Annotated in this window: 101 protein-coding genes and 1 pseudogene (2 of these 102 only partly in view); 49 read left to right on the forward strand and 53 right to left on the reverse strand. The window is 59.8% G+C overall.

The features are described from left to right. From ACXHXG_RS25005 to ACXHXG_RS25040, 8 genes are all read left to right on the forward strand, one after another. Positions 1-178 carry the 3' portion of a TadE/TadG family type IV pilus assembly protein gene (locus ACXHXG_RS25005; RefSeq protein ID WP_457901072.1) on the forward strand. 353 nt of this gene lie to the left of the window's left edge, so the window shows 178 of its 531 coding nt (coding positions 354-531); its start codon lies beyond the left edge, outside the window; it ends in the stop codon at positions 176-178. A gap of 1 nt (position 179) precedes the next feature. After that, the gene (locus ACXHXG_RS25010; RefSeq protein ID WP_457901073.1) at positions 180-764 is read left to right on the forward strand and encodes a TadE/TadG family type IV pilus assembly protein; all 585 of its coding nucleotides are present in this window, start codon (positions 180-182) and stop codon (positions 762-764) included. 229 nt (positions 765-993) lie between these two features. Further along, positions 994-2247: an aromatic ring-hydroxylating oxygenase subunit alpha gene (locus ACXHXG_RS25015; RefSeq protein WP_457901074.1), complete on the forward strand. Its 1254-nt coding sequence runs from the start codon at positions 994-996 to the stop codon at positions 2245-2247. Then, the gene (locus ACXHXG_RS25020; RefSeq protein ID WP_457901075.1) at positions 2237-3322 is read left to right on the forward strand and encodes an FAD-binding oxidoreductase; all 1086 of its coding nucleotides are present in this window, start codon (positions 2237-2239) and stop codon (positions 3320-3322) included. The genes ACXHXG_RS25015 and ACXHXG_RS25020 overlap by 11 nt, the downstream gene beginning before the upstream one ends. 352 nt (positions 3323-3674) lie before the next feature. Further along, positions 3675-4370: a GntR family transcriptional regulator gene (locus tag ACXHXG_RS25025; protein ID WP_457901172.1), complete on the forward strand. Its 696-nt coding sequence runs from the start codon at positions 3675-3677 to the stop codon at positions 4368-4370. A gap of 151 nt (positions 4371-4521) precedes the next feature. Beyond that, on the forward strand, positions 4522-5409 hold the full coding sequence (locus tag ACXHXG_RS25030) for a dihydrodipicolinate synthase family protein (protein ID WP_283053427.1): 888 nt from the start codon (positions 4522-4524) through the stop codon (positions 5407-5409). Between the two features lie 2 nt (positions 5410-5411). Further along, positions 5412-6758: an NAD(P)/FAD-dependent oxidoreductase gene (locus tag ACXHXG_RS25035; RefSeq protein WP_283054335.1), complete on the forward strand. Its 1347-nt coding sequence runs from the start codon at positions 5412-5414 to the stop codon at positions 6756-6758. 214 nt (positions 6759-6972) lie between these two features. Then, a complete protein-coding gene (locus tag ACXHXG_RS25040; protein WP_457901076.1) occupies positions 6973-8424 on the forward strand; it encodes a CYTH and CHAD domain-containing protein in 1452 nt (483 codons plus the stop codon). Positions 8425-8492: 68 nt separating this feature from the next. Here ACXHXG_RS25040 and ACXHXG_RS25045 read toward each other — a convergent pair whose 3' ends face one another. Both ACXHXG_RS25045 and ACXHXG_RS25050 read right to left on the reverse strand, forming a co-directional pair. After that, positions 8493-9545, reverse strand: a complete 1053-nt coding sequence (locus ACXHXG_RS25045) for an S-adenosylmethionine:tRNA ribosyltransferase-isomerase (RefSeq protein WP_457901077.1) — start codon at positions 9543-9545, stop codon at positions 8493-8495. Then, positions 9542-10264: an SDR family NAD(P)-dependent oxidoreductase gene (locus tag ACXHXG_RS25050; RefSeq protein WP_457901078.1), complete on the reverse strand. Its 723-nt coding sequence runs from the start codon at positions 10262-10264 to the stop codon at positions 9542-9544. The genes ACXHXG_RS25045 and ACXHXG_RS25050 overlap by 4 nt, the downstream gene beginning before the upstream one ends. A gap of 86 nt (positions 10265-10350) precedes the next feature. Between ACXHXG_RS25050 and soxR the strand changes: the two genes are divergently transcribed. Next, positions 10351-10785 carry a redox-sensitive transcriptional activator SoxR gene (soxR, locus tag ACXHXG_RS25055; RefSeq protein WP_104826265.1) on the forward strand — a complete coding sequence of 145 codons (435 nt, stop codon included), beginning with the start codon at positions 10351-10353 and terminating at the stop codon, positions 10783-10785. 50 nt (positions 10786-10835) lie between these two features. Here soxR and ACXHXG_RS25060 read toward each other — a convergent pair whose 3' ends face one another. Next, positions 10836-11246, reverse strand: a complete 411-nt coding sequence (locus tag ACXHXG_RS25060; RefSeq protein ID WP_457901079.1) for a response regulator — start codon at positions 11244-11246, stop codon at positions 10836-10838. Between the two features lie 7 nt (positions 11247-11253). Beyond that, positions 11254-12231, reverse strand: coding sequence for a sensor histidine kinase (locus ACXHXG_RS25065; RefSeq protein WP_260304802.1), 978 nt, complete (start codon positions 12229-12231; stop codon positions 11254-11256). A 362-nt stretch (positions 12232-12593) separates the two neighbouring features. Here ACXHXG_RS25065 and ACXHXG_RS25070 point away from each other — a divergent pair, with 362 nt between their 5' ends. From ACXHXG_RS25070 to ACXHXG_RS25095, 6 genes are all read left to right on the forward strand, one after another. Continuing rightward, positions 12594-16286, forward strand: coding sequence for an MASE1 domain-containing protein (locus tag ACXHXG_RS25070; RefSeq protein ID WP_457901080.1), 3693 nt, complete (start codon positions 12594-12596; stop codon positions 16284-16286). After that, positions 16283-16924, forward strand: a complete 642-nt coding sequence (locus ACXHXG_RS25075; RefSeq protein ID WP_104826261.1) for a response regulator transcription factor — start codon at positions 16283-16285, stop codon at positions 16922-16924. Before ACXHXG_RS25070 ends, ACXHXG_RS25075 begins: the two co-directional genes overlap by 4 nt. 2 nt (positions 16925-16926) lie before the next feature. After that, positions 16927-17304: a response regulator gene (locus ACXHXG_RS25080; RefSeq protein ID WP_104826260.1), complete on the forward strand. Its 378-nt coding sequence runs from the start codon at positions 16927-16929 to the stop codon at positions 17302-17304. Position 17305: 1 nt separating this feature from the next. Then, positions 17306-18010 carry a response regulator transcription factor gene (locus tag ACXHXG_RS25085; protein ID WP_104826259.1) on the forward strand — a complete coding sequence of 235 codons (705 nt, stop codon included), beginning with the start codon at positions 17306-17308 and terminating at the stop codon, positions 18008-18010. 125 nt (positions 18011-18135) lie between these two features. Continuing rightward, the gene (locus ACXHXG_RS25090; RefSeq protein ID WP_260304799.1) at positions 18136-18903 is read left to right on the forward strand and encodes an SDR family NAD(P)-dependent oxidoreductase; all 768 of its coding nucleotides are present in this window, start codon (positions 18136-18138) and stop codon (positions 18901-18903) included. Between the two features lie 140 nt (positions 18904-19043). Then, positions 19044-20228: a hypothetical protein gene (locus ACXHXG_RS25095; RefSeq protein WP_457901081.1), complete on the forward strand. Its 1185-nt coding sequence runs from the start codon at positions 19044-19046 to the stop codon at positions 20226-20228. 7 nt (positions 20229-20235) lie between these two features. On the opposite strand, the gene ACXHXG_RS25100 is transcribed toward ACXHXG_RS25095, so the two are convergent. From ACXHXG_RS25100 to ACXHXG_RS25135, 8 genes are read right to left on the reverse strand one after another with little or no spacing between them, the layout of a single operon-like run. Beyond that, complete coding sequence (locus tag ACXHXG_RS25100) at positions 20236-21249, reverse strand: succinylglutamate desuccinylase/aspartoacylase family protein (protein ID WP_457901082.1); 1014 nt, start codon at positions 21247-21249, stop codon at positions 20236-20238. Between the two features lie 31 nt (positions 21250-21280). Continuing rightward, entirely contained in the window at positions 21281-21625 is a 345-nt protein-coding gene (locus ACXHXG_RS25105) for a RidA family protein (protein WP_457901083.1), read from the reverse strand. A 36-nt stretch (positions 21626-21661) separates the two neighbouring features. Next, the gene (locus ACXHXG_RS25110; RefSeq protein WP_457901084.1) at positions 21662-22972 is read right to left on the reverse strand and encodes an alanine racemase; all 1311 of its coding nucleotides are present in this window, start codon (positions 22970-22972) and stop codon (positions 21662-21664) included. Next, positions 22965-23921 carry an amidohydrolase family protein gene (locus tag ACXHXG_RS25115; protein WP_457901085.1) on the reverse strand — a complete coding sequence of 319 codons (957 nt, stop codon included), beginning with the start codon at positions 23919-23921 and terminating at the stop codon, positions 22965-22967. The genes ACXHXG_RS25110 and ACXHXG_RS25115 overlap by 8 nt, the downstream gene beginning before the upstream one ends. Beyond that, positions 23918-24859: an ABC transporter permease gene (locus ACXHXG_RS25120; RefSeq protein WP_457901086.1), complete on the reverse strand. Its 942-nt coding sequence runs from the start codon at positions 24857-24859 to the stop codon at positions 23918-23920. Before ACXHXG_RS25120 ends, ACXHXG_RS25115 begins: the two co-directional genes overlap by 4 nt. Beyond that, positions 24856-25821, reverse strand: coding sequence for an ABC transporter permease (locus ACXHXG_RS25125; RefSeq protein WP_457901087.1), 966 nt, complete (start codon positions 25819-25821; stop codon positions 24856-24858). Before ACXHXG_RS25125 ends, ACXHXG_RS25120 begins: the two co-directional genes overlap by 4 nt. Further along, on the reverse strand, positions 25818-27326 hold the full coding sequence (locus ACXHXG_RS25130) for a sugar ABC transporter ATP-binding protein (protein ID WP_457901088.1): 1509 nt from the start codon (positions 27324-27326) through the stop codon (positions 25818-25820). Before ACXHXG_RS25130 ends, ACXHXG_RS25125 begins: the two co-directional genes overlap by 4 nt. 21 nt (positions 27327-27347) lie before the next feature. Next, the gene (locus tag ACXHXG_RS25135) at positions 27348-28418 is read right to left on the reverse strand and encodes an ABC transporter substrate-binding protein (protein ID WP_457901089.1); all 1071 of its coding nucleotides are present in this window, start codon (positions 28416-28418) and stop codon (positions 27348-27350) included. A 225-nt stretch (positions 28419-28643) separates the two neighbouring features. Here ACXHXG_RS25135 and ACXHXG_RS25140 point away from each other — a divergent pair, with 225 nt between their 5' ends. Both ACXHXG_RS25140 and ACXHXG_RS25145 read left to right on the forward strand, forming a co-directional pair. Further along, a complete protein-coding gene (locus ACXHXG_RS25140; protein WP_260304790.1) occupies positions 28644-29432 on the forward strand; it encodes an IclR family transcriptional regulator in 789 nt (262 codons plus the stop codon). A gap of 409 nt (positions 29433-29841) precedes the next feature. Then, on the forward strand, positions 29842-31707 hold the full coding sequence (locus tag ACXHXG_RS25145; RefSeq protein WP_457901090.1) for a methyl-accepting chemotaxis protein: 1866 nt from the start codon (positions 29842-29844) through the stop codon (positions 31705-31707). A gap of 143 nt (positions 31708-31850) precedes the next feature. Here the strand turns inward: ACXHXG_RS25145 and ACXHXG_RS25150 are convergent, their stop codons facing one another. Next, on the reverse strand, positions 31851-32234 hold the full coding sequence (locus ACXHXG_RS25150) for a hypothetical protein (protein ID WP_283053397.1): 384 nt from the start codon (positions 32232-32234) through the stop codon (positions 31851-31853). A 282-nt stretch (positions 32235-32516) separates the two neighbouring features. Here ACXHXG_RS25150 and ACXHXG_RS25155 point away from each other — a divergent pair, with 282 nt between their 5' ends. From ACXHXG_RS25155 to ACXHXG_RS25165, 3 genes are all read left to right on the forward strand, one after another. After that, complete coding sequence (locus ACXHXG_RS25155) at positions 32517-34073, forward strand: putative bifunctional diguanylate cyclase/phosphodiesterase (RefSeq protein ID WP_457901091.1); 1557 nt, start codon at positions 32517-32519, stop codon at positions 34071-34073. 244 nt (positions 34074-34317) lie between these two features. Next, on the forward strand, positions 34318-35550 hold the full coding sequence (locus tag ACXHXG_RS25160) for an HlyD family secretion protein (RefSeq protein WP_457901092.1): 1233 nt from the start codon (positions 34318-34320) through the stop codon (positions 35548-35550). Beyond that, positions 35532-37526, forward strand: coding sequence for a glycosyltransferase family 2 protein (locus ACXHXG_RS25165; protein ID WP_457901093.1), 1995 nt, complete (start codon positions 35532-35534; stop codon positions 37524-37526). The genes ACXHXG_RS25160 and ACXHXG_RS25165 overlap by 19 nt, the downstream gene beginning before the upstream one ends. 68 nt (positions 37527-37594) lie before the next feature. On the opposite strand, the gene hmpA is transcribed toward ACXHXG_RS25165, so the two are convergent. After that, complete coding sequence (gene hmpA, locus ACXHXG_RS25170; RefSeq protein ID WP_457901094.1) at positions 37595-38806, reverse strand: NO-inducible flavohemoprotein; 1212 nt, start codon at positions 38804-38806, stop codon at positions 37595-37597. Between the two features lie 284 nt (positions 38807-39090). Between hmpA and ACXHXG_RS25175 the strand changes: the two genes are divergently transcribed. Continuing rightward, positions 39091-39504: an RrF2 family transcriptional regulator gene (locus ACXHXG_RS25175; RefSeq protein ID WP_457901095.1), complete on the forward strand. Its 414-nt coding sequence runs from the start codon at positions 39091-39093 to the stop codon at positions 39502-39504. A 50-nt stretch (positions 39505-39554) separates the two neighbouring features. Here the strand turns inward: ACXHXG_RS25175 and ACXHXG_RS25180 are convergent, their stop codons facing one another. Then, the gene (locus ACXHXG_RS25180) at positions 39555-40184 is read right to left on the reverse strand and encodes a TetR/AcrR family transcriptional regulator (RefSeq protein ID WP_104826241.1); all 630 of its coding nucleotides are present in this window, start codon (positions 40182-40184) and stop codon (positions 39555-39557) included. A 132-nt stretch (positions 40185-40316) separates the two neighbouring features. Here ACXHXG_RS25180 and ACXHXG_RS25185 point away from each other — a divergent pair, with 132 nt between their 5' ends. From ACXHXG_RS25185 to ACXHXG_RS25200, 4 genes are all read left to right on the forward strand, one after another. Next, entirely contained in the window at positions 40317-41393 is a 1077-nt protein-coding gene (locus tag ACXHXG_RS25185) for an efflux RND transporter periplasmic adaptor subunit (protein ID WP_457901096.1), read from the forward strand. Then, the gene (locus ACXHXG_RS25190; protein WP_457901097.1) at positions 41390-42475 is read left to right on the forward strand and encodes an efflux RND transporter periplasmic adaptor subunit; all 1086 of its coding nucleotides are present in this window, start codon (positions 41390-41392) and stop codon (positions 42473-42475) included. Before ACXHXG_RS25185 ends, ACXHXG_RS25190 begins: the two co-directional genes overlap by 4 nt. Beyond that, entirely contained in the window at positions 42472-45531 is a 3060-nt protein-coding gene (locus ACXHXG_RS25195) for an efflux RND transporter permease subunit (RefSeq protein ID WP_457901098.1), read from the forward strand. The genes ACXHXG_RS25190 and ACXHXG_RS25195 overlap by 4 nt, the downstream gene beginning before the upstream one ends. A gap of 114 nt (positions 45532-45645) precedes the next feature. Beyond that, positions 45646-46773 (forward strand): adenylate/guanylate cyclase domain-containing protein, encoded by a 1128-nt coding sequence (locus tag ACXHXG_RS25200; protein ID WP_457901099.1) that lies wholly within the window; start codon positions 45646-45648, stop codon positions 46771-46773. 46 nt (positions 46774-46819) lie between these two features. On the opposite strand, the gene ACXHXG_RS25205 is transcribed toward ACXHXG_RS25200, so the two are convergent. Next, positions 46820-47797 carry a L,D-transpeptidase family protein gene (locus tag ACXHXG_RS25205; RefSeq protein WP_283053383.1) on the reverse strand — a complete coding sequence of 326 codons (978 nt, stop codon included), beginning with the start codon at positions 47795-47797 and terminating at the stop codon, positions 46820-46822. Positions 47798-48015: 218 nt separating this feature from the next. Here ACXHXG_RS25205 and ACXHXG_RS25210 point away from each other — a divergent pair, with 218 nt between their 5' ends. The 3 genes from ACXHXG_RS25210 to ACXHXG_RS25220 all read left to right on the forward strand — a co-directional run bounded on the left by ACXHXG_RS25210 (position 48016) and on the right by ACXHXG_RS25220 (position 50962). Continuing rightward, positions 48016-49869 carry an ABC transporter ATP-binding protein gene (locus ACXHXG_RS25210; RefSeq protein ID WP_457901100.1) on the forward strand — a complete coding sequence of 618 codons (1854 nt, stop codon included), beginning with the start codon at positions 48016-48018 and terminating at the stop codon, positions 49867-49869. Positions 49870-50030: 161 nt separating this feature from the next. Beyond that, positions 50031-50510 (forward strand): VOC family protein, encoded by a 480-nt coding sequence (locus ACXHXG_RS25215; RefSeq protein ID WP_457901101.1) that lies wholly within the window; start codon positions 50031-50033, stop codon positions 50508-50510. A gap of 176 nt (positions 50511-50686) precedes the next feature. Continuing rightward, positions 50687-50962: a GCG_CRPN prefix-to-repeats domain-containing protein gene (locus ACXHXG_RS25220; protein WP_457901102.1), complete on the forward strand. Its 276-nt coding sequence runs from the start codon at positions 50687-50689 to the stop codon at positions 50960-50962. 148 nt (positions 50963-51110) lie between these two features. Here ACXHXG_RS25220 and ACXHXG_RS25225 read toward each other — a convergent pair whose 3' ends face one another. Beyond that, the gene (locus ACXHXG_RS25225) at positions 51111-52394 is read right to left on the reverse strand and encodes a cystathionine gamma-synthase family protein (protein WP_457901103.1); all 1284 of its coding nucleotides are present in this window, start codon (positions 52392-52394) and stop codon (positions 51111-51113) included. A 265-nt stretch (positions 52395-52659) separates the two neighbouring features. On the opposite strand from ACXHXG_RS25225, the gene ACXHXG_RS25230 reads away from it, so the two are divergent. After that, entirely contained in the window at positions 52660-53547 is an 888-nt protein-coding gene (locus ACXHXG_RS25230) for an MBL fold metallo-hydrolase (RefSeq protein ID WP_457901104.1), read from the forward strand. A 207-nt stretch (positions 53548-53754) separates the two neighbouring features. Further along, a complete protein-coding gene (locus ACXHXG_RS25235; protein WP_457901105.1) occupies positions 53755-54774 on the forward strand; it encodes a LacI family DNA-binding transcriptional regulator in 1020 nt (339 codons plus the stop codon). A gap of 23 nt (positions 54775-54797) precedes the next feature. On the opposite strand, the gene ACXHXG_RS25240 is transcribed toward ACXHXG_RS25235, so the two are convergent. The 13 genes from ACXHXG_RS25240 to ACXHXG_RS25300 all read right to left on the reverse strand — a co-directional run bounded on the left by ACXHXG_RS25240 (position 54798) and on the right by ACXHXG_RS25300 (position 68500). Next, positions 54798-55808, reverse strand: coding sequence for a zinc-dependent alcohol dehydrogenase family protein (locus tag ACXHXG_RS25240; protein ID WP_457901106.1), 1011 nt, complete (start codon positions 55806-55808; stop codon positions 54798-54800). A gap of 79 nt (positions 55809-55887) precedes the next feature. Then, positions 55888-56676 carry an L-iditol 2-dehydrogenase gene (locus tag ACXHXG_RS25245; RefSeq protein ID WP_457901107.1) on the reverse strand — a complete coding sequence of 263 codons (789 nt, stop codon included), beginning with the start codon at positions 56674-56676 and terminating at the stop codon, positions 55888-55890. A gap of 86 nt (positions 56677-56762) precedes the next feature. After that, a complete protein-coding gene (locus tag ACXHXG_RS25250) occupies positions 56763-57818 on the reverse strand; it encodes a carbohydrate kinase family protein (RefSeq protein WP_457901108.1) in 1056 nt (351 codons plus the stop codon). Next, positions 57818-58489 (reverse strand): D-lyxose/D-mannose family sugar isomerase, encoded by a 672-nt coding sequence (locus tag ACXHXG_RS25255; protein ID WP_457901109.1) that lies wholly within the window; start codon positions 58487-58489, stop codon positions 57818-57820. Before ACXHXG_RS25255 ends, ACXHXG_RS25250 begins: the two co-directional genes overlap by 1 nt. After that, positions 58486-59643 carry a Gfo/Idh/MocA family protein gene (locus ACXHXG_RS25260; RefSeq protein WP_457901110.1) on the reverse strand — a complete coding sequence of 386 codons (1158 nt, stop codon included), beginning with the start codon at positions 59641-59643 and terminating at the stop codon, positions 58486-58488. Before ACXHXG_RS25260 ends, ACXHXG_RS25255 begins: the two co-directional genes overlap by 4 nt. 21 nt (positions 59644-59664) lie before the next feature. Beyond that, a complete protein-coding gene (locus tag ACXHXG_RS25265) occupies positions 59665-60489 on the reverse strand; it encodes a class I fructose-bisphosphate aldolase (RefSeq protein WP_260304768.1) in 825 nt (274 codons plus the stop codon). A gap of 128 nt (positions 60490-60617) precedes the next feature. Further along, entirely contained in the window at positions 60618-62534 is a 1917-nt protein-coding gene (locus ACXHXG_RS25270; RefSeq protein WP_457901111.1) for a beta-N-acetylhexosaminidase, read from the reverse strand. Between the two features lie 48 nt (positions 62535-62582). Further along, a complete protein-coding gene (locus tag ACXHXG_RS25275) occupies positions 62583-63056 on the reverse strand; it encodes a GNAT family N-acetyltransferase (protein ID WP_457901112.1) in 474 nt (157 codons plus the stop codon). Between the two features lies 1 nt (position 63057). Further along, positions 63058-64026: an ABC transporter ATP-binding protein gene (locus ACXHXG_RS25280; RefSeq protein ID WP_457901113.1), complete on the reverse strand. Its 969-nt coding sequence runs from the start codon at positions 64024-64026 to the stop codon at positions 63058-63060. Then, on the reverse strand, positions 64023-64832 hold the full coding sequence (locus ACXHXG_RS25285) for an ABC transporter ATP-binding protein (protein ID WP_283053356.1): 810 nt from the start codon (positions 64830-64832) through the stop codon (positions 64023-64025). The genes ACXHXG_RS25280 and ACXHXG_RS25285 overlap by 4 nt, the downstream gene beginning before the upstream one ends. 1 nt (position 64833) lies before the next feature. Next, positions 64834-65748 carry an ABC transporter permease gene (locus tag ACXHXG_RS25290; protein ID WP_457901114.1) on the reverse strand — a complete coding sequence of 305 codons (915 nt, stop codon included), beginning with the start codon at positions 65746-65748 and terminating at the stop codon, positions 64834-64836. Between the two features lie 3 nt (positions 65749-65751). Continuing rightward, on the reverse strand, positions 65752-66729 hold the full coding sequence (locus tag ACXHXG_RS25295; protein WP_457901115.1) for an ABC transporter permease: 978 nt from the start codon (positions 66727-66729) through the stop codon (positions 65752-65754). 115 nt (positions 66730-66844) lie between these two features. After that, entirely contained in the window at positions 66845-68500 is a 1656-nt protein-coding gene (locus tag ACXHXG_RS25300; RefSeq protein ID WP_457901116.1) for an ABC transporter substrate-binding protein, read from the reverse strand. A 251-nt stretch (positions 68501-68751) separates the two neighbouring features. Here ACXHXG_RS25300 and ACXHXG_RS25305 point away from each other — a divergent pair, with 251 nt between their 5' ends. The 3 genes from ACXHXG_RS25305 (at position 68752) to ACXHXG_RS25315 (ending at position 73216) form a co-directional block, all read left to right on the forward strand. Then, positions 68752-72156, forward strand: a complete 3405-nt coding sequence (locus ACXHXG_RS25305) for a response regulator (RefSeq protein ID WP_457901117.1) — start codon at positions 68752-68754, stop codon at positions 72154-72156. 166 nt (positions 72157-72322) lie between these two features. After that, entirely contained in the window at positions 72323-72745 is a 423-nt protein-coding gene (locus tag ACXHXG_RS25310; RefSeq protein WP_260304760.1) for a GNAT family N-acetyltransferase, read from the forward strand. Between the two features lie 36 nt (positions 72746-72781). After that, the gene (locus tag ACXHXG_RS25315; RefSeq protein WP_311319457.1) at positions 72782-73216 is read left to right on the forward strand and encodes a GNAT family N-acetyltransferase; all 435 of its coding nucleotides are present in this window, start codon (positions 72782-72784) and stop codon (positions 73214-73216) included. Positions 73217-73269: 53 nt separating this feature from the next. Here the strand turns inward: ACXHXG_RS25315 and ACXHXG_RS25320 are convergent, their stop codons facing one another. Next, positions 73270-73494 carry a hypothetical protein gene (locus ACXHXG_RS25320; protein WP_104826213.1) on the reverse strand — a complete coding sequence of 75 codons (225 nt, stop codon included), beginning with the start codon at positions 73492-73494 and terminating at the stop codon, positions 73270-73272. Positions 73495-73711: 217 nt separating this feature from the next. On the opposite strand from ACXHXG_RS25320, the gene ACXHXG_RS25325 reads away from it, so the two are divergent. Next, a complete protein-coding gene (locus ACXHXG_RS25325) occupies positions 73712-74044 on the forward strand; it encodes an oxidoreductase (protein ID WP_104827834.1) in 333 nt (110 codons plus the stop codon). A gap of 105 nt (positions 74045-74149) precedes the next feature. Here ACXHXG_RS25325 and ACXHXG_RS25330 read toward each other — a convergent pair whose 3' ends face one another. The 3 genes from ACXHXG_RS25330 to ACXHXG_RS25340 form a co-directional block, all read right to left on the reverse strand. Then, positions 74150-75511 carry a GGDEF domain-containing protein gene (locus tag ACXHXG_RS25330; protein ID WP_285168791.1) on the reverse strand — a complete coding sequence of 454 codons (1362 nt, stop codon included), beginning with the start codon at positions 75509-75511 and terminating at the stop codon, positions 74150-74152. A gap of 9 nt (positions 75512-75520) precedes the next feature. Then, complete coding sequence (locus ACXHXG_RS25335; protein WP_104826211.1) at positions 75521-76276, reverse strand: transporter substrate-binding domain-containing protein; 756 nt, start codon at positions 76274-76276, stop codon at positions 75521-75523. Positions 76277-76550: 274 nt separating this feature from the next. After that, positions 76551-76805, reverse strand: a complete 255-nt coding sequence (locus tag ACXHXG_RS25340) for a hypothetical protein (RefSeq protein WP_104826210.1) — start codon at positions 76803-76805, stop codon at positions 76551-76553. A gap of 241 nt (positions 76806-77046) precedes the next feature. Here ACXHXG_RS25340 and ACXHXG_RS25345 point away from each other — a divergent pair, with 241 nt between their 5' ends. After that, on the forward strand, positions 77047-78630 hold the full coding sequence (locus ACXHXG_RS25345) for a Na+/H+ antiporter (protein WP_457901118.1): 1584 nt from the start codon (positions 77047-77049) through the stop codon (positions 78628-78630). A 21-nt stretch (positions 78631-78651) separates the two neighbouring features. Here the strand turns inward: ACXHXG_RS25345 and ACXHXG_RS25350 are convergent, their stop codons facing one another. From ACXHXG_RS25350 to ACXHXG_RS25365, 4 genes are all read right to left on the reverse strand, one after another. Continuing rightward, positions 78652-80073: a hypothetical protein gene (locus ACXHXG_RS25350; RefSeq protein WP_457901119.1), complete on the reverse strand. Its 1422-nt coding sequence runs from the start codon at positions 80071-80073 to the stop codon at positions 78652-78654. Further along, the gene (locus tag ACXHXG_RS25355; protein WP_457901120.1) at positions 80070-82916 is read right to left on the reverse strand and encodes a peroxidase family protein; all 2847 of its coding nucleotides are present in this window, start codon (positions 82914-82916) and stop codon (positions 80070-80072) included. The genes ACXHXG_RS25350 and ACXHXG_RS25355 overlap by 4 nt, the downstream gene beginning before the upstream one ends. Before the next feature lie 172 nt (positions 82917-83088). Next, positions 83089-84807, reverse strand: a complete 1719-nt coding sequence (locus ACXHXG_RS25360; protein ID WP_457901121.1) for a thiamine pyrophosphate-binding protein — start codon at positions 84805-84807, stop codon at positions 83089-83091. A gap of 392 nt (positions 84808-85199) precedes the next feature. Next, the gene (locus ACXHXG_RS25365; RefSeq protein ID WP_457901122.1) at positions 85200-87758 is read right to left on the reverse strand and encodes a patatin-like phospholipase family protein; all 2559 of its coding nucleotides are present in this window, start codon (positions 87756-87758) and stop codon (positions 85200-85202) included. A gap of 236 nt (positions 87759-87994) precedes the next feature. On the opposite strand from ACXHXG_RS25365, the gene ACXHXG_RS25370 reads away from it, so the two are divergent. Genes ACXHXG_RS25370 through ACXHXG_RS25380 form a run of 3 tightly spaced genes read left to right on the forward strand, consistent with a single transcriptional unit; the run spans position 87995 to position 90812 of the window. Continuing rightward, a complete protein-coding gene (locus ACXHXG_RS25370; protein WP_457901123.1) occupies positions 87995-89017 on the forward strand; it encodes an ABC transporter substrate-binding protein in 1023 nt (340 codons plus the stop codon). After that, positions 89014-90054, forward strand: a complete 1041-nt coding sequence (locus tag ACXHXG_RS25375) for a FecCD family ABC transporter permease (RefSeq protein WP_457901124.1) — start codon at positions 89014-89016, stop codon at positions 90052-90054. The genes ACXHXG_RS25370 and ACXHXG_RS25375 overlap by 4 nt, the downstream gene beginning before the upstream one ends. Then, positions 90051-90812, forward strand: a complete 762-nt coding sequence (locus ACXHXG_RS25380; protein WP_457901125.1) for an ABC transporter ATP-binding protein — start codon at positions 90051-90053, stop codon at positions 90810-90812. The genes ACXHXG_RS25375 and ACXHXG_RS25380 overlap by 4 nt, the downstream gene beginning before the upstream one ends. Positions 90813-90985: 173 nt before the next feature. Here ACXHXG_RS25380 and ACXHXG_RS25385 read toward each other — a convergent pair whose 3' ends face one another. Next, on the reverse strand, positions 90986-91396 hold the full coding sequence (locus ACXHXG_RS25385) for a hypothetical protein (RefSeq protein ID WP_104826202.1): 411 nt from the start codon (positions 91394-91396) through the stop codon (positions 90986-90988). 123 nt (positions 91397-91519) lie between these two features. Continuing rightward, positions 91520-91705, reverse strand: a pseudogene (locus tag ACXHXG_RS25390) (methyl-accepting chemotaxis protein); the annotation flags it as partial. Between the two features lie 116 nt (positions 91706-91821). Here ACXHXG_RS25390 and ACXHXG_RS25395 point away from each other — a divergent pair. The 3 genes from ACXHXG_RS25395 to ACXHXG_RS25405 all read left to right on the forward strand — a co-directional run bounded on the left by ACXHXG_RS25395 (position 91822) and on the right by ACXHXG_RS25405 (position 94770). Continuing rightward, on the forward strand, positions 91822-93453 hold the full coding sequence (locus ACXHXG_RS25395) for an MFS transporter (RefSeq protein ID WP_260304747.1): 1632 nt from the start codon (positions 91822-91824) through the stop codon (positions 93451-93453). A 120-nt stretch (positions 93454-93573) separates the two neighbouring features. Continuing rightward, positions 93574-93801, forward strand: coding sequence for a hypothetical protein (locus ACXHXG_RS25400; protein WP_283053323.1), 228 nt, complete (start codon positions 93574-93576; stop codon positions 93799-93801). Positions 93802-93996: 195 nt separating this feature from the next. Continuing rightward, entirely contained in the window at positions 93997-94770 is a 774-nt protein-coding gene (locus ACXHXG_RS25405) for an SDR family NAD(P)-dependent oxidoreductase (protein ID WP_457901126.1), read from the forward strand. Positions 94771-94926: 156 nt separating this feature from the next. Here ACXHXG_RS25405 and ACXHXG_RS25410 read toward each other — a convergent pair whose 3' ends face one another. Genes ACXHXG_RS25410 through ACXHXG_RS25425 form a run of 4 tightly spaced genes read right to left on the reverse strand, consistent with a single transcriptional unit; the run spans position 94927 to position 98982 of the window. After that, positions 94927-95697 carry an ABC transporter ATP-binding protein gene (locus ACXHXG_RS25410; protein ID WP_457901127.1) on the reverse strand — a complete coding sequence of 257 codons (771 nt, stop codon included), beginning with the start codon at positions 95695-95697 and terminating at the stop codon, positions 94927-94929. 11 nt (positions 95698-95708) lie between these two features. Further along, positions 95709-96713: an ABC transporter substrate-binding protein gene (locus ACXHXG_RS25415; RefSeq protein WP_457901128.1), complete on the reverse strand. Its 1005-nt coding sequence runs from the start codon at positions 96711-96713 to the stop codon at positions 95709-95711. Positions 96714-96764: 51 nt separating this feature from the next. After that, on the reverse strand, positions 96765-97610 hold the full coding sequence (locus ACXHXG_RS25420; RefSeq protein ID WP_457901129.1) for an ABC transporter permease: 846 nt from the start codon (positions 97608-97610) through the stop codon (positions 96765-96767). Between the two features lie 25 nt (positions 97611-97635). Then, positions 97636-98982 carry an LLM class flavin-dependent oxidoreductase gene (locus tag ACXHXG_RS25425; protein ID WP_457901130.1) on the reverse strand — a complete coding sequence of 449 codons (1347 nt, stop codon included), beginning with the start codon at positions 98980-98982 and terminating at the stop codon, positions 97636-97638. Positions 98983-99298: 316 nt separating this feature from the next. On the opposite strand from ACXHXG_RS25425, the gene greA reads away from it, so the two are divergent. Next, entirely contained in the window at positions 99299-99781 is a 483-nt protein-coding gene (greA, locus tag ACXHXG_RS25430; protein WP_104826193.1) for a transcription elongation factor GreA, read from the forward strand. Positions 99782-99836: 55 nt separating this feature from the next. Here the strand turns inward: greA and ACXHXG_RS25435 are convergent, their stop codons facing one another. The 4 genes from ACXHXG_RS25435 to ACXHXG_RS25450 all read right to left on the reverse strand — a co-directional run bounded on the left by ACXHXG_RS25435 (position 99837) and on the right by ACXHXG_RS25450 (position 103331). Next, the gene (locus ACXHXG_RS25435) at positions 99837-100250 is read right to left on the reverse strand and encodes an SgcJ/EcaC family oxidoreductase (protein WP_457901173.1); all 414 of its coding nucleotides are present in this window, start codon (positions 100248-100250) and stop codon (positions 99837-99839) included. Between the two features lie 321 nt (positions 100251-100571). Further along, positions 100572-101843, reverse strand: coding sequence for a D-tagatose-bisphosphate aldolase, class II, non-catalytic subunit (locus ACXHXG_RS25440; RefSeq protein WP_457901131.1), 1272 nt, complete (start codon positions 101841-101843; stop codon positions 100572-100574). Then, positions 101843-102820: a tagatose kinase gene (locus tag ACXHXG_RS25445; RefSeq protein ID WP_457901132.1), complete on the reverse strand. Its 978-nt coding sequence runs from the start codon at positions 102818-102820 to the stop codon at positions 101843-101845. Before ACXHXG_RS25445 ends, ACXHXG_RS25440 begins: the two co-directional genes overlap by 1 nt. Before the next feature lie 43 nt (positions 102821-102863). Then, positions 102864-103331: a MarR family winged helix-turn-helix transcriptional regulator gene (locus tag ACXHXG_RS25450; RefSeq protein ID WP_104826190.1), complete on the reverse strand. Its 468-nt coding sequence runs from the start codon at positions 103329-103331 to the stop codon at positions 102864-102866. Positions 103332-103508: 177 nt separating this feature from the next. Here ACXHXG_RS25450 and ACXHXG_RS25455 point away from each other — a divergent pair, with 177 nt between their 5' ends. The 3 genes from ACXHXG_RS25455 (at position 103509) to ACXHXG_RS25465 (ending at position 104467) form a co-directional block, all read left to right on the forward strand. Continuing rightward, a complete protein-coding gene (locus ACXHXG_RS25455; protein WP_457901133.1) occupies positions 103509-103790 on the forward strand; it encodes a hypothetical protein in 282 nt (93 codons plus the stop codon). Positions 103791-103856: 66 nt separating this feature from the next. Beyond that, positions 103857-104102 (forward strand): hypothetical protein, encoded by a 246-nt coding sequence (locus ACXHXG_RS25460; protein ID WP_457901134.1) that lies wholly within the window; start codon positions 103857-103859, stop codon positions 104100-104102. Continuing rightward, on the forward strand, positions 104096-104467 hold the full coding sequence (locus tag ACXHXG_RS25465; protein ID WP_457901135.1) for a hypothetical protein: 372 nt from the start codon (positions 104096-104098) through the stop codon (positions 104465-104467). The genes ACXHXG_RS25460 and ACXHXG_RS25465 overlap by 7 nt, the downstream gene beginning before the upstream one ends. A gap of 101 nt (positions 104468-104568) precedes the next feature. On the opposite strand, the gene ACXHXG_RS25470 is transcribed toward ACXHXG_RS25465, so the two are convergent. Both ACXHXG_RS25470 and ACXHXG_RS25475 read right to left on the reverse strand, forming a co-directional pair. Continuing rightward, a complete protein-coding gene (locus ACXHXG_RS25470) occupies positions 104569-104919 on the reverse strand; it encodes a carboxymuconolactone decarboxylase family protein (RefSeq protein WP_457901136.1) in 351 nt (116 codons plus the stop codon). A gap of 9 nt (positions 104920-104928) precedes the next feature. Beyond that, positions 104929-105696 carry an SDR family NAD(P)-dependent oxidoreductase gene (locus tag ACXHXG_RS25475; RefSeq protein ID WP_104826187.1) on the reverse strand — a complete coding sequence of 256 codons (768 nt, stop codon included), beginning with the start codon at positions 105694-105696 and terminating at the stop codon, positions 104929-104931. Between the two features lie 108 nt (positions 105697-105804). On the opposite strand from ACXHXG_RS25475, the gene ACXHXG_RS25480 reads away from it, so the two are divergent. Next, entirely contained in the window at positions 105805-106308 is a 504-nt protein-coding gene (locus tag ACXHXG_RS25480) for a TetR/AcrR family transcriptional regulator (protein ID WP_104826186.1), read from the forward strand. An 18-nt stretch (positions 106309-106326) separates the two neighbouring features. On the opposite strand, the gene ACXHXG_RS25485 is transcribed toward ACXHXG_RS25480, so the two are convergent. From ACXHXG_RS25485 to ACXHXG_RS25495, 3 genes are all read right to left on the reverse strand, one after another. Then, positions 106327-107466, reverse strand: coding sequence for a patatin-like phospholipase family protein (locus ACXHXG_RS25485; protein WP_457901174.1), 1140 nt, complete (start codon positions 107464-107466; stop codon positions 106327-106329). A gap of 216 nt (positions 107467-107682) precedes the next feature. Next, complete coding sequence (locus ACXHXG_RS25490; RefSeq protein WP_457901137.1) at positions 107683-110838, reverse strand: efflux RND transporter permease subunit; 3156 nt, start codon at positions 110836-110838, stop codon at positions 107683-107685. Continuing rightward, positions 110838-111938 carry an efflux RND transporter periplasmic adaptor subunit gene (locus ACXHXG_RS25495; RefSeq protein ID WP_457901138.1) on the reverse strand — a complete coding sequence of 367 codons (1101 nt, stop codon included), beginning with the start codon at positions 111936-111938 and terminating at the stop codon, positions 110838-110840. Before ACXHXG_RS25495 ends, ACXHXG_RS25490 begins: the two co-directional genes overlap by 1 nt. 157 nt (positions 111939-112095) lie before the next feature. Between ACXHXG_RS25495 and ACXHXG_RS25500 the strand changes: the two genes are divergently transcribed. From ACXHXG_RS25500 to ACXHXG_RS25510, 3 genes are all read left to right on the forward strand, one after another. Next, entirely contained in the window at positions 112096-112782 is a 687-nt protein-coding gene (locus tag ACXHXG_RS25500; protein WP_457901139.1) for a response regulator, read from the forward strand. 2 nt (positions 112783-112784) lie between these two features. Beyond that, the gene (locus ACXHXG_RS25505) at positions 112785-114074 is read left to right on the forward strand and encodes a HAMP domain-containing sensor histidine kinase (RefSeq protein ID WP_457901140.1); all 1290 of its coding nucleotides are present in this window, start codon (positions 112785-112787) and stop codon (positions 114072-114074) included. Between the two features lie 184 nt (positions 114075-114258). Further along, positions 114259-115343, forward strand: partial view of an efflux transporter outer membrane subunit gene (locus tag ACXHXG_RS25510; RefSeq protein WP_457901141.1) — the 5' portion only. 346 nt of this gene lie beyond the right edge of the window; the window shows 1085 of its 1431 coding nt (coding positions 1-1085); it begins with the start codon at positions 114259-114261; the stop codon falls past the right edge of the window.

Genomic DNA, 115343 nt, shown 5'->3' on the forward strand with positions numbered 1-115343 from the left:
CGGCAATCTTACCGTCACCGAGACTTATAATATCGGCAAGGGCAGCGATTACATCCTCGTGCAGGCGTTTCTGCCCTGGACCGCCGTCGTCAACTTTCTCACCTTGTCGAGCGCTGAGCTCTCCGATGGCCGCTATCTGCTCGGATCTTCCGTTCTGTTCCGCAACGAGCCTTTCTAACATGATCCCGAAACGGAACCTGTCCTTTTGCCGGCTGACCAAATTCTCTATTCGTTATCTGGCGCGCGATCGGTCGGGTGCTTCGGGCGTGGAATTCGCTCTCCTGTTGCCACTCCTGACAGCCCTCCTGTTTGGCGCCGTCGATCTTGGCCATGCGCTCACGGTCAGCCGGAAAATAGACGAGATCGCCTCCACCACGGGCGATATGATTTCGCAGCAGGGCACCTGGACCCAGTCCGACGTCGCAAAGCTTCTTACCGGCGCGAGCTTCATCCTGCAGCCTTATGACACCACAGGGCTGACGATCACGGTCTCAGTGAACGATATCAGCAGCACTGGCAGTGCGACGGTCAATTGGTCTGCCGCGTTCAATACATCCGCCCTTAGCTCCGGCGTGGCAAGCTCAGTCGACATACCGTCGCAGATACAGGAAGACGGCGTGCAGGTCGTGCTGACGCGGGTGAAATATACATTTACAACCCCCGTCTCGGCCTTTTTTGCAACCTTTACCGGCACGGATGGCTATAGCTTCGACCGCTATTTCTTCAATCGCCCAAGGGCCAGCGACAAAATCACTTACAAGTAGGTCGGAAGGCTGGCTCTCAGCATTTCGAGAGCCACTGCGATCATCTCGTCAGCCTCCGCTTCAATTCACACTCAATGAATTGCAAGAGCCCTGCATCGTGAGCTCTCACGGCGACATTCCGCCGCTCCTTTTGGCATTACTATAAGTTATGCGAAAGCAGCAAATTTATGCCGTTGAAGGGTCGGCCAGTTGGGCGAAGAATTGGACATCCAATTCATGAGGTCAGTTCATGCTACAGACATTCGCTTCGTCGATTTCCTCGCTGCTCGACAGCCGCGCCGACGGTCATTCGCTTCCTGCCGGACTCTACATTAGAGACGACGTTTTCGAGGCTGACCTCGATGTCTTTTTCAGGAAGCATTGGATCTGCATCGGCCTCGACTGCGACGTTCCGGAACCGGGCGACGCTACGGTCGTCGACATCGGCAACAGCAGCCTGATCATTCTGCGTGACGACGACAACCAGATCCGCGTCGTCCACAACGTCTGCCGCCATCGCGGCGCCCGTATCCTGGACGCAGGATCGACGGTCATTTCGAAGCTGGTCTGTCCCTACCATCAATGGACCTATGAGCTCGACGGCACGCTAGCGCACGCGCCCCATATGGGCATCGACTTCGACAAGAGCTGCAAGAGCCTCCGACCGGTGAACTTCAAGTCGATCGGCGGACTGATCTACGCCTGCCTTTCCGACAATCCTCCCGAAGACATCGACCGGCTCGAGCAGGTTATGACCGAGCGCTTGGCTCCATACGATATCCGCAATGCGAAGGTCGCCTACCAGACCGACGTCATTGAGAGCGGCAACTGGAAGCTCACGATGGAAAACAATCGCGAGTGCTATCACTGCTCCGCCAACCATCCGGAACTGTGCGTGTCGTTCGTCGATCTCGACTTCGGCTTCGATCCGGAGGCGCTGAGCCCGGAAGATCTGGAGGAGGCCAGGCAGCACGAAGCGCTCTATGCCGAACGCACCAAAAGCTGGGAAGCAGACGGTTTTCCGTCCGCCGCCGTTGAACAGCTCGTGGACTGCGCCACCAACTTCAGAACCCAGCGCCTCATCATCGCCGGCGCCGGCGAATCCCAGACGCCTGACGCGACGGCTGCGTGCTCGAAGCTGCTCGGCAGCATGACGCGAAAGGATCTCGGCGACACCCATCTCTGGGGTCACAATAGCTGGAACCACTTCATGGGCGACCACGCCGTTGTGTCTATCGTCATTCCGCTTTCCGCCGGAAAGACGCTGGTTCGCACCAAATGGCTGGTTCACAAGGATGCCGTCGAGGGTGTGGACTACGATCTGCAGAAGCTGACCGACGTCTGGGTCGCAACGACCGATCAGGACTCCGAACTCGTAGGCAGGGCGCATGCGGGCGCTCTTGATCCGGCCTATCTTCCCGGCCCCTACTCGCGCTTCTCGGAGACCACCCTCGACAAATTCGCAACCTGGTACATCGATCGGATGCGCGCAAATGGATACTAACGCGATGCAGACTTCGTTGGCTCCGCAGAGAGCGGAGTTCTGGGATAGCGAGCGCGATGACACACTCGTGTGCCTGGACGTTCATCAGGAGACGCATGATGTGAAGAGTTTCACGTTCGCGTCTTCCGAGGGAAAGCATTTCGCCTTCCAGGCGGGTCAGTACTTTCTTTTCGACTTTGCCATGGGTGCGGAGACCGAAAGCCGCTGTTACAGCATCTCGTCCTCGCCGCAGCGGACGAACGCGTTCACCGTGACGGTGAAGCGGGTTGCGAACGGCAAGGTTTCGAACTGGCTTCACGACAACATGGCCGTCGGAACCACCGTCAAGGCGCAGGGGCCGCTGGGGCACTTCGTTCGCCCCAGCACAGCCAGGAAGTTCCTGCTGCTTTCAGGTGGATCGGGCATCACCCCGGTCATGTCCATCCTTCGGGATTGCGGCGACACATGCCGCCCCACCGATATCGTCTTCATGCACGCGGCACGCACCCCGCGGGATCTCATCTTTCGCGGAGAGCTTTCGAACCTTGCCGTAAGGATGAAGACCGTCAGGCTGCATTTCCTTCCAGAGGTCGTGACCGGCGAGCCGTCCTGGTCCGGCCTGACGGGCCGGATCTCCGCCGAATTCATGAAGCTTGCCGTTCCGGACATCGCCGGACGGACCGTAATGTGCTGCGGCCCCGCGCCCTTTATGGCCGCGGCCCGCACGATCGCCGGGGATCTCGGAGTACCTTCGTCGAGCTATATCGAGGAGAGCTTTGACGCCGCGGTGATAGACGAAAACGAGATCGCCGCGCCGGAAGCGCCGGTTGGAAAGGTATATCAGGTCGAGTTCTCGAAGCAGGCACGCAAGATCGAGGTGGCCGACGAGCAGACGATATTGAGCTGCGCGAAGAAAGCCGGCGTAAGGATCCCCTCCTCCTGCGCCAACGGTGTCTGCGGCACCTGCAAGTCGAAGCTGGTGTCGGGCTCCGTGGATATGAAACACAATGGTGGTATCCGCCAGCGCGAGATCGACGCGGGACTGTTTCTTCCCTGCTGCTCCAAGCCTCTGAGCGATCTCGTCATAGAGCGATAAATCAGTCGCTTTAGGTGACGCCGGCATCGCTACCTCTGTTTCGGTTGCCAGAGGATCCGTCTGAAGCGCTGGGGGCGCGCCTTCCGACGCACATCAAGGCATCAATGATGGGGCAGCGATGGACGTCGGCTGCCAAAGCGCCTTCTCGTTCCCGAGGGTGTTTTGGCGGCCGCGGCCGCTTGCCGTCCTGATGTGGGCAACGCTCCAAGTCTACGCTCCCCAATTCTCGAATCTCTCGCGTCAGGCCGCTCAAACGGGCACGAAAGGCATTGCAATCTCCACGAAAGCCTTGACGTCTATCTTATGTCTACTTAATGTCTTCTAAAAGGCTAACGACATGAGCGACGATGATATGACGACCGACATCGCGGGCCCCGACCGGAAGGCCAGCCTTAGTCTTGCCCTGCGCAGACGGATCCTCACCATGGAATTGCCGCCTGGCTCAGTTCTGGACGAAGTGGCGCTGAGCGAGGAGTTCGGCCTATCCCGCCCGCCGGTGCGGGAGCTGATGCGCCAGATGGCTGGCGAAGGTTACATCGAGCTGGAAGCGAACCGAGCCGCGCGGGTCAGTTCGATGAGCTACCAGTCGTTGCGTGACTACTTTCTGATGGCGCCGATGATCTACATCACCGCGAATAGACTGGCGGCCGAGAACCGTACTCGGGCAGAACTCGACGCGCTCAAGCAGATTCAGCGGACCTTTCAGAAGGCGGTCGACAATTGCGACGCCGAGGGTCGCGTCTTCTATAACGACCAGTTCCACCGACAGATAGGCGAGATGGCGCACAACGTCTATCTCGTTCCCAGTCTCCGGCGCCTGCAGATCGACCACGCCCGTATCGGGAAGATCTTCTACAAGCATCCGAACACGCCGCGCATGCAGGAAGAACTGGAGCTTGCATCCCGGCAGCATGACGAAATGATCGAGGCCATCGAACGACACGACGCCGATGCCTCGGCCGAGCTGGCGCGCCTGCACATCGAACTCTCTCGTCGAAACATGGCCATGTATGCGGCCCCCGAGGGTATGGAAACGCCGACCCTCTAGGACGGCATCTCGAAGAACAAACCAAAACCATCGCTGGAGAGGCCGATGAGCGAACTTCCAAGCAAGCAGGAACATAGCCGGGTAAAGACGAGCCCTTTGTTGCCTGCCAAATGCCTCGACCTTTCACCTAACCTCGGGGGACATGACAAGAATGTCTAACTTTCAATTTCCAGGCCTAAACCTTGCCATCGCCACTCCCTTCGACGATGCCGGCCGCATCGACTACGGGCGTCTCGAACACAATGTCGAGCGCTATCTCGCAGCCGGCGTCAGGAGCTTCCTGTTCAGCTCCGGCACCGGCATGCATGTCTATCTTTCCAAGGAAGAATCGGAGGAGCTCGTCAGGCGCGGTGCGCGTATCGTCAACGGTCGGGCGAAGGTGATCGCTCAGACATCGGCCCTCCTGGCGGAGGACGTAGTCGAGCGCACGGTGCGCGCCCGTGATGCCGGTGCCGAAGGCGTCATGGTTCTTCCACCTTTCTTCGAAGGACCGACGGACGATCAGGGAATCCTCGATTTCTACAGCGAGGTTGCGAAGGCGGGTCTGCCGGTCATCGGTTACAACGTACCGCAGGCGGTCGGTGTTGCGATCACGCCCGAACTTCTGGAGAAGCTGAACGAAATTCCCGGATTCTGTGCCGTCAAGGACAGCAGCGGCGATCTTGGAAAGCAGGCGGCGCTCATCCGTTCCGGCCGGTTCGTGATGAACGGCGCCGACCCTCTCGTTCCCTATGCGCTTTATGCGGGATGTGACGGTTTGATCTGGGGTGGTGCGAACTTCGCTCCACGAACCTCGGTCGCGCTCGTCGAGGCAGCATCGAAGCGCAGATGGGACGAGGTCCGTGAGCTCTGGAAGATCCTGGAGCCGTCCATGGGGCTGATCTGGGAGGGAGACTACGTGCAGTCCGTCTATGCGGCCGCCGAACTGACCGGTTACGGGGCGGGAGTGCCGCGTAAGCCGCTGCGTGCGCTCGCTCCGGAAAAGCTTCCCGCTCTCCGCCGCTCCCTCGAAGCTCTCATAGAGCGGGAAGCGATTTGACCGTGACCCAGGCCGCAAAGAACGTCTTCGTCGCATCGAAGCTTCCCAAGCGCGCGGGCGTGTCGGGATGGGTGGCGACACTTCCGCCGCGCACGCCGCGCCCGGCCTTGGGCGAAGCGATCAACGTCGACGTCGCGATCATCGGCGGCGGTTTTGCCGGTCTCTCCGCGGCGCATCGTCTCTCGCAGCTCGACCCGACCGTCCGGGTGGCTGTTCTCGAAGCGGGTATCGTCGGCGAAGGTCCGGCCGGCGCCAATTCCGGCTTCATCATCGATCTTCCGCACGAGGTCTCCTCGAACGATTTCAGCGGCGAGTCGGAGGGCAAGTTCCGCGACTCCGTGCTCCTGCAGCGTTCGGCAATCGCGCTCGCGACCAAACTCGCTGCAGAGAACGGCTGGGGACAGGAGCTGTTCGATCCCTGCGGCCGCTACAGCGTCGCGATGAGCGCCGAAGGCGACAAGCATCTCGAAGCCTATTCGCTGCAGCTTTCGAAAATGGGCGAAGCCCATCGGCTCCTCAAAGCCAGCGAGATCGAAGCGGTGACGGGATCGAAGGCCTTCACCTCCGGCCTGTTCTCGCCCGGCACGATCATCATCCAGCCGGCCGCTTATATCCGCGGAGTGGCCGACTGTCTTAAAGAGCCGGTGAGGCTTTTCGAGCAGACACCTGCTCTTTCCTTCGAGCGCTTCGGCGGCGGCTGGCTAGTGAAAACGCCGAAGGGCTCGGTGCAGGCGGGCAAGATCATCATGGCCAATAACGGCCATGCGGAGAGCTTCGGCTTTTTCCGCGGGCGCCTCCTTCATGTCTTCACCTATGCATCGCTGACGGAGGAATTCGATCCGGCTAGGCTGGGCGGAGAAAGAAAGTGGGCGGCGACGCCTGCGCTGCCTATGGGAACGACGGTGCGGCGCATCAATACCCGCGGCGGCGACCGCATTCTGATACGTTCGCGCTATAGCTATAATCCGAGCATCGAGATCAGCGATGCCGCGATCCGCAGCGCCGGCCGCCTGCATGACGGCAAGTTCTCACATCGTTTCCCCACGCTTGCCGGCGTCGGCATGCAGTACCGCTGGGGAGGCGCGATGGCGCTGACGCGCAACCATGTCCCGGCCTTCGGAGAAATCGAACGAGGTGTCTTCGCAGCCTGCGGCTGCAACGGACTAGGCGCGTCGAATTCGACCGCTGCCGGCATCGCCGCGGCCGAGCGCGTGCTCGGGCACGAGTCCGAACTCGGCCGTGTCTATAATCGCCTGGCAGCACCGGTTGCGCTGCCGCCGCAGCCGCTGACCACGATCGGAGCGAAGCTCCATCTGGCCTACCGGGAATGGAGTGCCGGGGCCGAATGAGACGCGAATTTTATCTGCGCCGCCGGCGAAGATGATAGTGGCGAGGCGAGCCCATACCGCCGAAGCGACCTCTCGCGCAGGCATCCGCAAACCCATGTCGCAGGCTGACATCATTATTGTTTCATAGGGGGTGATTGGACCGAACCATCAGACCCTTGAGGCGTTATAATGTCTTATGGGGTAGTCTAATACGCGTACGCGCCGGAGGTCTTCGATGTCACCCGAAGTCGAACTGAAGCTTGAGCTTTCCACGGAGGCCGCAAAACGGCTGTCGCGGTTCACCCCCCTTACCAACCCTGAAAAGGTCCTGAAACAAACTTCAACCTATTTTGATACCGACGATCACAAGCTTTTTCAGAACGGGTTCACCCTCCGTGTCCGTCAGACCGGCGATGTTCATGTCCAGACCGTGAAAGCGGTGGGCCAGAGCCAATCTCTTTTTGCCCGTTCGGAATGGGAGACGCCCATCGAAGGGGACAAGCCGGTCGTCGACGATTCCAATCCGCTCAAAACCGAGTTCGGTGAGGAACTTGCTGTGTCGCCTGCCTTCAACGTGGAAATCGAGAGGCGCGTTTGGACCGTGAAGGAAAACGGTTCCCTGATTGAGGTGGTCATCGACCAGGGATCGGTCGTCTCTGGTGACCGGAACACCGCCGTGCGGGAAGCCGAGCTTGAGCTGAAGGATGGCAATCAGAAGGACCTATTCGTATTCGCACGCAAGATCGAAGCGGTCGCGCCCATTCGTTTTGGCGTTCGCTCCAAGGCGGAAAGGGGCTTCGCGCTGATCGAGCAGCAGAAGTCCGTTTTCAAGGCGGAGGACATTCGCCTCGATCAGAATATGCACGCATCCGATGCCTTTCAAACAATTGCCGCCTCGTGCTTCCGGCAGTTTCGTTTGAACGAGGACGTTCTGCTGCGGCAGCGAAATGCTGAAACGCTGCACCAGGCCCGCGTAGGGCTGCGTCGCCTGCGCTCCGACTTCTCGCTGTTCAAGCGAATGCTTCCGGGCGATGAGCCGCAACGACTGAAGGACGAGCTGCGCTGGCTGGCCGGAGTCCTCGGAGAGGCGCGCAATCTGGATGTGCTGCTGACAAAGGCGACGGACCCAGACCTGCGGGGCCGGCTGACGGATGCCCGGGAGGCTGCATACGACGACGTGGTTGAGGGATTGAACTCCAGTCGTGCCCGCGCGCTCATGCTGGATTTTAACGAATGGCTTCGGTGCGGCGAATATCTTTCGCTTCCCGAGACTGAGGACGTGCGGGGCCTGTCGGCGTTGGAGTTTGCCGAAATGGCACTCAACCGAATGCGCAAAAAGCTGAAGAAGCATGGGCAGGCGCTTGCCAAGGTCGACGATCGCCAACGCCATGAGGCTCGCAAGGACGCGAAGAAGCTGCGCTATGCGGCCGAGTTCTTCGGGTCACTGTTCGACGACAAGCGCGGCGTGCGCCTTCATCGGCGTTTTATCGGCGCAATGGGGGGGCTTCAGGACCATCTTGGATTGCTGAACGATCTTGCAACCGGGCCCAACGCACTGAGCAAGCATGGTCTGACCAACCATCCGGCTGCCGACAGCGTTATTTCCCATGCGGACAAGGATGCTCTGATAGACGATGCGCAGGTTTCGCTTGACGAGGTGCTGGACGCGAAGAAGTTCTGGCGCTGAACATCGTTTACAGCAGGAATGCCCGAGGATCATGGCGATCTCCCCGGGCTTCGTCGTGAGCGCTTCGGTCAGGTTCGGTCCGAGCCGGCCGCAGCGGCGGTTGATAAATTATACAGCACAGAATCACCGAATTCATGCGTGCGATATCGCCCTGCGGTAAGCGCTGCGGAGGCCTTTGCGAGCAGGGCATCATCCGCAAAGGCGCGCAGAAGCTCGAAATGGCTTTCGCCGGGCTGGTGGACGCCCGTCAAAATCGTATCGACCACGCGGAGCGGTGTGCCCTGGGCGATGCGCCCTGTAGCAACGCCATTTCCGGCGCGAACGGTGCCATCGGGACGGGCGGCCGCCTCGAGGGCGCGCACGACGCTCGTGCCGATCGCGATGGTGCGCCTGCCTTGGAGCTTCGCCCGCGCGATCTGCTCTGCGGTGCGCTCGGGGATGCTGTAAGGCTCGTCGAAGGGAAGACGTGAGTCGAGTGCGGGATTGCCGGTCGAGGAAATGCCCGCAGCATGCGTCAGCGACGCGAACCCGATGTTGCGCCGGCGCCAGGCCTGAAGCGTGCGCCAGTCGAGCGCAAAGCCTGCCGACGGCGCCTCGAACGCGAACGGCCGGGCTGCAATCTTCGTCCAAACATCCCACAGCGCCAACGGTTCGGGAACATGCGCATATTGGATCGGCCGGCCATGCTGTGCCAGGCCGGCAAACACCGCCGCTTGGTTGCCGAGGAAACGCAGTTCAAGAAGGCGAGGATGGTCGAGAAGGCGCTCTATGACGACCTCGAGCGGGCCGAGCCGAAGCTGATCGCCCGATGACAGCGGAGGCGGCGCCGGCCGATCTTCCGTGCGTGCCCGATGATCGCCCGAGCCGAAGGCGATTGCCACGAAGCGGGTAGGATCGGGAGGTGATAGCCAGCCGGCCAGGCGGATCTCGATCGCCTTCCCGCTTGGCGCATGGATTCCGTGCAAGCTGGCAGGCAAGGTCGCGGCATCATTGGCGACAACAAGATCGCCGGGATTGAACAGCGCCGCGAGCTTGCTGCGCGGCATGTCGCGCATCGTGCCATCCGCCTCGATGACAAGCAGCTTGGCGGAGTGGCGGTCGGATTGGTCATCGGCGATCATGCCTGTCCTCCGGCTATAAGCGCGGCACGGACCGGCAACGCGGTGAGCATCTTCTCGATGATCTCGGCAGCGGCGAGCTCGGGAGCCTTCAAGGTCGACGGATCGGCGTCGGGAAGTGCCAGTGCGTGAAGCGGGGTGTCCATATCGCCAGGGTCGAGCGCGAGGAACCTTATCCCGTCGGGCTTCGCTTCCTCGTCCCAAATCGCCGTCAGATGGGCAAGAGCGGCCTTGCTCGCCCCATACGCTCCCCAGCCGGGATAGGCGTTGACCGCCGCATCGCTGGAAATGTTGATCACCAGTGAGCCGCGGCCCTCGCGTGCGGACGCGGCAAGCGCGCCGAACAGCGCCTTCGTCAGCCGGAACGCACCAAGGAGATTGACCGCAAGCGCCGCCTCCAGCTCCTCGCACTCGGTATCGGCCAGAAGCGCCAGTGGGACAGGGCCGAGGCTCGACGCATTGTTGATCAGGACATCGACCCCGCCCAGGCTGGCTGTAACTTGCATCGCGGCCGGATAGATGTCGTCCTTCTTGCCGATATCGGCCACGATGCCGTGCGCGCCCGTCTCGACTGCGATGCGTTCGACATTCGCTGCCGTGCGAGCGACGAAGGCGACACGCGCCCCCTTCGCCGCAAGCTGGCGCACGAGGGCCAGTCCCAACCCCGACGTGCCGCCCGTGATCGCCACGCGAAGTCCCTGAAGATCGATATTCATCTGCATTGCTGGTGCTCCTTCAATGGGTACCAACAACTGCTACAAGTTCAAGTTAACTTGAAGTCAAGCGGGAATCGTGCTCTTGTCTATGCATGGATCCGATGCTCACCATCACGGACGTATCGCGGCGCAGCGGCGTTGCCTCATCTGCCTTGCGTTTCTACGAGGAGCGCGGGCTGATTGCCTCAGAGCGCGCCGGCTCGGGGCACCGGCGCTATCACCGATCCATATTGCGCCGGATCGCCTTCATCATCTTTGCGCAGCGGATCGGGCTGACGCTTGAGGAGATCGGCGCGGAACTCGACAAGCTGCCGGCCGACCGTATGCCATCGCGTCGGGATTGGTCGGAGTTATCGGGCGAATGGGCAAAGCGCATCGATGAGCGCATTGCCGAGCTGCAGCGGCTGCGGTCGGGGCTTACCGAATGCATCGGCTGCGGCTGCCTGTCGATCGACCGATGCAGCCTCGCCAACCCTGCCGATGTGGCGGGACGCAAGGGGCCAGGGCCGAGATATTGGCTGGGGTGAATAGGCGGCCGCATCCCCGGAGCGATGCGTGACGGCATTCGGCTGCAGGCCTACATCGTGAGAGCCTGGATCACACCGAGCAGGCCTTTCATATCGGTCGGCTTTCCCACGTTGACAGCATTGGCAAGGATTGCATTCTGGGCCAGTTCGGACTTTTCGCATGCGCTCGCGAGGACGAAGGGCACGCCCAGCGACTTCAATAGAATTGCGACTGGTGTCACCTTTTCATCGTCAAGATTGACATCCAGGACTGCTGCATCCGGACGTTCGTCTTGCAGGAGATCGAGGGCATCCTCGACCGAGCCGACCGGTCCGAGCACGCGAAAACCTCCCTCGATCAACGCTTCCCTCAGTTCCATCGCTATGAAGAACTCGTCTTCGACTATGAGGACGAGGTTCCCGCGTACATCCTCTCTCTCTCTCTCTCTCTCTCTCTCTCTCTCTCTCGCATGTCCGCTCATCACATCCTCACACAGGGAGTTTGATCGTTGCAGTCAAACCACGGCCGCCATAGGCAAGCTCCACCTCGCCGCCCAAATGGGCAGCAGTACCCTCGATCAATTCCGTTCCATAGCCTTTGCGTGTCGGCGGTGCCAAGCCCGGGCCTTTCTCTTCCCGCCACTCGCATTTCAGGTATTTTCGTTCTTTTGGCCCGGCTTCCAGCGACCACTTCACATGGATTTCGCCTTCAGGAACGGACAAGGCGCCGTATTTTACCGCGTTGGTGGCCAGCTCATGGATCATCATGCTGATCGGAAGGACCTTTGAACTCGATAGTTGCACTGTCGGCCCCTCAAAATGAAGCCGATCCACGCCAATTTCGCTGATTGTAGTTTTCAGCAAAACGGCAAGATCAGCCGTTCCCTTGTTTGAAACGAGCTCCTGGGCACGTAGAGTGACCTCCAACCGTCCAAGGAAGGCGTCGCGATACTCCTCTGCGGTCCGGCCTTCGGTCCCCGTTTGCATCGCGATCGCGCGCACGACCGCAAACAGGTTCTTCATCCGATGCCGGGTTTCGGAGATGATGAAGTTTTGCTCGGCCTCGTGGCGCTGGCGCTCGGTAACATCGTCGAAAAGAACGAGGACGTTGGTGCTGTTGTCGTCGGGATGAACGAGGCGCCGGGCATCGACGAGAAAAGTCCGCCGACCGATCGCAGGAAAGTCGTGCGTCACCTCAAATCCGATCACGGCAGATGCCTTGGGAATTACCGAAGCTATGAGTTGCCGAAGCTCTTCGATGTCCCACTGGCCATTGCCTAGATCAAAGAAACTGCGCCCCAAGATGTCATCCCGCTCGACTTTAAAGGTGCGGATGAAAGCGTTGTTGGCAGTCACCACGCAAAACCCCTGATCCAGGACGACCACCGGCTGGGTCATCGTATCGACGACACCTTGGGCTTGGACGTGGCTGCTTCTCAGTAAGCGATACAGGTCTTCCAACATCATCGAGGAAATCTTTCCCTGGTTAGAAGTATTCGCATGTTGACGTTCTCGTCCTCAGATGAACGTCGGATTGCTTAACCAGATTTCACCAGCCTGAAAGGCGAGCGAGACTGGCGATGGGCACTAAAATAAAGATGGCGGCTTCATATTATTTGACAAGCCGCTCTCGACACACATTCCGCCAGATGCGGCGTGTCGGCGAGCAGCAAAGCCGCTACGTGTCCATCAATACATGGATTTCCATAAGTTGCAGCGCTGTTGTCACGAGACTAGGGTGCTGCATGGGCTCGCCAGTCCCGATATCGAGAAGAAGCCGCTCGAAGCACTGACGATCCCAGGCTTTCTTTGCCCCGCAGGAGCAGCCCATGATGCGCGTCTGGTCGTACCGCCCTCAATTCCTGCACTTAGGGCTTTTTATCGCGGCTTATGTCTTGGGCTGCGGATTCGCTCAATCGCTCGCAATCGTCCCTGGAACCGGTATTTCCATTTGGCCTCCGAGCGGGCTTTTCATCGCCACGCTTGTCCTCGCCCCCAGGCAAAGTTGGCCGTGGTGGATAGTGGCGGGGTGTCTGGCTGAATTGTTCAGCAACCTTTGGTTCCAAAGTCCGCTGCCCGCGGCCTTCCTGATCTATGCCGGCAACGCTCTTGAGGCGGTGGTCGGCGCATGGCTTGTGAATCGGACCTGTGGCCGTCCGGTTCGGCTGGAAACCTTGCAGGAAGTTCTCTCATTCGTCGTCTTTGCCGCTGTCATCGCGCCGATCGTAAGTGCCACGATCGGAAGTGCGACGCTTGCCTGGTTCGACATGCAATCGCAATCCTTCACGACGGCGTGGCCCTTATGGTGGATCGGGGATGCCACCGGGGTCTTGATCGTAGCGCCGCTGGCGTTGGTCGTGTTCCAGAACTGGCGCGGTGAGGCCCAGCTCTCGCCCGCGCGATGGCTGGAAGCCTGCCTCCTGGGGCTGATCTTTCTCGGTGTCGCCGCCCTTTCCTTGAGCGGCGCCTTGCCCTTCAGCTACATTGTCATGCCCCCTCTTCTTTGGGCCGCGGTGCGTTTCGAATTCAAAGGCGCCGCCGTGACCCTGACACTTCTTGCCCTGATCACGGCGCTATTCACGATATCCGGCGCCGGCCAATTTGTCGGTGATCCCGGGTCTCAGAAGCACAACCAGATCATGCTGCAGCTTTTTCTGGCCATCTCGGCATGTTCAGCGCTCATCGTGGCCGCCATATCGCGACAGCACCAGCTTGCGGTGGCCACATTACGCCAAAGCGTTGAGGCATTGCGTGAGCGCGAAAACGAGCTTTCGCAGCTCGTGAACATGGTGCCCGTCCAGATCAGACGTCTGACACCAGAAGGCGAGCCGACCTTCTTCAACAAGCGCCTGCTCGATTTCTTCGGTTTGGACGACATAGCGCAATTGGACAAGCCTAACATGAGCCGGCTGGCGGCAGCCATCACGACTCTCGTCCATTCCGAAGATTCGGCCCGCCTATTGGAGACTGTCCGCCACTCCCTCGCCACCGGTGAGCCCTATTCGATGAAATATCGCATGCGCCGCGCGGACGGCGCTTACCGATGGGTGGATGGCCGCTGGGAGCCGCTGCGGGATCAAAGCGGAGCGATTGTGCAGTGGTTCGCAATCTCCATCGACATCGACGATGAAGTGCGTGCGCAGAACGCATTGCGCGAAAGTGAACGGCAGTTGCGGCAGCTCATCGACGCCGTACCCGCTCTGATCTGGAGCGCGACGCCTGAAGGAGTGCCGTCCTACATCAACAAGCGGCTCATGGATACGGTTGGGGTCACTCTGGAAGACTTGGTCGCGCCGGACGGATCGCTGTCGCTGGCCGATGTCTACCCGGAAGACAGACAGGCAGTGAAGCAGGCACTCGCACACTCGTTCGAGATGGGTACCCCTTTTGCAATGAAGTATCGTCAGCATCGCTCCGACGGAGCCTATCGCTGGACCGAGGGGCGCGCAGAGCCGCTACGCGATCCGGAGGGGCGGATCGTGGAATGGTATGGCGTCTGCCTCGATATCGATGACCTCGTGACCGCGCAGGAGGCATTGCGCCAAAGCGAGCGCCGCTACCGGGACCTGTTCCACTATATGCCGATCGGGCTGGCCCAGGTGGATGCCGGCAAGTTGATACCCCTGTTCAAGGAGTTGCGGGCAGAGGGCGTGACGGAACTCAGAACCTATATAGACGAGCACCCCGAATTCCTGCCGCGCGCCTTGGAAGCGCTGGAGGTTGAAGAAGTCAACCGGCATATCATCGAGATGTTCGGCGCAAAGGATACCGGGGAGATGCGGGGGCCGATTACCCGGTACTGGCAGCCGGGCATTGCCACCATACGCCGCTCCATCGAGGCGCGTTATCGCGGTGAGGAGATCTTTCAGGAAGAGACCAAGGTGGCCCGAATGGACGGCAGCGTCATCGACGTTCTTTTCACAACCGCCCGCCCCGGCGCCGTGGCCGACAAGAGCCTGGTTGGCTTTATCGATATCACTGAGCGCAAGAAGGCCGAGGAGGCGTTGCGCAACCGGGAGCGGGAGTTCTCGCAGCTCGCCGACATGGTTCCGAGCCTGCTCTGGCGGTTAAGTCCAACCGGCGAGCCGGTTTACTTCAGCAAACGCACCATCGAGTTTTTCGGTTTGGACAGCGAGGCTTATGAGGGGCTGACAATGAGTGGCCTCGCCGCCGCGATAGCGTCTCTCGTCCATCCCGACGATGTAGGACGATTGACGGCAACCCTCGATCGATCGATCGCCACCGGCGAGACCTTTTCCCTGAACTATCGCCTGCGTCGTGCCGACGGCATCTATCGCTGGATGTCCGGCCGCGCGGAGCCGCTGCGAGACGAAAGCGGTAAAATCATCCAATGGTACGGTCTCTCGCATGATATTGATGATCAACTGCGCATCGAGGAGGAATTGCGCACGCGGGAGCGCTCGCTCTGGCAGCTCGTCGAAACGCTGCCCGCGATGATCGATTGTGCGGCACCCGATGGGGAGCCGGTCTATCGCAATCCCCAGCTCCGTGATTTCCTTGGTTATAAGCTTGAAGACCTGGACGGAACTGGAAAATCCCGGCTGGCCGGCACACTCGATGCCGGCGTTCATCCCGATGACCTCCAGGGCGTCAAGGAGAATTATGCCCATTCCTTATCCACCGGCGAGCCGTATGCGCGCAGGCATCGCCTGCGGCGGTTCGATGGCGAATATCGCTGGATCGAGACACGCGCCGCACCGATGCGCAATCCCGAAGGCGCCATCGTGCAGTGGAATGTCATCTGCATCGATATCGACGGCGAGGTTCGCGCACAGGAAGAGCTGCAGCGGGCACGAGAGGGCCTCGCGCGAGCGAGCCAGGCAGCAAGCCTTGCCGAGCTTTCGGCTTCCATTGCGCACGAGGTAAACCAGCCCTTGGCGGCCGTCGTGGCAAACTCGCACGCCTGCCAGCGCTGGCTCATGGCCGAACCCCCCAATATCGAGCGGGCGGAAAAAACGGTAGAGCGCATCATCCGCGACGCCAACTCGGCTGCTGACGTCGTCAGCCGTATACGCGCCTTGTTCAAGCAATCCATAGATACGAGGATTTATACGGCATTCGCGAGCGTCATCAACGAAGCGCGCAACCTCATGGCCGACGAAGCGTTGCGGCATCGCGTTCGGATGGACGTGAAGATTGACGGCAGCCTTCCGCTCATCGCAATCGATCGCGTTCAGATCCAGCAGGTTCTGATCAATCTCATTCGCAACGGCATGGACGCGATGGACTCCATTGCAGGCGAGCGAGTGGTCGGGATGCGCGTGCGCCACATGGGCGATGTCGTCCGGACCGAAATCAGCGATCACGGCCAGGGCATCGAATTTCCCGAGAGAATATTCGAACCGTTCTTCACGACAAAAGCAAACGGCATGGGCATGGGGCTGGCGATCTGCCGCTCGATCGTCGAGTTACACGGCGGACGATTGTGGACCGAAAAGAATGAACCGAGTGGGGCGACATTCATCTTCACCCTGCCGGTTGAAATGAAGGCAGCGCAATGACGACGGACGATCATATTGTCTTCATCGTGGACGATGATGAACGCATTCGGGAGGCGCTCGGCGATCTGCTGGACTCGCACGGCATGCGCGCCATCGCGTTCGGATCGGCCGGCGATTATGTGAGCGCGGACAAACCCGATTTCCCGGCCTGCCTCATCCTCGATATCGAGCTGCCTGATATCAACGGCCTCGATCTGCAGGGGCAGATCGCGGAGGGAGATCATCCGCCGATCGTCTTCATTACGGGGCACGGCGACATTCCATCGTCGGTACGTGCGATCAAGCACGGCGCCGTGGATTTCCTGACCAAGCCTTTCAGCGACGCCGATCTGATGGCAGCGATCCACGCCGCGATCGCCCAAGATCGGGAAAAAAGATCGGAACGTGCCGAACTCGGCATGCTGAGACAACGCTACCTCGACCTGACACCACGAGAGCGCGAAGTGTTGCCGCTCGTCGTGAGCGGCCTTCTCAACAAACAGGCGGCGGCTGAACTGGGGATCAGCGAAGTCACGCTGCAAATCCATAGACGGAACGTCATGCAGAAAATGGCGGCGGCATCGCTCGCCGATCTCGTGCGTATTGCGGAGAGATTGGAAATCCCGATTACCCACTCGCGCCGCGTGGGAGGAAATTGAATATGAATAAGACAAGACATGTAGTGGCAATCGTTGATGACGATCCAAGACTATTGGAATCGGTGGGCGATCTTCTGGAATCCGCTGGCTATGCGGCCCGCAGCTTCTCGTCGGCGGGATCATTGCTCGTCGACGGGCTATCGGATTTGGACGTGCTCATCACCGACATCGGGATGCCCGGCATGGATGGCTTTGAGCTTCGTGACCTGGTGAGGAAGCTGCGTCCGGAGCTGCCGGTCTTCCTGATCACGGGCCGCCACGAGATAGCGGATCAGGGCCGCGCTCAAGGCATCAGCGGATTTTTCCGGAAGCCATTCGATGCCCAGGCCCTGCTCGCGGCCATCGCCAATGCTTTGCATCAGTCAAGAGATGGAGGGTAAGATGAAAGTTGAACAATCTTTCCCGCGGAGATCGGCACCGCCATCACCGCGGCGGAGAAGCGAAGAAGATCAGCCGCTCGTCATCATTGTCGATGATGACGCTTCCGTTCGGGAGGCACTCTCGGAGTTGATCCTATCGGCGGGCTTCCGGCCCATCAGTTTTGCCTCGACCCGCGAAGTGCTTGATGCCGATATCCTGGACAATCCCGGCTGCTTGATCCTCGATGTGCGCATGCCGGGGACGAGTGGTCTCCATCTGCAGCGTCATCTGGCCGACAACGGCAATCCCAAACCAATCATCTTCCTGACCGGGCATGGCGACATTCCGATGACCGTCGAGGCGATGAAGGCCGGCGCCGTGGATTTTCTCACCAAACCGGTGCGGGACCAAACATTGCTCGACGCCGTGACGGCGGGCATTGCCATGGATGCCGAACGACGGGCGCAAGCCGCGATCGCCAATCGGAACATCGAACGCCTCGAGACGCTGACACAGCGCGAGCGCGAGGTTCTCTATGAAGTGGCGCACGGACGCCTCAACAAGCAGATCGCCTTCGATCTCGGCATTAGCGAAGTGACGGTCAAGCTGCATCGCAGCAATGTCATGCACAAGATGGAGGCAGCCTCTATCGGCGAACTGATCCGGGCATGGGAAACACTGCCGGCACCGATGCGCGAGGCTGGCGCACATCGGGCTGTAACATGATTGAGCCGAGTTGATACAAAGGGCTTGTCTCGAAAGGAATCCAAGCGCAGTTTCCGGAAATGGCGTCGACAAGTTCGCGGACTTGCGAGATTCTTCAAAACTGACAATGACATGCGGGGGAATAAATGACGGATAGGCTCAAGAACAAGATTGCCATCATTTCCGGCGGAGCCACCGGAATGGGCGGGGCGGCTTCACGCTTGTTTGCGGCGGAAGGCGCAACGGTTGCGATTATCGACCGAAATGGCGACGCGGCTGAGGAGACAGTGCGGGCGATCCGGGATGCCGGCGGCGTTGCTGACTATTGGGTTGCCGACGTATCGGACGAAGCAGCCGTCAATGCGGCAGTGAAGGGCATCGAGGACCGTTTCGGCGCCGTGACCGTCCTTTTCAATCACGCCGGCACCATCGTCATCAAACCGTTTCTCGAAACGACACTGCAGGAATGGGAATGGCTGCACGGCGTCAACGTGCGCTCGATGTTCCTGATGACCAAAGCCGTGCTTCCGGGCATGATCGCAGCCGGCGGCGGCTCCATCGTCTGCACGTCGTCGATCTCGGCGGTCGCGGCGACGCCGATGGAAGTGCTCTACGATACGACGAAGGGCGCTGTGCACATGTTCGCCCGCGCCATTGCCGTCGAGTTCCGCGATCGCAATATTCGCTGCAACGCCGTCTGTCCCGGCTTCATCCGCACGCCGCACGGTCTGCGCGAGGTGGCTGAGTTGCAGGCCCTCGGCGTTGATGTTTCGGATGAAGCAATCGCGGCGCAGCAGGGCCGGATCGGAGAACCGGAAGATGTGGCGCGCGCCGCCCTCTACCTCGCCTCAGACGAATCCAACTTCGTCAACGGTATCCATCTCTTCGTCGACAATGGCTTTACCGCGATCTGATCGTCGATAGCTGCTAAACAGCATTCCTCTCACGACAAGGCCGCAAGCAAGCGTGCAACGGCAACGCATACCCAAAGATCGGCCTAGACACTATTATGGACACATGTTCTAAAAAGTGGACAGATTAGCGGGAGCACGCCATGCATCTTTCCATGTGGACTTACCCTTGGGACATTCAGGATCAGGGGCTTGAAGCGCTTGCCGCCGACCTTCGCGGCCGCGCAGGCCTCACCACGATCAGCATGGCCACCTCCTATCATGCCGGCCGGTTCTTTCAGCCGAGAAGTCCGCAACAGAAGGCCTATTTTCCCGAAGACGGGACGGTCTACTTCCGGCCGGACGAAAGACTATGGCAAGACAAGGAGATCCGGCCGCTGATGGCCAGGAATGTAGCCGAGCGCGGCGACATGCTGGAAGCGCTCGTCAAAGGGCGCGACGCGACAGGCCTCAAGGTCTCGTGCTGGACGGTCTGCCTCCATAATACCCGCCTCGGCATGCTGCATCCCGATCACGTCACTCGGAACGCCTTTGGCAATCCCAACTATTACAATCTTTGCCCCTCAAGCCCCGCGGCGCGGGCCTATGTCGTCACCCTCATCCGCGACATCGCGACAAACTATCGGCCGGATATGCTGGAACTCGAGAGCCCGAATTTCATGGGGTTCGCGCACGAATATCACCACGAGAAAGACGGCGTCGGCCTTAACGCCGAAGACGATTTCCTGCTGTCGCTCTGCTTCTGCGATCATTGCACGGCGCGCGCCATGAAGGCCGGCGTGCCGGTCGAAGGCGCGCGCCAATCGGTCACGCGCTTCATCGCGGAACTCTGCGAACGGGCCGTCCCGGAGCGGCAATTCCCGGACTTTCCCGCGGCCGGGATCGATGCATTTCGCGACCATCCGGATCTGTACGCCTATCTCGTCTGGCGCACCGAACCGGTGACCAGCCTGATTGGCGAGATCAAAGCTTCGGCTGATCCGGAGACACGTATCGTGCTTATCGACCTGAAGGACGGCTGGCTCGGCGGCGTTGATCTCGTTGCAGCCGGCAAGCTTTGCGATGGGGCGATCCTCTGCTGCTACGACATGGAGCCGGAGGCTGTCGGCGAGGTCATCCGGAGCGGGCGGGCGGCGATCGGACCGGGAAAGTTCCTCGGCGTGGGCCTGCGCGTCTTCTATCCTGAAGTCGACGGACCGGCGATCCTCGCAGAGCGCGCCAAGGCCGCTGTTGATGCCGGCGCTGACGGCGTGAACTTCTACAATTACGGCCTCATACCGGCCAAGCGCCTTGACTGGGTCAAGGCGGCGGTCGACGCAATCACCTGACCCCTCGTCAGCAGGCGATGGGTTCGGCGACCTGGATCAGGCAGTCGCCGGCCTGGCTGTCGCAATGCAGCCTATGGGAAATGACGATGCCGCCCTCCGCAAAGCGCAGCTCTTCCTCCGGCCGCTCCAGACGTTCCAGGTCATGGTACCATCCGGCAAGATCGCCGGCAGAAACGGTTGCGCCGAGTGCGACGGCTGGCTCGAACCAGCCTCTATGGTTCGCATAGATGCCCTGGCTGTGCCGAGACAACGAAAGAAGCTGCAGCGGTCCCGGCTCGGAGAGCGGTGCGCGGGAGAGAACCGGACGCTCGACAATGCCGAGCGCGATAAGCAGCCGGTCGATCGCCGCCGCCGTGAAGGCTATTGTCTCCGGCGTCACGGTTCCGCCGCCGCCGAATTCGCCGGAAAGACCCACGGTCCCCGCCCGTCCAGCAGCACCCATCGATGTCGGCGCGGTCGGCCCATTGTCGGCGATGAAGGCATGTGACGCGCCCATGGCGCGCATCAGCGAGACCGACCGCTGGAAGCGGGCCGTATCGGCCTGCCGCTCGATCAACGTGCAGGGCAGGTGCGCCATGGACGTGCCGCCCGAATGCAGATCGAGCACGACGTCATGGCGCGGAAAGAGTTCATGTTCGAGGAAATGGGCGAGACGCGCCGTCGGCGATCCCGTCGGATCCCCGGGAAACGCCCGGTTGAGATTGCCGCCATCGAACGGCGAGCAGCGCCTCGCCGCCATCACCGCCGGCAGGTTCGCCATTGGCAGGATGGTGACGGCGCCGCGGATTTCCGCAACATCCAACCGGCGCATCAGCCGCCCGAGTTGGAGTTCGCCCTCATATTCGTCGCCATGGTTGCCCGCCATCAGAAGCAGGGACGGCCCCTCGCCATTCTTCAGGCGAAGAACTGGAATGCGGATCTGATAATAAGGCGAACGGTCGATCGAATAGGGAATGGCGAGGTGACCGGCCTGCCGGCCCTCGCGCGAAAAGTCGATCGGATTGACGAGGCCGCTATGCATGATGTCTCCAGTCCGGGCTGTTGCCTTGCCGTCAGAGGGCGGCGACCGCGGTCATTTCAACGCGCAGGTCCGGATCGGCGAGGCGTGCCTCGACGCAGGCTCGGGCCGGCGGGTTTTCGATGTCGATCCAGCCATCATAGACGCCGTTCATCGCCTCGAAATCGGTGATCGCCGGCAGGAAGACGTTGATAGCGAGCAGGCGCGAGCGGTCCGTACCGGCTTCTTTCAAAAGGGTGTCGATCTTGCCGAGCACATCGAGGGTCTGCTCCTCGATGCCCGCCTTGCGATTTTCCGCGACCTGGCCGGCAATATAGACGAGCCCGCCATAGCTGACAGCTTGGCTCATGCGCGAACCCTTCTGGTAACGTTGGATCATGGAAGGTTTTTCCTTTTCTTGCTTTGGGAGGGAAGTTCAGCCGAAGCTGGTGAGATAGGCCGCCGTCACCGAATGATCCGGGTCGAGGCCATAGAGGATTGCGTGGCGGTCAAGGCAGGTGCAGGGATGCGAAATACCGCATTCGACCACGTCGCCAACGGAAACGTCGCTGCCGTCTGCAAGTGCCACGAAAGCGTGCTGATCATTGAGGCGGAGAACTTCGGCGCCCCTGAGATCGGCAAGACGCGCACCGTTACGATAGAGCGCCAGCGGCCGCGGCATGCCCTGATCCATGGCCACGTCACGCATGCCCAAGCCGCAGATCGCCAGCCTTGGCTCCGGCCGGGACAGGACCTCGGCCCAGACCCGCAGCGCCGGACGAAAGCCGGACGCGGCGGAAGCTAATTCGGCACCAATGCGGAAGCCACCGCGCGCATCGAGACCAGCAAGACCGCGCTCGTAAATGCCATGATCGTGGAAGAAGATGGCACCGCTGCGCAGCACGAGACGGCAAGCGGGATCGGCAGCAACGGCGGACGAAAGCCCCACAACAACCATGTCGAAAAAGACCGAACCGCCGGCCGTGACGAGGAGCGGCCGCTCGGTGCCTATGCGGGAACGCACCTTCGGCAGGAACTCGGCCGTCATCGCCATCAGCGCCGTGATGCGAAGCACCGTCTCTTCCGCATCGCTGGTCGCGGCGGCGCCTTCATAAGCGGCAATGCCGGTCAGCCGGAAGGTCGGCGTTTCGGCAGCAACGATCGCATCGAGAACTGCAGCCGCAGCGTCGGAGCTGCGCACACCGGCCCGACCGGCGCCGAACTCCACCATCAGCCCCAGCGGCGGCAGATCTCCACGTTCGCGCCACGCCGACCGCAGAGCATCGACGAGCGCCGTCGAATCCACGAAAACATGGACTTCCGCATCAGGATAACCGGCAAGCAGCGCGGCAAGCCGACGTGCGGCGGCGGCTCCGCCGATCTCATTGGCAAGGATCAGACGGCGCTGTCCTGCCTTGAGCAGAACCGCAGTCTGGCGGATATCGGCAACCGTCGTGCCCCAGGCGCCCGCTGCAATAAGTGCATCTGCCAATGCCGTCGACATCGGCGTCTTGGCGTGCGGCGCGATTTCAGCGCCATGGCTCTTCACATAGGCCATCATCAGCTCGACATTGCTGGAGAAAGCCTGCCGGTCGAGCGAGATCAGCGGCAGGGCCATCCTGCCGTCATAGGGCTTCCATCCCTGCTTGCCGATTGCCGCAAGCGGGAGCGGTGGATTGCCTGGCGGAAAGCCGCGCACCCGGTCATCGATCAGCACGGTTTCGGATGCGGCATGAAGGTCAGACATCGCAGCCTCCCTGGGGCTCGACCGGATCGGCTGTGCCGAGGCGATAGGTGTCGTTGGCCGTGGCGAAGAACAGGGCGCGTTGCTCGTCGAGAGAGAATTGCGAGGCGACGGTGCGAAAGGCCCGATAGACCTCGTCGAAGGAGGCGTATAACCCCGCCACCGGGAAATCGCTCGCGAACATCGAGCGCGTCGGGCCGAAACAATCGAGGCAATGCTCGATCACCGGCCGCAGGCTTTCGAGTGTCCACCCGCTGTCGTAGGCCACGAGGTCGGAAATCTTCAGGCGCACATTCGGCTCGTTGCCAAACGCCCGCAGGCCTTCGCGCCAGAGCGCCATGCCATCATCCGTGCGGTCGACAGGGCTTCCGCCGTGGTTGAGCACGAAAAGCGTTTCCGGGAAAGCGCGCACCAGCGCAAGCGCGTCCTTCATCTGCCATGGATAAAGCATCAGGTCGAAGATAAGCCCGAGCCGCGTAGCGTGGGCAAGCCCCGCCCGCCAGGCAGGATCACCCATGAGATCCGCGCACCGGGCAAAACGCTTCGCCGGTTCCGGATGCCAGCTAACGATATCGCGGATGCCGACGACGTTCGGGTTTGCCGCTTCCATCTCGAGCAGGCGCATGGCGTCCGGCGCGTCGAGAGGAACCCGCGCGACATAACGGCGTGCCACGCCGGAGCTACGGTCGAGGCTATCCAGCCAGCGACTCTCTTCCAGCGGATGCGCATCGAACCAGCCGGCCTCCACATGGACGGTTGCAACCACGTTCTGGCGTGCGGCATCGGCACGATAATCTTCGATGCCGTAGTTGCGCAGGATCGGTGCGAGGCTCCCGAAAGCCGTCTCCCCGCCGGTCGCCTGCGCTTTTTTAAGCCAAGGGTGTCGCTCCAGCTTGAGATCCCAGAGGTGATGATGCGGGTCGATCAACGGCCCGTCATAGCGCTCGGTCATCTGCGCCCCTCACGACCGGATACGAGCAAGAGGGCAAGGATCAGCGTGCCGAACATGATGGAGCGCCAGCCGGGCGAGGCATTAACGACGGTGATCAGCGCCGTCGTCGTCACCAGCAGGATCGCTCCCGGGATGGTGCCGGCATAGGTGCCGCGGCCGCCGAGGATGGACGTACCGCCGAGCACGACGGCTGCAATCGAGGTCAGCAGATAAGGATCGCCGATGCCGACATAGCCTTGCCGGTTCATGCCCAGCACGAGAATACCCGCAAGCCCCGCGAAAAAGCCCGAGAGCGTATGAACAATCAGCGTGTTGCGACCGACGCGGACACCGGAAAGCCGGGCAGCCAGCGGGTTTGCCCCAAGCGCAAGGAAACGTGCGCCGATCGGCATGCGGTGGATGAGCAGTAGGACGACAACCGAGACCACAATCCAAAGGACGATACCAGCCGGGATGCCGAGCGGCCGCGCCTGGCCGAGCAGAATGACCGCCGGATTGCTGACGGTAACCGCACTGCCGCCGGCAACGATGACGAGCAAGCCTTGCAAGAAGGTCGCCATGGCAAGCGTCATTATGATTGGCGGTACGCGAAGATAGGCCGCACCCGCACCATTCATGAGGCCAATGCCGGCGGCGATGGCAAGTGCTGCAGCGATGCCGATGACGCCGCTCGCATCCCAAGCAGGCGAGAGGAGCGGCAGCAGGATCGCGGTCACGGTGATAACCGCGCCGACGGAAAGATCGATGCCGCCCATCAGGATGACGAGCGTCTGGCCGGCGGCCACAATGCCGATCACCGCTGAGAGCTCCAGCAGATAGCGCAGGTGACCATAGGCACCGAACCCGCGCAACATGAAGCTTGCGACAACCCAGACGAGCGAGACCAGAAGGAAGGTCAGGAGCGGCGGGTTGCGGAATGCTGTCCTGATGACGTTCATCGCCTTACCTTCCATTGCGCGAGAAGTTCCGGAACCGCGACCGCGCCCACGATGATCAAGCCCTGCGCGACATATTGCGCGACCGGCGGAAAGCCGAGGAAGAACATGACGTTGATCATGACCGAAAGCAGCAGGCTGCCGCAGATCGCGCCGCGCATGGTGCCCTTGCCGCCAAGAAAGCCGACGCCGCCAAGCACGGAGGCAGCAATCGAGTTCAGCGTAAAGGGCGTGCCTATCACCGGATCACCCGAGCCGGTCTGCGCAGCGACGAAGAGACCGGTCAACGCCGCCAGAAGACCGGAGAGCGCAAAGGCGACAACCTTCACCCGCTCGACCGGGACACCGGAACGGAATGCGCCGACTGGGTTGTCGCCGGCCGCATAGATGCCGAGGCCGAGCGGCGTTGCGAGAAAGGCTTTCCAGAGCACGAGGGTCACGACAAGCAGCAGAAAGGCGACGGGCGTATCGCCGGCCAGCGTTACCGACAGCCAGTCGGGAATGAACCCGCCCGGCCGCGGCAGCAGGATGAGCGCGACCCCGGTTATGATGAAGGAACCGGCAAGCGTGACGATGATCGCCGGAAGCCGCAGATGCGTCACGATAGCCCCAATGACAGCGCCGATCGACAGGCCGGCGAGCGCGACCGCAACAATGCCGCCCGGCACGCCGAGTGTCCCTTCCATGGTCGTTGCCGCTATGACTGCGCCGAGACTCACGAGCGGACCGATCGCCAGCGTGATGCCGCCGTTCAACATGAGCACCGCCTGCGCCATGGTGACGAGCGCGAGCGGGAACCAGTTCTGCGTGAACTTCGAAAAGCCACTGATGGAAAGGATACCCGGAAAGAGCACGACATAGAGGATAAGAAAAGCGCCAACGACCAGATAAAGGCCGCCGAGACCGCGATTGCGGCGGAGCTGGATCGCGCCATAAAGCCAGGCGGAAGAGGAAACGGTGCTCATGCTGCTGCCTCCTGTGTCGTGACGCCCATGGCCGCGCCGACGATCGCCCCTTCGCTGATCGCAGCGCCCGACAGCGTCGCCGCAATGCGCCCCTCGCGCAGCACCACGACGCGGTCGCAAAGATGCACCAGTTCCGGCGTGTCGGAACTGGCCAGGATGACGAGCCGCCCCTCGGCGGCGAAGGCACGGAGCATGAGGTAGATTTCCCGCTTGGTTTCGATATCGACACCTCGCGTCGGATCGTTGAGGAGCAGAACGGACGGATCGAGCGGCAGCCATTTGGCGAGCGCCACCTTCTGCTGGTTGCCGCCGGAAAGTGCCTGCACCGGGCGGGCAGTGTCGCCCTTGATCGTCAGGCGGCGCGCAAGATCGGCGACAAGACCGTTTTCCGCCTGTAGGTCGCGCAGCCCTTTGCTGGCCAGCCGTCCGAGCGAAGGCAGGATGAGGTTTGATGCAATGGAATGAGGCAGTACCAGCCCCTCATGTTTGCGGTCGGCCGGGACATAGACGATACCAGCCGCATTCGCCTCGCCGACATGGGCAGGCAGGCCGGGTTTCCCGGAAACCTCGGCCCGGGCAGCCGCGGCAGGAATCGCGCCATAAAGGCCGAGCAACAAGTCTTCCTGCCCCTGCCCCACGAGCCCGCCAATACCGACGATTTCGCCGGCGCGGGCAGAGAAGCCGATGTTGCGCACCATGCCGGCGGAAAAGTCTTCAACGCTGATGCGTGTCGCACCGGGCGTCGCGGCTCGGCGCGGCGGGAAGAGGTCGCCGGTCTCGCGGCCGACCATGAGACGCACCAGCCCCTCGCCGTCGATGCCGGATAGCGACTGGTCCGCCGTGACCCCGCCATCCTTCAGCACCGTGACGTGCGAACAAAGCGCCTGCACCTCATGGAGGCGGTGAGAAATATAGAGAAGTGCTATGCCGCGATCCCTCAGCGTCTCGATCAGGCTGGCAAGAATGCCGGCTTCATGGGCCGAGAGCGAGGAGGTAGGCTCATCCAGAATGAGCACGCGCGGCTTGCGGAACAGCGCCTTGGCGATCTCCACCATCTGACGGCGACCAAGCGCAAGATCGGCGACCGGCATGTCGATCGGCTCGGTAAGCCCCACCATGTCGCAAACTTCCCGCACACCGCGATGAAGAGCTTCATAGTCGATGAGACCGAACCGGCGCGGAAACGCGCCGAGCCCGATATTTTCGGCAATCGAGAGATTCGCCGTGAGGCTCAGCTCCTGCTGGACCACGGCGATGCCCGCCGCACGCGCGGCCGCCGGGCTAAAGCGCCCAACGGGCTTGCCGTCGACGGCGATGGAACCGCCGTCGGGCTGGAGGGCACCGGACAGCAGATTGATCAGCGTGGACTTGCCGGCACCGTTCTCACCGAGCAGGGCGTGAACCCTGCCCGGAAGAAGGGCGATATCGACGCCCTTCAAAACGGGATTGCCGAAAAATCCTTTGAACACCTGCCGGGCTTCCAGCAGGGGCCTTTCTTCCTTCATGACGGCTTCCTTCAAGACGGATTACTTGGCAAGCAGCTTGTCGAAGAGCGCCTTGTCGTAGTCCGAGTAGATATAGCCGTCAGCCGGGAACTTGTCGGCCCTTGCGAGATAACCACCGATCGTGCTGTCGTCGATAACGGGCAGCGGCACCTTGACGAAGGCCGGGACGTCCTTGCCTTGCAGCGCCTGCACGGCTGCATAGACGGAGAGCGCGCCGAGCCAGTTTGGCTGCATGGTCGCCCAGCCCTTCAGGCCCTTCTCTTTCCAGAGTTCCAGGAATTGCCGGGCGTTTTCGCCTGTCGTCGGCACTTGTTCGCGGCCCTGGCGGTCGAAAGCCATGACGGACCCGGCCGACAGTGCGCCACCTAGCGACAGAACGCCATCAATTTGCTGGTTGGCGAACAACAGGCTCGTCATCGCTTCCTGGGCGGGCGCGACGTTATATTCCGTATTGGTTTCGGTGATGACTTGGATGCCCTTGTTGGCATCGAGCTCCGGCTGCGCACCCTTGCGGCGGTCGTCGCTGACGGAAACGCCGGCGGGACCGTTCATGATGATGATCTTCCCCTTACCGTGAAGCTGATCGACCATCCACTGCGCAGCCCTCTGGCCCCATTCGTTGGAGTCCGTGTTGATCTTCGCCGTGAGATTGTTGGTGTCCACGAGGCTGTCGAAGTTGACGACGGCAATGCCCTTGGAGCAGGCATCGGAGATGACGCGGTCGAGCGCGGTGGACGAACCGGCTTCGACGATGATGGCATCGAGGTTCGCGTCGATCATCGATTGGATCTGCTGAATCTGCGTCTGGGCATTGCCCTGCGCATCGGTGATCTTCAGGTCCTTGACGAGCCCGTCCTTCTTCAGAGCCGCCACCTCATCGGTGATCGTGCCTTCGGTCTGCTTCATCCAGGTCGGGACAGAATAGATGTTCGCCCAGCCGATCGTATAGGGCGCCTTGCGATCACCCTTGATGCAGTTGGCTGCCGCCGACGCCGTGCCGGCCGAAAAGGCGAGGAGGACCGCAGCGGAGGCAGCGCCCGCGAGAAGGCGGCTGCGCAGCGAGGCTGAGGCTGTGTCTTCAAGTTTCGTCATGTCGTTCCCCTTTTTGTGCGTGGCAGCCTTAAGGCTTGCCATCTGCTTGACGTCCGCTATAATGTACACATGATCTTTATACCGGACGTCGGCGATCTTATGCCGATTTTTTCCCCTCGCAAGGGGGGGTGCAAAAATTTCGTTCACGGCGAATGGCAGGAGCGATTGACAGATGCAGGAGACGACTTGAAAAATTTGACACGACTAGAATCGGGATTCGGCAACATGGATGCAGTTCAGGACGAAGCAATCGGCAAACGCGCCCGAGGGCTCGACCGCGCCTTCGAGATCCTCGAATTCCTGCGCCACAAGCGGCAGGCCTTGAAGCCGAACGAAATCGCCGCGCAGATCGGCGCGCCGCGCTCATCGGTCTACGAGCTCGTCAACCTGCTGCTGCACAACGGCATTCTTGAATTTACGGGTGGCGAGGGCCGCGTCTACCTCGGCCGCAAGCTCTATTTCCTGGGTGCGGCCTATGAGAACCATTTCGATTTCACCCGCGAATGTGAGACGGCGCTGGAGCAGCTTGCCGACGAGACGCGGGAGACGGCGCAGTTCTGCATGTTGGATGGTAACAAATATACGGTCGTTCGCATGCGCGAAGGCGCCCGGCCATTCCGCATCTCGACGGATATCGGCCAGTCGGTGCCGATCCCGTGGACGGCCTCCGGCCGCCTGCTTATTGCGCATCTTTCGGATCAGGAAATCCTGAACTTCATTCCGCCGGAGGATTTTCGTCTGCCCAGCGGTGAATGGCTCGACCCCAAGACCTTTATCGCCGAGGTGCGTCAGGCCGAGCGCGAAGGCTTCTTCACCTTCAACAGCATCGTCGACAGCTTCACGCACTGTTTTGCCGTACCGGTACACGGCGAGGACGGTCATACAGCCGGAACGCTCTGCCTCGTTACGCCGCGCGACGATGGCCTTGCGAACCGTGACCGCTATCTCGCCTGCTTGAAAAAGGCCGCCCTCGGCCTGTACCAGACCCCAGCACGGCCGAAGCGAGCTTCATAGTTCTTGCAAGGCTGAGCGACAAAGCCGAAACGCGCTTTGCTTTCCGCGAACGCCCTGCGGACTTTAGGCCTGGGACGGCGACAATCCGAACCTGAGATCGGCCAGCAGCTCTCAAGGAGATGCTGGCTGGCCTGCGCATGGGCGCAAATGCGCAGTGCGTGTCGTGCGACGGGGAAATGAATATAGATTCGTGCGCCGTTCGGATCGGAGAAGCCGCCGATGAATCCAGCGAGAGGCACAAAACAAGCCGCTGGACCGGTCAGCCGACAGTTCAAGTCTTTGTCAAAGACACAACAAAAGACGCTGAACCTATCCATTTGACGAATATTTCCGGAAAATTAAACCATTATTAAACAGAATTTAAGCAAGTTACTCGAATACAAATTTTATTTTTATTAGGGCGAACATTATGAACATTAGTATTGCAAAAAGCCTTATTGCTTTCGGTGTCGTGATGACCATAGGGCTTGCCGGCTCGACAGGGCTGCAGCAGGTCGCCTTGAACCGGCTCAAAGTGAACGGACCGATCTATGAGCAGGTCGTCAACGGAAAAGATCTCGTTGCCGATATTCTGCCCCCGCCGCTTTTCGTGGTGGAATCCTACATGCTGGCTTTGGAAGCCAGTGATTTTCCGGAGGTCGCCGAGGCGAATGCGGCCAAAATCGCCAAACTCCACCTCGACTACAATGAGCGCCGCGCTTACTGGCAAACCTCCAGCTTGCCACAGAATCTGAAGGATCAGCTGGCCAATACGGTGCTGACCAAATCCGATGTCTTCTGGCAGGAAATGGACCGGGAGATTCTCCCTGCTTTGGCGGCTAAGGATACGGCAAAGGTCAAGGATCTGCTCGTTCATCTCAAAGGCACGTTTCACCTGCATCAGGATGCCGTCGAGGAACTGGTGACCAGCTCGAACGAGTTTCTGTCGGGCCAGGAGAAGGGCGCCCGAGAAGAGATAAATCGTTGGACAATCTTCTCGCTCTCCGCTGCTGGCGGATCCATATTGTTGCTGCTTGCCGGAACATTGCTATTGCGGCGCCGGGCCATCGTGCCACTGGAAAGCATGAGGGCCTATATGGGTGTGCTTGCCGGTGGCGACTACACCAAGGAAGTGCCCCATTCCGAACGCTCCGATGAAATCGGCGCGATGGCGAAGTCCGTTGCCGTGTTCAAGGCGAAGGCTCAAGAACATCAGCGGCTCGAGGCTGAGGCAGAGGTCAATCGCACGCTTTCCGAACAGGGACGCGCGCAGCAGGAACATGTCCGTGCGCGGGAGGCGGCAGATATCAAGCTCGCGGTCGATGCGATCGCCAGCGGGTTGGGCCAGCTCGCCAGCGGCAATCTCACACACCGGATAGACGTTGCCTTCGCGCCGCCGCTCGACCTTGTGCGCCGAGACTTCAACGCTGCGGTGGAGCAGCTTGAGGATGCCTTGCGCAAGGTCGGCCAGAACGCACAGGCGATCGCAACCGGTTCCAATCGTGTCCGGTCGGCAACCGGCGATCTATCCAAACGAACGGAACAGCAAGCTGCCTCGGTCGAGGAGACCGCGGCAGCCCTCGAGCAGATCACCACGACCGTCACGGATTCCAGCCGCCGCGCCGACGAGGCCGGCCGGCTGGTCGTCACGGCTCGGGAAAATGCGGAAAAATCGGGTGATATCGTTCGCCGGGCAATCACTGCGATGGGTGAGATCGAGGCATCCTCGAACGAGATTTCGAACATTATCGGTGTCATCGACGATATTGCTTTCCAGACGAACCTTCTGGCACTGAATGCGGGTGTCGAAGCTGCGCGCGCCGGAGAAGCCGGCAAGGGTTTTGCCGTCGTTGCTCAGGAAGTCCGCGAGCTTGCGCAACGCTCGGCCGGCGCCGCCAAGGAGATCAAGACCTTGATCAACACCTCCGGCGAGCAGGTGAAAAACGGCGTGACACTTGTGGGGGAAACCGGCCAGGCGCTCGATCTGATCGGCCAACAGGTGGAGGCCATAAATGTCAACGTGGCGGCAATCGTCGACGCGTCGCGAGAACAGGCAACCGGCCTCAAGGAAATCAACCAGGCGGTCAACACCATAGATCAAGGCACGCAGCAGAATACGTCCATGGTCGTGGAATCGAACGCTGCCAGCCATAGCCTTGCGAACGAAGCTGAAGCTCTCTTCAATCTTCTCGGCCGCTTCCGGATCGGCGCAGCCAGCCAAACGGCCGCGACCCCTGCCCCGAAAGCACAGCAGCGTCACGAGCCTCTGGCGCCGGCGCGTAGAATGACTGCATAGCTGGCAGATGCTCTCGAAAGGCGGAGAGCCATGGCAAACACCAGTGTATCCTGGGAGGAGTTCCATCAGCCCCGCGGCGCTCGCCGGAACGGCGGTCGCCGCTTACCGGCCTGCCACCCGCAGCGGTTGGAACGCCGAGAAAACTATTCTAGGAAAGCGAAGAGCAAATCGCTGTCGGTCGGCTTTGCGGACCGAAACAGCACCTCACCCTCCTTGCTGACCAGCGCGACGCAAAAATCGACCACCGAATTGGCGTCGAGTTGCGCACGAACTATCTTGGGCCGCAATCCACTCCCAGCACCGAATAGAGGCGTCACCTTGCCGTCATGCACGCGCACCACCGCCAGATTGGCCTCTTCAAGACGTCGGCGATCCCTTAGAATGAGCTGCTCTTGTTCGCGACCTGCCTCTCGTGCCAGATCACTGACAATGACGACGACCGGCTTCTTTCCGCGAAATGTTTCCAGCCCCTCTGCAGAATTGCGCGGCTGCCGCTTCAACGCCCGATATTCCTCCACGATTGTCATTGGTTCATCCTCCATCGCAGTTCTTGACTTACTCAGATTTGAATCCCCTCCGACTGGTATTGTTCCCATTCGCGACAGCGTCGATCGTCAATAATTTAGGCAAGCGGTAGCAAATAGTGATGAAACTCCCTCGGACCCGAGTTTCGAAGAAATCTAGACAAGATTTGGAAAAATTTAATCCGCTGGGCACAGAGTAGCACAATCACAGCGACACCGGCGCTCATGATTGCACGCTAATGTAACATCATCTTTCATAATGCCGGATAGCTTGCGGGGAAGAGGATGCGTGAATTTTTCGAAAGCAAAGCGGGAAAGCAACTTGCTGTCCTCGCCTCTGGTTCATCCCTGTTGTGGATCATTGGCTTGCTTTGGCATGGAACATTTTTTGGTTGGTTGAGACCCCTTGGCGACGGCACGATCGCTGTCCTGTTCCTGACATTCATCATCCCCGGCGCCGCGAGCTTTATCTATTCGCTTCTGCGAATCCTCGATCTGCGCAAAGAGATGCTGCGTCAGGAAGAACAGGGAAAGCGGGCACACTGGATTGCCACCCACGATCACCTCACGCGCCTTCCGAACAGATATGCTTTCGAGAAATTCGAGATCGTGAAACCCGCGACCGAAGATGACGACAATTTGGTGCCGACGGCGACGATTTTTTCCGTTGACCTGGACAGCTTCAAGAAGGTCAATGATCTGGTCGGCCATCAGGGAGGCGACAGGCTTCTGCAGGAAGTCGCAAAAAGACTATCGGCATTTGCCGAGGAATCATGCGTTTTTCGTCTCGGAGGCGATGAATTCATCGTCATAGCCAGGGGACTGGTCCCAGAGAAAGACGAAAAGTTCGCAAATCTGCTGATCCATGCGCTCAGCCGGCCCATCCACATCGGGCCGATATCCTGCCAGGTCGGAGCGAGCGTTGGTTACGCTCGCTGGCCGGAGCATGGCCATGAACTGCAGGATGTTTGCCATCGTTCTGATATCGCACTCTACGAAGCCAAGAGCGCAGGCGCCAACATCGCGCTGCGATTCTCCGAGGAAATGCAGCTTAAAGTCACCGCACGTGCAAAGCTTGAGGGCGAACTTCGAACGGCGATCACAGAAGGTCGCATCGAGCCATTTTATCAGCCCCTCATTGATCTGCGGTCTGGAAAGGTGTGCGGTTTCGAGGCGCTTGCCCGGTGGACGCTGGACGACGGCACAGGCGTTTCGCCACAATTGTTCATTCCCATAGCGGAAGAAACCGGCTTGATGACGCCGCTTTTTCTGCAGCTCCTCAAGACAGCGTGCGAGAACGCCAGATCATGGCCGGAGGACGTATCGCTTTCGTTCAACGTCTCGGCTGTTCAAATGGATGACCGGCTTCTTGTGTCTCGAATTCTGGAAATTCTTGATGACGCAGGCTTGCCGCCGTCCCGGCTGGAAGTCGAGATCACCGAGAATGCGTTGATCCGCGATCCGGATCTCGCTGCCGCAATTATTGGGGATCTTCACAACGCGGGCATACAAATCGCACTGGACGATTTCGGCACCGGCTATTCCAGCTTGGCGCAGCTCGCACGATACCAGTTCGACAAGATCAAAATCGACAAAAGCTTCGTCAGATCCGCCCGCGAGCACGACGACCGCCATGAGAAAATTGTCCAAGCGCTGCTCATGATGAGCCAAGGCTTGGATGTGAAGACGACCGTCGAGGGCATCGAGGACAATACCCAACTGGCATATTTCTTACGTGCGGGATGCGATATCGGACAGGGCTACCTCTTCGGCAAAGCCATGCCGTTTTCCGACACGATGTCATATCTGAGGGATCGCGCGGAGATCCTCAAAACGGCTTAGGCTGCTTCTATACTACATCTTCCACCAAAATGTCCGATCGTAGCCGGCTTCCTTGCAATAAAGGACGCGTCAACGTGCAACTGATGCACGCGCGCCGCGCCCGCTTTTCGTTATCCATATTTTGCGACCGTCACTTGCCTGCTAATTTTCGTTACGCTAAATTACGCAAGATTTAGTTGTAATTGTTGCTGAAAATGATTCGGCGACGCGCAGGGCTCTCAACGCGGTTTCTTCGTTTGGCAACATGATCTTAAATCATCGCATTACACGTATCAGTGTCGGACTGCTGCTGCTGGCGATCGCTGTTATCGTTTCGCTACCGGCAATCACCGGCTTTACGAGCCGTGACGGCACGGTCAATGCCCGCTTCGCTGTCGTCAATTCCCCTATTGACGGTGTGATTGAAGGAGAGCCTGCTAAGGTTGGTACCCCTGTCAAAGAGGGTCAGACACTTGCAGATATCAAAAACCCACGCGTCAATCGTGCAATCCTTGCTTCGCTGGAAGCAGACCGCAACACTGCGCGCGATCGTGTAGTGGCGCTGAAGAAGGAGCGGGACGAGCTTTCCGGGCTTCGCGAGCAGCTATCCAAACGGTTGGAAATTTTCAAGCAGGCCACAATTTCCAATCTGGAACGGGAAGTGGAGATTCTGAGAAAGAAAGTCGAGGTCTCCCAGGCTCAGGACCTTGCCGCGCAGGTCGACCTAAACCGCCGGATGGACCTGGAATCAAAAGGTATTCTCACGCAGAGGATGGTCGATGCCGCGCGTGCCGCCGGAGCTGCGACCGGCGGCGAGGTCGAAATCAGCAATTTGACCGTCGATCAGTTGGAGCAGAGGCTCGATGCCATTCGCCAAGGCATCTTCGTGTTCGGCGACGGGCAGAATGATGTGCCCTATTCGCGACAACGCCAGGACGACGTCATCGTTCGCATCGGTGACTTGGACTCACGCATAGCTGAAAACGAGACACGCGCCGCCGAGGTCGAAAAGCAGTTGATCGAAGAACGCAACCGCGTGGGCAACCTTGAATCCGCAACCGCAACAGCACCATTCGATGGTGTGATTTGGAGCAGGACCATCGTCAACGGCTCCAATGTCGTGCTCAACAACGAATTGATGCGCCTGCTCGACTGCCGAGAGCTATTTGTCGATATCCTTGTTCCCGAGGTCGACTATGACGAGATTTATCCTGGACTTACCGCGCAGGTGCGACTGTTCGGCCGCACCGATGTCTTCGATGGCACGGTCGTTTCCGTAAAGGGCAGTTCGGCGGCTGTCGAGAGCGATTCCTTTGCGGCCAGTCTGCCAGCATCGTCACAGCGTAATGCCCGCATTCGGGTTCGCCTCGAGCCGTCCTTTATGAACGACGACTTCGCGAATTTCTGTCAGGTCGGGCGAACGGTGCAGGTACGGTTTCCCAAACACGGGATTGGCTTGACGAATTGGGTTAAAAACCTGTGGTTCAGTATCTTCTAGCGCTGGCTCCGACCTTTCTGGTTCTGGCCCTCTTTCTCTTAGGGCCATTCAATTGGTCGCGTCACCATACCTGGACGCGGGCAGTTACCTGCGCGCTCGTTGCAGCCATCGCATTGCGCTACATCCTTTGGCGGCTGACGGAAACCGTTCTTCCCTACCCCTATGACGGCCTCAATTTCTATTGGGTATGGTTTGTCTTCCTCGTGGAGATGTTGGCCTTTACCGAGGTTGTACTTTTTCTCGTGCTGATGAGCCGTTATGTCGATCGGAGTGCCGAAGCAGACAAGCTGGCGCGTGCCTTCTTTGCCCGTGACCAGCGAGAGCTGCCGACCGTAGATGTCTTCATTCCCACCTATAACGAACCGCTCGACGTGCTGGAAAGAACCATCGTCGGAGCGTTGTCGCTCGATTACCCCGCCGACAAGCTGAAGGTGTATGTGCTCGACGACCAGCGCCGAGACTGGCTCAAGAGGTTTTGCGAGGAAAAGAACGCAATTCACGTCACGCGGGGCGACAATTCGCACGCCAAAGCGGGCAATATGAACAACGGGCTGAAGGTCAGTTCGGGCGATTTCGTCGCGGTTTTCGACGCGGATTTCGTGCCCTACCGGCATTTTCTACGTCGGACGCTGCCTTTCTTTTCCGATGAAAGCATCGGCATCGTTCAAACGCCGCAACATTTTTTCAATGCCGATCCGGTGCAGTCGAACCTCGGGCTGGAGAATATCTGGCCGGATGAGCAGCGCCTGTTTTTCGACGAGATCGCTCCCAGCAGAGACGTGTGGGATGTCAGTTTTTGCTGCGGCTCGTGTTCAATCGCCCGCCGCAAAGCGATTGATGCAATTGGTGGCTTTCCAACGGAGTCCATTACGGAGGATTTGCTGACCACGCTGTCCATGCTCAACGTTGGCTACAAGACACGCTACTTGAACGAGCGTCTGTCGATGGGTCTGGCGGCCGAGAATCTAACCGGCTATTTCGTACAGCGCGAGCGGTGGTGTCAGGGCGGCATTCAGACGCTGTATCTGCATAACGGTCCGCTGCGCGGCCCGGGATTGTCGCTCTTTCAACGGATCATGTTCCTGCCGGCGTCGTGGCTGGTGCAATATCTGGTCCGCTTCATGATATTGATCGTCCCGATCGTCTATCTCTGGTTCGGGCTGCTGCCGCTTTATTTCACCGATATTGCCGACTACGTTTCCTATCAGATACCGCTGCTGACGGCCTATTTCCTGCTCATGCTATGGATAACGCCGACGCGCTACCTGCCTATAATTTCAAGTGCGGTCGGTACATTTGCAACGTTCCGAATGCTGCCGACTGTTGTTTCCAGCGTGATCCGCCCGTTCGGCAAGCCGTTCAGGGTAACGCCGAAAGGAAGCGGCAATGAGGAAAACCAGTTCGATAGATACACTTTTATCTGTATCGCCAGCCTGGTCGCGATCACCGCCGCCGGTCTGCTGATCAACATCGTGCCGGAGACGACCAATGTTCAAGGACAGTTTTCGCCGATCGCAGCCTTGTGGGCGGGTATCAATATTATCGTTATGATCATCGCCTCTCTCATCTGCTTTGAAAAACCCCGGCGATTGTTTCACGCGTTCAAACTTGAAGAGGCTGCTACGGTTGACGGTATTCCTGGCCAGGTCGTCAGCCTCGCGCTGGACAAGGCTGTCGTCGCAGTGCCGGTTGAAACCCAGTTTCAGTCTCGATCCGTCATGCTGAAGTTTGATGGCTTTGCGCCATTCAGATCGGAACTCAAACAGGTCACTCAGCGGCGAAGAAGCATAGCCCGCGGCGGCGATCGGCAAGCTTACTATCTTCATCTGCATTTCGAACTCAGCGAATCCGATCGCGACAAAATGATCGTGAAGCTCTACACCGGTCAATATTCACAGGACATCCGCGACATCGACAAGGTCGCCGTCTCCGTCAATCTTCTGCTTCGTTCCTTCGGGCGAACGCGCACGTTGTAGCCAAAAATTCGAACGCGAAGGGAGCCACCGGCTCCCTTCGCAGAACGGCTTCTACCTGAACAATTCCCTCAAGCCGCGAGCAGCTCGTCGGCCGGACCGAAGAACTCATAGTGAATGCGGCTCGACGGCACACCTGCAAGCGATAGCGCCGTAACCGCTGCGCGCAAGAAAAGGCGAGGCCCGCAGATATAATAGTCCGCCTCGGCGACGGGCGTATTCGAGATCAGCCAGTCGTCGGTAATAATGCCTGCCACATCATAATCCCGGCCGTCGGCTTCATCGGCAAGCGGCGTCTGGTGGAAATCGGTGACGCGTACCGCTTTGGCCGTTGCTGCAAGCGCGCGGACATGGTCGCGCATCGCATGCGTCTCGCGATCATGCGTGCCGTGGATATAGTGGACCGGCACCTGGTTGCCGCGGGCGACCAACGCCTCCAGCATTGCCACCATCGGCGTAAGACCCACGCCGCCCGAAAGCAGCACCACCGGGCGTTCGGGATGATCGGCGAGGAAGAATTCGCCCGCGGGCGCGGCAACCCTAAGGATCGTTCCCGCCACGACCTCGTCATGGAGCCATCCCGACGCGAGACCAAGAGGCTCACGCTTCACCGAGATGCGATAGGTTTCGCCATTCGGTGCCGCCGAAATCGAATAATTACGTTTGACCGGAGGATGGCCGGGGATTTCAAACCAAAACGTCAGGTATTGCCCGGGCTTGTGGTTCATGACGCTGCCGCCGTTGACCGGCCGCAGGATGAACGACTTGATGACGCTGCTTTCGCGGAGCACCTTCTCGACACGGAACTCCCGCCAGCCGTTCCAGCCGCCGGCAATTTCCTTCTGTTCCGTGTAGATGCGCTCCTCACGCGCAATCAGAATATGAGCAAGGAACCAGTAGGCTTCTCCCCATGCGGCGAGGATATCATCGGTCGCGGCATCGCCCAGGACGGCCTTGATGGCGCCGAGCAGGGCGTCCGCGACATAGGGGTAATGTTGGGGAAGAATTTGAAGCCCGACATGCTTCTGCGCGATCCTCTCGACGGCAGGCGCAAGCGCGCCCAGATTGTCGATATTGCTGGCATAGGCGAGGATTGCTCCGGTCAGGGCGCGCGGCTGCGACCCGGCATCACCGTGATGCGACTGGTTGAACAGATCCCGAATTTCCGGGTTCTGGAACATGCGTGCGTACATCTCCCGCACGATCTCGAGACCGTGGGCTTCGAGCGCAGGAACGGTGGCCTTGACCAGCGCAATGGTCTGCGTGCTGAGGGGTTGTTTCATCGATATCTCCTAATGAATCGAATAATTTCGGGGGAAGCTGAAGACGTGCGATCGGCCGCCATCGGCGGCTGAGCATCGATCGGCGACATTTCCTTGAAGATCGGGCCAAACCTCGTGTCGACCGGGGACACGGGCGTAAAACGCGTCAATGAGGTGACTTTGCCCCCAGCCATCAAGCGTTAACCCCGCCATTGCCCAACTCCAATCATGCATCCAGAATGCATCTATACCTTGGCAGGAAAACATGCAACAAGAATACATCATTTGGAGATATGCAGATGCGAATGACGCGCTACACTGACTACGCCATGCGCGTGATGCTTTATCTTGGCAGGGAACCGGAGAGGTTATCCTCGATCGCCGATATCGCCCGGGCCTACGCCATCTCGCAGAACCACCTGATGAAAGTCGTCAACGATCTGGTGAATGCCGGCTATCTTGAGAGCGTGCGCGGGCGTCATGGCGGCATACGTCTTGCGAAGGCGCCCGCCGAAATCAATGTCGGCGCACTGATCCGCCACACGGAAGACGACTTTGATCTGGTCGGCTGCGGCTCGTGCATCATCGCGCCCGCCTGCGGTCTGACCAGCGTGTTGGACGAGGCATTGCAATCTTTTCTGACAACCCTCGATCGCTATTCCCTGGCTGATGTCCTTGCACGCAAGGGCGATTTCACCCATCTGCTGAAAGCGTCTTGAAAACAAGCTTCCGCAAGCATCGGCGGCGATGCCATGGATGGCCCGCCAACTCAGTTCTTCGTTATCAATCCACGAAGAATGAGATCGACATGCGCTTCGAAAAACGCCTCGACGTCCTGCGGTTTGCGATCTGCGAAGATCATCTGCGAGACGCATAACATCACGGCGGCTCCTATCACCGTATCCGGAATCTTGATCGCCGGCGCATCTCGCAGTTCACCGGCAGCAACCCCCTCTTCAAAGAGCTTCTGCGTCGCGTCCATAAGCGGGACGATGAATTCCTCATGATGGCGATCCACGACCTGGGGAAACCGTGACCCCTCCGCGATGACAAAGCGCATGAGTTCCCTCGTATTCCGATCCGTCACGAGACGATCATAAACCAGGCGGAGGAAGGTCCTGATCCTTTGCGAGTAAGGCCCGCTCAGCGTCTTTGCTTTGGCACTGACATCGACGAATGAAACGGAGATGCGACGGATCACCTCCTCGAACAGCCGTTCCTTCGTCTCGAAATAGAAATAAATCGTCCCCTTCGTCACGCCAACGCGACTGGCGATGTCCTCGACGCGTGTCGCCACATAGCCGCGCTCGACGAATTCCTCGAAGGCCGCATCGAGGATTTCCCCGGGCCGTTGCGCTTTGCGCTGCGCCCGCAGCCCCGCTTGTTTTGCTACCGACATCTCACGTCCTCCTTGTCTCGGGATATTCCGACACAATCAGCTTCACAGTCATCATTTATTTCATTGACTAATCAGTCAGTCAATATTATTTGGCGGAAACATCATCATGAATTCCGCCATCGAGGGGATGAAATGGATAAGTCAGCAATCATTATGGGGCTCGCGCTGACGCTTGCGCTGTCCTCGTGCGATCAGAACGAAAAGCACGCGACACAAGCGCCGCAGAGTGTCAGAACCGTTGAGGCAATGCTCAGCAAACCGACGGCAAGGACGACCGTTACCGGCGAAGTAAAGGCCCGGATTGAATCGGAGCTTTCGTTCCGCGTCAGCGGAAGGATCATCGAGCGAAACGTCGATGTCGGAGCGAAGGTCAAAGCGGGCGATCTGCTAGCAAAGATAGATCCCGAAGAGCAGCGGGCAGACGTCGACGTGGCGACGGCAAGCCTTCAGGCAGCCGAAGCACAGCTCACGCAAGCACAATTGGCGGCCGCGCGCCAGGAAAGCCTCTTCAAAAACCAAGTCACGACCCGTGCCGCCTACGACTCCGCCCGTGAGACGCTTCTGACGGCTCAGGGGACCGAGGAGGTCGCCAAGGCCCAGCTTGAAACCGCTAAGGATGCCCTTTCCTACACGGAACTTCGCGCCGACGCGGACGGGGTCATCACAGAGCGCAATGCCGAGGTCGGCCAAGTGGCCCAGGCTGTGCAGTCGGTATTCACGCTCGCCCATGATGGTCCGCGCGATGCCGTCTTCAATGTCTTTGAGTCCCTGTTTCTCAAGGACCAGCCCGACAAGCAGGTTGAGGTCGCTCTGATCTCCAATGCTTCCAAGCGGGTATCCGCCGCAGTGCGGGAAATATCGCCGACGATCGATGCCGCAACCGGCACGATAAAGGTCAAGGTCGGGCTGGAAGATGGCGCCAGCATGCCGCTCGGAGCGGCTGTCACCGGGACATTCAGCATGCCCTCGGCAGAGGCAATCGTCCTTCCGTGGGGCGCCATGGCGTCGGCGGGTGGACAGCCGGCGGTATGGGTCGTCGACCCCGCCACGAGCGAAGTCTCCTTACGCAAAGTTCAAGTCGCAGAATATGACACCGGACAGTTCGCGGTCAGCGCCGGCCTCAAGCCACATGAAATCGTGGTTGCCGAAGGCGGCAAATTCCTGCGCCCCGGTCAGCATGTCGACCATTCCCAAGAGGCCGCGAAATGAGAAACTCTTTAATTGCAGCATCGCTGCTGCTGGCCACATCGATGCTGACGTCCTGCGAGGTGAAGTCCGCAGACACCGAAGAGAAGGTGCGGCCGGTTTTGTCGACCGTTATCAAACCAGAGCCGGTGGTCAGCCTGCACCTGCCCGGCACGATCGAACCCAGAATCGAAACCCAACTGGGCTTTCGTGTCCTGGGCCGGGTCGTAGCGCGCGACGTCAATGTCGGCGACCTCGTTACAAAGGGACAGGTGGTCGCCGCCATCGATCCCCTTTCTCTCGAACTTGCAGTCCGAAGCAGCCGCGCCGATCTTTCAAACAGCCAGGCGCAATTGACCAACGCGTCGGCGTCGGAAGAGCGCCAGCGCGCGCTTGCCGAATCCCGATCTGGCAGTGAAGCCGCCCTCGAAAGCGCCGAGCAGGCGCAAAAATCGGCCATTGCCTCCGTCGCCAAGGCGCAAGCCAATCTGGCGAAGGCAGAAGAACAGCTAGGCTACGCTCAATTGAAAGCGGAGTTCGATGGCGTCGTCACCGCGACGTCGGCGGAAGTCGGCCAGGTCGTCTCGGCGGGGCAGACCGTAGCGACCATCGCGCGCCCGGATGTTCGCGAAGCTGTCATCGACATTCCGGAAGCAAGCCTTGACGGTCTGAAGCCGGGTTCGCCGTTCGAGATCGCCCTGCAGCTTGATCCAACCATAAGGGTCACGGGCATCGTGCGTGAAATCGCGCCGGAAGCGGAGGCGACCACACGGACCAGACGAACAAAGATAACGCTTACCAATCCGCCGGACGCTTTTCGCCTGGGCTCGATCATCACGGCAAGTGCTGTCGTCGACAGTGCACCGACCACGTCTCTCCCATCAACCGCCATTTTGGACAAAGACGGCCAGCCGGGCGTCTGGGTGATCGATCCCGAGAAAGCGACGGTATTCCGCAAGCCGGTAACTCTGGATAACGCCTTCAGCGATCCGGACAGGGTGCGGATCGTCGGCGGCCTCAATATAGGCGATCGCGTCGCGATAGCCGGCGTCCATCACCTGACCGAAGGCCAGAGGGTCAAACTCACGCAGGAGAATCAACTTTGAAGACCTTCAATCTCTCCGACTGGGCGCTCGAACACCGTTCGATGGTCTGGTATTTCATGATCGTCTTCATTCTCGCCGGCGTGTTTTCCTATATGGGACTCGGCCGCGAAGAAGACCCGTCCTTCACCATCAAGACCATGGTCATCCAGGCGCAATGGCCGGGTGCCTCCGCTGAGGAAGTCACCAAGCAGGTGACCGACCGTATCGAGAAGAAGCTCGAAGAACTCGAGTCCCTTGACTATACCCGCAGCCAAACCGTTGCCGGGCAGACGACCATTTTTGTCAATCTGCTTCCGACGACAAAAGCCAAGAATGTGGAAAGCACCTGGGTTCGCGTCCGTAACATGATCGCAGACATCAAGGGCGATTTCCCGTCGGGCGTGGTGGGTCCGTTCTTCAACGACCGCTTCGGCGACGTCTACGGAAACATCTTTGCCTTTACCAGCGACGGTCTCACCCAGAGACAGCTTCGCGATCTCGTGGAGGATGCGCGCGCCAGAATTCTCACGGTTCCGAACGTCGGCAAGGTCGATATCATCGGCGCGCAGGACGAAGCGGTTTATCTCGAATTCTCCACCCGCAAGATCGCAGCACTCGGCATCGATCGCCAGTCCATCATCTCCACGCTGCAGGCACAAAACGCCGTCACGCAATCCGGCTTCGTGGAAGCCGGGCCCGAGCGCATCGCGCTTCGAGTAGGCGGCCAGTTCAGATCGGAGGATAGCCTGCGGTCGATCAATCTGAGGGTCAACGACCGCTTCTTTCCGCTGACCGACGTCGCGACGATCAAGCGCGGCTATGTCGATCCTCCATCAGCGCTTTTCCGCTTCAATGGCCAGCCGGCCATTGGCGTCGCGATCGGCATGAAGCAGGGCGCCAATCTGCTGGAGTTCGGAAAGGCTCTGGAAAAGAAGGTCGACGAGATCGTCGGCGTTCTGCCGGTGGGTGTCGATGTTCATCAGGTTTCCGATCAGCCGGCCGTGGTCGACGAGGCTGTTTCCGGCTTCACGCGCGCTCTTTTCGAAGCGATCGCTATCGTGCTTGCGATCAGCTTCATCAGCCTCGGCCTGAGAGCAGGCCTGGTCGTTGCAATCTCCATTCCGCTCGTCCTTGCCATTACATTCGTGGTGATGAGCTATTCGGGCATCTCGCTGCAGCGCATCTCGCTCGGCGCCCTGATTATCGCACTCGGCCTATTGGTCGACGACGCCATGATTGCCGTCGAAATGATGGTGGCGCGCCTGGAGGTCGGCGACGATCTGCGCAAGGCGGCGACCTATGTTTACACCTCGACCGCCTTCCCCATGCTGACCGGCACGCTCGTCACCGTCGCGGGCTTCATTCCGATCGGCCTCAACGACAGTGCCGCCGGCGAATTCACCTTCACCCTCTTCGTGGTTATTGCCGTATCGCTGCTCGTCTCCTGGATCGTCGCGGTTCTTTTCACCCCGTTGCTCGGGGTGACGATCCTGCCGAAAAGCATGAAGAAACATCACGAGAAGAAGGGCTGGTTCGGTTCGCTGTTCTCGCGCGTTCTCGGGGTCGCGATGCGGTTCCGCTGGGCGACCATCGCTCTCACCATCGTTGCCTTTGGGTCTTCCCTCTTCGGCATGGGCTATGTTCAGCAGCAGTTCTTCCCGTCTTCGGACCGTCCGGAACTGATCGTCGACTGGAACCTGCCGCACAACAGCTCGATCACCGAAACGAACCGGCAGATGGCTCAGTTCGAACGGGAGATGCTCGCAAACAATCCGAGCGTTGATCACTGGTCCAGCTATATCGGCCAGGGTGCGCCCCGCTTCATCCTCTCCTTCGACGTGCAGACGCCCGACGTGACCTTCGGTCAGACAGTTATCGTCACGAAGGGAATGGATGTGCGCGACAAGGTGCGGGACGAGCTTCAAGACTATCTCAAGAAGACCTTCCCCGGAACGGACGCTTTCGTAAAGCTGCTGGATATCGGTCCGCCGGTCGGCAAGCCTGTTCAATACAGGATCAGCGGCCCAGACATCCAAAAGGTCCGCAGCATAGCGCAGGACTTTGCGGGCATCATGGGTGACAACCCGTCGCTCAACGGCATCAACTTCGATTGGAACGAGCCGGCTCGCGTCGTCAAGGTTGACGTCCTGCAAGACAAGGCACGCCAACTCGGCGTCTCCTCCGAAGACATCGCCACTGCACTCAACGGCATCGTCGAAGGATCGAGCAGCACCCAAATCCGCGATGACATCTACCTGATCGATGTGATCGGACGAGCCCAGACGGCAGAACGCGGCTCCATCGAAACGCTCCAGAACCTGCAATTGCCGGCCTCGAACGGCAAGGCAGTTCCTCTGTCGGCCGTTGCGACCTTCCGCTACGAGTTGGAGCAGCCGACCATCTGGCGCCGCGCGCGTATCCCGACGATCACGATCAAGGCTGGCGTGACCGGCGACATCCAGCCGGCGACCGTCGTCCAGCAACTCGACGAGAAGGTCGAGCAATTCAAGAAGACGCTGCCAGTCGGTTACTCGGTCGTCGTCGGCGGTGCCGTCGAGGAAAGCGCCAAGGCACAGGGCCCGATCGCCGCTGTCGCACCGATGATGATTTTCGTCATGGCGACAATCCTGATGATCCAGTTGCAGAGCTTCAGCCGCCTGTTCCTGGTCTTTGCGGTCGCCCCCACCGCCCTCATCGGCGTGGTCGCCGCTCTACTGATGAGCAATGCGCCGCTCGGCTTCGTGGCGATATTGGGCGTGCTGGCGCTAATTGGCATCCTGATCCGAAACTCCGTCATTCTCGTCGTACAGATCGAGGATCTCAGAAAATCGGGAGTGAGTGCCTGGCATGCGGTGATGGAGGCAACCGAACACCGTATGCGGCCGATCATGCTGACAGCGGCCGCCGCCACCCTGGCCTTGATCCCCATCTCGCGGGAAGTGTTCTGGGGACCGATGGCCTACGCCATGATGGGCGGCATCGTGGTCGGTACTGTCTTGACGCTGCTGTTCCTGCCCGCCCTTTACGTGACGTGGTTCCGGATACCGAGAGAAGCCGCCGAAAAAGCATCTGCATAATACGAAGCATTGGACCTGCGCCGGACCATTCGGCCGGCGCAGGTCTGTGTCGAGACCGGTTTATCTGGGAGACATAACATTCAAGACCACGTCGAATGGCTGATCGAACAGGGCATGGCCGGCAACGACATCGGTCAGCTCGTCGCCGGACTATGCCGGCGGCTGATCGCAGACGGCTTGCCGATATGGCAGGCGAGCATCGCAATGCCTTCCATCCATCCGGTTTACCGCGGAGTTTCGGCAAGATTTGCCAGAGGTGCGGAGGCCGTCACTGAGAATGCCGAATATGAGAGCGTCAGCGAGGAGAGCTTCACGCATACGCCGATCTTTTATTTGCTGGAAAACGGCCTGCTCTTCGGCAGATGGCAAATCGCGCGGGGAGACGGTGTTGATTTCTACCCTGATTTGGCCGATCTCCAGCAAAAAGGCGGGACCGACCATGTCGTCAACCTTGTGTCCTTTCCGACAGAAGTTGCTCTGCGCGGCATGGCCCTCTCCGTGACCACCGATTGTCCCACCGGCTTCTCCGATGCACATCTTGAAACTTTGAAGGCGCTGCTGCCAAGCCTCGGACTGGCATGCTACCGCATGGCCGCGACCAAGACGGCGACCGACATGCTGGCCGTCTATACCGGCGCAAAAACGAGCGTGCATATCCTGGGCGGCGAGACGCAAAGGGGCGCTGGCGGCGCGCTTTACGCCGCAATCCTCTTGGCTGACCTCAGCAACTTCACCGCCCTGACGGAATCGCATTCGCGCGACGAGATCGTCGCCATGCTCAACCAACGCTTCGAACTGGTCGGGCGGAATGTTGAGGAACACAATGGCGAGATCCTGAAGTTCATGGGAGACAGCGTCCTTGCAATCTTCCCGGCCGATATCGATTGCCCGAAGGAAGCCTGCCGGAACGCTGTCGCGTCCGCCCGTCACATGCTTATGGCGAATGCCGCTCTGAACAATGACGATCTCCGCCGATCCGGCCCGCCTGTCGACATCGATATCGTCTTGCATCTCGGCGAGGTTTTTTACGGCAATATCGGAGCGCGTGGACGGCTGGATTTCACGGTGATTGGGCCAGCGGTCAATGAGACATCCAGGCTCGAAAAACTATGCGACCAATTGCAGGAACATCTCCTGCTGTCCGAAAGCTTTGCAACTGCCTGCGGCCTTGCATGCGATCGATTGGGAGACTTCAAGTTGCGCGGGGTTTCAAAACCTGCGGGCGTGTTCAAACTTGCCTGACGAAGCGTCACGCATCGCTACCTCGACCGGCGCATGGGAATCGACGTCAATTGGCGAAGTGGACGACGACGCCGGGCTTGACCATGCCGGCCAGTTCCTCGGCGTCCCAGTTGGTAAGGCGCACGCATCCGTGCGACTGCCCCTTGTCGATGAACTCCGGATCGGGCGTTCCATGAATTCCGTATGTGGGCTTGTCGAGATCAATCCATACGCTGCCGACCGGCCCATTCGGGCCCTTGGGTATGGTCAGAATCTTCGTGTTCCTGCCCTGCTTGAAGTTGAGTTTCGGATTGTACCGATAGACCGGCATCCTTGCGACGCCCTTTACCTTGTGGGTCCCTGACGGCGAAGGATTATCCTGGCTGCCGATGGTTGCTGGATAGACCGAAAGCAGCGCGCCGCTTTGATCATAGGCCAGAACTTGGCTGGTCTTTTTGTTAATCTCGATGCGCTTGACACGGCCTTGCTTCGGCGAACCGGGCGCCACAACCAGAATCGTCTTGCCAGGAGCGAAGTCCGAGCCGGGGTTGAGCTTGCTCAGCAGGTCGGCATCCATATGGAACCGTTCCGACAGCCGCTCCGCCACGCTGGTATATGCCATGCTTTCCATCTTCGCTTTTTCACCGTAGTCGTCGGGAATGTGGTCGACGAGTCCAGTGGCATCCTCTGGCGTGACGAGGTAACTCTGGGTGATCGATGCGTCGGTCTCAAGACGTGCGATCACGTCAGGATCAAGCTTTCCGTCGATGGGAAGATGGTTCATCGCCTCGAAGCCCGCTATGGCGTGGCTGACATTCTCTCCGTAGAAGCCGTCGATCACGCCGGGAGACGACCCCGCTCGGTCGAGCAGCACCTGGAGGCGGATGATCGCGGGATCCGGCTCCTTGGACGCCTTGGCGGTATGCTTAGGCGCGACGGAAGTAAGGCGCGCCGTGTTGATCGCCTCAGGACCGAGCGCTTGCGCGGCTGCACCGCCGAATGAAGGCGTGAGCGTGAGAACGGCGATCACAGCATAGACTTTCATGGAACATCAAATGGTCAGAAGCGGATCTTGTTCCAACCGCACGCCGCAGCGTGCCCCGAAGACTTCGGTTGCGCCGATCTTCGGCGTCACGGCAGCAAACCTCCCGTTACTTACACCCATCAGAATTTCTAATTGAGATTGCATCCGGAAGGTGGTCCTATGCGGTCCGCGTAGCTGACTCCCCTCGCCCTCCTTCCGATTTTTGACCCGAGTGGCCCATGTCGATTTCAGATGCGATTTACCGTCCCTTCGAAGAACTGATCCGGCCGCTCGACATTCCTTACCAGCCGCTACCTTCGCGCGGGCCTGTCGCCGTGCTTCTGCACTTCATCTCGATGTTCCGTGGCGTCCTGATCGCGCTCGCGCTGTCTTCCATGGCAATCGAGGCCATCAACCTGACAATCGTCTGGGGTCTTTCAGTCATCGTCGATGGCGTGACACAGCAGGGTGCCGTCGCGTTCCTGCACGGCGAATGGCGACTGCTTACGGTCCTCGGCCTGCTCATCTTTCCGGGCATGCCCATCGCCTCGTTCCTTTTGAACACACTTACCTCGCATACGCTCAACATCGCCATGCCTGCCGCCATTCAATGGCAGGGTCACAAGGCGGTGGAGCAGCAGGATCTCGCCTTTTTTCATGATCTTTTTGCCGGACAGGTCGCCTCGCGTCTGTCGCAGGTGGCGTCCGCGGTCCAGCAGCAGATCATTGCCGCCTTCCAAACGGTGCCGCGCTTCCTTTTTCAGATGGTCGGCTCGATGATCCTGCTGAGCGCTCTGTCCTGGCAGCTCGCACTGCCTGTCCTCGTGTGGATCGTACTTAATGTTGCGCTTGCCGTCAGATTGGTGCCAACCTTCGTGGAACGCTCGCGTCGCTCCGCCAAGCAGCGCAGCCTCGTCTCCGGCGCCATCACCGATCTCTACAGCAACATGCAGATGATCAAACAGTTCGCGGCCGAAGACAGTGAGGCTGGCGCCATCCGCCGCATCCTTCAAAAGGCCGTCTGGACGCAACACAAGGAACAACGCATCTACCGAACAGCGGAACTCACCGTTGTGGCACTCAACATGGCCCTCTGGTTGGCCATGATTTCGATCGGTTTTTCCGGCCTCGTCAACGGCTTTCTAACAGTCGGGCAATTCGTCGCGGCGGTCTACATCCTCCAACGGCTGTCCGGGCATACCTTCACGTTTTTGCAGATGGGCCAGCAGATCTTCCAGGCGATAGGCACCATCAAGGACGCCATGCCGGTGATGACGACGCCGCCGACCATAATCGATCGACCAGACGCTACCGAGCTGAACGTCCGCCGCGGGGAAATCCGTTTCGAAGACGTTCGCTTCGCGTATAAGTCCGGCAAGCAAGTGATCAATGAGCTGTCGCTGACGGTCCGGGCCGGCGAGAGGGTTGGCCTGGTCGGCCTTTCCGGAGCCGGCAAGACGACGCTCGTAAGTCTACTATTGCGCTTCTACGACATCGCGGACGGCACGATCCTGATCGACGGACAGGACACCCGCATGGTGACGCAGGCAAGCCTTCGCCGCAACATCGGGGTCATCGCGCAGGACGTCGCGCTGCTGCATCGTTCGGTCGGCGACAATATCCGTTACGGCCGGCCGGAGGCGACGCAGGACGAGATTGAACACGTCGCAACGATGGCAAGTGCCGATGCCTTCATTGCCGATCTCGCCGACGGCGAAGGCCGCAAGGGTTACGATGCCTTCGTCGGCGACCGCGGCATCAAGCTTTCCGGCGGCCAGCGCCAACGTGTCGCCATCGCGCGCGTTCTGCTGAAGGACGCGCCGATCCTGGTGCTGGACGAGGCGACCTCCGCCCTCGACAGCGAATCCGAAGCCGCCATCCAGGAAAAGCTCAACCTTGTGATGGAGGGAAAGACGGTGATCGCCATCGCACACCGCCTCTCAACCATTGCCAGGATGGATCGCATCGTCGTGCTCGATCAAGGAAGCATCATAGAGGAAGGCAAGCCGGACGAACTGGTCGCACAGGACGGGTTGTTTGCCCGTTTGTGGAAACGCCAGACCGGCGGCTTTATTCCTGACGACATCAATTGATCCTTGTCGGGATCGCTCACGTCGGAAACGCCGGACCGTTTGGATTCCAAAGCGGACATCTTAGGCGCGTAAAATGCCTCATGTGGGCTGGAGAAAGACTGTTCGCCTCTTATTTCAACTCTCAGCGGGAATGAAAAACGAACAGCGAAAGGAGTTACGCAATGGCAACGGCAAAGAACACGATCTGCCTTTGGTACGACAAAGACGCGGAGGCTGCCGCCCGCCTCTATGCTGAGACTTTTCCCGACAGTTCAGTGGGTGCCATCATTCGTGCCCCTGGAAACTATCCGGAGGGTAAGCAGGGAGACGTCCTGGTGGTTGAATTCACCGTTGCGGGTGTCCCTTGCATCGGCCTGAACGGCGGCTCCACGTTCAAACACAACGAAGCCTTCTCATTTCAGATCGCAACGGACGATCAGGAAGAAACCGACCGCTATTGGAACGCCATCGTCGGCAATGGCGGCCAGGAAAGTGAGTGTGGCTGGTGCAAAGACAAGTGGGGAGTGTCCTGGCAGATCACGCCCCGCGTCTTGATGGAAGCGCTCGTAAAGGGCGGTGATGAAGCAAAGCGTGCTTTCGATGCGATGATGACCATGAAGAAGATCGACGTCGCAGTGATCGAGGCGGCGCGGCGCGGCTGACGCACCAGCGCGTCGGGCGAGATTTTGCTGGAGCTTCCACCCCTGATCAAACAGCGGACCTGCCTGCGGCAGCATTCCGAAAAAATTTTCAGCTCGGACAAAAAAATGCAGGAATCGGCGTTACGGTGACATTCCGGGCGCAAGGAGCGTTTCGGAGGAGATTAGAGGAAGACATTATGAAAAAGTTACTTGTCATTGCCCTGACTTCCACAGCAGCGTTAACACTAACCGCACTCGTTTCTACAGCCGACGCAGCTCAAGGATGCGGCGCGGGGTATCATCGAGGCCCCTACGGCCATTGCCGTCCGAACGTCGCGACCGGCGGCACGGTTGTTGTCGTGCCCCCCGGAGGCCCGAGGGTCGGTGTTTATTATCATGGACGCGGCTACTGGGATGGCCGCCGTTATTGGGTGCATCGTGAGCGCTGGCACGGTGGCTGGCGCTACTATTGATCGAAACTTTGCTGGGTCGGTCAATCGACCGGCCCAGCCGCTCACACGGAGCGGCTTGAGCGGGATTGCCCCAGAAGCGGGCGACCGCATGTCTTAGCAAAACGCCAAATCGATAGCGTTCAGCCAGAGCCCGCACCGGGGCTTGACATTAGGCTTCATCGAGTGCTTGGCCCAGATCGGCGATGAGATCGTCGGGATGCTCGATGCCGATCGAAAGGCGGATGGTCGATTCCAATACGCCGATGCGTTGGCGCACGTCGGCCGGCACGCCCGAATGCGTCATCGTCGCAGGATGGGAAGCCAGCGATTCCGTTCCGCCGAGGCTAACCGCGAGTTTGAAGACCTGCAACGCGTTCAGAAACCGGAACGAGGCAGGCTGACCGCCCTTGATATCGAAGGAGAACGTCGAGCCGGCGCCGCTGCACTGGGCTGCGAACGTGCGGCCTGTGGCTGAGCCCGCATCGGCATAGGCCAAGTAGTGAATCTGCTCGACCTTTGCATGGTTCCGCAGGAAGTCCGCCACGGCCATTGCATTGCTATTTGCACGTTCCATGCGGATCTGCAGCGTCTCCAAAGAACGCCCCAGCATCCAGCACGAATGGGGATCGAGCTGGGTGCCGATCGAACCCCTGAGCGCCTTTACTTGGGCGATGATCGCTTTCCTGCCGAGTACGGCGCCCGCGATAAGGTCGGAATGGCCTCCGACATACTTCGTCAGCGAGTAAAGCGAGAGGTCCGCACCATGTTCGATCGGACGCTGGAAGACCGGCCCGAGAAGCGTGTTGTCGCACACGACGATCGGTTTGTGCCCCTGCTTCTCACCGATCGCGTCCGCGATACGTCGGATCATTGCGACATCGACGAGACTATTGGTCGGATTGGCCGGCGTCTCGATCAGAATGATGGAAACGCGTCCCTTGGTCATCGCTTGCTCCGCCGCAGCCCTGACGGAAGCTTCCTCGACACCGTCAGCGAATCCGACGGCTGAGACGCCAAGGTTGAAAAAAGTCTTGGCGAGCAAGGTTTCCGTACCGCCGTAGAGAGGCTGCGAATGGAGAATGGCGTCACCCGGACGGACGAATGTAAGCAGAGTGGTGGAGATAGCAGACATGCCGGAAGAGAACACCGCGCCGCTTTCGGTGCCTTCATAAACCGCGAGACGATCCTCGACGATCTCGCTATTGGGATGATTGAAGCGCGAGTAGACGAGGCCCGCGCCCTTTCCTTCCGGTGGCACCTTCCGACCTGAGACATAGTCGAAGAAGTCGCGGCCGTCCTCGGCGGACTGGAAAACGAAGGTCGATGTCAGGAAGACAGGCGGCTTCACGGCCCCCTCGGAGAGTTCGGGATCATAGCCGTAGTTGAGCATCAGGGTTTCCGGATGCAGAATCTGGTTTCCAACACGGGTTTTCGACGGGTGCGGCGCAGTCATGGGGTGCCTCCTTGATCAAGGTCACAGGCTCGGATCGTCGTCCGAGCGAACAACCAGTGATATTTGGAGCGGCGACGCGCAGTGAAAAGAGCCGCACCTCTACGCCAAGAGGATGACGTGGCACGGGGAATATCAGTCGGATGTCGAATGGCGAAGTTTCAGCTCGCCCGCAGATCGTTTTCAGATCTTGTGGAACACCGATTTGTGACATGCCCAAAAGAGTCGGGTAGGATGCACTGACATTCTCGCTCAAGGGGGAACTGGCATGACGGATCGCAAAATTTCAGCAAAATTGCTGGCAGTAGCTGCTCTGGTGTTCGCGAGCCAAGGACTTGCCTTCGCGCAGATGCCGCAACAACAACCCGATGCGAAGGCCTTCAAATTGGGCAAGCTCAACATTGTCGCCCTGCACGACGCCCAGTTTGTCCAACCGAATGACGGCAAGATATTTGGTCTCGACCATAACCCAACGGAGGTCGCGGATTTGCTGAAAGCGGCGGGTGCACCGACCGATACGGTCACGCTTAGCGTCGACGCCCTGCTGGTCAAATCGGACAAGCACCTTATCCTGATCGATACCGGTGTTGGAGGCGCACTTCAGGGCAGCCTGGCAAAAGCCGGTTATCACGCCGATGCAGTCGACGAAATCCTGATTACCCATTCTCATCCGGATCACGTTGGCGGACTGGTTCAGGATGGAAAGCTTGCTTTTTCAAAGGCCACCATCCGCATGTCGGAAGCGGAGTGGTCCTATGCCAAGGCAAATGAAAAGCTGGCCGACGTGGTTAAGGTCATCGCGGACCATGTGAAGACGTTCAAACCTGGCGGTGAGGTTCTCCCCGGTATCGCATCCGTGGCCATGAGCGGTCACACTCCGGGCCATGTCGGCTACCAGATCACCTCGAAAAAGGAGAGGCTGTTCGATATTGGCGACACCGTTCACAGCTCCATCATTTCGCTCGCCAAGCCAACTTGGGCGATATCGTTCGACGGTGACAAGCCGGAAGCGGAGCAGAACCGTGTGAAAACGCTGAATACGCTCGCCAAGAGTCATGAGAGGATTTTCGCGCCGCACTTTCCGTTCCCTGGCGTGGGATATATCACGGCGGAAGGCGACCATTTCAAATGGACTGCGGATGACAAGTCCGAATAGGACTATGTTCGGAGGCTGCGGAAGCATCGATTGGCGATTCTGTTGGTTCGCCAGACCGTCTCTGCTGATCGGCGGCAGAAAGCCCTTGATTGACTCGTCTTATGCTTGATGCCGTGCCCTGCTGATGATTAAGTCAATGACGACGTGGGGTGAATTTCCGCAGCTCGTCTCATGACTGTCCGAAGCCCCGGGAAAGAATACGAGCACGTGACGACCAGCATCAGACATATCGCCAAACTCGCCGGAACATCGGTCTCGTCAGTATCGCGCGTGCTCAACAATAGCGGTTATGCCTCGCCCGAGCTCAGGGAGCGTGTGGAGGCGGCCATTCGCGCGCTGAACTATACGCCGAGCAAGGGCGCGCGCATGCTGCGGGGAGCGCCGAGCCGGATGATCGGGCTGATGCTGCCGTCGATCGACGTGCCGTTCTTCGGCATCCTGGCCCATACGATCGAACAGGAATTGTTCCAACGCGGCTACCAGACGCTGATCTGCAGCACAGCGGAGAACATGGATCACGAGGCGCGCTACATGTCCATGCTGCTTGCCCAGCGCGTCGATGGCGTCATCGTGGCAAGTGCATTTGGCAGCATCGAGCACTTCGAGATCCTGCGGGATGCCCAAATTCCGATCGTCGCGATCGATCGCGAGCTGAGCGGCATCGCCGAAGACGCGATCATGGCCGATCATGAGGAAGGCGGCCGCCTGATGGCGCGTCACCTGATCGACCTCGGCCACCGGGCGATCGGCATCGTCGGCGCGCCGGCTCATAGCCAGCCAGTTCAGCTTCGCCTCCGGGGTATTTCGGGGGAAATGGCGAAACACGGGATCGCACCCGCCGCCGTGACGATGGCCGAGGAGCACAGTTTCGCGGCAACCTACCCACTGGCGCGGGATCTGCTGACGGCGCACCCGGAGATCACGGCGATCATCGGCACGACCGATATTTCGGCGATTGCGGCAATCCACGCCGTTCTGGATCGTGGTTGTTCCGTGCCAGGCGATTATTCGGTAATCGGTTTCGACGACCTGCCTGAGGCAGCCTACATCTTTCCCCGCCTGACGACGGTCGCACAGCCGATCCGCGATGTCGGGCAGCGGGCGGCACAGCGCCTGGAAACGCTGATCGCGGAACACCACGCGGGGCACGAACCGCGCGCGGGTGATGTCGTGAAAGTGCCGGTCACCCTGATCCATAGGGACTCCACCGGTCCCGCCCGCGGCTAAGGCGGTATGAGCAGGACCCGAAGCTAGGGTCGGACGATAACCTTGATCTCGCCCGGCAATGGCGCGCTGCCCACCACCTCCGCGACCTCTTCGAGATCTATGGTCTTGGTCACCAGTATATCCAGCTCCAACGCCCCGCTCGCTACCAATGCGGCCGCCCGCGAATGGGTGAACGGATTGAGATAGGCCGGCCTTATATCGACTTCATTGACGAGCAGATCGAACGGCAGGACGGGCACCTCGACCCCTCTAGGCGTTACTCCGAAAAGCACGAAGTTACCGCCGCGCCGTGTCATTTGCAGGCCTGTCTGCAAGGTCTCGGGAACGCCTGCGCACTCGATGACGACATCCGCGCCACCATGGGTGACCTCTCGAACAGCGGCGACCGCGTCCGAAGCCGTCGGGTCGAACGCATGCGTCGCGCCCAATTGCAGCGCAGTCTGCCGTCTCGAGAGCTGCCGCGTGATCAAAATCACCTGGCTTGCTCCAGCCAAGCGGGCCAATTGCACCATGAGCAGGCCGATGACGCCTCCGCCCAAGATAGCGACGCTCTCGCCCGCACGGATCTCGGCCTTGTCGATAGCATGAAGGCAGCAGGCAAGCGGCTCGCAGAAAGCACCATGCACGGGATTGAGATCGGCAGGCAGCGTGAATGCCTGACGGCACGGCACCGCCACATATTCGGCAAAACCACCATCTCGCGTCACGCCGATCGCGGTCAAACCCTCGCACAGGTTCACCCGCCCGCGCGCGCAGGCATGACAACGGCCGCAGGCGATATTCGGGTCTGCGGTCACCAGCTCACCGCCGGTAAAACCGATGACCTCCTCGCCGACCACTTCGACGATGCCGCAGAATTCATGGCCCATCGTGACCGGAATCGCTGTCGGATACTCGCCCTTGTACATGTGGCGATCAGAGCCACAGATGCCGGCGGCAAGGACACGAACGAGCAATTCATCCGGCCGGGCAGACGGTTTCTCCACGCTGCGCATCGTCATGGACGCGATCGACTCCAAGCGGACAGCCTTCATTCCTCTCCTCCTCACTGATGATCTCACATTTCAGAACGGCGACCCTATCCGGCACCGGCCTGGAAAGGGCTTTGCCCGATCAGCTCATGACGTTGCCGCCATCGACATTGTAACACTGCGCGACGATGTATGCCGCATCCGGCCCGGCCAGAAAGGCAGCCATGGCCGCCTGTTCTTCCGCCGCACCAAATCGTCCGGCTGGAACGGCGGCGGCCACGCGGCGCTTCACCTCGCCGGGCTGCAAACCTTCGCGGCTCCCAAGTTTTGCATCGACGACGTCCCACATCGGCGTATCGACCACGCCGGGGGCGATGGCGTTCACATTGATCCCGTATCGGATCAGTTCCAGAGCGCAGCTTTGGGTGATGCTGATGACAGCCGCTTTGGAGGCGCAGTAAGCGACGGCCGGTCCCTCACCGCGGCGGCCGGCCTGAGACGAGAAATTGATGATGCGCCCGCCTTCGCCTCTCTCCACCATATGCCGGGCAACCGCCTGCGTCATGAAAATCACACCGTCGATATTGACCTGGAAAACCCTGGCGGTGCGCTCGCGCGATATCTCCAGAATGGATTGGACATCGTAGATGCCTGCGGCGTTCACCAGTATGTCTATCTTGCCGGCAGTCTTTATCGAAAAGTCCACCGCGGCGTCGATGCTCTCCTGGCTGGTCACGTCGAGCGCCACGCCCCAGCTATTAGGACCGATCGCCTTCGCGACGTCTGCGCATCGCTCACCGTCCAGATCGGCCACGACGACCTTCGCGCCTTCCGCTACAAAGCGTTCGCAAACGGCCTTGCCGATACCGCTCGCGCCTCCCGTGACCAATGCCACCTTTCCGGACAGTCGAGATGTCTGCACCAAGGTCATCGTGTCAACTCCTCGTTCGCCGCTGCTGTTGCGCTTGGCTTCATGCCTGCTTCCTCCTTGCTTGGTCCCGATGCGAGTTCAACAGGTTAATCGGATACCGGATTCATCTCCTCCATATCCTCCAGAAGAACCCTCATGCTGGGGATGCCATCGGTGGCCGTTGCGCCCGCAAGGCAACGCGCAGCCGCAGCGTGGGCGACGGCGCAGATATGCTCGACAGGCCAGTTTTCATGAAGGCCGTAGAGCACGGCAGCGCAGAAAGCGTCTCCCGCGCCGACGGTGCTGACGATATCGTGTGGATCGACGGGCCGCGAGCGCGTTACGACCGGTAAAGTGTCCGGCGCAAACCAGAAACAGATTTCCGGCGCATGGATGATGACACCTTGGGTGACGCCCGCCGCCAGCAGGCGCTCGCCCGCCTCTAGCAGCCCAGCCTCAATCAGATCTCCTTTCGCATCGCGAACGGTAACGCCAGTTGCCCGGCCCGCCTCCATCTCGTTGATGATCAGGAAATCGCAGAAAGGCAGAGCGACGCCCACCTTGGCGGCAAATTCCGGATCTTCGCTCGACACGAAATCCACACAGGTCGTGAGCCCCGCCCGGCGAGCGGCTTCCAGCAGGCGGGATGCCCCCGAACGGCCGTCTGGGCCGATCTGGTCGAGCCCGGGCAACAGCATCAGATAGCCGAGATAGAAGAGCCGATAGCCGGCGTCAGCAAAGGTCGCAGGCGAGATGAGCGCATCCGTGAGCGCATCGTTGGCGCCGCCATGATAGAAGAAGGTGCGGTTCTGACCCGGCACGTTCATGACATGCGTGTGAGCCGTCACCCGATCGGCGAGCGCCAGAAGGCCCTCGACATTGATGCCGGCATTCGCAAGGCGGGCCTTGACGATCTCTCCGTCCGGATCAGCGCCGATGCATCCCGCCGCCGCCAGCCTTCCGGGAAACCCGAGAGAGGCGAGGTCGGTGACGACATTGGCCGCGCCGCCGCCGACACCCAAATCCTGATGCACGATGTAGGCAAGATTACCCTGTTCAGGCCAATAGGACAGGGTGTGAACGCGATCGACAATGAAGTTTCCCGCGCAGACGATGCCGCCCTGCTGACCGTCGCCACCGTGAGCCTCCTCCCCCAATCGCATCAGCCTCCTCCCTCATTCCACAGGGGCCTGAGCGGCGGCTCATCTTCTTCGATCGCTGCAAAGCGCCCGATCGGTTCCAGAAAGAAGTTATCGCTGTGGTCGTCGTTGACTTGGCTGACCTCGCCGACAAGCACAGGCCCGCCCCCTTTCCTGCCGTAAAAGCGATGATAAAGCCCGGTGCGGATCGTCACGCTCTGGCCAGACGCAAGAACCAACGGTTCCCATGCGGCGAGTCGGCGCGGCAGCCCATCCACCGGAACCGTCACATCATCCTGCAGCGCATTGCCATCAGCGTCGGCAGCGGCGAATTCGATGACGAGATCACCGCCGGCGCGATTGATGATGTCTTCCATCTTCGCCGCGTGCCGATGCGTTGGCGTAACCTGACCCTCCTCGACGAAGAGTAGCTTTTCGGCATAGGTGCGCTCGCCCTCGGCACCAACAATGCCGTTGCGCAGGCAGAACAACACGAGACCGCATTCGGCGAAGCGGTTGGAGCCGAAATCGGTGACATCCCAACCAAGCTGATGGGCGCGCAGATAGGCCGATGCCTCCGGATGGGAGGCAAATTCCGACGCCGACCAAAAGCCCCACTCCGGCAGAGACCAATGCCAGCGTTCAAGGGTCTCGCTTGCGCGCCGCAGCGCGGCGTTGATTTCGGAGCGCTTCATCTGACTGCCGCTCCGTCATAGTTGACCGAAACGACGGCATCCTCGCGGCCGGATTTGAGAGCGGCCGTCAGCACCGCATGATGTGCCTGCGCCTCCGCCGGCGTGGCGCAGCCAAAACCGTTGGCATTTCCTCCGGCAAGCTCATCGACGAAGGCCGCCCACATCTGCTGTATGGCATCGGCAAAGCCGAATTCGAAGATTTTGCCGGTGATCGCCGGAAACAGCGAACCATATCCGAGATCCTCGGTGCTCCAGGCCTGCGCGCCGCCATTATAGTCCATCCACTGCCACTGGCGCGGCGACTTTGTGCTGAAGAATGCGCTCTTCTTCATGCCGAGAATGCGAATGTACCAGGTGTTGGATTCACCCGGCGCAATGCGCCAGGTTTTCAGCACCATGGGGAAATCCTGATCCCCGCTGCGCACGCGGGAGCTAATCGTGGCATTGTCCCAGGTGGTGCAGGGCAGCATGCCGCCCTTGCCGTCGGGACGTTCGGTGACCTTCTTGACCAATCGCGCATGCAGCGTTTGCGGGTGCCAGCCAAGGCGCAGCGGCACATGCAGCACATGCATGCCGAGATCGCCCATGCAGCCGTATTCACCGTTGATATCCGCCATGCGCTTCCAGTTGATCGGCTTCTGCCGGTCGATATCCGAGGAATGCAGGAAGCCCGCCTCGACTTCGAGGATATCCCCCATCTCACCGCTTTTAGCGAGCGCGATGACCTTCTGTGCGCCGGGGAAGAAAGGCATTTCCGACGAGCAGCGGACCAGGAGTTCGGGATGCTCGGCGAGAACCGCCATGATCGCTCGGTTCTGGGCGGCATCCATGCCGAACGGCTTTTCGCCGAGAAGATGCTTTCCGGCCTTCAGGACATCGATATAGAAGTCCTGGTGCAGCACATGCGGGACGGCGCAATAGACCGCATCGACTTCGGGATTGGCCAGAAGCTCCTTATAGTCGGCGGTGAATTGCCGAACCGTCGGCACATTGTCCCTGAACCAGTCGAGCAGCGTCGTATTGGTGTCGCAGACGGCGATGATTTCTGGCCGCGCCTTCATATCGGCCAAATGCAGCCAGCGCGCCGCAGCGCTCGCGAACTCGCGCCCCATCAGACCACAGCCGATGACGCCGAAGCGGAATATTTTTGTCATGCCTCCTCCTCCCAAGATGCGTCAGGCGAGATGCCGGGAGGCATCTTCGACCGAAGCCCCGTCATGGACGATCGCCATCAGCGCCCGTGTCATGCCTGCGGGGTTGTTGTGCTGAATGACGTTGCGGCCATAGACGATGCCCCGGGCGCCCTGTTCCATCAACTGCTTTGTCCGGGTCAGGATTTCCTGATCCGAAACGCGGCCGCCGCCGCGCACCAGCACCGGAAGACCCTGAGCGATTTCGACGACGCGATGATATTCCGCGACATTGTCGCATGGGTCGGCCTTGATGATGTCAGCGCCGAGTTCGGCTGCCTGACGCACCAGCGGCAGGATCTTGTCGATCGCGCCGTCGACCATGTAGGCACCCTTTGAATTGTCCTGCATGACCAGCGGTTCGACCATCAGCGGCATGCCGTAGATCTCGCATTCACGCTTCAGACTATTCACGTTGCGCACGCAGGCACGATAGACTTCGGGCTGGTCCGGCAGCATCAGAAGATTGACGACGACGCAGGCGGCATCCAGCGCCACGGCCTGTTCGACGCCCCGGTCGATCATTTCGGAAAACAGCGCCGAAGGCAGCGGATTGCCGTAGATATTGGCAATATCAGTGCGCAGGACCAATGCGGGACGCTGCTTGCCGGGGATTGCCTGCAGCAGAGGCGCCGTGCCGGGCGGAAGCTGAATGGCATCGGGCGCGGCATCGGCGATCACCTTGATGGCCGTCTTCATGTCCTCGATCCCGGCGAGAAAAGTCCGCTCGTTGAACATGCCGTGATCGATGGCGACGTCGAAGCAATTTCCAGACACGCCAAAAAGGCGGTTGAGCCGCGCGGATTTCATTCGCTTCCTCCCATATGGTAACGTTTCCATACGGGAGGATATGCGGGTCAGGACTGCGAGTCAATAAATGTGGTATCGTTTCCATATATCGCGGTACATTGAACGGCCGGCCATCCCTACTAATCCAATCAAAGCAAGGGACTGAGCCGCGTGATCGCGGCAAAGCGCTCCCAGTCTTTCTGGGCCTTGGGAGTCCAGGCCGCTTCCGCAATCGCATTCAGACGAGGGAAGACGAGATGGTTGAAATAGGCCTTGGAGATGAAGTTCTCACTCCAGATACAGGCCTGAATGCCTTTGAGCTTATGTTTAAGCTCATGCGGGAAATCGCCTTCCGCCTCATAGGTGTAGGTATAGTGAGGAGGCACGGTGCCCGCCCAGCTCGCGCCGGGCTCCTGCCAATCCTCTGCCTGGACCATGTCCAAATAATAAGCCTGGCCGGGCGTGATCACGACATCGTAGCCTTCATGGGCAAGTTCGATGCCGACCTTCTGGTTCTCCCACGCCATGAGCAACGTGTTTTCCGCGTTGACGCCGCCGCCATGGGCGACCTCGTTCCAGCCGGCGAGCTTTCGGCCGCGCGTATCGAGCATCGCCTTGACCTTGCCCAGAAAATAGGACTGGAGGCCGAACGTTCCTTCTACGCCTTCCTGATCCATCAATTTGCGGCAGAGCGGCGAAGCGAGCCATGAGCCATTAGCGACCTCGTCGCCGCCAACATGGACGTAGTCGGAGGGAAAAAGCTCGATCAGTTCGTCGAAGACTTTGCCGAGAAACTCATATGTGGCGGGAATTGCCGGGTTAAGCGCGTTGTTGGGATAGCCCTGAACTGAGCGATAGCTGTCGGGCGCCTCCTGGCCATCGGCCAGTTCGGGAATGGACGTGAGGGCTGCCGTGCAATGGCCCGGAATATCGATTTCCGGGATGATCTCAATATGGAGCGCGGCGGCATGCGCAACGATCGCCCGAACGATCTCCTGCGAATAATGCCCCTCGCGAACCTCGGCACCGTCGCCGAGTTGCGGCACCAGGACTTCATTCGGGCCGCGCCGCGCGCCGATCGTGGTAAGCGCCGGATAGGCCTTGATCTCGATGCGCCAGGCCTCGTCGTCGGTCAGGTGCCAATGGAAGATATTGAGCTTGTTCCAGGCCAGGATATCGAGAAGGCGGGAGATATCGGCCGCGGGATAGAATTGCCTGGAGACATCGAGATGGCAGCCGCGCCAGGCATAGCGCGGCTGGTCGGAAATTCGCCCGGCGACCGGAAATTTGAATCTTGCAGGCTCGGTCCGGGCGCCATGCAGCATCTGCGCAAGCGTGGTCAGCCCATATTGCAGGCCGGCTGCATCCCCGCTTGTCAGGCGGATGCCGCCCGGCGAGAAATCAAGCGCGTAGCCTTCCTTGGAAAGCGATGACGACGCGAATATCACCGGCACGCCGCCTTCGACGGCGGTGAGGCTGAAGGGCACGTTCGCGGCGGAAAAGAGCCGCTGGAAAAGCCGGAGCACGGCCACCATCGTCTTGCGATGCACAGGTCCGCTCCCCGGTGCGGGATAGAGCGCCACCGGCACCTCACCGCCTGCCGTCAGACGGCATTCGGCTGGCCAGGGCAAGAGCGAGAAAGGTTGGTCGAGCCGTCCTTCCGGAAGAAGCGCCGGTGCGGCCGTGCTCTTTCGGCCTTTGAGCATCAGATCGCCGAATGTGACCGGCAGGGCGCGTCCATCGCTCAAGGTCATATAGGCGGATTTCACACCGTCGGTGCAATGTTTCGCCGGACGGGTCAGGCCGGACACACGAAAGGTCCATTGCTCGCCCGGTGCGAGCGCAAGCTCGACCGGCGCCGCATATTCGTGAAAATTGGCATTGCGGCGCAGCAGCGTCGCGCCCTGACACACATGAGTGTCGGCCGTGCGGGTGAGCGACGTATAGGCAAGGCGGAAACCGGTGAGGGTCTCATCGGTAAAATTGAAGAGCGTGAATTCGAAACGGCCGGTCGTGCCTTCGATAGGTTCCCAGCAGGCTTCGAGATGACATGGTGCTGACGTCATGGTGGTGCTTTCAGATTTCGGTGAGGGCGAAACAATGCTTGCGGAATGTCAGGAGGAAGTGCGGAGCATGCCGCGATAGATACCGGGCCATGATCCGGGGATTTCGAGGGTGTCGAGGCGCTTGCGGTAGAATTCGACAGGGCCTGGATCGCCGATAATGGCATAGGCATAGCCGGCCTCGCGCAGGCCATAGAGCACGGCAAACAACAGCGCCTCGCCGACGCCCTTGCCGCGCTGCTCCTCCGCGACCCCAGTCGGTCCGAAGAACCCCTTGGCAATCGCGTCGCCGCAGGCAAAGCCCAACATCTCGCCATCCTCGACCGCAATCCAGGTCGTGATCGGATGGCTGCCGAAGCCCGTTTCGCTTTCGGCGGCCCATTTCAAGCCAAAATGCTTTTCGATCCAGCCGAGCACCAGGCTGCGCTCCGGCGTCAGCGCCCGGCGTATCTCGATGCCATGCGCGCGCACTTTCGCGTCGTCATAGGCCGGCAGGTCGTAAAGACGGACCAGAAGATCAGACATGCTACGCGGCCTCCCCTGTCGATGGGTTCATGCCGATATGATGAAAGACGAAATGGCCGGGCGTAACCTCCACCGATTGCCCGACCGGCCTGCGAGATGCGTCGCGCACCGTCTCGGCATGCGTGGAGAATGATTGCCCCTGTTCGCCGCTACGGCCCGCGATCCTGACGGCCGGATCGGGCACGGCCGAGAGCAGCAGCCGCGTATAGGGATGCTGCGGATTGCGGATCACGCTGGCCGACGGGCCATATTCGACGATCTGACCGGCAAACATCACGGCCGTATCCTCGGCAATATAATGCGCCGTCGCGATATCGTGGGTGATGTAAAGGAAGCCGATGCCACGTTCGAGCTTCAGCCGGCGCATGAGGTCCAGCACGGAGCGGCGGATCGAGACGTCGAGCATGGATGTCGGCTCGTCCGCAACGATCAACCGTGCATCGACTGCAAGCGCGCGGGCGAGATTGACACGCTGGCGCTGTCCTCCCGAAAGCTCATGCGGATATTTATCGAGCGTCACGTTGGGATCGAGTTCGACATCGGCGAGCGTCTGACGCGCAGCCGCCTCCAACGCATCGCCCTTTAAGCCTTGATGCAAGATGAGAGGGCGGAAGAGGTGATGGCGGATCCTGTGTGCCGGATTGAGCGCCGCGAAGGGGTCCTGGAACACTATCTGCACCATGCGAAGGTAACTCATCTGGTCGGCTGCCGTGGTGAGGCCGCCGATATCCCGACCCGCAAACAGGATGTTGCCCGATGTCGGCTGGAAGAGCCGGGTGACTGCTCGTCCCACGGTCGATTTTCCGGACCCGGATTCGCCGACGATCGCCAGCGCCCTTCCCGCCTCCAGTTTCAAAGACACGTTCCGAAGCGCATCGACCCGCTTTTCCTGCCCGAACAACGGCTTCAGCAAGAAGGTTTTGCTGACGTTCTTGAGTTCGAGCAGCGGTGAGAAATTATCGTCCGTCATACGGCCTCCATCGCGTGCCCGAGCCGCGGCATCGCCTCCCAAAGGCGACGCGTATACTCATGCCGGGGTGCGGCAACGATATCCGCGACGGGCGCGGTTTCGACGATTTCCCCCTTCAGCATGATGGCAATCCGATCGGCAAACTGTGCCATCAACGCCAGATCATGGGTGATGAAGAGGATGGAAAAACCGAGCGTTTCCTTGAGCGTGACGATCTCCTGCAGGATCTCCCGCTGAACGACCACGTCAAGTGCAGTCGTCGGCTCATCCATGATCACGAGCTGCGGTTCGAGCGCGAGCGCGATGGCGAGCACGACACGCTGGCGCATGCCGCCGGACAATTGATGCGGATAGTCGTCAAGTCGGTCAGAGGAGATGGAGACGAGCCGCATCAGCGTCTCGGCGCGCGCCCGTGCCTCGTCCTTCCCCATTCCGTCGTGCCTGGACAGCACGTCCCTGAACTGCTCGAAGATCGTCAGCACCGGATTGAGAGAGCTCATGGCGCTCTGGAACACCATGGACGCCTTGCGCCAGCGCCACTGCTCCAGGGCGCGGGTGGAAAGCGCGAGCACATCGGTCCCGTCGATACGGATATCGCCCTTCGAGATGATCGCCGGCGGGCGATGCAGCCGCATCAGGGCGAAGGCTATGGTCGATTTTCCACAGCCGCTTTCGCCGGCAAGCCCCATCACTTCGCCGCGCTTTATGTCGAAATCCACACCCTTGACGGCAGTGAAGAGACCGTTTTGGGTCAGGAAATCCACCTGCAGCCCACGCACTTCCACGAGATTGGAGGAGAGGTTCATTTCAAGCCTCCTGTCCGTGTGCTACGGTCCGGGCGCGATCGAGCTTGCGCTGTTTTCTGACAGCCGCGTTGACTGTCCCGAGCGTGCGCAGCCGGGGATTGGAAATCTCGTCGACGGCAAAATTGATCAGCGAGAGACCGATGCCGATAACGGCGATCGCGGTTGCCGGCGCGAACACCTCCCACCAGGCGCCGACGCTCATCGCCGATGCGGTCTGGGCGTTATAGAGCATGGTGCCCCAGGAAACGGCGAGCGGATCGCCGAGCCCCAGAAACTCCAGCGTTGCCTCGGTGATAATCGTATAGATGACCGAGCCGATGAAGTTGAAGCCGATGATCGAAAGCAGGTTGGGCATGAGTTCGACGACGATCATCCGCCATTTGGGTTCGCCGATCAGTTCCGAGGCGAGGATAAAATCGCGTTGCCGGAGCGTCATGGTCTGCGCCCGCGTGACTCTTGCCCCCCAAGCCCAGGAGGTCAGCCCGATGATAAGGACGATCACCAAGGGGCTCGCCTCGCCGACGAAAGCTGCGATGACGAGCAGCAAGGGCAATTGCGGAATGACGAGAGCGATATTGGTGATGAAGTTGATCGCTTCGTCGATCCAGCCGCCGAAATAGCCTGCGGTCACGCCCAGGATCACGCCGATCACGGTAACGATCGAACCGGCCAGAAGCCCGATGAACAGCGACGTACGCGTGCCCCAGATCAACTGGGTGAAGACGTCGCGGCCCATCCGGGTAGTGCCGAGGATATGGTCAAACGAAGGCGCCTCATGTGGCCGGCCAACCCGTTTGATCGGCTCATGACCGGTCAGCACGGGAGCCAGCAAGGCGACAGCGACATAGAGGAGGACGATGGCAAGGCCGATGAGCGCCTTGCGGTTGCTAAGAATGGGAAGAAGGGTCCTCTGCATGGATCAGGCCTTCCTCAATCTTGGGTCAAGCAGCACATAGATGAGATCGACGATGAGATTGGCCGAGAGCATGGCAAGCGTCATGATGAGCAACTGACCTTGGATCAGCGGATAGTCACGCGCGACGATGCCGAGATAGAGGAGATGGCCGAGACCCGGATAGTTGAACACCACTTCGGTCACCAGCGAGCCGCCCATCACAGCGCCGAGGGTGATGGCAAAAGCCGTCACGCTCGGAAGCAAGGCATTGCGCGCTGCGTAGTTGAACATCACGCGTCGATCGGAAAGGCCCTTGGCCATGCCCATGACGACATAATCCTCGCCGAGCTGACCGATCATGTTGTTGCGCATGGTGACGAGATAGCCGCCGATGTGAACGAAGGCGAGGGACACCACCGGCATGACGGCGTGGTAAAGCGCGCTGGAGAGAAAGCTCGGCGTCAGCCCGGGATCGAGTTGCGGGTCGAAGGCAAAACTCGTCGGAAACCAGGCGAGGATCAAACCAAAAACATAGAGCCCGGTCAGCGCCACCACGACCGCGGGGATGGATTGTAGCGCAAGCGCGCCTGGAGAAGCGATCGTATCGAGGATGCCACCGCGCCGCCAGGCCGCGGAAACCCCGAGCCATGAACCCGTTGCGAAGGCGAGGACGGAGGCCGTGCCGGCGAGCGTCAGCGTCCAGGGAAGCGCATGGCCGAGCACCTGCCCCACGGTCAGCGGATAGAATTTGATCGATGGTCCGAGATCCCAGGTGAAGACGCTTTTCATATAAGCGAGAAACTGCAAATAAAGCGGTCCCGAGGCGAAGCCGAAGGTTTCGATCAAGGCGGCCTTGGCCTCCGGCGGCAGCGAGGAATTCATCTTGGCGAACATCACGTCCACCGGATTGCCCGGCATCAGCCGCGGTATGAAGAAATTTATCGTGGCCGCGGTGAAGAAGGCGGCAATATAGAAGATCACTCTTCGCAAGATGAAGGTCATCGGTTTGTCTCCGGCAGCGACCGAGCAGGGCGGATGGCCGCGATCAATTCGGTTCAGGCTGAGCGCCTGAACCGAATGCGTGCGTCCAAACAGAGAGGGAGAGTCGGACGCGCGATTACTGCGTGACTGGCCGCAATGCCAAAAGCTGCAGGAGCCGTTCCGGCACGCCGCCATAGACGACCGGGCGGGCGACCGGGTTGTCGGCGCTGAACCAACCGGTGAAGCGCTTGGTGTTGTATTCGTACCAGAGCGGGTTGTTGTAAACCGCAACGAAAGGCAGGTTCGCGCCGATAATGTCCTGGATCTTGTTCATGATCTCGACCTGCTTGCCGTGATCATTGGTGGTGTAGAATTCGTTCAGCAATGCATCGAGTTCTGGGTTGCTGTAGTGGGCCGACGCAAAGCGTGTCTTGCCCTTGTTGCTGGAGTTGAGCGCCTCGTCATACATGAACTGCGGCGTGATGCCGGTTCGGAAAGAGTTGATCGCCACGTCGTATTTGCCGGTGATCAGCGCATCGGTCCAGCCGGGGACATCCGGGGTTGCGAGCTTTGCCTGGATGCCGACCTCCGTCAGTCCTTCGATCGCAAGCTGGCAGGTGTTCACCCAGTCCGTCCAGCCATTCGGCACGATGATGTCGAAGCTGATCTTGCTGCCATCCGGATTTTCGACGAAGCCGTCGCCATCGACATCCTTGAAGCCGGCCTTCGCCAGCTCAGCCTTGGCGGCCTCGACATTATATTTCGAGAAGGCCCCGTATTTCTCATCCACCTTCGGATCATTCCAGGAATGGAAAGCCCGTCCGAGGCCGGAGGGATATTCGTTGAGCGTCGGATAGCCATAGCCGGCAATGTCGACCATCGCCTGGCGATCCAGCGCCATTGAGAAGGCGCGGCGGAAGGCGAGGTTGTTGAATGCCTCGTGATTGCCAGGATTCGTCGTTTCGAAATTCATGGTGAAGGCGACCATGGAACCGGCCGGGAACCAGTAGCCATGATGTTTGGGGTCCGTACCGACATAAGTCTTCTCAATGTCCGGAAGGAAGGAGCCGAACCAGTCGAGTTCGCCCTTGGCGGCAAGCGCGATCGTTTGATCATTGCCCGCGACCTGCGGGAAACGCATGCAATCGACCTTCAGCGTGGCGTTGTCCCAATAATTGGGGTTGCGGCATTGGACATATTCCTGCGGCGTGAAGCGGCGGATTTCTGTGAGCGGGCCGCTGCCGACCGGATTGGGATTGGTGAACGTGACCGGATCCTTTACGGACGCCCAGATATGTTCCGGAACGATGTAAATCTGCACGATCTTGAAGATCAGGCCGCTGTTCGGGCTTTTGTAGTTGATCTTCACCGTATGATCGTCAGGTGCCTCGATTCCATCGATCTGATCCCAGATCGCCTGCAGATCGAGCGCCTTGTGCTCCTTGATCAGGTTGAATGTGAAGACCACGTCCTTCGCGGTAAACGGCTTGCCATCAGACCACTTCGCGTCCCTGAGCTTGAACGTGACGCTTTTCAGATCGTCCGAATAGGCAAAGGATTCCGCCAGCCGATAATTCGGTTCGCCATCCTTGAGAGCATTGAAGACAATCAGCGGCTCATACATGAAGTCTTCCACCGACGGCACGCGGGTCGTGGTGTTGAAAGGATTGAAATTCTCCACCCACGCCGTCGATTCGTCCGGCAGCGCAGTCAACGTCACCTCTGCACGCGCTGACACCGGCACCATGACGCTGGCAACCAGCGCGGCCTTCAAAATAGTCTTGATGTTCATTTCCGTTCCCCATTTATCAAGGCGCAGGTTCTAGCCCGGCCCGGTTGGCAACGTCATATCAGCGCGAGGCGAACGGCAAAGTCACCCGACAATTCCGGCAGGAGTTGCGGCAAAATCGTCAAAACCGGAAATTCCGATCATATCGAAAAAACCCACTCCCCTTTTTCCGCAATTGTATAGATTGGCCGGAATTATCCGCCATGGGGAGAGCGGGAGGAGCGGGTGCCAGAGATGATGCGGAAATGCTGCCGATGCTGAGAGCGTTATCGCCATCCGGATTTCGCGGCCGCCTTCTGCTCATCCTTCTGGCGATCAGCCTCCTGCCGCTGCTGGCCACCGCCTCCGCCTTCTTCTACATCCTCAATCGCAGCGTCACGGCAGAAACCTTCGCGAAGCTCGCTTTCGTTCGCGACGCTAAGCGCAGCGAGATCGAACAATATCTGACCTTTGCCACAAGGCAGGCGGAAAGCCTCAGCCAGTCGAATGCCGTGCGCTATTCGATCGGCGATTTCTATGGCTTTGCCTATGCGTTCCGGAAGATCGACCCGTCCCCGGAGCGGGCGACCGCTATCCTGCATCAAATGTTCGGAATCGATCGCGATGGCGGCGGTGAAGCGCTGCTGCCGAAGGACAATGACGCCATGCTGCGCTCGGCGCTGGAATATGCCAACGCCCATCAGCAGTTTCACGATGATTTCGTCAGCTTCGTCACCACGTCCGAATTCGAGAACCTCTACCTCATCACGCCGGATCAGCGTGTCGTCTATTCGGTCGAGAAGGACCGCTATCTCGGTACGGACCTGAAGACGCTGGTTGCGGCGACGCCCCTCTCCCGCCTGTCGCGCGCCATGACGGAAGCGTCGCCGGACCAGACCATGTTGGTGGGCGATTTCACCACCGATCCGGTCACCGGCAAGTTCGCCGCCTACGTCGCCGTCCGCGTCGCCTTCTACAACAAGGTGCGCGGCATGGTCATCTTCCGCCTCGGTCCCAAAGGGCTCAACCGGATCGTTCAATCGCAGCAGGGCGGGACCAGCAGCCTCTATCTCCTCAATTCCGATAGTCTCTACATTTCGGCGCCGGAAGGCGGCAAACCGGGCATGCCCAGCAATTCCGCGGCTACCGGCGCCGACGGCGCGCCTTCTAGCGCAGCGCTCGTAGAGGATGGGCTTGGCGGCGTTCCTGCGCTCGCGGCAGGCACACAATTGCATTTTGGCGCCGTTCCCTGGAGCCTCGTTGCCGAAGTGCCGGACTCGGTCGCCTTCGCAAACAGCAATTCGCTTCGGCAAATCGTCATCACGCTGGCTCTGGTTCTGCTGCCAGTGCTCACCGCCCTGGTCTTCTATCTCTCCGGCACGATGACCCGGCCCGTGCAGCGCCTGACCGACGCGGCAGGCGCGATTGCCGATGGCAATCTCGATCATGCCATGCCGACAATCAAGAACCCGTCCGAACTCGGCAGGCTGACGGCGAGTTTCACGCGCATGCGCGATGCTGTCAGCGAGCAGCTCAACCTCATCAATCAGAAGAATGCCGAGCTGGAAAAGCATGTCGGCCTGATTGAGGAGAAGAACAAGGCGCTCGAAGAGGCGGACCGGATGAAGGATGCCTTCGTCGCCAACACGTCGCATGAACTGCGCACCCCGCTCAACGGCATCATCGGCATTTCCGAAACATTGGTGGCGGGCGTTGCCGGGGAATTGACGACAGCCCAGCGCAACCAGCTTCAGCTCATCAGCTTCAGCGCCCGGCGGCTTTCGCGCCTCGTGGACGATCTCCTCGATCTCTACCGCATCCGCCAGGGCCGCATGCGGCTCGACATCCATCCTGTGCACATTGCAACCAGCGTGAGCAGCGTGCTGAAAATGTGCGAACCGCTCTTGCGCGGCGAGCCGGTGGCCCTCGAGGTCGACATTCCCGAGGACATCCCCTTCGTGATGGCCGACCCCGTGCGCTTCGAGCAGATCCTCTATAATCTCCTCGGAAACGCCATCAAATATGCCGGCCAGAGCACGATCCGCGTCGTGGCCACGCCAGCCGGGATGAATGTTGCGATCAGCGTCGAGGACACGGGCGTCGGCATTGCCAGCGATAGCCTCGAACGCATCTTCCAACCTTTGGAGCAGGCGGGTTTCGGGGATGGCACGCGGCCGCCTGCCGGCACCGGTCTGGGGCTGACGATCGCCCGTCAGCTCGCAACCTTCCTCAATGGCAAACTCACTGCTCATTCCGTGCTGGGCGAAGGATCGCGCTTCACGCTCGTCCTGCCCGCTGCGGCAGTCGAGCCGTCCTATGTCGATTATTTCGGCGAGGAACTCGATCAGAAACGGCTGCACGAGACGGTAGACATGATCGCTCGCAGCCAGATCGCCACCGATGCGCCGATGGCGCCCGGCGTACCGCTGATCCTTGTGGTCGACGACGAGCCGATCAACATCCAGGTGCTGCGCAATGTCCTGCAGCCGGTCGGCTATGTCGTGCGCGCGGTCGAAAACGGGGCGGATGCACTGGCTTTCATCGATCGACTGAAACCCGATCTGGTCGTGCTCGACGTGATGATGCCGGGCATGAGCGGGCTAGAAGTCGCCAAAGCCATCCGCGAGCGCTACGACTTGCTCGATGTGCCGATCATCATGGTGACGGCGCGCAGCCGGACGCGCGATGTGATCGCTGGCTTCGAACATGGCGCAAATGATTATGTCGTCAAACCCTTCGTCAAGGACGAGCTTTTGGCCCGCGTGGCGACGCTGCTGGAGGCTGCGCGTGCACGCGGCCAGCTCCGTGAGAATAGTTCGCTCAGGGCGGAAATCGAGCGGCGGGTCGAAGTCGAGGATGCGCTTCGGCTGTCGCAGCAGCGTATGGCGAGACTTCTCGATATTTTCGAGGTGGCAATTCTCTGTACCGATCGCCAGCACCGCATCATCTACACAAACCAGGCTGCCCTCGGCATGTTAAGCATGCCAATCATCGCGCATGAAACAGCGCTTTCATCGTTGACGGGCACCGAGCTCGCGGAGCGCATGTATCAGGCCGTGAAGCGGGAGGGAGAGTTTTATCTGTCGAGCGTTCGCCTCGGCGGCCACGCGTTTGCTCTCAACGTCTTCGAGTTCGACATCGGAACCGGCGGAGGGCTTGCTCTTGTTATTCAACCAGTCTCGGCAGTTTCGGCCGGCGACATGCCCCGCAGGGACCGAATGGTCCACCACGTATTGGGAGCAATCGACAGCGCAGGCGCCAACCTGGCCCTTTTGGCACCTGAGCCGAAACGCGCTGATACCTCACCCCTCGAACCACAAGGGGAACCCGAACAGCAACGCGCCTTTCGTTTGATCATCATCGACGTCATGAAACAGAGCTTGGATGTCTGGAAACGGATGACGGGCAAAGGCAAAATCGACTTCGCAGAGAGCAGCGGTATCTGGCGCGTGAACTTCGACCGCTCTTCGTTGCAGGCGCGAACGCTGGAAAAATATCTGCTGCTCGAAACCTTGCCGCTCCAACCCCGCTGGCGTGACGTTATACGCTCCGGCGAATTCGCACTGGCCTGCGCCATGAAAACCGGCTTCGATGCCGACCTCGGCGATCTCGTCGAGACGTTGCGCCGGGATCTCGATCAGTTGCGCGCCATGGTCCGCGATGGCCGCAATAATAGCTGACGGGACCAAGTACCTCGTCGAGGCGTCGATGAGAGTCTCATCGCCGTCTGCATCTTGAAAGGCCGGGCGCTTAACAACCGTCCAGATCTACCGTTAAGATTGCACCAGCAGTCTGCACTGCGACCGTCCGTTCGTTACAACATCACGATTATGCAAGGGAACCAACATGTCACCTGTTACCGTCTCCATTCTCGACAATCCATCGGACGACGATCGCCAGGCGATACTTAACCCTCTGCTGGCTTTCAACGACGCGAAAACGGGCGACGACAGATATGAGCCGATAGGCATTATGCTGCGCGATGAGGCGGGCGACGCCGTCGGCGGGCTATGGGCGAAGCTCTATTACGATTGGCTGTTTGTCGAATTGCTCTTCGTACCGGAAAGTCTTCGGGGTGAAAATTTGGGATCTACACTCCTTACGCAAGCCGAGCAAATCGCCAGGGAAAAGGGTTGCGTCGGCGTCTGGCTGGATACGTTCAGTTTCCAGGCTCCGGGGTTCTACGAGAAGCAGGGGTATGAGCGCTTCGGCAGTCTGCAAGATTATCCAAGGGGCAAGGAACGCGTCTTTTTCCGAAAGGTCTTTTGAAGCATGGAAATACGAGACGCTACACCGGAGGATGCCGTGGCTGGCTGCATTGTTTTGAGGCGGTCAATTTCAGAGCTGTGCGAGGCGGACCACAAGAACGATCCAGCAATTCTGGCAGGTTGGCTCGGCAACAAGACGGTCGACAATTTTGTGGCTTGGATCAACCGACCCGACAATTCGCTGCTCGTTGCTGTCGAGAACGGCGAGATTCTCGCGGTGGGCGCTGTGACAGATGCTGGAACCATCAGCTTGAACTACGTTTCACCGGACGCCCGGTTTCGAGGGGTTAGTCGCACCTTGCTCAGCGCCCTTGAAAAGAGAGCGGGCGAGCGCGGAAATACCCGGTGCAATTTGACCAGCACCGAAACCGCTCGTCAATTCTATCGGTCGAATGGGTATCTTGAAGTGGGTGCATCAAGCGGCGCTTTTGGGACGAGTTCGGGTTATCCGATGACCAAGACACTAAAGTGAGAGCCTTGGCGCATCCACCAAAGCTAATTGCTGCCGTTGACCTTCCCGTCTTCTCAACGCCGTCGGCTGATAAAAATCATCAAAGCCAAAAGCAGAATAGCCGGAATGCCGATGAAGCTGAAGACGAACGGCCCCATCCAGATATCACCGTCTGGACCACTGCATTTTGGAATTGGGCAACCTGCCTGCGCCACCACAATCAAGATAAAGAACACAAAAACAATGAGGCTTGTGATAAGCGCCACAGCAGCCTTCATAAAATCCATGACTGTTTGCATGCTCAGGCTCTCTTTCGCCGACGGGTTTTCGAGGCGAACCTACTGTAGCAAAACGGAGCTTCGAAGCAGTTAATCTACTACCCCAATAGCAATGTTCGCTCGCTGTCCAAGATCATCGAAGCATGATCTGTTAGCGTTGCTGAGCGGGAATCTTTGGAACATGCCAGGCCGATATTTGTTCGACGTCGGCAAACAGAGAACATCCAAGGAGAAAATCATGTTCTTGAAAATCCTGGCAGTCTCAGCTCTTTCCCTCGGCCTTGCAACGTCGGTACTGGCCCAACAGTCCGGCACCAGCGGTAGCGGATCCGGAGCGGGTTCTGGGACCTCGACACCTTCAGGCTCCGGTTCTGACAACGGCATGAACAGCAACAAGGGCTCCGGTGCCAATACAACCAGCGGCACCAACAGCGGCGACGCGGCTGGCAACGGCGCCAGCAACGACAAAGGAAAGGCCAGCGACTGCAACGGAATGTCGACATCGAAGAACACGACAACGATGAAGCAGGACCAGGCAGCAAACCCCGCAACGTCGTCAAACTGCCCATAGCCGATGTAGGCAGTAGCTGATGTCTGCTGCCTCACTCGTCTCCCGAAATCGAGATTGGGGCGTCCGGCGGCCGGATCGAAGACGACGTAATGAGCGCCGCAGGACTTAACTGGCCTTTGACATCTCGCCGGGCCGCGATGCGACCTGAACATTGTTGCGACCGTTTCTCTTTGCGCTGTAGAGGGCGCCGTCAGCCGCCGCAACAATTTCCGCCGGCGCATCGCTGGCATGGCTTGCCACTGCGAGGCCAAAACTAGCGGTCAGTCGTAAAGACGTCCCCCCATGCGTCTCGATCGAAAGTTCCTGAATGGAACGCCTCAGGCTTTCTGCGCGCTCGACCGCCTGCTGCTGCGAACAGTCTTCCAGGACGATAACGAACTCCTCCCCGCCATATCGTGCAACGAGGCTGTTGGCGTGCCAGGGCAGGCTGCTCAGCACATCGGCGACGGCCGCGAGAGCTCTGTCGCCAACCAGATGGCCGAATGTGTCATTGACGGATTTGAAGTGATCGACGTCGACCATAATAATCGAAAGATCAGGAGAGACGGTGGATCGCCGGCTCAAGGCCGATGTGAGATGGTTCTCGAAGGTCCGGCGGTTTGCCAGTCCGGTCAACGGATCCTGTTCCGCCAAGCCATGCAGAATGGCATTGGTGCGGTGCAGATCGTCCGAGACCTGTCCATAAGCCACGATCGCAGCATCGATCATTGCCAGTTCCGCGATGCGCGGAGCGCGCTTTAGACTGACGACCCGCTCGTTCTTTCCAATGCGCTCCAGATTATCGATCGCGGCCACAATAGGCGCCGTGAGGTGACGTCTTGCGGCGATCAGCAAGACGGTGGCGAAAAGGCTTGGAACGAGCAGGATCAAAATCCACCCGACCTGCATATGACCTGCGCTTCGCTGGATTTCGCTTGCGAGATCGTCGGCCACGACCGCAGCATCGCCGCTTAACTGTGCGGCCATCGCATCGATCGTGTGCATGGCGCGGTCATAGGATTGCGTCGTCAGCTTATCGACATCGTCGGCATCCGATGCGGCTGTGGCAGACGACGTCTCGCCCTCGCGCAGGTCGCGGGCCTGCTGACGAAGTTTTGCGATGATCTTGGTTTCATCGGCGATTTGCCGCGACCCTTCGATGAGACGGGCATTTTGATCGAACGAGAACCCCTGTGTGAGGGCCTGAATCTGCAATTGGATTTGCCGCTCCAATCTGCGATCTTTCGCCAGATAGATGGAGCGCAGGAGAGAGGAGAGACGTTCGATTTTTACCGCATTCCGCGTCTGTGTCAGGATGAGCGGGATTTGGGTATCACGGGTAAAGTTTGCTTGGGTCTCGATTCTATTCAGCAGAACGAGCGAAATCCCGGCGGCGATCAGCGAATAGCTGACAACGCCCAGGAGAACAAGCCGACCGACAAAGCTGAGCGAGAGCTGGCGCCTACTCGACCCTTTGATATCATCCATGCCAGTCGCTCAATAAATGCTGAAGGGGAAGTAGGCATCGTTGATGCGATCATAGACGCCATTGAGCTTAATTTGCTTCAAAGCGTCGTTCACCTTCTGAATGAGAGCTGCATTTCCCTTTTTTGCAGTGATATGCGCCGAGCTTTGGAGAAACTCGGTGGAAATCGGATCGCCGACATAACCAAAGCGTGCGCCTTCCGGCGTCTGCAGGAAGCTGAGAAGCTCAATGGCATCGCCGATCAAAAGGTCAGCCTTATTATCCAGAAGCAGGTGTTGGGCCGCCGGCTGATCTTTCGCCAGCACGGCCTTGCTCGCACCATAGGCCTTCTGCAAATATTCAGCCTGAATGGTTCCCGTTGCCGCCGCGATGCGAACGCCAGTGAGGGCCGCCGGCGCGCTGTCCTGGAACTTGTCCGAGTCGCCAATCAGCACCGAATGCGAACGGTAGTATGGCGCGGAGAACTCCATCTTCTGGGCTCGCTCGTCGGTAAAAGCCATGCTGGCGACGATAAGATCGTATTTGTCGTCCGCCAAACCCTGAATGATCTCCGTCCACGGCACGGCGACGAGCGAACATTCGGTTTGCATCTGCCGGCAGAGCGCTTTGGCGATATCGACATCGAATCCGGCGAGCTGCCCGGATGTGTCCTTGAAGTTGAAGGGCGGATACGCACCTTCGGTGGCAATGCGAAGCTGATCGCCCGCCATTGCCAGGCCAAGGGAGCCTGCAAAGAATAAGGCAACGAGTAGAAGCCGAGCAATCATCTGTTTCCCCACCATAGTATTGTGAAGATATTAGGAGGAAACCGATAACAAAGAGTGATAGCGCCTGCTCAATTTCGATGCTTTCGCCGGCGAGTGCAACAAGGATGCTAATCCTCTCCCCATTGCTTTGGTAATATTGGTGATTGAGCGATATTCCGCATGATTGTCAGCTTATGACAGAACGCATGCAGGGGCGGAAAAGCTTCAGCTCGAACGACGGGATTGCCAGTTCCACAGGAATACGGCTTGGAGTTGCCTTCTTCAAAACGCCGTTTCACAAGGCCTTCGGTAGATAGCCGTCCAGCAAAAGTCTCTCGAATCGGCCACTCTCGCTTGCGGAGCGCATATCTTTGAACAGCCGCGAGATGAGGCGCGGACGCGATCCTGGCCTTTCGTCGATCAGCACGACCGACAACCGCTTTATCTCGATGGTGATCGTGCGCGCCTCGTCATGCCAACGAAAATTCGACGAATCCAGTGAATGAAATCCATTCTGCGCCGCCCATGCGGCTATCATGTCCGCGTTCATGAGTATCCTGTTTAGGGAGATTCGGGCGGACGCCCTCAGCCGCTGTCCTGCCGATGCGAATCGCCTCTTATTCTGACGAATACCGCGACTGAATCGCTGGAATCCAGCGCAAACCGTTCAAGCCGCGAATTGCCCGCCGGGTGTTGCGAGAAAGACTCATACGATTGATAGACGATTGCGTTTCGACGAAAGGCGCTTTGTAATAAAACCCATCGCGATAGTTGTATCAGGGCGCAGGCACATGGACCCCACACATTTGTTTGAACTTGTTATCGGAATGTTCGTGGCGATCATCGCGCTGCATTACGCCGCCCACAGGTTCGGGCTGCCGCCATCTGTGGCGCTGCTTGCCGGAGGCGCGTTGCTTGCCTTCCTGCCGGGTCTGCCCACAATTACGGTCGATCCTGGCCTGGTGCTCGTCATCTTTCTTCCGCCACTACTCATGGACGGAGCCTGGTTTATTGCGCTTCGTCCATTGCGCCGCCACCTGGTCGGCATTGCCTCGCTCGCCATTGGCGCGGTGTTTTTCACATGCGCCGTCTTGGCCGTGGTGACCCATCTGCTGTTTCCATCGCTGCCCTGGGCCGCGTGCGCGGCACTAGGCGCGATCGTTTCGCCACCGGACGCAATCTCCGCTCGCGCTATCCTGCAACGGGTAAAGTTGCCTCGGCGCCTGCAAATCCTGCTCGAAGGCGAAAGCCTGCTCAATGATGCCAGCGGCTTGGTGCTCTTCCGTTTCGCCGTCGCTGCTGGTGTCACCGGTGCTTTCAGCACAGTCGATGCGGCAGGAAGTTTTTTGCTTTTGGCGGCAGGCGGCGCCTTCGTCGGCATCGTCGTCGGAACGGTCTGGGTCCTGTTCGTGAGGCAATTGCGCGATGAATATCTGATGATCGCCGCCACAACGCTGTTGGCTTGGACCTCTTATCTGCTTGGCGAACAAATCCATGTGTCCGGCGTCATCGCAACGGTGACCACCGGCCTGATCGCAAGCTGGCACCAGCATACGGTGCTTTCGGCCTCAACACGCATGCGCGGCACGTCATTCTGGACGGTGATCATCTTTCTGATGGAAGCCGCGGTTTTCATCTTGATCGGATTATCACTGCGGGGCGTTGTCGAACGTGGCGGCGGCTTTAGCGTGGTGACCGCAACGATGGGATTGCCGATACTCGTCATCCTGATTGCACTCACCCTCGCGCGCTTCGGTTGGGCCTTCGGATCCGACCTTGTGATCAAACTTTGCAATGTTTTGGGGCTTGATCGACATACGCCGCTCGGCGTCCGTGGCGTAACCGTCATAAGCTGGGCCGGCGTTCGTGGTGTCGTCACGCTGGCCCTGGCACTGAGCGTGCCCGAAGGCTTCCCCGGCAGGGACTTCATCCTGGTCACGTCGTTCGCCGTCATCGTCGGAACCGTGCTTATCCAAGGGACAACGCTTGGGCGCGTGATCACCTGGGCAAGGCTGAGCGAGCCGGCGTCAGAGAAGGCGCGCCTCACTATGAGCCAAGCCGAAGCTGCCATGGCGCAGGCGCAATTTGCGACCGTCAAGGACCTGGCCTATGACGGCGAGGGAAAGCTCATTCATCCGCAACTGCTGGAGCGATATCAGCGCAGGGCCGTGGCAATTGTCGATTATGCGGCGCGCACGGAACAATACTCTCCTATGCTCCAGGCCCATTTCGATGTCGTTCTCGAAGCGGTTGCCACAGGGCGTCGCGAACTCATACGGCTTCACCGCGCCGGCGATATCGATGACGAGACGTTGCGCGAACTGGAGCGAGACCTGGATCTCGAGGAGCTAAGCGCGATCTCCGCCAAGTCATGACCGCGGGCGCTCCTGCTCTCCTCAGTGCCAATCCTGACTATGGGAACGGTGGGCGTCCGTGAGCCCGTTTCTGAAGAACCGGTCGTAATAGTCGATCTCGACGTGATGCGCCTGCAGCCAGACGCCCGGCACATGGATCGCATCACAGTGCGCGGGGAAGCGGCCATGCGTCTCGTAGATATAGGTGCAGATGTCGCGCGCGCAGCCGATCACGTCGTCGTTGTAGACCGCAGCCTCCGCGAGATAGCGTTTGCCGTAATCGTCCTTGTAGATCTCAGCAAAGAGTGCCTGATCATTGAAGAGGCCGTTCTTGCCGAATTTCTCCTCCACGACGGCGGCAACGGCGTCGGCCATGCTGTCGTAATAGGGCGGCGACATGCCCTTGATCAGGTGTTCCCCCTTGAAACGCAGTCCGATCGGATTGCTGCGCAAGTTGGCGTAACGTGGCAAGGGCACCTGCCAGCGCAGAATGTCCATCAGTCGCCAGCGTGGCGTGACAACGTCGAACCCCAGCAGGGGACCGTAAGTCTTCACAAATTTCGGATCGCCGACGAGGACGGGCGGGCTGATGGAGCCGTGGATCCAGGCACCGAGCCCCATGGCATCGGCGGTCAGGAATATGTTCTGCAACAGCAGGTCGGCCTCGATCTGCGTCCGTAGCGAACCAATGACGCCGAGCGGGATCTTGATATCCTTGTTCAGAAAACCCTTGTCCACCCAGCGCTTCACGCCTGCGAGCCGATAGAAGTTGCGGTCGTCGACGATCGCCGGTCGCGCGCCGTCCGGCTGGGTCAGAAGATACATCATGCCGTTGATATATTGCCGGGAGAGATCGACGACCGGCAGGAAGATCGTGGTGCCCGGCAGGTTCGACAGGAAGCGATTGGAATCGAGATAGGCGGGAAAGGCGCGCTTGCCGTCAGGAACATCGAGGCGGTGATCGAGAATGCGCACCTTTGCCTCTGCTGCCCGGGCGATCAGCCGTTCCGCCGTCAGCGCTTTTTCGCCGTCCGGCGGCGGTGGCAATTTGCGGATGAAATAGGTGCCGCTGTCGTTGATCATGAAGAAATGCGTGCCCTGGGCGTTGTCGGGGCTGCCGGCGGTGCGCCCCTCCATGACAAGGTTCGGCTTGGCCATGATCGGCTGATGCGTGGCCGGATCCTCGAAAGGCCGGTCGGGCATGGTGAGCCCCGTCGAACCGGTGATGGCGATCAGCATCGCCTCTTCAAGCTCTGAAAGGGGTTCACGCGGCTGCTGGGACTCATAGCTCATCGTGCCGGCCAGCACCGAGCTTCCCTGGCTCACGCGATGGGTCCGCCGGCGCCATATCGTCTCGATGAGCGGCCTGCGGAACAGCGCGTCGAGACCGCGGTTGCCGGTCGAGGTTCTGGCCGCGACCGCATCTGTTGGCGAAAGATCATCTGCTCCGGGTCGGTCGGTCATGATGCCCTCTTTTCCAGATCCTGCTTTTCGCCGCCGAAAAGGACCGGCCGCCAGGGCACGAAGGCGCTGGCATTGCACGGCAGCATCGACGCGAGATCCGGGCAATGCCGCAGGATCAAGCTCGTCATGCCGTTGTTGGCGATCCAGTCGATCCCGAAGGGCGAATAGACCTCCGGACGGAAATCCACCGTCAGGAAGCGATCGCTCTGCAGCCGGCGCGACGCCATGAGAATGAAGATGCGGAACGCGGTGTCGCTGAAGCCGAAGCCGGCCGGCGGCGGTTCGGCAAAGAGGCCAACCACGGTGTCGACGCGGTCGATGTTGCCATAAATCTCCTTGAGCAGCCGCACGTCTTCGGGGTTGGTCGACAGTTCCTCCCAATGCTTGATCCGTGGCCGGTGCAGCCCGGCCCTGAAATCATTGTAGCGCGGAACGCCACGCCGCCGCGTCCGTACGAGGTCGACGACGGAAAGGTCGATGATCTCCTTGTCGCGCGTGAACGCCTGAAGTGCGCGCGGGAAATTATGCAGCGTGATGGCGCCGGGATGCGCCGTTCCGAAGGAATAGAGCGTATTGCGAAGGCCATATTGCCGCATGATCTCGTCAGCGCCCGGGCCTTGTATGTCCATGAAGCTCTTTTCGGCGATCTTGGCGCCCGTCTTGTGATTGTAGAAGCAGTAGTCGTCGGGCAGTAGCGGATGCATGCGGTAGACGGTGACGAAATCCTCGGTCAGCGAATAGGGCGTGCCATGATGGTCCGGCATCGTCTTCGGAATGCCGGTGGAGGCATGCGCGTCGATCAGCCAGAGGCCGGCCTTCGTCAGCCAGTCATTGGCGGGCGGGCCGTTCCAGTTGCTGGAAAGGCCGACTTCAATCGCCTTGGTAGCAAGGATCGCCGGCGTCCATTCGACCGTGTGGATCTTGGCGATCAGCGCCGAGACGATCAGCCTGGCGGTCTGGTAGACGCGCTCGTCGTCCCAATTGCCATATTGGCGCCGAAGCTCGTCGCAGAGCAGATTGTGTTCACGCGCAAACAGCGTGTGCATGGCGCTCAAGCCGAGCCACCAGCTCTCATTGAAGCCTGTCACTTCGAAGCCGTGGACATCGACCGGCAAGTGCCCGTTGACCAGGCGTATCTTCGGGCCCTCGCGCAGGTCCTTGGCCTTCTTGCTATCGGGACCGTAAACCTCCGATCCGTCCCACCAGTGCGAGGCGGCATTGCCGAAATAGATGGGCGGCTTGCCGTCATAGCCGCTGATCTCCATGTTGCCGGCAATTCGCATGACGTCTTCCGGCTTGCCGCCGACCTCGCTGGTCCATTTCATGCCGGCGGGAAGGCCGACGACGATGTCCTTTTCCCCCAGGGGATGGCGGGCATGGTTGACCCAATCATGGACCTGAAACTGGATCCACGCGGCGGCGAGGATGTTGAGCGAGCGCGCCGGAATGAACGAGTCGCGATGCAGCAGTTGCTGCGCAACCACCACCGGATTGGGCGTGTCGAACAGTTCGGGCGCAAAAGCCGGTGTCAGGTTGCGTCCGAAGGTCGAGCCGATGGCACCCATCTTCGGCGCCGATAGATCGTTGAACGTGCCGTCATAGGTCCGCATCTGCCGCTCGCCTTCGGCAATCGCCGGTAGCGGCGTCGGGCGGGCGACCGGCGGCGCCTCGAGGGGATCGGTTCCGATCAGGTTCTTTTCACGCAAGACATAACGGAAGGCATCGAGATTGAGCAGGCTCAACCGCAGCGGCAGTCGGTGCCAGGCAATGTACCGGTTGATGACCAGAAAAGCGCTACGCGTAATGCTCCCCGCCAGCCGGTTGCGGAACGGCACCGGGCTTGTCCAACGGAAACTGTGGCGATAGGCGGCGCTGGCGTCGTAGACCACTTTGCGCGCCCGGTTTAGATTGCCGAGCGGCCTGAAGGCATCGGTCGTGTTCCAGGGGTTGAAAGCCAGTTCGTCGACAAGGCGCGCATTGGCGATGGTTTCGGCGTCACCGGTCTTCGGTTTGCTGACCTTGAGCTCTGCCACCTTGATCGGAGGCGAGGCCGTCTCCATCCATTCGATGGACGTGTCCTCGATGGGCGTCGACTTCCGATCGACGAAAAGCTGGAGACAGAGTTCATAGCGGATATCGCCCACCTCCAGCCGCCGTGCGAGTTCGGTGGAGAGATAGCTAGGATCCGTCTCGGAAGGGTCGGGGGCATGCGATGCGTTCGGTGCGGGACGGAAGAGATAGCGCACCGCCCGCCTTTCGCCCCAACAGATGGCACCGCGGCTCCAGAAGGTCTCGAGCGCCAGGCTGCGGATTTTCCGGTTGCGGCCTGTAGTGACGTTGCGGATCATCCGTATGGTTTCGGAGGGTCCGAAGGTCAGGGCGAGGCCGATCACGCCGAAGAGCCGGCTCAAGCCTCCGCCCGCCGTCGCCTTGGCGAAGGCGACGAACTGCCTGGCATCGCGTGCGTGGGAAACCGGAAAATTGGTCGCTAAGAGATCGTGGCTCTCCTGATCCGAGATATTGATCCGCACGGCCAAGCCTCGCAGGTCGGGCTTGTAGTCCGGCTGACCATAACCACTGGCATTGGACAGGCGCAGGATCGCCGGATAGCTCTTGCCAGGCTCGGCAAACCCAACCCTCAGATCTTCGGGCAAGTCGTCGACGAATGTCAGCTCGGCGTCGATAGCCGCAAAGACCGCCTTGCTGTGAAACGCGCGCTGAATATCGGCGGCCTTGGCATAGCTGCGCGTCTTGTATTGGACACGCATCATATCCTGAGCGAGGCGCTCGAACATCAAGCGCTCGGCTTCCACGCCCCCTTGATAGGATTCACTCCACTCCATTCTCGTTCGCCCTCCGTGAACGCATCGAACAATGGGCTTCCGGCACATCGCATCGATGGGAATGCATGGGATTGAAAAGCGACGGACGATGATCCCCCGTTTCCCGGCGCCGTCCGCGATGCGACAGGAAACGCCTTCCGATTTCGGCGCATTGCGCCGACCAACAAAGTGGCTATTGCGTACCCCGACCGGGGAAAATCCGGTCCTCGACCATTTTTGCGATACCGGACAGAAGCCCTTTCGGCGAAGGGCTGTAATGCGGCAGCGCAAGTCGTGTGATGTGGGCGTCTATGATCGCCGGCTTGCCGAGTGCGAGCGCCTCGTCGAAGGCTCTTTCGAACTCGTCGATCGTCTCCACCCTGTATCCCTCAGCACCGCAGGCCCTGGCATAGGCGACATAGTCCGGATTGCCGAATTCGACCAAACCCGATTCCGCATAGGCTTCGAGCTGATAAAGCTTGATGAGCTTGAATTCGCCGTCGTTGAAAATGATCCAGATCACAGGGATGTCGTATTGAACGGCGGTCAGCAGCTCGAAGCCCGACAGCAGATAACATCCGTCGCCGCAGCCGACGATGACGGGACGATCGGGATTGGCGCATTTGGCGCCGAGCGCGCCATTGACATGTCCCGCCATCGGCCCGAATCCGCCAGGCTTGCGGAAGAACTGTCCCGGCGAAAGTTCCAGATAGTAGCCGAGCCAGGCAAGGTGTGCGCCCGCGTCTGCAAGCACGATGGCATTCTTCGGCAGGCGCTTGGAGACGGCTTGGGCAAGCTGTCCGGGATGGATGTCATCCAGGAGATGCACGATGCGCTCCGCGTCATAGTCGCGCCCTTCGGCGGATCTCGATGGCACAGCCGCAGCCTTCGGCCATATTTCCCCGTTGAGTGCCGCAACCGCGCGTTTTGCATCGCCGATGATGGCGGCATCGGCCTTATAGACCTTGTCTATCTCGCCGCTATCGATGTTGATGTGGATGAGCGTCTTGCCGATCAGCAGATCATCGCGAAAATTGAAGGTGGCATGCTGCGCGAAGGAATTGCCCACCGCGAGGATCACATCGGCCTCAAGGAAAGCCTTCCAGGCTGCGCTGTGGCCGCTATCGCAGAACACGCCGACAGAGAGCGGATGACGCTCGGAAATGATGCCTTTTCCATCGAGCGTCGTCGCGAAGGGGATCTGGTAGCGCACAAGAAGTTCCGTCAACTCCGGCCCGGCGCCACTGCGAACGGCACCGAAGCCGATCAATGTCAATATCTTCCTATCCTTGGCAATAGCGTCCGCCAGAAGCTCGGCCACCTCGCTTACCCGCTTGGAATCCGGTACCATCGGACGCCGCTGGAGATTGATATCGCGGTAGTTGTCAACGGAGACGCCATGATGCGTCAGGTTTTCCGGGACATGGATGTGAACCGGGCCGGGTCGGCCCTCGAAGGCTAGGTTGACGGCCTCTTCGACGACATCGCAGGTCTTGGCGGCATCTGTCAGCAGAAACGACTTTTTCGTGGTGGCTGCAAACATCGCCTGGGAATCCGGAGTGCGACTGACACCCGAGGTTTCATTCAATGCGCCCTTTCCCTTCCAGTCGAGGGAGGCATAGCCGGAAACGGCCAGGACCGGATAGGAATCCGACATGGCAACGGCCAGTCCGGAAAACAGATTGAAGGCGCCTGGCCCCGCGGTCGCAAAGCAAAAGCCCAAATGATCCGAATGCATGGCATATCCACAGGCCATGAACGAAGCTGCCTGTTCGTGCCGGGTGATGATGGGCTTGATTGAGGAATGTTTGAGGGCAAGCATCAGACCGGCGGCATTTTCGCCCGCTCCGCCGAAAGCGGCGCCGACCCCTACTCCCTCAAGTGCCTTCACGATCGCTTCGTAGACTCTCATCGAGAATGCCCTCCAAACGCACAGATAAACCGGCGCGTCCAATTCCCAACTACATTGTCAATGCGGAAAGACACTGCTCCTGCATTTCAAGTCCAGAATATTCGGAAGTACCTATTAAGAGCCAAACCCGCTTGGTGAGACCCGTCGCGTTCCGCGCGTGAAATCCAAGCAACCGAAGCTGAAATATGCTGTCGAACGAAACTGCCATCAGGCGGAATGTTGGCGCATTCCCTTATCGTTGCGGCCATCTTTGCGCATTTTGAAATAAACTTCAACCACAGATTACCGCAAGGAAATAGTCCTGAATGGTTGCCCCCGTTTTCCCGGTCATAACAAAGCGTAACGTAAACTCCTAAAGCAATTTATGATTGCGCATCTATTCGCCATGCCTTCTAAAGTCGCGCATTGAAGGCCGCGCGCATCTGCGGCGGGACATTGAGCAATGCGAGAGCCGCGGCAAGCTCGTCGCTCCAGCCGGCCGGCAAGGTCGATGGCTGCGCGAAATCATCGGTCCCGCTGAGAAAGTGCTGAACGGCGTGAAAGCCGAGTGCGCGATAGACCTCGAACTGCTCCTCGCTGAAAAATTGATCCAGCGTCGTCTCGTGCGGAAACGTCGGGTTCCGCCTCTTATAGTCCATGACGTAGTCGTTCTCGTCGCCGGTCAGCGACGACTTGATGTAGAGCAATATGCCCTTTTCATCCTCACCATATTCTATGATTCCGACGGCCGCATGGGGTCCTCTGAATTTTGCCGGCTCACCCCTGTTCGAGGCCATCTCCCTCGTCACTTCCAGGCTTCTCCTCTGGATATCCTGCCAAGGAAGCTCGATGCGAATGCCGAGGTCGATACGCGCCATGACCTGGAGCTTCACGAAGGCTTCAAACGTCATGCTCGGATCGGCTTCCGCGTCGACGGCCAGAATGACCTTACAGCGGCGGCGCAGCAATTCGTATATGCCGAGATTTTCCACATGGCCGCCATCGGTCAGATAGACATTCAGCTTCTTCTCGTCCAAGCGTCCGGCGGTCTCATTGGCAAAATACCATGTGCCGAAATTCGACCACCACCGGTTCCACCAGCGGCGCAACGCGTCGAGCTTTGCCGGATTGGCCAGCCAATAGCCGAGGCGGACGTTCAGCAAGGAAAGGCTGAAGGTCAATATTCTGACGGTGTGGTTTCCCATATTCGCCGACGCCGCCGCACCGGACGTCGCCATCGCCGTCGCAAGGCTGAGCGATGGAACGGCATCCTCCATCTCCTTGGTCGCCACATAGCGCGTTGCCTGGCTACCGATATGCAACGGGCTAAAGATGAAATTGTCGGCGTTGCGACCGCGCTTGTTGAGGGCCTTCGACCCGATCAAATTGATCGTCGTATTGACGAGAAGATAGGGCGAATAGGCGGCGCCCTGGTTCCAATGATCTCTCTTGGCATCGAACGGCTTCAACGACGAGAATTTCCACCGGTCGACATCAACCGACGGCTTGTTGCTTCCAAGACGCACACGCTCAAACAGGAAGGCCCGGCTGAGACGGTCCCGGTAGAGCTGATTGAGCGAGTTGGAATTGGGACCGATGAACAGACAGACGAAGGCGAGTACCAAGGCGACCCACAGATAAAGCGAGCCGATCTCTCCGAGCCTTCCGATGGGAGGAATATGGTTGGCAACCAAGACGGATGCCGCGGAAAGCCACGACGGAGCGACGGGGGCGAGCGCAGGGGCGGAAAACTCAGCCACAGGCGTGATCGCCCAGAAACTGAGATAGAGATAGGAGACCCAGAGCAGCAGCGGCACGACAACGGCCGCAAGATACAGAGCAATGCGGCTTGCGTATTTCTTCAGCGTTGCCGTCCAGGTCGCCTCTCCGAGTGCTGCTCTTGCGATGTTCGCGAGCTTCTGAGCCGCACCTATCAACACAAGGGCCGTCGGAAGCAGAACGCTGGCAAGCGCGGGTACGATATGCGCGATCGCCAGAAGGACGCCCTTCACGCCGCCGCTTTCAACGCCAGCGATCTCAGCCGTAGCCGTCGTTGCCCCTTCGAACATGCCGCTGAGGATAAGCGGCTGCAGTTCGATGAGAAAGGCGCCGGCAATCGCCACCACGAGCCAGCCGAGGATCCACGCAAGTCGCTCTCGCGTCATCAGCCGGCTGGTCTGAAATGTCACGGAGGTTGCAATCGCGCTGACGAACATCAGGAAGAGGACGACGACGGTAACATTGGTCGTCAATGTGAAGGCTTCCAGGCCCTTGACGGTGATGAAAGGAAGCCAGCCGCCGCTTAGTGGAAAGCCGAAAATATCCGGCTGTCCCAAATCAGTGGAACGGGGATTGCAGGCGACGGTGAACACGGCAAGGAGAAGCAGGGCAGGCAGGACGATCAGCGCGTTTACCAGCAATCCACGCATCAGGAGCGCTACGCTCGTCAAATAATCGATGGTTCCGTTCGGAACGAGGAAATTCGAATAGTTCCGCAGATGTTGGATTTCCGGCGTCTCCTGGGAATCGAGCTTGCTGGCGAAGGGAAACGTGTAGGGCTCCTGCATCATACCCGAGACGATGGATGTACCGATGTAGCAGCCGCCGGAAACCGTGGAGAAATAATCAAAGGCGTCGAAGACCCGTGGCTCGCCATCATGTGTGATTGCATCCAGCGCCTGCGAGACCCCTAAGCAAAAGGCGGCCGAACGGATGCCGCCGCCGGAAAACGAAAGCCCGGTCAGGTTGCTGCCGGTCTCCATTCGGACCGTGCCGCGTTTGCCAGTCTCCGTATGATCCTGCGACAGTTTCGCCGGATGACGAGGGATGTGGAACCTCGCCCTCTCCGCGCCTTCCGTTGGGGGATGGCGCTCAGCCTGTTTTTCTTCCGCGCCGCCATTTTGAAGTGACTGGCGCCGGAAATTAATAACATCCAGCTCGCGTTTGAAGATCGCTTCGAAATCCAGGGTCATGCGTCCCACCAATCGCCAAGAATGGTTGTCGTTCAAATGCGCGCTGCAACTGTAGCAGAAATGTTCCGCGGCATAGGAAGCATTTTCCTCTGTCTGGAACGGGTGCAATGCCCGGGCCACTCCCGGGCGCAAACAAAATATGACTTAAAAGGTCTTGTTTTTGATGCGGCGAAGAGGCTATACCGCCGGCATTTGCGCCCGGCCTGTAAGGCTACAGAACAATCAGGACCTTTCTTGTGACCCTATTGAAATCACTTCTCACCGTTTCCGGTCTCTGCGCCGTGCTTGGCCTTACCGCAGCTCCGGCATTCGCCGCATCGAAATATCCGCTGACCATCGAAAACTGCGGCAGGCAGGTTACCTTCCAAAAGGCGCCGGAGCGGGCGATCGGCCTTGGCCAGAACAGCGCGGAAATCATGCTGCTATTGGGCCTTCAGGATAAGATGGTCGGCACCGCTTTCTGGCCGAGCAAGGTATTGCCGCAGCTTGCCGAAGCCAATTCAAAGGTAAAACTGCTGACGGTCGAGTTCCCGACCTTCGAATCGATCCTGGCGGAGAATCCCGATTTCGTGGCGGCGGCCTTGCCGAGCCTGATCGGGCCGAGCAGCAAGGTCGCCAAGCGCGAAGACTTCGACAAGGTCGGCATCCCGACCTATCTCTCACCCAGCACCTGCCTCAGCACCAAGGATGCCAAAGACCCATACGGCAGCCGCGCCCAGCTCTGGAACACGGACCTTCTCTTCAAGGAAATCGACGAGCTTTCGCAAATCTTCGATGTTGCCGATCGTGGCCAGGCCCTGATTGCCGATTTCAAGGCGCGTGAGGCCGCACTCCGCTCCAGCGTTTCGAAAGACGGCAAGAATCTCTCCTATGTCTTCTGGTTCTCGAGCCCCAGCCCCTCGGCCGACGCCTATCTCGGCGGCAAAAATGGCGCTTCCGGCTTTATCGCCGACCTGCTCGGAGGGCACAATGCGATCAACGCGGAAGCGGAATGGCCGACACTCGGATGGGAAAGCATCATCGCGGCCAATCCGGATATCATCGTCGTCGCCAATCTCGACCGCAACCGTTGGGAACTCGACAAGTCCGAAGCTAAGATCAAGTTCCTGACCACTGATCCAGCCGTAAGCCAAATCGCGGCGATCAAGAACAAGGCGATAGTGATCATGGACGGCCAGGCCATGAATCCGACCGTCCGGACGGTTTATGGCGCCGAACAGGTGGCGGAGCAGTTAAAGGCGCTTGGTCTTCTGAAGTGACCGAAACGCGTCGCTCTCTTCAGCAGTTTTTTGCCTTCGGCATTCTGCTGCTGATTTCATTTGCCGTCATCGGTCTCGTCGTCGGCATCAGCGTCGGGATTGGCGATCTGCCGATCCCGCTCGCCACGACCTTCTCCGCCGTTACCAATCGCATGGGATGGACGGCGGTGGAGCTCAATAAGATCCACGAGGCTGTGATCTGGGACTATCGCCTCAGCCGGGCGCTGGTGGCCGTCTTCTGCGGCGCCGGCCTCGCACTCTCAGGAGCGATCATGCAATCGCTGCTGCGCAATCCGCTTGCCGAACCCTACGTTCTCGGCATCTCGGCCGGCGCATCGACAGGCGCCGTTGCAATTGTCATCCTCGGCGTCGGCGCCGGCGCGGTTTCCCTGTCCGCCGGGGCTTTTGCCGGCGCCTTCGCGGCCTTCCTCTTGGTCGCATTGCTATCGAACGGCACGCGCGGCGGAGCCGACCGCACCATCCTCGCCGGCGTCGCCGCATCGCAGCTTTTCAATGCCGCGACCTCCTATATCGTCACGACGTCGGGCAATGCCCAGCAAGCCCGCGATGTGATGTTCTGGCTGCTCGGCAGTTTCGGCGGCGTGCGGTGGCCGGAATTTACGCTGGTCTCGATCGTCGTCGGCATCGGACTCATTGCCTGTCTGTTTTATGCCCGCGTGCTGGACGCCTTCGCCTTCGGCGACGAGGCGGCCTCCTCGCTCGGCGTCAATGTCGCGAGGGCGCGTATTGCGCTTTTCGTTCTGACGGCAATGATGACGGCGACGATCGTTAGCATAGTAGGCTCGATCGGCTTCTTTGGCCTCGTTGTGCCGCACGCGGCGCGCTTTCTCGTCGGGCCGCTGCATATCCGTCTTCTCCCGACCTGCGCCGTGGCGGGCGCGATCTTCATGGTGCTCGCCGACATTGCGTCGCGTGTCCTCGTTCCGCATCAGGTCCTGCCGATCGGCGTTGTCACGGCGCTGGTTGGCGTGCCCATCTTCTCGATCATTCTCTACCGGTTCCAGCGTGCGTCATGACTATTAAGGCAGATAACCTCGTCTGGAGAATCGGTAAGAAGACCGTTCTCGACGGCGTTTCATTTGAGGCGCAGCCAGGCAAGATGCTCGGGCTGCTCGGACCCAATGGCTCCGGCAAGACCTCGCTTCTGCGTCTTCTCGCCGGTCTGAAGCGGCCACACTCCGGTCGCATCACGCTCGACCAGAAGGACATCGCGACGATCGGCCGACGCTCGATCGCTCGGCGCGTCGCCTTCGTCGAACAGCACGCCACGACCAATGCCAATCTGCGGGTTATCGACGTCGTAAAGCTCGGCCGTTTTCCGCACCTGCCCATGTTTTCTGGCTGGACTGCGGCCGACGAAAAAGCCGTCGAAGGCGCGCTCGAACGCGCCGGCATGACGGCGAAACGCAATGATCGCTGGCAAAGCCTGTCGGGGGGCGAAAAACAGCGCACGCATCTGGCGAGAGCCTTAGCGCAGTCCCCGAAGGAACTCATCCTCGACGAACCCACCAATCATCTCGATATCCAATATCAAATCAGCCTGATGCGGCTCGTCTGCGCTCTTCCGGTTACCAGCATCATCGCTTTGCATGATCTGAACCACGCAGCCATGTTCTGCGACCAACTGATCATCATGCAGCAAGGTAGGGTCGTCGCTTCCGGTGCGCCGGAGGTCGTGTTGACCGAAGAACTTCTGAGAGACGTCTTTTCGGTCGAAGCCCGCGTAGAGACGTCGCCTCATCACTTACGACCGCATATCCACTATCTTCGGTGAGGACTGCTTCCGCGCGCCATCCGGATCGGCTGGTCTCCGTCGTGCAGATGTAGGCGGTGGGTCTCTCAAGAATTCTCCGGCCTCGCTTCGTTATCGCCACAAAATCTCCCTTGGTGGCGTGACCTCAAGGCATAGCGGCGTACACGATAATCGCGGCGGAGATTGTCGGACCATCAATCGGAAACTGTAACATCCAGCCTATCGCCGATGTTGCCATCACCATAAATACTGACGTTGATCCAAATATCGCCCTGAACGATCATGCTCGCAGCGGACGGCGAGATGGAACCGCTGGCAAGCATTGCTTCAAGCGTTTCACGGTTACGCTTGTCGGCGAAAAACTTGTCCGCTTCGTCTCCACGATCGCGGCGACCATAGACATAGAAGTTTGCTCGGTCTTGGCGGATGATCTGCCACGGTTCCCTCAGGCGAGCGCCACTGGAATTGTAAAGGTCGTCGCGGCCGATATAAGCGCGGTATGTTTCGATCAGATGATCCGATTTCGCGCGCGTAATCGTCGATTGAGCCGACGCCGGCGGAACAAAAACACCGGCAGCGATGAGTGCGATGAAAAGCGCCTTCATAAAGATCCTTTCAAACTAGAAGTGGCAGCTCAGAACCTCCATACGACCGGCGCGTTAATAATGGATGACAATTTGAGGGCTGTAGTCCTCCTCGGTGGGAGCGAAGATCGTCTCGCCCAGTTAACGGAGTGAAGCATTAAACTCTTCGCGCAGCGCCTCGTATTCGACCGCAAATTGCTCCGAAAGCGGGAATGATATGTCGTCTGCCGTCAGCCGCTGGAAATCTCCGCCCAATCTGGTGATCGCCAAGCACAACTGCTCGACCTTCCTTTCGGCGCGCTGCTGGGTTGCCGCGCGTGCCGCCTCGGTTCTTACTACTGGATGCAGCCGCTTCAGAAGACGCACTCGCCAGCTAATTCTGCCTAGCCACCGCAAAGCTTCGTCATATATTGGAGCGGTGGGGAATCAGACGGGCTGGAGGAACCTTGTCATCGAATTCGTCAACGCTTGCGCCGCTTAAGCACGAGACCTTTCGCAGGATCTGGGTCGCGAGTCTTGCGTCGAATTTCGGCGGGCTGGTCCAAGCCGTCGGCGCCGCTTGGATGATGACGACCATCACTTCATCGGAAGACATGGTGGCGCTGGTCCAAACCTCGACCGCATTGCCGATCATGCTGTTTTCGCTGGTTTCCGGCGCCCTTGCCGACAATTTCGACCGCCGCCGCGTGATGCTGACAGCGCAGTGTCTGATGCTCACCGTTTCCGTAATCCTGACATTATGTGCCCTGCTTGGCTGGATCACCCCCTGGCTGCTTCTGCTCTTTACCTTCCTGATCGGTTGCGGAACGGCGCTCAACAATCCGTCCTGGCAGGCGTCGGTCGGAGACATGGTGCCCCGAGAGGATCTGCCGAATGCCGTGACGCTGAACAGCATGGGCTTCAACATGACCCGAAGCGTCGGCCCAGCGATTGGTGGCATCATCGTTGCGGCTGCCGGCGCTGCCGCCGCCTTTGCCGTCAATGCCGTCAGTTATTTTCCGCTCATTTACGCGCTGATGCGCTGGAAGCCCGCTCTCCCCACATCGACGCTGCCGCGCGAAAATCTGGGCAGCGCGATCTTTGCCGGGCTCCGTTACATCTCGATGTCGCCGAATCTCGAAAAAGTGCTTGTCCGCGGCTTCATCTTCGGTGTCGGAGCAAGCTCCGTGCTCGCCCTTCTCCCGATCGTCGCGATCGATCTGGTTTCCGGGGGACCGCTCACCTACGGCTTCATGCTTGGCTCCTTCGGCATCGGAGCGATCGGCGGTGGCGCGCTCAATGCCCGGCTTCGCGAGGCGCTGAGCAGCGAGACGATCATCCGTTATGCCTTCGCCGGATTTGCGGGCAGTATGGCGCTGACGGCGTCGAGTCCCTTCGTCGTCCTTACCTGCGCGGGCCTGCTCGTTTCCGGCGCCTGCTGGGTGCTGGCACTTTCGCTGTTCAATACGATCGTCCAACTATCAACACCGCGCTGGGTCGTCGGCCGCGCCCTGTCGCTTTATCAGACAGTGACGTTTGGCGGCATTGCCGGCGGCAGTTGGCTCTGGGGTATTGCAGCCGATCGATATGGTGTCTCGAATGCGCTTTACGGCTCAGCCGCGGTCATGCTGGTCGGCATTGCCATCGGTCTGCGTTTCTCCATGCCGGCCTTTGCCTCGCTAAATCTTGATCCGTTGAATCGCTTCATCGAACCTTCCCTGGGCCTGGACATCAAACCGCGCAGCGGCCCGATCGTCATCCTTGTCGATTATCAGATCAGCGACGACGACCTGCCGGAATTTCTGACATTGATGGCCGAGCGGCGGCGGATTCGTATCCGCGACGGCGCCAGAAACTGGGCACTGATGCGCGATCTGGAAAAACCCGGCATCTGGACGGAAACCTACCACACACCGACCTGGGTGGAATATATCCGCCACAACCAGCGGCGCACGCAGGCGGATGCGGAAAATACCGATCGGCTGCGGGCTCTCCACGGCGGCAATGACCCGCCGCATGTGCATCGCATGATCGAGCGCCAGGCCATTCCACCCTCGGACGACGTCTTCCACAAGACGCCGATCGACCTACATCATTGAAGGCGACATCCCTGCTCTATCGCTATGACGCTGAGGCAAAACTCGCTGGTCTTGCTGTGAGCATCGATGGCATAATCGCCGCCGCCCAAAAACGGCGGGAAATGGAGCGGGAGGGAAGACATGGTGGACTGGCGAACCGATGAAATGCCGGAGGACGGAACCGTCATCTACCGGCGCATAATCCAACCATATCGCTTTTTACCTTATAAGCCGAACAGCGAGGAGGCCAAGCGCGGCAAGAGGGGCCGATGGCAGGTCATGGACGAGGCCGGTGGTTGGGACAATTGCGGCGAACCGCTGGGTACCGAATGGACCGCCGAGAACCCCTTCAAGACTGCCGAAGGTTAGGCATTTGCGCCGCAACCACAAAAAATCCCTCCACCGGGCGCCGGCAGAGGGAAGTCAGGTCATAGTGCTCGTCCGGGCATTACCCGGAACTGCACTTTGCGGTGCCGAACCGACGCATGTCATTTAAGTATTTTAATCGCTTACTGGATCGCCGTTCGGGCGAGCAAGGGCAATCAGCGATGAAAGGTGATTACCATGAGCCGTGTTTTCGTTACAGGAGCCACCGATGGTCTCGGCTTGGCGGCCGCGCGCGCCCTCATGGACGACGGCTATGAAGTCGTATTGCATGCGCGCTCAAGCGAAAGAGCTTCGGCCGTCGCCCACTTGAAATCCAGGGCCTTGGCGGTCGTCACCGGCGATCTCAGCAGCGATGCGGAGACGCGGTCCATTGCGGATCAGGTCAACGAGATCGGGCGTATGAACGCTGTCATCCACAATGCCGGCATCTACCTCGAGAGAAGCCGCGGAGAGACGGCCGAAGGCCATGCGAAAATCTTGGCGGTCAATACGCTCGCGCCTTACCTACTCACGGCCCTGATCGAACGACCCGATCGCTTGGTCTACCTCAGCAGCGGTATGCACCAGAGCGGCGGCGGGTCCATCGATGATATCGACTGGAAACAACGCTCATGGAATGCAAGCCAGGCCTATTCGGAAAGCAAGCTACATGTCGCCACGCTCGCAGCCGCCGTTGCACGCCACTGGCCGGAGGTCCTCAGCAATGCGGTAGACCCCGGCTGGGTACCGACGAAGATGGGCGGGGTCGGAGCGCCCGATGATCTTCAGATGGGCCATCAGACACAGACCTGGCTCGCGACAAGCGACGATGAAGCAGCCAAGATCAGCGGCGCCTATTGGTACCATCGCCAACGACGCCAGCCCGCCGCAGGGGTCACGGACCCGGCGTATCAGGACAGGCTCATGGACAAGCTGGCGGATATGACCGGGGTAAGGCTGTTCAAGGCGTAGCGCATGAATCCCGGAAAAAGGCGCCTCGATGACCGAGGCGAACTTTCTCAGGATGAGAGAGAGACTGGCCGGTGTATAAAAGGAACGCGCCGCGGCTCAACTGACCGTCACGCTTGGCCATATCAGTCTCCTTCTCAAAGGCTACGTAGCCAAACTTCAGTGCAGCCCAAAGGCGTTCAACAGTTGTTCGCGAAACCTGACGAAGCGCGCCTCGCTGCGGTTCCGCGGCCGCGGAAGGTCGATCTCGATCTCGCGGGTGCGGCCACCCTTTTCCTTGGAGAGGATGAGGACCCGGTCGGCGAGGTACACCGCCTCCTCAAGATCGTGCGTGACGAGGATCATCGTCACCTTCTCCTCCCGCCAGATGCGAGCGAGCTCTTCCTGCATGGTGATCTTGGTCATGGCGTCGAGCGCGCCGAAAGGCTCGTCGAGCAGCAGGATTTCAGGCTTCACGGCGAGCGCCCTGGCAATACCGACGCGTTGAGCCATGCCACCCGAAAGCTGCGACGGCAGGGCGTCGGCGAATTCGCCGAGGCCGACGAGCTGGACATAGTGGCGCGCACGCGCACGCGCCTCGGCCTTCTTAAGACCTTGATTTTCGAGCGGGAAAGCGACGTTGTCGAGCACTGTGAGCCAGGGCAGAAGCCTTGGCTCCTGAAAGATCACGGCGCGATCTGTGCCGACGCCGTGAACGGGCTGGCCATCGATCAGCACATCGCCTCTATCCGCATTCTCGAGCCCGGCGAGAACCCTGAGCAGAGTCGTCTTGCCCGAACCCGAAGCGCCCACGATCGCCAGGCTTTCGCCGGCGCGAATGTGGTTGCTGACCCCCTGCAGCACATTAAGATGGCGGCCGTTGATCGAGTAGGATTTGGAGAGGTTCTTGATCGTCACCTCTCCGCGCAAGGTTGGTTCAGCGACACCCATCGGCCCGCTCCTCAGTTGCCGGCGACGGCGAAGTTCGCCGGATCGTAGAGAATGTCTTCCGCCTTGAGCTGGCCAGGCTTCAGAACGCCGCCGCGAGCGAGAATGTCGATCCAGAATTGCAGATCGCGCGGCACGGCCTTGCCGCCTTCGCGCACACCATAACCTGTGAAATATTGCGCAATATCCGCATTCTCGCCGCGCGAGGCCAAGACCTTGGCGATTACTGCCTTGGTCTCTTCAGGGTGAAGACGCGCGTATTCGAGCGCGGCCTGCGACTTCTCAACGAAGATCTTGGCCGCTTGCGGGTGTTGCTTGATCCAATCGCGGCGCAGCACCGTAAAGCCGCCGGCGATTTCACCGAGCACGTCCGTGTCGCCAAAGATCTTCTGAAGACCACCGTTTTTCAGCGCCACGCCTTCATAGGTCTTCTGCCAGTAGCCGAAGGCAGTCACATCGACCTGCTTGGAACGCAGGACCTGTTCGAGCTGCGGACCCGGAACGACGACGAGCTTAGCCGCATTTTCCGGCAGGCCGACAGAATGCAGCGCTTCGCGCACGGTATAATCGAGATGGGCGCCAAGCGTATTGACGGCGATCGTCTTGCCGGCCAGATCCTTGATCGATTTGATCGGGCTGCCGTCAAGCGAATAGAAGATGCTCTCGGTTACCTTGTCGATGCCATTCGAGGGATAGGCTGCGACGAAATCATTGCCGCCGGCGATCGAGTTCAGCACCGCGGCGGTCGCAGCACCGCCGACCTCAACGTTGCCCGACGCCAGCGCGAAGAGGGAGGCCGGACCGCCCTGGGCATAACCGACATCCTTTACCGTCACGCCGGTGTCCTTGAAATAACCGAGCGCATCGGCAAGTTCATGAGCGGCAAGACCGCCCTGGCTTGCGAGGTAGCGGATGGTGACCTGATCTGTCTCGGCAGCGAGGGTAGCACTTGCCGGGACGGCCAGAAGCATGCCGGCTGCGACTGCGGCGATACCGAAAGAACGACGCGAAATCTGCATGTGAACTCCATAGATCGGATGAGATGGAAAATGGTGGCGCGTTTTCAGGCTTCAGTCTCGGGGATTGGACCAACGGCAGAGCCGGGCCTGCAATGCCTCGAGGAGGAAATTCGCCGACAGCCCGAGAAGTGCGAGCAATAGAATCGCCGCGAACATCAGCGGGATCTGGAAATTGTACTGGGCATTCATCACCTGAAATCCGACACCGGAATTGGCGCCGATCATTTCTGCGGCAATGAGCAGCAGAAGCGAGGTCGTGGCACTCAGCCGCAATCCAACAAAGATCTGCGGCAGGGAAGCCAGCAGGACGACGCGGCGAAACACGGTGAGCGGCTTGGCGCCGTAGACACGTGCCATTTCCACCAGCTTTGGGTCCACCTGCTTGACGCCCCCAATCGTGGCGAGAAGTGTCGGGAACAGCGTCGCCCAAAAGATCACAAAGATTTTTGACGCTTCGCCAAGGCCGAGCAACAGGATGAACACGGGATAGAGCGCCAGTGCGGAGGTCTGTCGAAACAGTTGCAGGATCGGATCAAGGCTGCGCTCGATAGTCCGGACCTGCCCCATGAACAGCCCGAGCGGGATGCCGACGCCGACTGCTGCGCCAAATGCAATACCGGCACGCTGGAGGCTGATGGCGATGTCGCCCAGCAGCGGGCCGCCGCTGACCCCGTTCCAGAGCGCTCGCAGGATCGCATCCGGCGGCGGCAAGACCGCTGGATTGCTCCAGCCAAGCGACGGAGAAATCTGCCAGAGAGCAACAAAAGCGATAATCATGCCATAGCGCGAGATGAAACCGCGCAACAGCGCCCCTGTTTCCCGTACCAGCCTGCTCTGCGAGAAATATGGTGCGCGATAGCTCTCAAAAATAGCCTGTTGTTCAGTTTCAAGCGCCATGAGCTTTTCCCCTATCCTGTCTCGGTTATTCGGCAGCTTCCGTATAGGCGGTGGTCCAACGGCTCTGCGGGAAAGGCAGGCCCAGATTTTCGCGGAGGGTCTTGCCTTCATACGCAGTGCGGAACAGACCGCGGCGCTGCAGCTCGGGAATGACGAGTTCCACGAAATCATTGAGACCGGTGGGCAGCCACGGCGGCAGGATGTTGAAGCCATCCGCGCCTTCGTTTTCGAACCATTCCTGCAGAGTATCCGCGACCTGGACCGCAGAGCCGACGATGGTGAAGTGGCCACGCGCGGAAGCGATCCACTGGTAAAGCTGCCGGATGGAGAAATTGTTCTCGTCCGCAATGCGGCGGATCAGTTCCTGGCGGCTTTTCATGCCCTCTGTCGGCGGCGCCGGAGGCAGCGGGCCGTCAAGATCGACGCCCCGAAGATCCAGCTCGCCGCCGCTCAGAGCATTAATCAACGCCAGCCCATCCTCTTCGATGATCAGGCTCGTGAGCTGCTCGTATTTTTCGCGCGCCTCTGACTCCGTGCGGCCGATGAACGGCGAGACGCCTGGCATGATCAGCACATGCGAGGGATCGCGACCAAAGCTGCGCGCACGCGTCTTGATATCGCGATAGAATTCCTGAGCGGTCTCGAGCTTCTGATGCGCCGTGAAGATAACTTCCGCGCTGGCCGCTGCCAGTCCGCGCCCGTCTTCCGACTGGCCAGCCTGCACGATGACGGGATGCCCCTGGGGCGAACGCGGGACATTCAATGGCCCCTCGACCTTGAAATGCTCGCCGTGGTGATCGGTGCGGTGCACCTTGTTGATATCAAAATAAACGCCGCTTGCGCTATCGCGAATGAAGGCATCGTCGTCAAAGCTTTCCCAAAGCTTCTTGACGACCTCGACATGTTCGGCCGCCCGCTTGTAGCGGGCCGCATGGGGCGGCTGCCGGTCGAGACTGAAATTTTTTGCGGCGGCTTCCGTGGCGGTGGTGACAACGTTCCAGCCGGCACGGCCAGCGGAGATCAAATCGAGCGAGGCGAACTTGCGCGCAACGGAGTAAGGCTCCTCATAGGTCGTGGATGAGGTGGCGATAAAGCCGATGTTCTTCGTAAACGGCGCCAGCGCCGAAAACAGCGTGACCGGCTCGAAACCGACTACCCTCGCATTTCCGCCCTCAATGCCGGCGCCGAAGGCAATCGCAAGCCCGTCTGCCAGGAAGTAGGCATCAAAAAGGCCGCGTTCGGCTGCCTGCGCGAGTTCGATGTGGAACTTGAGATTGACCGCCCCGTCGACCGGCTGGTCCGGATGGCGCCAGGACGCGATATGCTGGCCGCCGCCGGGAAGAAATGCACCAAGCTTGATCTGTCTCGTCATGAGTTCCTCTCCGCATTTTGAGTTTTAGCCGGGCCAAAAGCCGTATGTTAAGTATTGCGGTATAATCGATGGATTTAATAGGCTATCTGTTTTGCGACCGTCGGTCTGATGGAGAAAGTTTTTCCAGAAGCTGGAGCAATAGGGAATTTGTCGCCCACCGATGAGGCAGCCGACTATGCCAGTCGGTCATGGCAACATCCACGCCTTAGGTCGCGCTAAATAACTTCTCGCCACGCCTGCGCGCTCGCGTCTTGGCTTTCATAATCGGCCGACTATATCATCCTGTTACAGGATCGTTTGCCTTGCGGAGTTTGTTTTGGCTGTTGCGTTTACAAAAGAGGAAAGCGCGGAAACGGCTGCGGAGACGCAGCTTCCCGACCGCGCTATCTCGCCCTATCAAAACCTCGTCACGGAAGCCGGATTGAGGGCACTCAACGCCGCGCTGCAGGAGGCCCGCGAACAGTACGAAGCCGCAAGCGCTGTCGAGGATGTAAACGAGCGGCGGCGCCAAACGGCAGTACCCCTTCGCGATCTGCGGTATTTCAACGAGCGGGTTCGCACTGCTGAGGTGATAGCGGCCCCAACATCCAATGAGACCGTCGCCTTCGGCAGCACGGTCACCTTCAGCCGCGATGACGGGCGCGTGCAGACCTATCGCATCGTCGGGGAAGACGAAGCCGAGCCCAAACAAGGGACGATCTCTTATGTTTCACCGGTCGCCCGGTCCCTGATGGGAAAATCTGTCGGCGACGCAGTCATGGTCGGCGACCATGAACTGGAGATCGTATCGATCACTTGAGGGTATCGCTTGCGGGAGCACCCGCAATAGCCCGGTGCTCCCGTCTCTGGCCGTTTTAACCCGCGTGCTTCTCTGGCATAGCCGAGGAGTGATGCGACGAGATCAGCCACTTCCCGTTCTTGAATTCGTAGGTGAACGTATAGCGCGCCGGGACCTTGGTCCCGCCCTTCAAGGTGAAGGTGTAGATGCCGGTATCGAGCGCGTCGTTGCAGCCGATTTTGATCGTGCGGCTGTTGATTTTCCCTTGCGGATGCTTCTTCAGGAAGTCCACGAAGTATTCCTTGCGCTCCTGCTGCGTCAGCCGCGGCTTATTCGACAGGGTCGGCAGGAGGACGGCGTCGGGCGCGTAGTTTTCGACCACCTTTTCTGGGTCCAACGTGGCCAGCGAGGCGTTCCAGCGATCAAACAACTGCTCCACCTGAGGTTTGGTGATCGGCGCGCACTCTTCGGCAAGGGCCGGCGGCGCCATAAGAGCAATCACGGAAGCGGCAAGCAGATATTTTTTCATGTCAATCTCCCTCAAATGATTTGTCTTTTCCGGCGATATTCACGTCGACTATCCAGAGATGCTTTGCCGCCCGCCGCGTCGCGTCTGCCGCATGGCCAATGCATTTTGGCGGGTGGCTTGCGATCCAAGGCACGTCGAAGTTTAAACAACAAGAATTCGTGGAAGGCGCAGGTAACGATAGCATAACATCGCCCATTCGCGAATTGGGCGTATCGATCGCGATGCTAGCTTTGCCGGGTCGAACGGTCCCGTGTCCTCCGCACGTTGCCTGCCGCGCTATTCTCAGCCGGCGCCGCAGGCCGCGTGATAGTCCGCGAGGCTTCTCGTCACCCGCCAAATCAAAACCTCTTCCGGATCGAGTGGCGCTTCGGCAAATTGCTGAGCGGCCGGCATGTGCTGCCAGAACAGCGGCACAGGTACGAGCCGCCCCCGCAGCGCGTCGTAAAGCCGTTCGACTGCAGACTGGGCGTCCGGCGACGTCCAGTAATATCGGATCCGGTCGGAAAGCGAGTAGTGCCTCAGCCATCGCTTCTCCCCTTCCGTTCCGTGGTAATGACGGTTCCAATTGTCCGGGTGCGCTGACATCAAGGCTTCCATCGCCGCATGGAGCGGGCGCTCACCGTAGCCCGGCACGAGATCGGAGGCGATCAAATCCAGTCCGTAAAGGGCCTCGCGCAATACAAATGTCAGTTCAGGACCAACCTTCAGAATAGGAAAGCCATCCTCTACCAGCGCACCGAGCGACCGCGTACCCTGGTAGTCGGTCGAATGCGCTTCGAACACGAATTGCGGCTCGTCGGTCAGAACCTGTTGGAGGGTTTCGATCTTGCTGCGATCATAAAGTATTACATTGTGGTTCCCGAACTCGACACCCGGCTGGACGACCAAGCCGATGGCGCGTGCAAATGCTTCCTGCAGACCCGCCTTTTCAAAGACTTGACGATGCACATCGATCGTCTGCCTGGCGGCAGACGCCGCGGTCGGCTCGATGGCGGTAAGGGCATGATCCGCACCGCCGGGCGGCGGAACTTCGGTGCCGAGGACATAGACGGGCATCGCGCCGCCGCTCCGCTTCGCCGAGGCTTCGGCGACCGCCGCAAGACGCGCCGCGCGATGCGCCGTGGTTTCGTCGTCGAGCGCCTGGGGTTCGCCCAAGCAGCCCATCGACGCATCAAGGTGAATCTTGCGAAATCCGGCCTCAACATATGCGGCGACCATTTTCTCCGCTTCGGCCATAGCCTCTTCGGCTGGACGGTCTCGCCACGGGTTCGGACCGAGATGGTCACCACCGAGCACCACGAGATGACCGGGGCAACCCTCTTCTTTTGCGAGCTTCTCAACAAGCGCGGCAAAGTCCTTGGGCGTCATTCCGGTATAGCCGCCGCGGTGATTGACCTGATTGCACGTGGCCTCGATCAAGACGGTACTGGCATGCTGGCGTCCATGGCGAAGTGCCGCACGCAACACGACGGGATGGGCGGAACATACGGATGTGATCCCCCTCGGACGGCCTGCAATCCTGAGTGCGGCCAGTTCGCTAAGATGGATCTGCATCAGGAACGCCTTTCCGTTGCGGAGATGAATGCATCGAGTTCTTCACGAGTGCCGGCTCCTTCCATCGGGCCGCGCGCGGTTACGTTTCGCGCGCCAGCCGCCGCAGCGTAAGTGAGGGCATCTTGCGGCGGCATGCCGAGCCGGCGGCAGGTGAGATAGGCGCCACCGAAACAATCTCCAGCACCCGTAGGATCGATCTCTTCGACGGCGAAAGCCCGTATATCGATGCGCTCTCCTTTTCCGTTGAAATAGGTCGCGCCGGCAGCGCCGCGCTTTAGTACGATTTCCTTCACACCAAGTTCGAACAGACGCCGGACCGCATTGTCTTCGCCTTCCACGCCGGCCGCCCGTTCCAGTTCCTCGCCGGAAGGCAGAAGCAGATCCGCAGCCGCAACGAGCTTCGCAAATCGACGCTCAGTATCTTCGTCGAGCCTCAGCTCTTTCCGGATGTTCGGATCGACCGAAAGCGTGCCGCCGCGGGACTTGATGACGTCGACCGCCTTGTCGATGACGTCTCGGGCGCTCGGCATGGAGAGTGCGGAACCCATGACGTGCAGATGTCCGCTGCGATTGATGAGATCGCTGACGTGCCGGGTCCATCCGAAGCGCGCGGCGGCGGATTTTGCGATGTTGTAAACGAAATCTCGCGATCCGTCCTTGCGGTAACGGACGAAGGCGCTGCCCGTAGGGTATTCGGGATCGATCGATATGGCCGAGACATCGACGCCGTCGCGCTTGAGCCGATCGGTATTCACACGCCCGAAATCGTCATCGCCCACGGCGCCGACCATGGCCGCGCGACCTCCGAGGCGCCCGCACTGCGATATGAAGATTGCCGGCGCGCCGCTGGCGAACGGTCCGATTAGGGGCTGCGCATCGCGGAACCCATCGCCGACCGTCGTGGCCACGATCTCCACAAGGATTTCTCCTACGCACACGGTAGGACCCAGTTCGTCGGGAGCCAGTATTGAAGCCATTGCAATCCTGCTTTCGATAGCTGTTGTTATTACCAGGCCGCAATTAGCCCAATCTCGAGAGACGCCGCAGTCTCTTGAGGGATTCGACGAGCAGCCGTTCATTTGCCAGCATTCCTTTCAGATGGGTTCTTGCCAAGCGCTCGACCAACTCTTCTCCTTTGGGAGTGAGGCCGATCAGCACGCTTCGCTTGTCTTCTTCCGAGGGAATGCGGACGGCGAACCCTGCCGTCGCGAGCCTGTCCACGAGCTGCACCGCACCGTGATGCTGCAGGAGCATTTGATCGGCAAGTTCGCGCACCATAATCTGACTTCCAGGCGCGACCTTGATCACCAACAGCGCCTGATATTGCTGGGATGTCACTCCCGCCTCGGAAACCGCGGCTTCGCTGAAAGAAAGAAATAGCCGCATGGCGAGCCTGACGCCCGCAAGGCCTTCGTAGATGCCCGGATCCAGGGGCTGGGTCTCAAGTTCGTTTTTGTTTGACCGACTGGACCGCTTTCCCGAGGGCATGCACATTTTTCCTTTATTTATATCATGGCATGATATATTTTCATGACGTCCGCATTGGGAGGACGTTCGCGGGCGCGCCACACTGAGCGCTTAGGCTAGGTCCATATGCGCCGCGTGCCACCACACGCAGCGCTCGCGAACCTTATCCCAAAACTTCGTGACTGAAAGGGGCATCGCTTGGACGATCTCAATGTCAATATCGATGGATCAATCGTATTGGACCGCGACGTACGGTTCTTTGGGTCTATCGCCGGCACGGTAACGGTTCCCGCCGGTCGGCGGTTCGAACTCCATGGAAGCATCGGGCACGATCTCATTGTTGAGAAGGGCGCGGCCGTGATCATTCGTGGAACCATCCACGGCAAGCTGATCAACAAAGGTGGAGATGTCGTGTTGAGTGGATCTGCGGGGCATATCCAAGATCTGGATCCCACAAGGCCAATCCAGAAGGAAGCCTGAAGCTGCGGATTCTTTGCGGAAATTTGCAATTACTCGGCAGCAGCGGCACACTATAAAGGGATCTATGTGACCGTTTATCTCTGGGCGCTCTATCGGCCACGCATTGAACCCAAAAAGGGCTTTGGCGACTTAGGATATCTCATTCGGTGGCTGGAAAAACAGAGGCTTCCCGGAGACGCGCCTTCAGATTGGGTGGTGATGCTGCTCAAAATCGCCGAAAACGATGGCCGATCTGTTTATGTCCACGACAAGGGAGGCCCGGACGAGTGGACGCTGACACTCAACCGTGTTGACGCTCTGCCAAGATGCTGAGCAGAGCAAAAGCGGGAATTATGCTGTCGAGATTACGAATGGATCAATCCAGCCCGTTTCGCAGCTTATCTCCGATAAGCTGCCGGGATGGCATGAATTCGTTTTGGAGCGCTTTGGCGGTGGTTTCGGTTCTGGCCATCTCGGCGCATGCACAAGCGCTGCGGCCAAATCCTGCACCGAATCGCTTGAACGATTGCACCGACGTGGTGGAAGACGTCCTGTCGAAGACAAGGGGTCGGCTGCTATCGTTTCGCCAAGGCGACGAAAAATGCACTGTGATCATTCTCTTGCAAAAGGATGGCGAGCGTCCGGAGAAGATCATCCTGCATATCGATCGCAGTCAGGCATCCGCAGACGCTGAATAATGTTTCGGTTCCGCGCGGTACCATCGGCAGTGTCTTTTTACCGGCCGGAGATTTCCAAGGAAGAGCCGAGCGCACTGCAGCGCCTTGCGCTCGGCTCGCGCTCATTTTCCAGGCAACGCCTCGATCGCGTCGAACACGCGGGCCGTATAGGTGAGCGCAGCGCCTGCGTTGAGCGCGATGGCCACTCCCAGCGCTTCGGCGATCTCGCCCTTTGAAGCCCCGAGTTCGACCGCCTTCTTCGCGTGAACGGCGATGCACCCATCGCAGCGCGTCGTGACCGCAACTGCCAGAGCGATGATCTCGTGCATCTTCGGCTCCAGTATAGCAGTCTTGTTGCTGCTGCCTTCGATCACATGCAAACCGTTTAAGACGTCCGGGCTCAGCTTGGCGAACTCGCCGACACGGCCGATCAAGGCGTCACGGTAGGCATTCCAATCCTGCATATTGCTCATTTCGGCTCCTCACTGGCGGCCGGCGGTGACGCCGCCATCGACGGGAAGGACCGTCCCGGTGATCCACGACGCCTGCTCGGAAGCGAGGAACAGGATAGCCTCGGCAACATCGCGCGGCTGACCATTGCGGCCGAGCGGATGGAACGAATTGAAGGTAGGCAGAACCTGCTTGACCTGATCGTCCGACAGGAAAGTGTTGTAAACAGGCGTCTCGACGACGGCCGGCGCGACGGCGTTGATGCGGATGTTGTAGGGGGCAAGCTCGATAGCAAGGTTGCGGACCATGGCGTGCACGCCGGCGTTAGCGGCGGAATAGGCGGCCGACGGGGTCGCCCCGATCGCTTGGATGGCCCACATGGAACCGGTCTGCACGATAGCGCCGCCCTTGTCCTTCATCGCCTTGGCGGCGGCTTGGGCGGTAAAGAACTTACCCTTGAGGATAGTATCCAGATACCAGTCGTAGTCCGCTTCCGTCAGCTCGAGGAACGGCGTCGGGTTGAAGACGCCGGCATTGTTGACGAGGACGTCGAGCCTGCCGAAACGCGAAACGGCGGCGTCAACGAGTGCCGCTCCGGTTTCGGGCAAGGCGATGTCGCCTGCGGAGACGACGACTTTAGTGCCGCTTGGATCGATTTCTCGCGCCGCGGCTTCAAGCTTACCGAGATCGCGCCCGTTGAGGGCCACTCTCGCGCCTTCCCCGATAAAACGAGCTGCCGCTTCCTTGCCGATGCCGGACCCACCGCCGGTAATGGCGACGACTTTATCTTTAAATCTCATTGCCTATCTCCAATTTGCCTATCTAACGTTAGATAGATATGACGCATATAGTTGTTGCGTCTCCCATGCGCAAGCCCTATCTAACACTAGATAGAGAGGACGTGCGTAATGAACGATACAGCAAGTGCAATCCTGGACGCGGCCGAAGAAAGGATTCGCAGTGCAGGGTATAGTGGTTTCAGCTTCCGCGATGTCGCCGCCGACGTCGGCGTGAAGGCTTCCTCCGTGCACTACCATTTCCCGGCTAAGGAGAAGCTGGCTGCAGCGGTCGCTCGCCGCTACACGGATCGCTTTCTGGAAGCGGTGGAGAATGAGTTGGCTCAGGGCACGGACGTCGTCCAAGCTTGGCGGCAGGTTTTCCGTGCAGCCTTGCACCGCGACGGCAGAATGTGCCTCTGCGGTGCCTTGGCGGTGACGTCATACGATCTGGCGGACGAGGTCAGGGAGGAAGTGAAAAGATTCTTTGTCCTCGGAATCGAGAAGCTGATGAAGGATGGCCTCACCAAAGACGCCGCCGTGCAGGTTCTCGCCACCCTTGAGGGAGCTATGCTTGCCGCGAACATCCTCGACGATCAGTCCATATTCGAGAGCGGCAGCGCCGCCCTCGCGTAGTTTCTAGGCGAGCGCCCCCTAGCGAAACACGGGTTTGTCCTTCCACAGAGTCCCCGCGGTGAATTCGGCGTATCCGAGGCTATAAACCGCCCGCATATAGTTGGTGTTGAACGGATCGAACATCGAATATTGAACCGGCGCGTCAATCGAGGCGAGATGGAAACCGGCGCCGGTCAGCCGCGAATAGTTATAGAGAGCCGTCAACGCGCTCTGCGTCTGCGATTTGATGAAGATCGAATAGGCCCTTACGATCACAGGAAGCGTTCTGTCAGGCGTGATGGCGAATTCAGGCATGAGCGCATTGTTGACGATCACGTAGAAATCGATGCCCTTCCCTTTGACGGGCAGGAGGCGATTGGAACTCGTCAGAAAAGCTTGCGGCATCATGAGGACTTGCGACGCCGAGCCGCCGTCCGAATGCATCTCCTCGAATTGCCGCCCGCCCGACTCGGCCTTGATCATGACCGCCGGGTAAACGCCGGGAATGCTCGCCGATGCCGTCAATACATCCTGAAACAGCTTCAGGGCGTCGGGGCGCCCGCTATTGGCGATCGCGCCCATGTTCCATACGACGGCGCGCTGGCTGTCGAGATTGGTGGTCAGTACAAAGAGGCGGCGACCCTTGCGATGCTCAGCGGCAACCTGCTGCAGAATCGCGGGCGTGATGTAGCGTTCGATCATTCCTCTCAATGGTCCGGCTCGCAGCAGGCTCGACCCGAACAGTCCGACGAAGCCCTTGGTCCGGACCAACTCTTGCGCAACGCCGCTGGTGTAGAGGTCCACTAGGGTATCGTCATAGGCCGATCCGAGAAATGCGTAAGGAGCGATCAAGGCGCCGGTGCTGACGCCCGTTACGATGTCGAACTGCGGACGGTTCCCGGCGGCGCTCCATGCCGAAAGCACGCCGACGCTGAACGCGCCACCCGCACCGCCGCCCGAAATCATCAGCGCGGCGGCTTTTTTGTGCGCCGTCACCGGCGCCCAGTCATGGAGATCGCGCGGGACTTCGTCAAACCGGTCATCGAGATAGGCCCGGATTTCGCCAAAGCCAGCAATGGCGCCCTTGTCCGCCTCCTTCGCATCGAGAGCCCTGTCCAGGGTCTGCATGCATCCGGAGAGGGCAAGCAGAAGCGGGAGTCCGATAAGAAGCGCCCGCATCGGGCTGTTGCGGGAAAACGCGAACGACCGGAGGTTCATCGGCCTATGACCTTTGGAGAGCAGGACGGCAGGCGGCATGACGCCGCCTGCGGGGGGTACACGTCCCGCGGCCTCGTTCCCGGGGGAGGAACGCGACCGAAGAGGTTGCGGTAAGCATCGGCAAGCGTTGCTTCTGTTTGACGCAGATGCATTGGACCGACGGCTGCCGAAAGGAGATCATCTGTGGCCGCGTGCCTGCTTCTGATCGGGCTTAAAGGCGATCGCCTCCCGGTCATTGGATGCAGCATGCGGCGCCGCGTCATCGGCACTTTCATGGCTCAGCCCGAGCCAACGCAGCAGCCGTTTGAGGACGTTTTCCAAATCGTCGACGAAGGTGAAGATGACCGGGATGACGATGAGGCTGAGCAGTGTCGACATCATCACCCCGCCAATCACCACAATCGCCATTGGCTGCCGGAAACTTGAATCTCCGCCCATCAGGCTGAGCGCAGCCGGCAGCATGCCCGAGGCCATGGCAATGGTGGTCATGACGATCGGCCGCGCCCGCTTGTGGCAGGCATCGACGAGCGCATCGAATCGGGACATGCCTTGGCGACGCGACATGATCGCGTATTCGATGAGCAGAATGGAGTTCTTCGTCACCACGCCCATGAGCATGAGAAGGCCGATGACGGCGGGCATCGAGAAACTGGTGCCCGTTACCACAAGCGGCACCAGCGCGCCGCCGAGCGAGAGCGGCAGGGCCATCAGAAGTGTCAACGGCTGCAGGAAATCGTGGAACAGCAGGACGAGCACGGCGTAGATGCAGAACACGCCGATCGCCATTGCGAGGGCAAAGCTCTGGAACAGCTCGGAGCTGCGCTGAAGTTCGCCCTGTTCCACCAGCGTGACGCCCGGCGGCAGGTGCTGGAGCGCCGGCAGCGCCTTCGCCTCGCGGTTGACGTCGCCCAAGATGCGGCCGTTGAGTTCGACGGAAACGGTGACATTGCGCATGCGGTCGATGCGGTCGATCTCCGAAGGACTGCCGCCGATGCGGATATCGGCGATCGATCCGAGATCGACATTGCCGTTGGTGCCGGCGACGCGCATGTTCTTGATGTCATCGAGATTGGTTCGCGTCTCAGGCGAGAAGCGGACGACGATCGGGATCTGCCGCTGCGGCAGGTTGAGCTTCGGCAGATCGGAAGAATATTCTCCGTTCGTCGCCACGCGCACGGCACTGGCGATCGCATTCGACGTCACGCCGAGCGCTGCGGCGCGGGCAAAATCGGGCGTGATCTGGATTTCCGGCGCCTGCCTGGCCGCTGTCGATGTCACAGCGCCGATGCCCTGCAGCGTGCGCAATTGCTCCTCCAGCGCCGTGCTTGCGCTGTCGAGCGCATTGGCATCGTCGCTGGCAAGGGTGATATCGAGCTTGGTGCCGTTGCCGCCGCTACCGACCGCCACACGCACGCCGGGGAGGACGGAGAGCGCCTGTCGGATATTGTTTTCGATTTCCGACTGCTTGCGGTCGCGTTCATCAATGGGCGTCAGCACGACGACGATCGTTGCGGAGCCAACATCGCTCGTGGTGCTGGTGTCCGGGCCGCCGCCGGAGGATGTCGAGCCGACCGAGGAGAAGACATGCGTGACGTCGCGCAGCTTGCCGACGATATCGGCGGCTTTTCTGGTCATCGCATCCGTCTGCTCGATGGTGGCGCCGGGTTGCATGGTGAGCGTGATCTGGGCGCGCGCATCGTCGGAAGCAGGCAGGAAGCCGGACTTCAGCAAGGGAATGGTGGCAAGCGAAAGCGCAACGACGACGGCGGTCACGACCACCGTGGTCTTTCTGTGATTGAGGGCAGCCTTCGCAACGGCCATATAGACGCGCATGATGCGGCCATCCTTCTGCTCCGACGGATGGGCCTTCATGAAATAGGCCGCCATCATGGGAGTGAGCAGACGGGCAACGACAAGCGAGGCGACAACGGCAACAGCGGCGGTGATGCCGAACTGGCGAAATATGAGGCCCGGTATGCCACTCATGAATGCCGTCGGCAGGAAGACGGCGACCAGCGTGAAGGTGGTCGCGATGACCGCAAGGCCGATTTCGTTGGCAGCCTCCATTGCAGCATCGAGCGGCCGCTTGCCCATTTGAAGGTGGCGGGCAATGTTTTCGATCTCGACAATCGCGTCGTCGACGAGGATTCCGACCACCAGCGACAGTGCGAGCAAGGTGACGATATTCAGGCTGAAGCCCGCCAGATACATGACGAGGAAGGTCGGGATGACCGACAAGGGCAGCGCCACCGCCGACAGGATCGTTGCGGGCCAGTCCCGAAGGAAGAGCCAGACGACCACGATCGCCAGGATCGCCCCCTCATACAGCATGTGCATCGAACCGTCATAGTTATCGATAATCGGTCCGATCGTGCTGTAGGCTTCATCGATCTGCGCATTGGCATGGGCGGCTGCGAACGTCTTGATCGCAGCGTCGACGCCGGCTGCGACCCCGCTGTCCGAAAACCCGTTCGAACGCTTGATCTCGACCGCGATCACCGGCTTGCCATCGAGATAGGCCATCGAGGAGCGCTCCGCGAAGCTGTCGGTGACGGATGCGACGTCGTCGAGGCGGACCTGCTGCCCATTGGCCAGGGGAATCCTGAGTCCCTTCAGCGCCTCGACCGAGGGCAGCGCGCCCAGCGTACGCAATGTCTGACGAGAGCCGCCGACCTCGCCGAGGCCGCCGGACGTGTCGGCTTGGACGGCCTTCAACTGCGCCGAGACGGTGGCAGCGGTGACCCCGAACGACGCCATCGTCGACGGATCGAGATCGACATGAACCTCGCGGTCGATCCCGCCGATGCGGTTGACCTGCCCCACGCCGGGCACCGACAGCAGCGCCTTGGTCAGATCATTGTCGACAAACCAGGATAGCTCGGTCTCGTTGAGTGCGGTCGAGCGAACGGCATAAGTGACCAATGCGGAACTCTGTACCGTGACCTTGGTGACGCTCGGCGTTTCCATCTGCGACGGCAGATCAGCCTTGACGCTGTCGACGGCATTGCGGACCTCGTTGAGGGCGGCTTCGCTGTCTTTCTCCAGCTTGAAGGAAACCTTGATCGAGACGGTGCCGTCGGTGATCGTCGTGGTGATATGGTCGAGATAGCTCAGCGCGGCGAGACTGTCCTCGATGGTACGGGCAACCTCCGTCTCAAGCTGCGTCGGCGCAGCACCATCGAGCGTGGCGGTGACGCTGATGGTCGGAAGGTCCATATCAGGAAAATTCTGGATCGGCAGATGCTTGAAGGCCAGCAGCCCACCGGCGGCAAGCATGATGAACAGCAGGATCGCCGGGACAGGGTTGCGGATCGAGAAGGCGGAGAAATTCATCAGTTTTTCCCCGCAATCTTCACGAGGTCATTGTCCGACAGAAAGGCTCCGCCCGAGGTCACGACCTTCGACGAGGCATCTATGCCGGAGATGATTTCCACCTCGCCATCATTGCGACGGCCGGTTTCCACCCGAACCCTGCGCACCCGGTTGTCCTCGCCTGCCGCGAAGACGTAGCTGATGCCGTCCCGGAACACGATCGCCGTTTCGGGTACGGTCAGGGCCGGCGTGGTCTGCAATTCGATGTTGCCCGTGACGTAAAGGCCGGTGCGCGGACGGGCATCGGCTGGAAGCGCGACATAGACGATTGTCCGGCTCGTGTCGGTACTGACCGAAGGCCCGACAAGCCTCACCTTGCCTTCGATGGCATGCCCATCCGGCCCGTTGATCGCAACGCTCAAGCCTTCGGAAATCCGCGGCAGATAGCGCGCCGATACTTCGGCCTGCCATTCGACACGCTGCTGACGGACCATGCGAAACAGCTCGGTGCCGGTTGAGACGACGGCGCCGAGGTTGGCCGAACGCGAGGTTATGAGGCCATCGTCGACGGCGGTGATGGTCGTCTGCCCGAGCTTGATCTTTTCGCTGTCGAGCGCGGCTTCCTCGGATGCCAAGCTTGCCGTCGCCGTCTGCTCGTCGGCGAAATATTCAGTGATTTTCTCGTCGGAGAGAGCCCCGGAAGAGCTGAGCTGCCGCGCCCGATCCGCATTCGCCTTGGCCTTCGTCAGATTTGCCTTGGCGGTCACGACAGCCGCCTCCTGCTTGCGAAGGTCTGCCAGCACGCTCTCCTGCGAAAGCCGGGCCAGCGTCTGCCCCTTCGTAACCACGGACCCGACATCGACCAGGACGTCAGTGATGCGCAGGCCGCTCGTCTCGGAGGCGATGATCGCTTCCTGCCACGGTTTCAGCCAGCCGCTCGCGGGAACGGTTTCCGGCCAGTCCCGTTGCGACGGTGTCGTCAGAGAGACGGTGAGAGCGGCCGCGGCGGCCTGCTCGGCTGCGGCATTGCTGCTGTGAAACAGAAGCGCCGCCGCAACGAGCGCGGTGGCAAATGTTATGGACGGCTTTTTCAACGATGCATTCCTTGGCAAGTCTGGCATGGGCACGGCTATTCTTGCCGCGCGACCAATGCCCCACGTCGATCAGTAGCCGGACGAACGTTAAGTGCGGTCAAGTTAGTGTTAAGCTGGGTAAAACTTGGCCCCGCGTTCGCATTTGTATTGTATGGATGACAGATAGGAATGACGGACGACGTGAATGAACAAGGTTCTCCTCATCGACGACGATGTCGAGCTGACGACGCTTCTGCAGGAATATCTGGCCGAGGAAGGATATGACGTCGTAACAGACACGGATGGTCGCGCGGCTATTGCCGCCGCCGCCGGCAATACGGTCGATATCATCGTGCTCGACATCATGATGCCGCGGATGAACGGGATCGAGGTTCTGCAACGCATCAGAAAATTGAGCCAGGTTCCCGTGTTGATGCTGACGGCCAGAGGCGATGACATCGATCGCATATCCGGTCTGAACCTCGGCGCCGACGATTATGTGCCGAAGCCCTGCTCGCCGGGCGAACTTGCGGCCCGGCTGCGGGCGATCCTGCGCCGGGCGGGACAGCCGGCGGCCGGCGCATCGACCGATACGCTGAGGGCTGGCCAGCTCGTGATCCATCCGGGCAGCCGCACCGCTGAATGGCGCGGCGAGACGTTGGAACTGACCGGCACCGAATTCAGCCTGCTCGAAGTCCTTGCCCGCAGCGCTGGCCAACTCGTGTCGAAGCAGGACATCTCGAAGCGCGCCTTCGGAAAGCCGCTCACGCCGTTCGATCGCCGCATCGACGTCCATATCAGCAGCGTTCGTCAGAAACTCGGGCTCAGAGAGGACGGGCAATCCTGGATACAGTCCGTCCGGGGCCAGGGCTATCAACTTCTCGTGGACTGACCATGCCCCGGCTTTTCTGGAAGTTCTTCACAATCATCTGGCTGACCCTGGCGACAACCGTCGCGGTCATCATCATTATCGTCAAGCTGCTTCAGGCGGTGCCCTTCGCCAAGGAACTTGAGGAGGAACGCCGGACGCTGGTGCTGAACCTGACTGAGAACGTTCTGGTTCAGGACGGTGAAGACGCGGCCGCGCATTTCGTGCGCATGAGTGAAAAGACGCGACCGCTCGGCCTGACCCTTTCCAAGGTCGCTGACGCCAACGCTTGCGCGCAGGAGAAAACGGCCGATACGAGATCCGTCTTGAGAGACGGGGTTTGCTATCGCATTTCGTTGTCAACTCCGATCAGTTTCAGCTTGGAGACCTTGGCTCCCTTGATGCCATGGATCACGATCCTGATTTCGGCCACGATATCGGCGGGCGCGCTCGCCCGATATCTCATTCGCCCGGTCGTTCATCTGCGTGACGGCCTGAGTGCGCTCGCCCATGGCCGCTTTGACTTCCGCATCGGAGACAAGATGGCTGGCCGAAAGGACGAGGTCACGGCGCTCGCGCATGATTTCGATTCCAGTGCCGCGCGGCTGGAGGAACTCCAGCATGCGCAGCAACGGCTGTTTCATGACGTATCCCATGAGCTGCGTTCGCCCTTGTCCCGCCTGCAGGCCGCCGTGGGCGTGCTTCGGCAGAACCCGGCGAAACTCGACCTCATGCTGGACCGCATGGATCGCGAGGTCGAACGACTCGATGTGCTGGTGGGGGAGATCCTGACGCTTGCCCGCCTGAACGCCGGAGCCAGCCTGCCTTTGAAAACGCAATCCCTTGATGTCATCGAGCTGTTGAACGAGATCCTCGGCGATGCGGCATTCGAAGCTCAGGCACGGGAGGTCTCGATTACCTCCAATGTCGGCGGCATATTCCTGGCCGAAGTCGAAGGCGAGCTGATCTATCGGGCGCTTGAAAACGTCATTCGCAATGCCGTCAAATATACCGCCCCGCATTCGAGCATATCGGTCTCCTGCGAGACGACGACTGATCTCCTCAAGATCCGCGTGACGGATCAAGGGCCGGGTGTTGGGCGAGATGAGCTCGAACGCATTTTCCAGCCGTTCTCCCGTGGCGACGACGCCGTGCCGGAAGGTGGATATGGCCTCGGCCTCGCAATCACCAGGCAGGCGGTCGAGCGTCACGGCGGGCGGGTCGCCGCATCGCTGCCGGCAGCCGGCGGCCTGGCTCTCACTCTTGAAATCCCGCGGCGGCCGGCGATGTTTGGCCCGACAAGCGATCGCGCCTGATCCGGCTCGACCTTCAGGACGCATGGCGCCACAGCCGCGCGTGTCTTTACCCAATTTTACACTGTCTTAACGGCCATTAACGCTGGCGTGGCTACACCTGGGCCGCGATCCCTGTTCCGGGGATTCCATCAAATGCCCTCCTTCGACGAAGCGCTCTTTCGTCTGCCACACAGGAAGAAATTGAATGATATCCCTGCGTTATTCCTCACTGGCGTTGCTGCTTATGCTGGCAGGATGCGTGAGCGGTCCGGATCATGTCCCCCCGCAGATGCCGCTTCCGGCAAAGTTCACGGAAGGGGGAGCCAAGAGCAATAACGATGTTTCAACGACCCGGTGGTGGACAGCCTATCGCGACAAGCAGCTCGACAGTCTGGTGGCACGCGGCTTGTCCCGCAACCTCGATGTGCAGCAAGCATTGGAGGAAATCAATCAGGCCTCCGCAAATGTCGTCACCGCCGGCGCTGGCGGATTACCGAGCCTCGATCTCAGCGCATCGCATACGGTTTCGGGTGAAAAAGGTTCGCTGCGCACGACCACAGGCACCACCAACACAACCACCGGCGAGGCCAGCGCCTCATGGCTGCTCGATCTATTCGGCCGGTACCGTCGCGCGACGGAGAGCGCACGCGCCGCTTTGGATGCAGCCTACGCTTCGGCTGATGACGAGAAACTCTCCGTGATGAAGGATATTGTGTCGAGCTACATCGATGCACGCTATTACCAAGAGCGCATCGCGCTTTCCAACGCGAACCTGAAATCCCGGCTCGAGACATATGATCTTACCAAGCAACAATCGAGTGCCGGCGCCGCTTCTCGTCTCGATGTCGTCCAGGCCGAAGGTTTGGTGCAATCGACGCGTTCGGAAATCCCCGGCCTTGAAAACAGCTTCAATAGCGAAGTTCATCATATAGCGACATTGCTTAACATGCCGGCATCGACGATGAAGGCGGAGCTGCGCAAGGATGCTGCACAGCCAGTGTTCAACGGCACGATACAAGCCGGCGTTCCGGCCGATCTGATCCGCAATCGTCCCGATATACGAAAGGCCGAGCGCGAATTGGCGGAGGCCGTTGCCAATATCGGCGTTGCCGAGGCTAAGCTTTATCCGTCCATCTCCCTGTCCGGCTCGATCTCTCCAAGCCGGGTCGGCTCGACGGCAAGCAATGCCGGAAGCCTGACCAGCTGGTCCTTCGGCCCTACCCTTGACCTGCCGATCTTCGATGGTGGAAGTCTGCGTGCCGATGTCGACAGCGCAAGATCCAAGGCCAA

The organism is Rhizobium sp. LEGMi-198b (assembly GCF_054114205.1).

Excerpts from the sequence above, each read along its gene's own strand:
- ACXHXG_RS25355 (WP_457901120.1), bottom strand. The coding sequence starts at position 82,916 with ATGGAGTGGAGTGAATCCTATCAAGGGGGCGTGGAAGCCGAGCGCTTG.
- ACXHXG_RS25385 (WP_104826202.1), bottom strand. The coding sequence starts at position 91,396 with ATGAAGGCGCTTTTCATCGCACTCATCGCTGCCGGTGTTTTTGTTCCG.
- ACXHXG_RS25270 (WP_457901111.1), bottom strand. The coding sequence starts at position 62,534 with ATGACGTCAGCACCATGTCATCTCGAAGCCTGCTGGGAACCTATCGAA.
- ACXHXG_RS25330 (WP_285168791.1), bottom strand. The coding sequence starts at position 75,511 with ATGGATGATATCAAAGGGTCGAGTAGGCGCCAGCTCTCGCTCAGCTTT.
- ACXHXG_RS25040 (WP_457901076.1), top strand. The coding sequence starts at position 6,973 with ATGTCACCCGAAGTCGAACTGAAGCTTGAGCTTTCCACGGAGGCCGCA.
- ACXHXG_RS25360 (WP_457901121.1), bottom strand. The coding sequence starts at position 84,807 with ATGAGAGTCTACGAAGCGATCGTGAAGGCACTTGAGGGAGTAGGGGTC.
- ACXHXG_RS25120 (WP_457901086.1), bottom strand. The coding sequence starts at position 24,859 with ATGAACGTCATCAGGACAGCATTCCGCAACCCGCCGCTCCTGACCTTC.
- ACXHXG_RS25435 (WP_457901173.1), bottom strand. The coding sequence starts at position 100,250 with ATGGCGCCGCCGGCCCTTGCCGAAGAGTGCGCGCCGATCACCAAACCT.
- ACXHXG_RS25020 (WP_457901075.1), top strand. The coding sequence starts at position 2,237 with ATGGATACTAACGCGATGCAGACTTCGTTGGCTCCGCAGAGAGCGGAG.
- ACXHXG_RS25500 (WP_457901139.1), top strand. The coding sequence starts at position 112,096 with ATGAACAAGGTTCTCCTCATCGACGACGATGTCGAGCTGACGACGCTT.
- ACXHXG_RS25110 (WP_457901084.1), bottom strand. The coding sequence starts at position 22,972 with ATGTCTGACCTTCATGCCGCATCCGAAACCGTGCTGATCGATGACCGG.
- ACXHXG_RS25130 (WP_457901088.1), bottom strand. The coding sequence starts at position 27,326 with ATGAAGGAAGAAAGGCCCCTGCTGGAAGCCCGGCAGGTGTTCAAAGGA.
- ACXHXG_RS25265 (WP_260304768.1), bottom strand. The coding sequence starts at position 60,489 with ATGAAATCCGCGCGGCTCAACCGCCTTTTTGGCGTGTCTGGAAATTGC.
- ACXHXG_RS25340 (WP_104826210.1), bottom strand. The coding sequence starts at position 76,805 with ATGAACGCGGACATGATAGCCGCATGGGCGGCGCAGAATGGATTTCAT.
- ACXHXG_RS25350 (WP_457901119.1), bottom strand. The coding sequence starts at position 80,073 with ATGACCGACCGACCCGGAGCAGATGATCTTTCGCCAACAGATGCGGTC.
- ACXHXG_RS25345 (WP_457901118.1), top strand. The coding sequence starts at position 77,047 with ATGGACCCCACACATTTGTTTGAACTTGTTATCGGAATGTTCGTGGCG.
- ACXHXG_RS25325 (WP_104827834.1), top strand. The coding sequence starts at position 73,712 with ATGTTCTTGAAAATCCTGGCAGTCTCAGCTCTTTCCCTCGGCCTTGCA.
- ACXHXG_RS25145 (WP_457901090.1), top strand. The coding sequence starts at position 29,842 with ATGAACATTAGTATTGCAAAAAGCCTTATTGCTTTCGGTGTCGTGATG.
- hmpA (WP_457901094.1), bottom strand. The coding sequence starts at position 38,806 with ATGAAACAACCCCTCAGCACGCAGACCATTGCGCTGGTCAAGGCCACC.
- ACXHXG_RS25185 (WP_457901096.1), top strand. The coding sequence starts at position 40,317 with ATGGATAAGTCAGCAATCATTATGGGGCTCGCGCTGACGCTTGCGCTG.
- ACXHXG_RS25290 (WP_457901114.1), bottom strand. The coding sequence starts at position 65,748 with ATGCAGAGGACCCTTCTTCCCATTCTTAGCAACCGCAAGGCGCTCATC.
- ACXHXG_RS25470 (WP_457901136.1), bottom strand. The coding sequence starts at position 104,919 with ATGAGCAATATGCAGGATTGGAATGCCTACCGTGACGCCTTGATCGGC.
- ACXHXG_RS25420 (WP_457901129.1), bottom strand. The coding sequence starts at position 97,610 with ATGGCGCTTGAAACTGAACAACAGGCTATTTTTGAGAGCTATCGCGCA.
- ACXHXG_RS25150 (WP_283053397.1), bottom strand. The coding sequence starts at position 32,234 with ATGACAATCGTGGAGGAATATCGGGCGTTGAAGCGGCAGCCGCGCAAT.
- ACXHXG_RS25210 (WP_457901100.1), top strand. The coding sequence starts at position 48,016 with ATGTCGATTTCAGATGCGATTTACCGTCCCTTCGAAGAACTGATCCGG.
- ACXHXG_RS25335 (WP_104826211.1), bottom strand. The coding sequence starts at position 76,276 with ATGATTGCTCGGCTTCTACTCGTTGCCTTATTCTTTGCAGGCTCCCTT.
- ACXHXG_RS25305 (WP_457901117.1), top strand. The coding sequence starts at position 68,752 with ATGCTGAGAGCGTTATCGCCATCCGGATTTCGCGGCCGCCTTCTGCTC.
- ACXHXG_RS25100 (WP_457901082.1), bottom strand. The coding sequence starts at position 21,249 with ATGCATAGCGGCCTCGTCAATCCGATCGACTTTTCGCGCGAGGGCCGG.
- ACXHXG_RS25220 (WP_457901102.1), top strand. The coding sequence starts at position 50,687 with ATGAAAAAGTTACTTGTCATTGCCCTGACTTCCACAGCAGCGTTAACA.
- ACXHXG_RS25275 (WP_457901112.1), bottom strand. The coding sequence starts at position 63,056 with ATGTCTGATCTTCTGGTCCGTCTTTACGACCTGCCGGCCTATGACGAC.
- ACXHXG_RS25245 (WP_457901107.1), bottom strand. The coding sequence starts at position 56,676 with ATGACCTTGGTGCAGACATCTCGACTGTCCGGAAAGGTGGCATTGGTC.
- ACXHXG_RS25400 (WP_283053323.1), top strand. The coding sequence starts at position 93,574 with ATGGTGGACTGGCGAACCGATGAAATGCCGGAGGACGGAACCGTCATC.
- soxR (WP_104826265.1), top strand. The coding sequence starts at position 10,351 with ATGGATCCGATGCTCACCATCACGGACGTATCGCGGCGCAGCGGCGTT.
- ACXHXG_RS25225 (WP_457901103.1), bottom strand. The coding sequence starts at position 52,394 with ATGACTGCGCCGCACCCGTCGAAAACCCGTGTTGGAAACCAGATTCTG.
- ACXHXG_RS25450 (WP_104826190.1), bottom strand. The coding sequence starts at position 103,331 with ATGCCCTCGGGAAAGCGGTCCAGTCGGTCAAACAAAAACGAACTTGAG.
- ACXHXG_RS25490 (WP_457901137.1), bottom strand. The coding sequence starts at position 110,838 with ATGAATTTCTCCGCCTTCTCGATCCGCAACCCTGTCCCGGCGATCCTG.
- ACXHXG_RS25230 (WP_457901104.1), top strand. The coding sequence starts at position 52,660 with ATGACGGATCGCAAAATTTCAGCAAAATTGCTGGCAGTAGCTGCTCTG.
- ACXHXG_RS25160 (WP_457901092.1), top strand. The coding sequence starts at position 34,318 with ATGATCTTAAATCATCGCATTACACGTATCAGTGTCGGACTGCTGCTG.
- ACXHXG_RS25380 (WP_457901125.1), top strand. The coding sequence starts at position 90,051 with ATGACTATTAAGGCAGATAACCTCGTCTGGAGAATCGGTAAGAAGACC.
- ACXHXG_RS25285 (WP_283053356.1), bottom strand. The coding sequence starts at position 64,832 with ATGAACCTCTCCTCCAATCTCGTGGAAGTGCGTGGGCTGCAGGTGGAT.
- ACXHXG_RS25135 (WP_457901089.1), bottom strand. The coding sequence starts at position 28,418 with ATGACGAAACTTGAAGACACAGCCTCAGCCTCGCTGCGCAGCCGCCTT.
- ACXHXG_RS25415 (WP_457901128.1), bottom strand. The coding sequence starts at position 96,713 with ATGCAGATTTCGCGTCGTTCTTTCGGTATCGCCGCAGTCGCAGCCGGC.
- ACXHXG_RS25060 (WP_457901079.1), bottom strand. The coding sequence starts at position 11,246 with ATGAGCGGACATGCGAGAGAGAGAGAGAGAGAGAGAGAGAGAGAGAGA.
- ACXHXG_RS25030 (WP_283053427.1), top strand. The coding sequence starts at position 4,522 with ATGTCTAACTTTCAATTTCCAGGCCTAAACCTTGCCATCGCCACTCCC.
- ACXHXG_RS25045 (WP_457901077.1), bottom strand. The coding sequence starts at position 9,545 with ATGATCGCCGATGACCAATCCGACCGCCACTCCGCCAAGCTGCTTGTC.
- ACXHXG_RS25105 (WP_457901083.1), bottom strand. The coding sequence starts at position 21,625 with ATGATCCAACGTTACCAGAAGGGTTCGCGCATGAGCCAAGCTGTCAGC.
- ACXHXG_RS25095 (WP_457901081.1), top strand. The coding sequence starts at position 19,044 with ATGCATCTTTCCATGTGGACTTACCCTTGGGACATTCAGGATCAGGGG.
- ACXHXG_RS25140 (WP_260304790.1), top strand. The coding sequence starts at position 28,644 with ATGGATGCAGTTCAGGACGAAGCAATCGGCAAACGCGCCCGAGGGCTC.
- ACXHXG_RS25075 (WP_104826261.1), top strand. The coding sequence starts at position 16,283 with ATGACGACGGACGATCATATTGTCTTCATCGTGGACGATGATGAACGC.
- ACXHXG_RS25090 (WP_260304799.1), top strand. The coding sequence starts at position 18,136 with ATGACGGATAGGCTCAAGAACAAGATTGCCATCATTTCCGGCGGAGCC.
- ACXHXG_RS25085 (WP_104826259.1), top strand. The coding sequence starts at position 17,306 with ATGAAAGTTGAACAATCTTTCCCGCGGAGATCGGCACCGCCATCACCG.
- ACXHXG_RS25190 (WP_457901097.1), top strand. The coding sequence starts at position 41,390 with ATGAGAAACTCTTTAATTGCAGCATCGCTGCTGCTGGCCACATCGATG.
- ACXHXG_RS25175 (WP_457901095.1), top strand. The coding sequence starts at position 39,091 with ATGACGCGCTACACTGACTACGCCATGCGCGTGATGCTTTATCTTGGC.
- ACXHXG_RS25300 (WP_457901116.1), bottom strand. The coding sequence starts at position 68,500 with ATGAACATCAAGACTATTTTGAAGGCCGCGCTGGTTGCCAGCGTCATG.
- ACXHXG_RS25425 (WP_457901130.1), bottom strand. The coding sequence starts at position 98,982 with ATGACGAGACAGATCAAGCTTGGTGCATTTCTTCCCGGCGGCGGCCAG.
- ACXHXG_RS25065 (WP_260304802.1), bottom strand. The coding sequence starts at position 12,231 with ATGATGTTGGAAGACCTGTATCGCTTACTGAGAAGCAGCCACGTCCAA.
- ACXHXG_RS25505 (WP_457901140.1), top strand. The coding sequence starts at position 112,785 with ATGCCCCGGCTTTTCTGGAAGTTCTTCACAATCATCTGGCTGACCCTG.
- ACXHXG_RS25015 (WP_457901074.1), top strand. The coding sequence starts at position 994 with ATGCTACAGACATTCGCTTCGTCGATTTCCTCGCTGCTCGACAGCCGC.
- ACXHXG_RS25440 (WP_457901131.1), bottom strand. The coding sequence starts at position 101,843 with ATGCAGATCCATCTTAGCGAACTGGCCGCACTCAGGATTGCAGGCCGT.
- ACXHXG_RS25155 (WP_457901091.1), top strand. The coding sequence starts at position 32,517 with ATGCGTGAATTTTTCGAAAGCAAAGCGGGAAAGCAACTTGCTGTCCTC.
- ACXHXG_RS25180 (WP_104826241.1), bottom strand. The coding sequence starts at position 40,184 with ATGTCGGTAGCAAAACAAGCGGGGCTGCGGGCGCAGCGCAAAGCGCAA.
- ACXHXG_RS25240 (WP_457901106.1), bottom strand. The coding sequence starts at position 55,808 with ATGAAGGCTGTCCGCTTGGAGTCGATCGCGTCCATGACGATGCGCAGC.
- ACXHXG_RS25050 (WP_457901078.1), bottom strand. The coding sequence starts at position 10,264 with ATGCAGATGAATATCGATCTTCAGGGACTTCGCGTGGCGATCACGGGC.
- ACXHXG_RS25010 (WP_457901073.1), top strand. The coding sequence starts at position 180 with ATGATCCCGAAACGGAACCTGTCCTTTTGCCGGCTGACCAAATTCTCT.
- ACXHXG_RS25200 (WP_457901099.1), top strand. The coding sequence starts at position 45,646 with ATGGCCGGCAACGACATCGGTCAGCTCGTCGCCGGACTATGCCGGCGG.
- ACXHXG_RS25025 (WP_457901172.1), top strand. The coding sequence starts at position 3,675 with ATGACGACCGACATCGCGGGCCCCGACCGGAAGGCCAGCCTTAGTCTT.
- ACXHXG_RS25115 (WP_457901085.1), bottom strand. The coding sequence starts at position 23,921 with ATGACCGAGCGCTATGACGGGCCGTTGATCGACCCGCATCATCACCTC.
- ACXHXG_RS25495 (WP_457901138.1), bottom strand. The coding sequence starts at position 111,938 with ATGCCAGACTTGCCAAGGAATGCATCGTTGAAAAAGCCGTCCATAACA.
- ACXHXG_RS25250 (WP_457901108.1), bottom strand. The coding sequence starts at position 57,818 with ATGCGATTGGGGGAGGAGGCTCACGGTGGCGACGGTCAGCAGGGCGGC.
- ACXHXG_RS25080 (WP_104826260.1), top strand. The coding sequence starts at position 16,927 with ATGAATAAGACAAGACATGTAGTGGCAATCGTTGATGACGATCCAAGA.
- ACXHXG_RS25255 (WP_457901109.1), bottom strand. The coding sequence starts at position 58,489 with ATGAAGCGCTCCGAAATCAACGCCGCGCTGCGGCGCGCAAGCGAGACC.
- ACXHXG_RS25410 (WP_457901127.1), bottom strand. The coding sequence starts at position 95,697 with ATGGGTGTCGCTGAACCAACCTTGCGCGGAGAGGTGACGATCAAGAAC.
- ACXHXG_RS25205 (WP_283053383.1), bottom strand. The coding sequence starts at position 47,797 with ATGAAAGTCTATGCTGTGATCGCCGTTCTCACGCTCACGCCTTCATTC.
- ACXHXG_RS25070 (WP_457901080.1), top strand. The coding sequence starts at position 12,594 with ATGATGCGCGTCTGGTCGTACCGCCCTCAATTCCTGCACTTAGGGCTT.
- ACXHXG_RS25295 (WP_457901115.1), bottom strand. The coding sequence starts at position 66,729 with ATGACCTTCATCTTGCGAAGAGTGATCTTCTATATTGCCGCCTTCTTC.
- ACXHXG_RS25445 (WP_457901132.1), bottom strand. The coding sequence starts at position 102,820 with ATGGCTTCAATACTGGCTCCCGACGAACTGGGTCCTACCGTGTGCGTA.
- ACXHXG_RS25475 (WP_104826187.1), bottom strand. The coding sequence starts at position 105,696 with ATGAGATTTAAAGATAAAGTCGTCGCCATTACCGGCGGTGGGTCCGGC.
- ACXHXG_RS25310 (WP_260304760.1), top strand. The coding sequence starts at position 72,323 with ATGTCACCTGTTACCGTCTCCATTCTCGACAATCCATCGGACGACGAT.
- ACXHXG_RS25485 (WP_457901174.1), bottom strand. The coding sequence starts at position 107,466 with ATGCGGGCGCTTCTTATCGGACTCCCGCTTCTGCTTGCCCTCTCCGGA.
- ACXHXG_RS25320 (WP_104826213.1), bottom strand. The coding sequence starts at position 73,494 with ATGCAAACAGTCATGGATTTTATGAAGGCTGCTGTGGCGCTTATCACA.
- ACXHXG_RS25405 (WP_457901126.1), top strand. The coding sequence starts at position 93,997 with ATGAGCCGTGTTTTCGTTACAGGAGCCACCGATGGTCTCGGCTTGGCG.
- ACXHXG_RS25260 (WP_457901110.1), bottom strand. The coding sequence starts at position 59,643 with ATGACAAAAATATTCCGCTTCGGCGTCATCGGCTGTGGTCTGATGGGG.
- ACXHXG_RS25365 (WP_457901122.1), bottom strand. The coding sequence starts at position 87,758 with ATGACCCTGGATTTCGAAGCGATCTTCAAACGCGAGCTGGATGTTATT.
- ACXHXG_RS25280 (WP_457901113.1), bottom strand. The coding sequence starts at position 64,026 with ATGACGGACGATAATTTCTCACCGCTGCTCGAACTCAAGAACGTCAGC.
- ACXHXG_RS25480 (WP_104826186.1), top strand. The coding sequence starts at position 105,805 with ATGAACGATACAGCAAGTGCAATCCTGGACGCGGCCGAAGAAAGGATT.
- ACXHXG_RS25215 (WP_457901101.1), top strand. The coding sequence starts at position 50,031 with ATGGCAACGGCAAAGAACACGATCTGCCTTTGGTACGACAAAGACGCG.
- ACXHXG_RS25465 (WP_457901135.1), top strand. The coding sequence starts at position 104,096 with ATGCTGAGCAGAGCAAAAGCGGGAATTATGCTGTCGAGATTACGAATG.
- ACXHXG_RS25125 (WP_457901087.1), bottom strand. The coding sequence starts at position 25,821 with ATGAGCACCGTTTCCTCTTCCGCCTGGCTTTATGGCGCGATCCAGCTC.